Origin of the sequence: Aequorivita aurantiaca, assembly GCF_030410135.1 — a bacterium.
GTDB lineage: Bacteria > Bacteroidota > Bacteroidia > Flavobacteriales > Flavobacteriaceae > Aequorivita > Aequorivita aurantiaca.
The window spans coordinates 287,991-387,340 of the sequence record NZ_JAUGQQ010000003.1; the positions used below are offsets into that span (position 1 = coordinate 287,991).

General features: G+C 39.6%; 92 protein-coding genes and 1 pseudogene (1 of these 93 only partly in view). 30 read left to right on the forward strand and 63 right to left on the reverse strand.

Going from position 1 to position 99,350, the window contains the following annotated elements; all coding sequences use genetic code 11:
- Positions 1 to 439, reverse strand: the 5' portion of a protein-coding gene (locus tag QRD02_RS07140; protein ID WP_290254245.1) for a helix-turn-helix domain-containing protein. It extends 128 nt beyond the left edge of the window; 439 of the gene's 567 nt are visible here — the first part of the coding sequence; its start codon is at positions 437 to 439; its stop codon lies beyond the left edge, outside the window.
- 296 nt (positions 440 to 735) lie between these two features.
- Here QRD02_RS07140 and QRD02_RS07145 point away from each other — a divergent pair, with 296 nt between their 5' ends.
- Positions 736 to 1,215 (forward strand): hypothetical protein, encoded by a 480-nt coding sequence (locus QRD02_RS07145; protein ID WP_290254246.1) that lies wholly within the window; start codon positions 736 to 738, stop codon positions 1,213 to 1,215.
- A 316-nt stretch (positions 1,216 to 1,531) separates the two neighbouring features.
- Positions 1,532 to 1,837 carry a hypothetical protein gene (locus tag QRD02_RS07150; RefSeq protein ID WP_290254247.1) on the forward strand — a complete coding sequence of 102 codons (306 nt, stop codon included), beginning with the start codon at positions 1,532 to 1,534 and terminating at the stop codon, positions 1,835 to 1,837.
- Between the two features lie 112 nt (positions 1,838 to 1,949).
- Here the strand turns inward: QRD02_RS07150 and QRD02_RS07155 are convergent, their stop codons facing one another.
- From QRD02_RS07155 to QRD02_RS07185, 7 genes are all read right to left on the reverse strand, one after another.
- Complete coding sequence (locus QRD02_RS07155) at positions 1,950 to 2,891, reverse strand: YeiH family protein (protein ID WP_290254248.1); 942 nt, start codon at positions 2,889 to 2,891, stop codon at positions 1,950 to 1,952.
- A gap of 2 nt (positions 2,892 to 2,893) precedes the next feature.
- Entirely contained in the window at positions 2,894 to 4,024 is a 1,131-nt protein-coding gene (locus QRD02_RS07160) for a mechanosensitive ion channel family protein (RefSeq protein WP_290254249.1), read from the reverse strand.
- A gap of 222 nt (positions 4,025 to 4,246) precedes the next feature.
- A complete protein-coding gene (locus QRD02_RS07165) occupies positions 4,247 to 7,027 on the reverse strand; it encodes a M16 family metallopeptidase (protein ID WP_290254250.1) in 2,781 nt (926 codons plus the stop codon).
- Positions 7,028 to 7,201: 174 nt separating this feature from the next.
- Positions 7,202 to 8,233: a TlpA family protein disulfide reductase gene (locus QRD02_RS07170; RefSeq protein WP_290254251.1), complete on the reverse strand. Its 1,032-nt coding sequence runs from the start codon at positions 8,231 to 8,233 to the stop codon at positions 7,202 to 7,204.
- 124 nt (positions 8,234 to 8,357) lie between these two features.
- A complete protein-coding gene (locus QRD02_RS07175) occupies positions 8,358 to 9,773 on the reverse strand; it encodes a RagB/SusD family nutrient uptake outer membrane protein (protein WP_290254252.1) in 1,416 nt (471 codons plus the stop codon).
- Positions 9,774 to 9,785: 12 nt separating this feature from the next.
- Complete coding sequence (locus QRD02_RS07180) at positions 9,786 to 13,283, reverse strand: TonB-dependent receptor (protein ID WP_290254253.1); 3,498 nt, start codon at positions 13,281 to 13,283, stop codon at positions 9,786 to 9,788.
- A 100-nt stretch (positions 13,284 to 13,383) separates the two neighbouring features.
- On the reverse strand, positions 13,384 to 14,514 hold the full coding sequence (locus QRD02_RS07185) for a FecR family protein (RefSeq protein WP_290254254.1): 1,131 nt from the start codon (positions 14,512 to 14,514) through the stop codon (positions 13,384 to 13,386).
- 114 nt (positions 14,515 to 14,628) lie between these two features.
- Between QRD02_RS07185 and QRD02_RS07190 the strand changes: the two genes are divergently transcribed.
- The 6 genes from QRD02_RS07190 to QRD02_RS07215 all read left to right on the forward strand — a co-directional run bounded on the left by QRD02_RS07190 (position 14,629) and on the right by QRD02_RS07215 (position 20,966).
- Positions 14,629 to 15,192 (forward strand): RNA polymerase sigma factor, encoded by a 564-nt coding sequence (locus QRD02_RS07190; protein WP_290254255.1) that lies wholly within the window; start codon positions 14,629 to 14,631, stop codon positions 15,190 to 15,192.
- A 100-nt stretch (positions 15,193 to 15,292) separates the two neighbouring features.
- On the forward strand, positions 15,293 to 16,657 hold the full coding sequence (gene hemN / locus QRD02_RS07195; RefSeq protein ID WP_290254256.1) for an oxygen-independent coproporphyrinogen III oxidase: 1,365 nt from the start codon (positions 15,293 to 15,295) through the stop codon (positions 16,655 to 16,657).
- 117 nt (positions 16,658 to 16,774) lie between these two features.
- Entirely contained in the window at positions 16,775 to 18,055 is a 1,281-nt protein-coding gene (locus QRD02_RS07200) for an alginate export family protein (RefSeq protein WP_290254257.1), read from the forward strand.
- A 23-nt stretch (positions 18,056 to 18,078) separates the two neighbouring features.
- Entirely contained in the window at positions 18,079 to 19,545 is a 1,467-nt protein-coding gene (nirK, locus tag QRD02_RS07205) for a copper-containing nitrite reductase (protein ID WP_290254258.1), read from the forward strand.
- A gap of 87 nt (positions 19,546 to 19,632) precedes the next feature.
- Positions 19,633 to 20,325 carry a formylglycine-generating enzyme family protein gene (locus QRD02_RS07210; protein WP_290254336.1) on the forward strand — a complete coding sequence of 231 codons (693 nt, stop codon included), beginning with the start codon at positions 19,633 to 19,635 and terminating at the stop codon, positions 20,323 to 20,325.
- Between the two features lie 17 nt (positions 20,326 to 20,342).
- A complete protein-coding gene (locus QRD02_RS07215) occupies positions 20,343 to 20,966 on the forward strand; it encodes an SCO family protein (protein WP_290254259.1) in 624 nt (207 codons plus the stop codon).
- 96 nt (positions 20,967 to 21,062) lie between these two features.
- Here the strand turns inward: QRD02_RS07215 and QRD02_RS07220 are convergent, their stop codons facing one another.
- The 18 genes from QRD02_RS07220 to QRD02_RS07305 form a co-directional block, all read right to left on the reverse strand.
- The gene (locus QRD02_RS07220; RefSeq protein ID WP_290254260.1) at positions 21,063 to 21,257 is read right to left on the reverse strand and encodes a hypothetical protein; all 195 of its coding nucleotides are present in this window, start codon (positions 21,255 to 21,257) and stop codon (positions 21,063 to 21,065) included.
- 12 nt (positions 21,258 to 21,269) lie between these two features.
- Positions 21,270 to 21,437, reverse strand: coding sequence for a hypothetical protein (locus QRD02_RS07225; protein ID WP_290254261.1), 168 nt, complete (start codon positions 21,435 to 21,437; stop codon positions 21,270 to 21,272).
- Positions 21,438 to 21,449: 12 nt separating this feature from the next.
- Complete coding sequence (locus tag QRD02_RS07230) at positions 21,450 to 22,187, reverse strand: sulfite exporter TauE/SafE family protein (RefSeq protein WP_290254262.1); 738 nt, start codon at positions 22,185 to 22,187, stop codon at positions 21,450 to 21,452.
- Between the two features lie 91 nt (positions 22,188 to 22,278).
- Positions 22,279 to 22,725 (reverse strand): FixH family protein, encoded by a 447-nt coding sequence (locus QRD02_RS07235; protein ID WP_290254263.1) that lies wholly within the window; start codon positions 22,723 to 22,725, stop codon positions 22,279 to 22,281.
- Between the two features lie 57 nt (positions 22,726 to 22,782).
- Positions 22,783 to 24,204 (reverse strand): cytochrome c oxidase accessory protein CcoG, encoded by a 1,422-nt coding sequence (gene ccoG / locus QRD02_RS07240; RefSeq protein WP_435373025.1) that lies wholly within the window; start codon positions 24,202 to 24,204, stop codon positions 22,783 to 22,785.
- Positions 24,205 to 24,289: 85 nt separating this feature from the next.
- Positions 24,290 to 25,270: a cbb3-type cytochrome c oxidase N-terminal domain-containing protein gene (locus tag QRD02_RS07245; protein WP_290254265.1), complete on the reverse strand. Its 981-nt coding sequence runs from the start codon at positions 25,268 to 25,270 to the stop codon at positions 24,290 to 24,292.
- Positions 25,267 to 25,464 (reverse strand): CcoQ/FixQ family Cbb3-type cytochrome c oxidase assembly chaperone, encoded by a 198-nt coding sequence (locus QRD02_RS07250; RefSeq protein ID WP_290254266.1) that lies wholly within the window; start codon positions 25,462 to 25,464, stop codon positions 25,267 to 25,269. The genes QRD02_RS07245 and QRD02_RS07250 overlap by 4 nt, the downstream gene beginning before the upstream one ends.
- A 2-nt stretch (positions 25,465 to 25,466) precedes the next feature.
- Positions 25,467 to 27,668, reverse strand: coding sequence for a cytochrome-c oxidase, cbb3-type subunit I (gene ccoN / locus QRD02_RS07255; protein ID WP_290254267.1), 2,202 nt, complete (start codon positions 27,666 to 27,668; stop codon positions 25,467 to 25,469).
- A 13-nt stretch (positions 27,669 to 27,681) separates the two neighbouring features.
- Positions 27,682 to 27,888 (reverse strand): cbb3-type cytochrome oxidase assembly protein CcoS, encoded by a 207-nt coding sequence (ccoS, locus tag QRD02_RS07260; protein WP_290254268.1) that lies wholly within the window; start codon positions 27,886 to 27,888, stop codon positions 27,682 to 27,684.
- 57 nt (positions 27,889 to 27,945) lie between these two features.
- Positions 27,946 to 30,357: a heavy metal translocating P-type ATPase gene (locus tag QRD02_RS07265; protein ID WP_290254269.1), complete on the reverse strand. Its 2,412-nt coding sequence runs from the start codon at positions 30,355 to 30,357 to the stop codon at positions 27,946 to 27,948.
- A 115-nt stretch (positions 30,358 to 30,472) separates the two neighbouring features.
- Entirely contained in the window at positions 30,473 to 31,690 is a 1,218-nt protein-coding gene (locus QRD02_RS07270) for a hypothetical protein (RefSeq protein ID WP_290254270.1), read from the reverse strand.
- Positions 31,691 to 31,821: 131 nt separating this feature from the next.
- The gene (gene ric, locus QRD02_RS07275; RefSeq protein ID WP_290254271.1) at positions 31,822 to 32,547 is read right to left on the reverse strand and encodes an iron-sulfur cluster repair di-iron protein; all 726 of its coding nucleotides are present in this window, start codon (positions 32,545 to 32,547) and stop codon (positions 31,822 to 31,824) included.
- 149 nt (positions 32,548 to 32,696) lie between these two features.
- Positions 32,697 to 33,161: a hemerythrin domain-containing protein gene (locus tag QRD02_RS07280; RefSeq protein WP_290254272.1), complete on the reverse strand. Its 465-nt coding sequence runs from the start codon at positions 33,159 to 33,161 to the stop codon at positions 32,697 to 32,699.
- A 168-nt stretch (positions 33,162 to 33,329) separates the two neighbouring features.
- The gene (locus QRD02_RS07285; RefSeq protein ID WP_290254273.1) at positions 33,330 to 33,758 is read right to left on the reverse strand and encodes an RrF2 family transcriptional regulator; all 429 of its coding nucleotides are present in this window, start codon (positions 33,756 to 33,758) and stop codon (positions 33,330 to 33,332) included.
- A 105-nt stretch (positions 33,759 to 33,863) separates the two neighbouring features.
- Complete coding sequence (locus QRD02_RS07290) at positions 33,864 to 35,132, reverse strand: acetyl-CoA hydrolase/transferase family protein (RefSeq protein ID WP_290254274.1); 1,269 nt, start codon at positions 35,130 to 35,132, stop codon at positions 33,864 to 33,866.
- Between the two features lie 85 nt (positions 35,133 to 35,217).
- The gene (locus QRD02_RS07295; RefSeq protein ID WP_290254275.1) at positions 35,218 to 35,814 is read right to left on the reverse strand and encodes a thioredoxin family protein; all 597 of its coding nucleotides are present in this window, start codon (positions 35,812 to 35,814) and stop codon (positions 35,218 to 35,220) included.
- A 194-nt stretch (positions 35,815 to 36,008) separates the two neighbouring features.
- The gene (locus QRD02_RS07300; protein WP_290254276.1) at positions 36,009 to 36,857 is read right to left on the reverse strand and encodes a universal stress protein; all 849 of its coding nucleotides are present in this window, start codon (positions 36,855 to 36,857) and stop codon (positions 36,009 to 36,011) included.
- Positions 36,858 to 36,879: 22 nt separating this feature from the next.
- Positions 36,880 to 37,710, reverse strand: coding sequence for a universal stress protein (locus QRD02_RS07305; RefSeq protein WP_290254277.1), 831 nt, complete (start codon positions 37,708 to 37,710; stop codon positions 36,880 to 36,882).
- A 142-nt stretch (positions 37,711 to 37,852) separates the two neighbouring features.
- Between QRD02_RS07305 and QRD02_RS07310 the strand changes: the two genes are divergently transcribed.
- The gene (locus QRD02_RS07310) at positions 37,853 to 38,077 is read left to right on the forward strand and encodes a hypothetical protein (protein ID WP_290254278.1); all 225 of its coding nucleotides are present in this window, start codon (positions 37,853 to 37,855) and stop codon (positions 38,075 to 38,077) included.
- Between the two features lie 20 nt (positions 38,078 to 38,097).
- Here QRD02_RS07310 and QRD02_RS07315 read toward each other — a convergent pair whose 3' ends face one another.
- The 3 genes from QRD02_RS07315 to QRD02_RS07325 form a co-directional block, all read right to left on the reverse strand.
- Positions 38,098 to 38,934 carry a universal stress protein gene (locus QRD02_RS07315; protein ID WP_290254279.1) on the reverse strand — a complete coding sequence of 279 codons (837 nt, stop codon included), beginning with the start codon at positions 38,932 to 38,934 and terminating at the stop codon, positions 38,098 to 38,100.
- A gap of 109 nt (positions 38,935 to 39,043) precedes the next feature.
- Positions 39,044 to 40,093, reverse strand: a complete 1,050-nt coding sequence (locus QRD02_RS07320) for a response regulator (RefSeq protein ID WP_290254280.1) — start codon at positions 40,091 to 40,093, stop codon at positions 39,044 to 39,046.
- Between the two features lie 6 nt (positions 40,094 to 40,099).
- Positions 40,100 to 41,329: an ATP-binding protein gene (locus QRD02_RS07325; protein ID WP_290254281.1), complete on the reverse strand. Its 1,230-nt coding sequence runs from the start codon at positions 41,327 to 41,329 to the stop codon at positions 40,100 to 40,102.
- 106 nt (positions 41,330 to 41,435) lie between these two features.
- Here QRD02_RS07325 and QRD02_RS07330 point away from each other — a divergent pair, with 106 nt between their 5' ends.
- The 3 genes from QRD02_RS07330 to deoC all read left to right on the forward strand — a co-directional run bounded on the left by QRD02_RS07330 (position 41,436) and on the right by deoC (position 42,878).
- Positions 41,436 to 41,840 carry a hypothetical protein gene (locus QRD02_RS07330; RefSeq protein WP_290254282.1) on the forward strand — a complete coding sequence of 135 codons (405 nt, stop codon included), beginning with the start codon at positions 41,436 to 41,438 and terminating at the stop codon, positions 41,838 to 41,840.
- A gap of 70 nt (positions 41,841 to 41,910) precedes the next feature.
- The gene (gene trxA / locus QRD02_RS07335; RefSeq protein WP_290254283.1) at positions 41,911 to 42,213 is read left to right on the forward strand and encodes a thioredoxin; all 303 of its coding nucleotides are present in this window, start codon (positions 41,911 to 41,913) and stop codon (positions 42,211 to 42,213) included.
- Positions 42,213 to 42,878, forward strand: a complete 666-nt coding sequence (gene deoC / locus QRD02_RS07340) for a deoxyribose-phosphate aldolase (protein WP_290254284.1) — start codon at positions 42,213 to 42,215, stop codon at positions 42,876 to 42,878. The genes trxA and deoC overlap by 1 nt, the downstream gene beginning before the upstream one ends.
- A gap of 151 nt (positions 42,879 to 43,029) precedes the next feature.
- Here the strand turns inward: deoC and QRD02_RS07345 are convergent, their stop codons facing one another.
- The 11 genes from QRD02_RS07345 to QRD02_RS07395 all read right to left on the reverse strand — a co-directional run bounded on the left by QRD02_RS07345 (position 43,030) and on the right by QRD02_RS07395 (position 52,527).
- Positions 43,030 to 43,866 (reverse strand): universal stress protein, encoded by an 837-nt coding sequence (locus QRD02_RS07345; protein WP_290254285.1) that lies wholly within the window; start codon positions 43,864 to 43,866, stop codon positions 43,030 to 43,032.
- A gap of 314 nt (positions 43,867 to 44,180) precedes the next feature.
- Positions 44,181 to 44,768: a hypothetical protein gene (locus QRD02_RS07350; protein WP_290254286.1), complete on the reverse strand. Its 588-nt coding sequence runs from the start codon at positions 44,766 to 44,768 to the stop codon at positions 44,181 to 44,183.
- 276 nt (positions 44,769 to 45,044) lie between these two features.
- Entirely contained in the window at positions 45,045 to 45,572 is a 528-nt protein-coding gene (locus tag QRD02_RS07355; RefSeq protein WP_290254287.1) for a GNAT family N-acetyltransferase, read from the reverse strand.
- A 160-nt stretch (positions 45,573 to 45,732) separates the two neighbouring features.
- Positions 45,733 to 46,575 (reverse strand): amidohydrolase family protein, encoded by an 843-nt coding sequence (locus tag QRD02_RS07360; protein WP_290254288.1) that lies wholly within the window; start codon positions 46,573 to 46,575, stop codon positions 45,733 to 45,735.
- A gap of 185 nt (positions 46,576 to 46,760) precedes the next feature.
- The gene (locus QRD02_RS07365) at positions 46,761 to 47,477 is read right to left on the reverse strand and encodes a heavy-metal-associated domain-containing protein (RefSeq protein WP_290254289.1); all 717 of its coding nucleotides are present in this window, start codon (positions 47,475 to 47,477) and stop codon (positions 46,761 to 46,763) included.
- A gap of 22 nt (positions 47,478 to 47,499) precedes the next feature.
- On the reverse strand, positions 47,500 to 48,447 hold the full coding sequence (locus tag QRD02_RS07370) for a DUF8832 domain-containing protein (protein WP_290254290.1): 948 nt from the start codon (positions 48,445 to 48,447) through the stop codon (positions 47,500 to 47,502).
- 300 nt (positions 48,448 to 48,747) lie between these two features.
- The gene (locus QRD02_RS07375; RefSeq protein ID WP_290254291.1) at positions 48,748 to 49,308 is read right to left on the reverse strand and encodes a helix-turn-helix domain-containing protein; all 561 of its coding nucleotides are present in this window, start codon (positions 49,306 to 49,308) and stop codon (positions 48,748 to 48,750) included.
- Positions 49,309 to 49,482: 174 nt separating this feature from the next.
- Entirely contained in the window at positions 49,483 to 50,052 is a 570-nt protein-coding gene (locus tag QRD02_RS07380; RefSeq protein WP_290254292.1) for a hypothetical protein, read from the reverse strand.
- A gap of 140 nt (positions 50,053 to 50,192) precedes the next feature.
- Entirely contained in the window at positions 50,193 to 50,921 is a 729-nt protein-coding gene (locus tag QRD02_RS07385) for a flavodoxin family protein (protein ID WP_290254293.1), read from the reverse strand.
- 163 nt (positions 50,922 to 51,084) lie between these two features.
- Positions 51,085 to 51,747, reverse strand: coding sequence for a CatA-like O-acetyltransferase (locus QRD02_RS07390; protein ID WP_290254294.1), 663 nt, complete (start codon positions 51,745 to 51,747; stop codon positions 51,085 to 51,087).
- Positions 51,748 to 51,906: 159 nt separating this feature from the next.
- Complete coding sequence (locus QRD02_RS07395) at positions 51,907 to 52,527, reverse strand: hypothetical protein (protein WP_290254295.1); 621 nt, start codon at positions 52,525 to 52,527, stop codon at positions 51,907 to 51,909.
- A gap of 465 nt (positions 52,528 to 52,992) precedes the next feature.
- On the opposite strand from QRD02_RS07395, the pseudogene QRD02_RS07400 reads away from it, so the two are divergent.
- A pseudogene (locus QRD02_RS07400) lies at positions 52,993 to 53,172 on the forward strand (IS110 family transposase); the annotation flags it as partial.
- A 127-nt stretch (positions 53,173 to 53,299) separates the two neighbouring features.
- On the opposite strand, the gene QRD02_RS07405 reads toward QRD02_RS07400, so the two are convergent.
- The 3 genes from QRD02_RS07405 to QRD02_RS07415 all read right to left on the reverse strand — a co-directional run bounded on the left by QRD02_RS07405 (position 53,300) and on the right by QRD02_RS07415 (position 56,982).
- On the reverse strand, positions 53,300 to 54,736 hold the full coding sequence (locus QRD02_RS07405; protein WP_290254296.1) for a DUF1254 domain-containing protein: 1,437 nt from the start codon (positions 54,734 to 54,736) through the stop codon (positions 53,300 to 53,302).
- Positions 54,737 to 54,745: 9 nt separating this feature from the next.
- Positions 54,746 to 56,176 (reverse strand): DUF1254 domain-containing protein, encoded by a 1,431-nt coding sequence (locus tag QRD02_RS07410; RefSeq protein ID WP_290254297.1) that lies wholly within the window; start codon positions 56,174 to 56,176, stop codon positions 54,746 to 54,748.
- A 611-nt stretch (positions 56,177 to 56,787) separates the two neighbouring features.
- Positions 56,788 to 56,982 (reverse strand): hypothetical protein, encoded by a 195-nt coding sequence (locus tag QRD02_RS07415; RefSeq protein WP_290254298.1) that lies wholly within the window; start codon positions 56,980 to 56,982, stop codon positions 56,788 to 56,790.
- A gap of 88 nt (positions 56,983 to 57,070) precedes the next feature.
- Between QRD02_RS07415 and QRD02_RS07420 the strand changes: the two genes are divergently transcribed.
- The 3 genes from QRD02_RS07420 to upp all read left to right on the forward strand — a co-directional run bounded on the left by QRD02_RS07420 (position 57,071) and on the right by upp (position 62,165).
- A complete protein-coding gene (locus QRD02_RS07420; protein WP_290254299.1) occupies positions 57,071 to 58,987 on the forward strand; it encodes a hypothetical protein in 1,917 nt (638 codons plus the stop codon).
- 2 nt (positions 58,988 to 58,989) lie between these two features.
- Complete coding sequence (locus tag QRD02_RS07425) at positions 58,990 to 61,119, forward strand: T9SS type A sorting domain-containing protein (protein WP_290254300.1); 2,130 nt, start codon at positions 58,990 to 58,992, stop codon at positions 61,117 to 61,119.
- A 389-nt stretch (positions 61,120 to 61,508) separates the two neighbouring features.
- Positions 61,509 to 62,165, forward strand: a complete 657-nt coding sequence (gene upp, locus QRD02_RS07430) for a uracil phosphoribosyltransferase (protein ID WP_290254301.1) — start codon at positions 61,509 to 61,511, stop codon at positions 62,163 to 62,165.
- A gap of 86 nt (positions 62,166 to 62,251) precedes the next feature.
- Here the strand turns inward: upp and QRD02_RS07435 are convergent, their stop codons facing one another.
- Positions 62,252 to 63,013 carry an exodeoxyribonuclease III gene (locus tag QRD02_RS07435; RefSeq protein WP_290254302.1) on the reverse strand — a complete coding sequence of 254 codons (762 nt, stop codon included), beginning with the start codon at positions 63,011 to 63,013 and terminating at the stop codon, positions 62,252 to 62,254.
- Positions 63,014 to 63,358: 345 nt separating this feature from the next.
- Here QRD02_RS07435 and QRD02_RS07440 point away from each other — a divergent pair, with 345 nt between their 5' ends.
- Together QRD02_RS07440 and QRD02_RS07445 are read left to right on the forward strand one after the other, a co-directional pair.
- A complete protein-coding gene (locus tag QRD02_RS07440; RefSeq protein ID WP_290254303.1) occupies positions 63,359 to 64,138 on the forward strand; it encodes an Fpg/Nei family DNA glycosylase in 780 nt (259 codons plus the stop codon).
- Entirely contained in the window at positions 64,135 to 65,418 is a 1,284-nt protein-coding gene (locus QRD02_RS07445; RefSeq protein WP_290254304.1) for a pepsin/retropepsin-like aspartic protease family protein, read from the forward strand. The genes QRD02_RS07440 and QRD02_RS07445 overlap by 4 nt, the downstream gene beginning before the upstream one ends.
- Before the next feature lies 1 nt (position 65,419).
- Here QRD02_RS07445 and QRD02_RS07450 read toward each other — a convergent pair whose 3' ends face one another.
- The 4 genes from QRD02_RS07450 to QRD02_RS07465 form a co-directional block, all read right to left on the reverse strand.
- A complete protein-coding gene (locus tag QRD02_RS07450) occupies positions 65,420 to 66,961 on the reverse strand; it encodes an acyl-CoA carboxylase subunit beta (RefSeq protein WP_290254305.1) in 1,542 nt (513 codons plus the stop codon).
- 102 nt (positions 66,962 to 67,063) lie between these two features.
- Complete coding sequence (accC, locus tag QRD02_RS07455; RefSeq protein WP_290254337.1) at positions 67,064 to 68,503, reverse strand: acetyl-CoA carboxylase biotin carboxylase subunit; 1,440 nt, start codon at positions 68,501 to 68,503, stop codon at positions 67,064 to 67,066.
- On the reverse strand, positions 68,499 to 68,990 hold the full coding sequence (locus QRD02_RS07460) for an acyl-CoA carboxylase biotin carboxyl carrier protein subunit (protein ID WP_290254306.1): 492 nt from the start codon (positions 68,988 to 68,990) through the stop codon (positions 68,499 to 68,501). Before QRD02_RS07460 ends, accC begins: the two co-directional genes overlap by 5 nt.
- Before the next feature lie 164 nt (positions 68,991 to 69,154).
- Positions 69,155 to 74,638, reverse strand: coding sequence for a CHAT domain-containing protein (locus QRD02_RS07465; RefSeq protein WP_290254307.1), 5,484 nt, complete (start codon positions 74,636 to 74,638; stop codon positions 69,155 to 69,157).
- A 327-nt stretch (positions 74,639 to 74,965) separates the two neighbouring features.
- On the opposite strand from QRD02_RS07465, the gene QRD02_RS07470 reads away from it, so the two are divergent.
- Positions 74,966 to 76,084 (forward strand): PQQ-dependent sugar dehydrogenase, encoded by a 1,119-nt coding sequence (locus QRD02_RS07470; RefSeq protein ID WP_290254308.1) that lies wholly within the window; start codon positions 74,966 to 74,968, stop codon positions 76,082 to 76,084.
- A 168-nt stretch (positions 76,085 to 76,252) separates the two neighbouring features.
- Here the strand turns inward: QRD02_RS07470 and lepB are convergent, their stop codons facing one another.
- From lepB to QRD02_RS07500, 6 genes are all read right to left on the reverse strand, one after another.
- Positions 76,253 to 77,812, reverse strand: a complete 1,560-nt coding sequence (lepB, locus tag QRD02_RS07475) for a signal peptidase I (RefSeq protein ID WP_290254309.1) — start codon at positions 77,810 to 77,812, stop codon at positions 76,253 to 76,255.
- 195 nt (positions 77,813 to 78,007) lie between these two features.
- Complete coding sequence (gene dapB, locus QRD02_RS07480) at positions 78,008 to 78,712, reverse strand: 4-hydroxy-tetrahydrodipicolinate reductase (protein ID WP_290254310.1); 705 nt, start codon at positions 78,710 to 78,712, stop codon at positions 78,008 to 78,010.
- Between the two features lie 6 nt (positions 78,713 to 78,718).
- The gene (locus tag QRD02_RS07485) at positions 78,719 to 79,300 is read right to left on the reverse strand and encodes a DUF5683 domain-containing protein (protein WP_290254311.1); all 582 of its coding nucleotides are present in this window, start codon (positions 79,298 to 79,300) and stop codon (positions 78,719 to 78,721) included.
- Positions 79,290 to 80,189, reverse strand: coding sequence for a ParB/RepB/Spo0J family partition protein (locus QRD02_RS07490; protein ID WP_290254312.1), 900 nt, complete (start codon positions 80,187 to 80,189; stop codon positions 79,290 to 79,292). Before QRD02_RS07490 ends, QRD02_RS07485 begins: the two co-directional genes overlap by 11 nt.
- On the reverse strand, positions 80,190 to 80,960 hold the full coding sequence (locus tag QRD02_RS07495; protein WP_290254313.1) for a ParA family protein: 771 nt from the start codon (positions 80,958 to 80,960) through the stop codon (positions 80,190 to 80,192). It lies immediately after the preceding gene.
- Between the two features lie 163 nt (positions 80,961 to 81,123).
- Positions 81,124 to 82,005, reverse strand: coding sequence for an SDR family oxidoreductase (locus QRD02_RS07500; RefSeq protein WP_290254314.1), 882 nt, complete (start codon positions 82,003 to 82,005; stop codon positions 81,124 to 81,126).
- A gap of 171 nt (positions 82,006 to 82,176) precedes the next feature.
- Here QRD02_RS07500 and QRD02_RS07505 point away from each other — a divergent pair, with 171 nt between their 5' ends.
- The 3 genes from QRD02_RS07505 (at position 82,177) to QRD02_RS07515 (ending at position 86,132) form a co-directional block, all read left to right on the forward strand.
- Positions 82,177 to 84,045 (forward strand): peptidase MATCAP family protein, encoded by a 1,869-nt coding sequence (locus QRD02_RS07505; protein ID WP_290254315.1) that lies wholly within the window; start codon positions 82,177 to 82,179, stop codon positions 84,043 to 84,045.
- Positions 84,046 to 84,132: 87 nt separating this feature from the next.
- Complete coding sequence (locus QRD02_RS07510) at positions 84,133 to 85,185, forward strand: ATP-grasp domain-containing protein (RefSeq protein WP_290254316.1); 1,053 nt, start codon at positions 84,133 to 84,135, stop codon at positions 85,183 to 85,185.
- A gap of 44 nt (positions 85,186 to 85,229) precedes the next feature.
- Entirely contained in the window at positions 85,230 to 86,132 is a 903-nt protein-coding gene (locus QRD02_RS07515; RefSeq protein WP_290254317.1) for a M14 family metallopeptidase, read from the forward strand.
- A gap of 1 nt (position 86,133) precedes the next feature.
- Here QRD02_RS07515 and QRD02_RS07520 read toward each other — a convergent pair whose 3' ends face one another.
- The 7 genes from QRD02_RS07520 to QRD02_RS07550 form a co-directional block, all read right to left on the reverse strand.
- Entirely contained in the window at positions 86,134 to 86,823 is a 690-nt protein-coding gene (locus tag QRD02_RS07520; RefSeq protein ID WP_290254318.1) for a 2'-5' RNA ligase family protein, read from the reverse strand.
- Between the two features lie 7 nt (positions 86,824 to 86,830).
- The gene (locus QRD02_RS07525; protein WP_290254319.1) at positions 86,831 to 88,474 is read right to left on the reverse strand and encodes a T9SS type A sorting domain-containing protein; all 1,644 of its coding nucleotides are present in this window, start codon (positions 88,472 to 88,474) and stop codon (positions 86,831 to 86,833) included.
- 148 nt (positions 88,475 to 88,622) lie between these two features.
- Positions 88,623 to 89,387: a carboxypeptidase-like regulatory domain-containing protein gene (locus tag QRD02_RS07530; protein WP_290254320.1), complete on the reverse strand. Its 765-nt coding sequence runs from the start codon at positions 89,385 to 89,387 to the stop codon at positions 88,623 to 88,625.
- 25 nt (positions 89,388 to 89,412) lie between these two features.
- Positions 89,413 to 90,033 carry a GNAT family N-acetyltransferase gene (locus QRD02_RS07535; RefSeq protein ID WP_290254321.1) on the reverse strand — a complete coding sequence of 207 codons (621 nt, stop codon included), beginning with the start codon at positions 90,031 to 90,033 and terminating at the stop codon, positions 89,413 to 89,415.
- A gap of 125 nt (positions 90,034 to 90,158) precedes the next feature.
- Positions 90,159 to 92,021, reverse strand: a complete 1,863-nt coding sequence (locus QRD02_RS07540; protein WP_290254322.1) for a DEAD/DEAH box helicase — start codon at positions 92,019 to 92,021, stop codon at positions 90,159 to 90,161.
- Positions 92,022 to 92,266: 245 nt separating this feature from the next.
- Complete coding sequence (locus tag QRD02_RS07545; RefSeq protein ID WP_290254323.1) at positions 92,267 to 92,839, reverse strand: non-canonical purine NTP diphosphatase; 573 nt, start codon at positions 92,837 to 92,839, stop codon at positions 92,267 to 92,269.
- 40 nt (positions 92,840 to 92,879) lie between these two features.
- A complete protein-coding gene (locus QRD02_RS07550; RefSeq protein ID WP_290254338.1) occupies positions 92,880 to 93,554 on the reverse strand; it encodes a TrmH family RNA methyltransferase in 675 nt (224 codons plus the stop codon).
- A 143-nt stretch (positions 93,555 to 93,697) separates the two neighbouring features.
- On the opposite strand from QRD02_RS07550, the gene QRD02_RS07555 reads away from it, so the two are divergent.
- The 7 genes from QRD02_RS07555 to QRD02_RS07585 all read left to right on the forward strand — a co-directional run bounded on the left by QRD02_RS07555 (position 93,698) and on the right by QRD02_RS07585 (position 97,177).
- Complete coding sequence (locus tag QRD02_RS07555) at positions 93,698 to 94,372, forward strand: SIR2 family NAD-dependent protein deacylase (RefSeq protein ID WP_290254339.1); 675 nt, start codon at positions 93,698 to 93,700, stop codon at positions 94,370 to 94,372.
- A gap of 6 nt (positions 94,373 to 94,378) precedes the next feature.
- A complete protein-coding gene (locus QRD02_RS07560; RefSeq protein WP_290254324.1) occupies positions 94,379 to 94,945 on the forward strand; it encodes an adenylosuccinate lyase in 567 nt (188 codons plus the stop codon).
- Between the two features lie 160 nt (positions 94,946 to 95,105).
- Complete coding sequence (locus tag QRD02_RS07565; protein WP_290254325.1) at positions 95,106 to 95,492, forward strand: hypothetical protein; 387 nt, start codon at positions 95,106 to 95,108, stop codon at positions 95,490 to 95,492.
- A 91-nt stretch (positions 95,493 to 95,583) separates the two neighbouring features.
- Positions 95,584 to 95,994 carry a VOC family protein gene (locus QRD02_RS07570; protein WP_290254326.1) on the forward strand — a complete coding sequence of 137 codons (411 nt, stop codon included), beginning with the start codon at positions 95,584 to 95,586 and terminating at the stop codon, positions 95,992 to 95,994.
- Positions 95,994 to 96,356: an iron chaperone gene (locus tag QRD02_RS07575; protein WP_290254327.1), complete on the forward strand. Its 363-nt coding sequence runs from the start codon at positions 95,994 to 95,996 to the stop codon at positions 96,354 to 96,356. Before QRD02_RS07570 ends, QRD02_RS07575 begins: the two co-directional genes overlap by 1 nt.
- An 11-nt stretch (positions 96,357 to 96,367) precedes the next feature.
- Complete coding sequence (locus QRD02_RS07580) at positions 96,368 to 96,796, forward strand: SRPBCC family protein (RefSeq protein WP_290254328.1); 429 nt, start codon at positions 96,368 to 96,370, stop codon at positions 96,794 to 96,796.
- 3 nt (positions 96,797 to 96,799) lie between these two features.
- The gene (locus tag QRD02_RS07585; protein ID WP_290254329.1) at positions 96,800 to 97,177 is read left to right on the forward strand and encodes a VOC family protein; all 378 of its coding nucleotides are present in this window, start codon (positions 96,800 to 96,802) and stop codon (positions 97,175 to 97,177) included.
- Between the two features lies 1 nt (position 97,178).
- Here QRD02_RS07585 and QRD02_RS07590 read toward each other — a convergent pair whose 3' ends face one another.
- Positions 97,179 to 98,378, reverse strand: a complete 1,200-nt coding sequence (locus tag QRD02_RS07590; RefSeq protein ID WP_290254330.1) for an NAD(P)/FAD-dependent oxidoreductase — start codon at positions 98,376 to 98,378, stop codon at positions 97,179 to 97,181.
- A gap of 189 nt (positions 98,379 to 98,567) precedes the next feature.
- Here QRD02_RS07590 and QRD02_RS07595 point away from each other — a divergent pair, with 189 nt between their 5' ends.
- Positions 98,568 to 99,047 (forward strand): ferritin-like domain-containing protein, encoded by a 480-nt coding sequence (locus QRD02_RS07595; protein WP_290254331.1) that lies wholly within the window; start codon positions 98,568 to 98,570, stop codon positions 99,045 to 99,047.
- A gap of 208 nt (positions 99,048 to 99,255) precedes the next feature.
- Here QRD02_RS07595 and QRD02_RS14410 read toward each other — a convergent pair.
- The coding region (locus tag QRD02_RS14410; protein WP_353959573.1) for a T9SS type A sorting domain-containing protein at positions 99,256 to 99,350 on the reverse strand (95 nt) is incomplete at its 5' end.

A 99,350-nucleotide genomic window follows, 5' to 3' on the forward strand; every position in this document is an offset into this window, starting at 1 on the left:
TCAAGCGGAAGGCTATTTCGGTCAAGGTAAGATTTTCATCGATGGCCAATTTTTTTACCATTTCAATTTTCTGGAAAATAACGAAGCTTTCTATAGAACAATAAGTAGCTTTTTGAAAAAGATGAGAAAGATGCCTATAGGAATACTCCAAATGCCTACAAAGATAATCGCCGGTTTTTTCCGTGCTCTGCTCATGGATCATTTGAATGATCAACTTTTTTATCTCCATTACCACTTGTGCAGAATGGTCGCGGGTAATCTCAATATTGAAATTTGATAGATACTTGGATACTACATTCATTTGTTCATTGTTCAATGGGGAATCCAATTGAATTTCAAAGGCACTAATTTTGTGGAAGGGAATACCCACGGAGTTAATTAAATCTTTGATAAATAGCTCCATCGCAACGTGTGGATCATATTTTAAATGTAATTTCATTGGTTTTTTGCCTTGAAGTTAAGCAAATTTCCATATTATAAAATTTTTAGAATGATAATATTGAACTTAAAATTAACGATGCTATTAACTCAAATACATGAAAAATGAATGGTATTCCTATAATTTTGTATTTACAATGTCATAATCTGGCCTATAAGGGAAAATAGCAGCTAGTTATTTTTAGATTTCTTTACTATATTTTTAGAATTTAATGAGCAACATTTTAATTTTTTCGCAACACAAAATTTTACCCATCCCAGTTAAATTTAATCCCATAAACCATAAACTTATAAAAAATGAAAACCATAAAATTTGTTTTAGTTACAATAATGATCTTGGGATTTACAAGCTGTAATAACTCCAATCGCGACCGAACGGACAATGTGAACAATCGTGATATTAATCTTGAAGACACGGCTGATGACATGGATAGTATGGAAGCTGGTAATAACACCAATGCCTCCAATGCTTCCCAAAATAATGATCCAACGGCGATGTATAAACAATTAAATATGAGCCCCGAACAAATTCAACGATTTGAAAGTGAAAATCCAAATTTCAGGGATTCCATCGGAAATTCCCAATGGAGAAGCAATGCCACCATGGACAACAGTATGCGCAACATTTTGAGCACCGACCAATACCAACAATACGAAACCTGGAGGGACAACAGAACAGGGAACAATAACGCTGGATCAAATTCCACCAATAATAACACTAACACCCAAACAAATAATTACCAAAACGGAACAAATCAGAATAATAGAAATAATTAGTAAAACAATAGGAAGCTGTTCAATAACTGAAGGAATAAAGATAGAAAAACCCATAGCCGTTGTAACATATGCAATAGCTATTATCGTTGATTTTTGTTCAGAAAAGGAGACTATAAAAAGTCTCCTTTTTATATTTATTATTGAAAAGCCAACTATAGCATTACCAGGGCCCAGAAATTCCCAAGAATTAACCTCAAATTATTCCGTAGCGTTAAAATATAGAAAATTTAATCTTAATTAACTGTTAGCAAGCTATATCCGAATAAGATTGGAGGTTATATTTATATCAAATAAAAAAAATTTAAAAATAAAAGTTATGAGTGCACAAGAAAAAAACCAGCAAAGAGGCCAAGAGCGCCCGGGGGATAATCAACAAAATCCCAATCAGATGAATAACCCCCAAAACCAACGCCAAGAACAACAATGGCAAGAGCAGCAAAAAAACGATCCCAATAAACAACAGCAACAACGCGAATGGGAACAAAATCAGGGGCAACAGCAAAATCAAACCCAAAACCAGAATTCTAATATCGATCAGAACTGGAATGAACAAAATCCTGGGGAAAACCAACGAAATCAAGATCCGACCCGTAGAGGTGATAGATGGCAGGAAGAAGAATAACGAAATACGTTTAGGACTTGAAGAAAGAGGTTGTTCATTATTCGAACCACCTCTTTTTTATTTTATTGAACGTATCTTATTAATTATTTTCCACTGCACTTCAAAAAACAATCTACATCGATATAATGGCCAATAAAGCGCCGATAGAAATAAAAACCCAAAGCGAAACCCCTAAAATCATAGGTTGCCAACCGGCAGATTTAATTTTTTCAATGGAAAGTCCTGCTCCAATTAAAAATAAGGTGAGCACCAATAAAGATTTTGAAATAGTGGTAATACTTTCCGTTACAAAAAAAGGAATCGGCAAATAACTATTCAAAATTATGGCCAAAATAAATAAAAAGATAAAATATGGTATTTTCACGCTTTTACCTTTTCCTTTAAATAGAAAAACAGATAATAATGAAAGCGGAATGATCCAAAGTGCGCGAGCAAGTTTTACGGTTGTTGCCACTTTTAATGCTTCTTCGCCAAAAGTATAAGCCGCACCAACCACTGAACTTGTATCATGGATTGCGATGGCGCACCAAAGTCCAAATTGATGTTGATTAAGCCCCACAAAATGCCCAAGTGGAGGGAAAATTATTAAGGCTATGGAGTTCAATAAAAATATCACCCCCAGAGAAATGGAAATGTCCTTTTCGGAAGCATTGATTACCGGGGCAACGGCGGCAATAGCACTTCCTCCGCAAATGGCCGTTCCAGAACTTATTAAATGGCTGCTCCGGCGGTTCATTTTTAACAGTTTTCCGAAAAAATAGCCAAGGATTAAGGTAGCCGCAATGGAAAAAACAGTCAACAGAAAACCATCCTTTCCGGCTGCTAAAGTTTCTTTTAAGTTCATCCCAAAACCTAAACCTACCACTGCAATTTTGAGTAACCAGTTCACTGCTTTGCTGTTAAGTGTTAAAAATGGATGACCTAAAAAATACGAAAATAGAAATCCGCCAACCAAAGCCACCGGACTACTAACAAAGTCCAGGATGCACAAGACCATACAAATTATAAACAGTACCTTAACTAAAGTTTCGTTACGCCTGGCAATTCCTCTCATTTTCAATTTTCTGGTTTAGTGGTTGGCTCCTTTTGAAGGTCGCTATCGGGTTCTTTTTCTGTTCTTAAAACTACAGTACGATACGGAAACGGAATTTCAATTCCTTCACTCTCGAAACGCATTTTTATACTTTCCAGCAAATCACAGCGCATTTCAAAAGATTCGGAATAGTTTCGCGCCCACGCCCAAGCGCGGACTGTAACGGAGGAATCGTTCAAAGAAATAAGTGCCGTTTTCACTTTCGGCTTTCCTTCCAAAATGTCACTCGCCGAACGGTTATCGAAAATAAATGGATGGTTTTCGCATTCTTCCTGCATTATTTTTTTTGCTAAAGAAATATCGCTGGAATAGGAAATACCGATTTCAATTCTTTCGCAAATTTTCAATTCGCCCAAATCATAATTAATAAGTTTTTCCTTATTAATAATTGCATTGGGAATTACGATCATTTTATTTTCGAAATTTCGGATCACCGTGTGCCGAAGGGTAATGTCTACAACCGTCCCAACCATAGTGTCTGTAACTTTTATAACATCGCCAATTTTAAATGGTTTAAATGAAATGATAAACACCCCGCCCACCAAGTTGGACAATGCTTCCTGTGAAGCCACACCAGCTATTAGTGCGATAACACCGGCACCTCCCAGCGCTGTTTGCGCCACTCCTTTCAAAGACGGAAATGCCAAAAGCGCAAAAAGGACTCCCGTAGTATAAATACCGATAATAGAGATATATCTTAAGAATTTAAAACTAGTGGGGTCTTCCAGATTTGTTATTTTTCGCTTAATACTAACGCGAAACCAAAGATTTGTGGATGCGGCGCCAGCAATGGTTACCACGGCCACAGTTCCCAAATAAAGAATAAGTTTAAAGTTGTGACGCAACACTTCATACTTTTCTTCATTCACAAAAAGAAAGCTTAAAAGTATAAGCCCCAAAACCAGCCAAAGTGTATTTAGAATTCGCTTTACCCAGTTTACGGCTCTTGGCTGCACCTCAGGATATTTCCTTTTTTCGTGTCTTACCAACCAATTGTGCAGCAAATTGGTAAAAAACCGCAATACAAAAATGGCACTAATCACAATTAGTCCATAAATAATATCCGATTTGTAAATTAATAAAAGCTCTGACATAAATCAATAAATGTTAAACAGAATATGTTTGAAAAGCAAAAAATTTAGAATGCACCCAATTCGTTAGTTTTTTTTCACTCATCTATATTCCACATCACCTTTGTCAAAAGTAATCATTAGGTTGGACTGAATATAAAAACAGCCGTAAAGATAAAAGCAATTGCAGTTTGCAATTGCTTTTAAATCTATATTTCTTTATTTTAAAATCTACGTTAATGGGATTTATTCCAAAGGCTTTCCACTTTGGTCCAAGGAGCCTGCCTCAATTATAATCAGTTTGTCAACATCAATATATTTTTTTATTGCCGCATTAACCTGTTCTAAAGTAACGGCTTCCAAATCTGTGGGATATTTATAGATATAATCTGGTTCCAAACCTCGTTGCACAACAGCCAGAATATTGCTTGCCATTGCTTGCGTGGTGGCCAGACCAATCTTGAAACCACCAATCAAACTGGACTTTTTATCTTTCAATTCCTCCGCGGTAATCCCGTCTTTTCTCCAGGTCTTTAGCTCTTTCAATGTCGCTTCCTTGCCCGTTGCAGATAATTCCGGATTAAAGGAAGCATTGATAAACCAATAACCATCGGCGAAAGTGTAGCCATCCTGCCGGGCTGAAATTCCGTATGTCAGGCCAGCTTCATCGCGCACGGTTTTCATCAATCTGCCCGAGAAACCACCGCCCAAAATACTGTTGCCAATATAGAATGGAAGGAAATCCGAATCACTGCGGCGTATGCCTGTATATTGGCCGATGAAAAGTTCAGCGCTCGGTTTTTCGGGAATGGTTACCACTTTTGAAAGCGCATTACCTTTTTTTACATTGTAATTTTTTTGTGTTCTCTTAATGCCTCCGGTCCAATTTTTAAAACTCTTTGCCAATGAATTATATAAGGTTTTTGTATCCACATCACCCACGGCAACAAGATGCAAATCTGCCGGGCCAAAATATTTTTTATGGAATGCCGTAATGTCTTCCAACTTTGCATTTTTAATATTCTCAATAGTTTTTTCAATGGAAGTTGAATAATTTGGGTGCCCCGGCGGATACAAATTCTGTGTTAAGGCAATGCTTCCCTGGGTTCCCGGATCGGAAAGACTCTGCTGCATATTGCCGATGTATTGCTGTTTCAACAACTCAAATTCCCTTTCGTCAAAAAGCGGGTAGCGCAATTCTTCGGCCAACAATGAAATTACGAAATCAACATCCTGTGAAAGACATTTAAAACTGATGGTCACGTTATCATTATTAGAGCCCACATAAATATCAACCCCCAATTTTTCAAGCTTTTGCGAAAACTGGAATTTATCGTTTTTTGTAGTTCCCTTGCTCAACATAGAAGTCGTAAGGGTTGGAACCATCTCGTTATTTTTTCCGTCGAAATAATCGCCAATAGGGAAACTCGCTGCTACTGTCACGAAGCCTTTGGCACCTGTTTTTTTTGAAATGACATCAATGCCCGCAACTGTTTTTCTTTTGAATTCTTCGTTGGCAACACTCTTATCCGAAACTGTTATTTTTTCTTCGGAAGCAATAAAAGTTGAAGTATTCACGAACATTTCAGGATTTCTGTAGAAATATTTTCCGCCTGTTTCCACCGCGCGTTTTGCTTCACCTTCCGCAGATTCCATATTTGAACCGGAACTTTTTGGAATGAAATATCCGGTGGTGCTTTGGTCGGCAATCAAATAAGTATTCGCCACTCGCGCCACATCTGCAGCCGTTACTTTTGCCAGCTTTTTGCTCTCGTTAATATAATCCGTCCAATCGCCACCGGCAATATATTCTGTCAATTCCGAAGCAATGCTGCCCGAGCCGTCGCGGCCCAAAATGGTTTGTGCATTCAAGTTGGCAATAATCCGGTCAATGTCTGTTTGGGGAATTCCTTCTTTCTTCACTTTTTCAAGTGTTTCCAAAAGCTTCGCATTCATTTCTTCAGAATTTTTCGAAGGGTCAAAACCCAAATTCACAGAAAACAATCCGTTTTCCGCAAATTGTGATGCGGATGCAAAGGCGTAATACGTCAGACCGCTATCCACAAATTCCTTGTTCAAAACCGAAGAGGGACCGCTGCCCAAGGCCTCGGCCAAAACTACCAATGCCGGAACATCCGCGTGCAAAGTGCCCGGAATTTTATAAGCCACTGAAATCACGCTGGTTTCGCCGGCTTTGCTTACCGTAATTTTTCGGGGGCCGTATTGTGGCGGTTCTTCGGTGTAAGTTTGCGGAATGGCGTTGGTAGCCTTTGGAATTTTTCCGAAGTAGTTGTCCACCAATTCAAAAAGGTTTTCCTCCTGAAAATCGCCCACAACGGTCAACCACGCGTTGTTTGGCCAATAGTAGGTATCATAAAAATCGCGCAGGACCTGCATCGGCATATTTTCAATATCAGATTTCCACCCGATGGTGGAGTGGTGATAGCCGTGCGCCATATAGGCCGTGGCCCAAATTTCTTTGGACAAAAGGGAATTTGGATTATTCTCACCGCGTTCAAATTCATTGCGAACTACCGTCATTTCAGCTTCTTTATCCTCTTTCAGCAGAAGCAGATTTCGCATTCTGTCGGCTTCAATTTCAATTGCCAGTTCTATTTTATCACTCGGAATTGTTTCGTAATAATTCGTACGGTCATTCCACGTGGTGGCGTTCATTTGTGCGCCATAACGGGTCAATTCGGCATCAATGGAAGTGCCTTTCTTTTTGTTGAACTTTTCCGTTCCCTTAAACATCAAATGTTCCAAAAGATGCGTGGAACCCGTGTTGCCGGGCACTTCGTGCTTTGAACCAACCATATAAACCATTTGCACGGTAACTACCGGCGCGGCATTGTCCTGCACCAGCAAAATTTTCATGCCATTGGGCGTATAAAGAAATTCTTCAACCCCCTCTAATTCCTGGACTTTTTTAAATTTGGAATTTGTTGTTTGCGCAACTGCCGATAGCTGCACCGCGAATAATGATAGCAAAAGCGGCAATGTTTTACTGAAATTTATTTTTTTCATTTCGAAATTTTAGAATTAAAATATAAGTAGTGCTTTATGTTTATTTGATTAGAATTTTAAAAAAGGGCCGCCGAAATAATTTTCTTTGGCCCCGATTTTCGCAATTCCGGGAAAAAAATCAAGGAACAATCCCGAAAAAACTAACTAACCAACTAAAAACAAATCAAGAAAAATTTAAATATTGAGTGAGGAAAAAAGTTCCTTCAATCGTGGTTCCGATGGCCTTGGCGCATCGTAGCTCACAATATTTCCCTGCGGATCCAAAAGGATAAATCGCGGAATGCCTTGGATGAAATAATCTTGAATGAATTTTGAATCAATCTCATTATCGGCCAAAAGTTGGGTGCCGTGCAATTCCTTTTCAACGATCATTTTTCGCCATTTTTCCTCATCCTTTTTTCGGTCAATGGAAATGCCCACAAAATGGATGTTCTTACCTTCATACTCCTTTTCAATCTGGTTCATATAAGGCATTTCATAAACGCACGGAACGCACCACGTGGCCCAAACATCTATGTAAACATATTTTCCCTTAAAATCTGCTAGTGAACTTTTTCCTCCCTTGTAGTTCACGTAATCCGTAAATTGTGGCGAAGGCATTCCCGCTCCCAAGGCCGCGTTTATCTGTAATTGCTGCTCGTGTTGCGCTTGAATATCCTTTTCAAACTGGGCAATACTTTCTTTTTCGGAAGCTATAAAAGCGGTGTCCAATGCTACATTTTTATCGTCCAATTTTTGAATTAAATCCTTTGTATAAGCTGAAGTTTTTGTATCGAAAGCATTGTTTTCAAGACCAAGGTATTCCTTGTAATCCTCACCCATCAATTCGCTACTTTTTTTGGTTTTGTATCTGAGAAAATTATTTTCTTCGGAACCTTTTCCAGAATAAGCAATGGTTTCCGAGATTTTATTTCCATCAAAATTTATTTCGATATCCATATTATTGGCGATATAAAGATTGAATACATTGTTATAAACTGCCGTATAATATGCAGGTTCCTTCAATTTTAAGGTATCTCGGAAAGTACCGTTTTCGTCCACTTTTAATATGACAGATTCCGAAGAAACAGGGTCGTAAAGACGCAAATCGATTTTTTCAATTGGGTTTGTAATTTTTCCGTGGATAACGGCGTAATCCCGTGGCGGTTGTTCCTGTTTACAGGCCACGAAAAGGCAAATTATGGCAATTAGAAAAAGATTTTTCATTTGAATGTTTTTTTAGATTTATATTCTTCTGAAATAAATGATGAAAGTGTCAGCTCAGGTGCAGTCGAGAATTTTAAACATTTCAACATTAATTGAAGTCTCGACTGCGCACAACCTGACAGTTTTAATATCCCGGATTTTGGATTAAGGAATTATTTCCAATCAATACTTCGGAAGGAATGGGCAGTATAAATTTATCTTCCGACGTTAGGGTCGGTTTTATAGCTGAAGCATCCAAATTGCCCAAAACATCATACCGAATCAGATCAAAAAGTGGTTCGCCATTTTCAAAGAAAAGTTCCAAAAGTTTTTCTTGTCGAATATCTTCCAACAACGTGGGAATATCAATAAATTCCTTGGGTTCCACGCCTGCCCTGTCACGAATAGTGTTCAAACTTAAAAGCGCGATTCCGGTATCGCCACCCGCCCGTATCAATGCCTCGGCATGGATTAAGTACATTTCTGCCATCCTCAAATGATAGATTGTATTGTTCTGCGAGGCGGTGTTCGACGCAAAGGGATATTTTCCCTGAGCATTCACACCTTGGGTTTCCTCGGAATATGCGAAGCCGAAACGGGGGTCATAATTTGAACCGGCACCCAATAAATCGCCGTCATTCGGAGCGCCAATTTGTGCATCGGCCAAGGAGCGCAAGTTTTCGCTATATGTGGTTCGATTTATCAAATTCATATTGCTTCCGCCTTCTGCGCCCGGCCCGGAAAATGGAGCGAAAATTACTTCGGGTGAATAGAACTGGTTTTGAAAAATATCGGCATAATTGAATTCCAGTGCGTAGCCTTCGCCATTATTTATCACTTCCTCCGCGAGCGCCGCAGCCTCGGCGTATTTACCTTCGTATAATTTCACTTTTGCCAGCAATGCCTTTGCAGCAAGGCTTCCGCTATAAAAATGTTCAACGAATATGGGACCATTGGCAGCGGCAAATTCCAAATCGGCCACAATTAAGTTATAGGTTTCCTGAACGGAATTTCTCGGTTTAGATTCCAATTCCGAAGAAAAAGTGGTTCTTAAAACCACACCAAAGCTTGAATTTACATCGTAATACTGACCGAAATAGCGAAGCAAATTAAAATATGCAAACGCTCGTTGGAATTTTGTCTCGGAAATCATTTCTGCTTTGCGTTCATCAGAAATTCCCACGGCTTTTCCGGCCTCCAATTCCTCAATCAAAAAGTTGGCAGAATTGATAATTTTATATTCAGCGTTGTAAAGATTGGTCATAAATCTATTTTCAACGGGCACTTCATTTGTGTCAAAGCCTGCGCTACCACTTAGGCCATTGCCTATTAATCCTTCATTGCCGTAACCAGCCAAATAAAGTGGAAATGAGCTAACGTCAAAAGCGCGGCCTAAATCATAAACGCCATTTAATACCTGTTGTGCCGAGGCTTCATCGCGAATCGTATTTTCAACCGTCAGTTTGTTGATTGGCTCAATGTCATCAATACTGCAGCTGGAGATGGAAACCGCAACCGCAAGTATCAGTATTTTGTGAAATGTATTTCTATATTTTTTCATCTGTTTCGTTTTTTAGAATTGAAGTTGAACTCCAATTGAGAATGATTTTGACAATGGGTATGGGTCTTCAGCATTTACTTGGTCCACAATGGATCCTCTTTCGGAAAGAGTTTCAGGGTCCAATCCGGGCCATTTTGTCCACGTGGCCAGATTACTGGCGGTAAGCATCAGCCTTGCGCTGTCCAATCCAACTTTTTCCATTAAATAGGAATCGAAATTATAGGCCAACTGCAAACTTTTCAATCTTAAATAGGAAGTATCGAAAAGGTATCGGTCGGAAATCCTGCCGCTGCCCGAGGGATCCGTATAAAGTGCACGGGCGTAGCGGGCATCGGGGTTTTCCGGTGTCCAAGTATTGAGCGCATATTCGCTGTATTTATTTTCACCCAAACTGTTATAGGTTCCAAAAGCAACGCCGTCCCAAATGGTTTCTGCGCCAACTGAATATTGCAATAACGCGGAAAGACTAAAGGCTTTATAGGTAAATGTGTTTGAAATTCCTCCAAAATAGTCAGGCTCAATGCTACCGATTATTGTTCTGTCATCGGACGTTATTTCGCCATCGCCATTGATGTCCTCAAACATATAATCGCCAGCACCCGTTGAAAATTGGTCGTAAAAGCCACTTGGCGAATTTGCGTTTAATACATCTACCTCTTCCTGATTTTGGAAGATTTTAACCACTTTGTAACCTTTAATAGTTCCAACTGGTTCGCCTTCCACATAATAATCCAGAAGGAAGGGATCGATGGTTGCGCCTTTTAATTTATCCAATTTGTTTCGGTTTAAGGCCCAGTTCACAGTGGTGCTCCAAGTGAAATTTTCGGTGCGGATAATATCCCCGCCAAGGCTTACTTCAATTCCTTTATTTGAAACATCCAAAAAGTTTGAGAAATAAGTGTTCGGTCCAAGTTCCAATGGAAAAGGCGTGCGCACTAAGGCATCTTCGGTTTTTCGGGTGTAGGCATCAACACTTCCACGAAGTCTTGAATTGAAAAATGCGAAATCCAACCCTAGGTTTATTTCTTCGGTGGATTCCCAACCTATATTCTCATTTGGAAAATTATTGGATGGAACTACTGCCGAGCCTCCGTTGTAGATATCGCTCGCAGTGGTTTCAAAAAATTGTAGGTATGCAAAGTCGGCAACATTGGTAGAACCCACGCGCCCAATACTGGCGCGAAGTTTAAAATTATTTATTTTTTCATTTCCGTATAAAAAGCTTTCATTCGCAATGTTCCAACTTGCCGAAAGCGATGGGAAATAGGCGCGTTGATTTTCAGGGCCAAATTTTGAGGATTTGTCAGTTCTGAAATTTAGCGTGGCACTGAATCGGTTTTTATAATCATAGGTCAATCGGGAAAATATTGAGTTTAATCCAGTTTCCAATCGATTGCTCGTATAGCCCAAAACCGACTCTGCCGAGGAAGCATTTATCAAAACCTCATCATCCGGAAAACCTGCGTAAAATTGGCTTGAGTTATCGAAATTAGTTCTTTCGTAAGCCAAACCTGCCAATAGATTGAAATGGTGATCGGACAATTTAAAGTCATAATTGGCAGTGAGGTTTGTGGTCACATTTGAAACTAAACCATCCGCTTCACTTAAAAATGAATCATTCGGGAAAACCACGAAATCTGTTTGGGTGATTTTTGGTGTAAAGATGCTACTGGTATTGTAGAAAACCGCTGCATTAACATCGGCTTTTACCTTTAGGTTTTTAAGGGGTTCAATCTGTAAATATGTGTTCCCTATAAAATTATAGGTTTTTTCGTTATTTTTATTTTGAAGACGCATTAAAGGGTTTGGTTCCAAAGTTTCAAATCCATAGGTAAAATCCGGCTGACCTTGAAATTGTCCAAATTCATCATAAACAGGGAGGTCCGGGCGCGCCCTAGCGATGGAAGTATTTACAGTGTACTGGCCAATGCCCTCATCCTCACCTGAATTTGCCTCGGTGTGGCTTACGTTTGCAGATCCACCAATTTTGATGTATTGCGTTACATCACTATCGAGGGAAAGACTTAAGTTATATTGTTGCAATTCGTCCCTTACGGTAAGGCCTTCTTGGTCAATTGCAGAAAGACTTAAGGAATAATTCGTTTTGTTACTGCCACCATTGATGCTGAAATTTGCTTGTTTGGTAATTGCCATATCCCGAAAAACTATGTCATTCCAATCGGTATCGGCATTTCCGAAATAATCCTCCCGAAGTCCGTCGTAATTCACCATAAATGTATTGAAGTCCAATTCTACATTGCCAATGTTTGCAAGATCGAAAGCGAAAAATGGATCCAATTGGCCGGCGTTCATCGCGTTTACGCTGTTGCTAATCAATTGGTCGTAAAAACTTTTATATTGATTCGCATTCAAAACATTCACATTGTTAATAGGATGCGCGATTGTAGTGGCAGTGGAGAAGCTTATGGTAGGTTTCTGATCACGTTTTCCACGCTTTGTTTGCACAATGATTACCCCATTTGCGCCTCGCGAACCATAAATGGAAGTAGCAGCGGCATCCTTCAGAATATCGAAACTTTCAATATCATTTGGATTGATTGTCAAGAGCGGATTTGCGCCGCCAATTGCATCAATGTTGAAAGGAACCCCGTCAATAACATATAACGGTTGGTTTAAGCCATATGAAGAAAGTGGCGATGTAATTCCGCGAATGTTCAAACGCACCGGTGAACCTAAACGGCCGCTGCCCTGAGACACTTGCACCCCTTTCACCAAACCTCCCAAAGCACGATCAAAACCTATATTTCCAACTGAGGATTGAACAATTTCTTCAGTTTTTACCGAAGAAACGGCCCCAGTTACGTTTTCGCGTTTTTGCTCGCCATAGCCAATAAGGACGACCTCGTCCAATTGACTGAAATCTTCGGTCAGCACCAAGTTTACGATATTATTCCCGTTTACTACGAAGCGTTCTGTTTTATAGCCAAGGGAAGAAAAAACCAGCACATTTTCGCCCTCATCCAAAGTAATTTTGAACTGCCCGTCGAAATTAGTAACCGTCCCTTTGCTCGTACCCTCAATCAACACGGTTACGCCCGCCAAGGGCATTCCGCTTTTATCGGTAATGGTACCCGAAACAGGCTGTTGTTGGGCCGACGCGGATATTATATTTTGGACTGCGCTTTTTTCAGCTTTTTTTAGAATTATTTGGTTGCCCAAAATCTGATAGGAAATTTCGCTGTTGTTGAAAAGGTTTTGAAGCACTTCCAAAACGGGTTTATCTTCTGCCGTGAAAACAACTTTCTTTCTAACGTCCACGTCATTTCGGTTGTAAAAAAAATGGAAGTCGGTTTGGTCTTCAATTATTTGAAAAACCTGGGTCAGCGGAATTCCGTTGGCCGAAATGGATACATTTTTTCCCTGGCCGTAGCTGGTAGCAGCATGCATCTGTATAATACTGACGAGCAAAAATGTAAGGAAAAGTTTCATTTTTAAATGATTGGTGTTGAAAATGCACGTGAGCACACCTTTTGTCGGTTCATTTTTCATAATTTTACATCGATTTTTACTTTGTTGGAAATAAGGTTAAATCACTTTTAATTAAAGAGGAAGATGTTGGCGCATCTTCCTTTTTTCGTTCAATTCGGTTTTATTTTTTTGGTTCATTAACAGTTATTTTCCCATTATTGATGGAATAGTGGAAATTTTTATACGTTTGGAAAGTCTTTAAAACTTCCTCAATTGTTTCATTAGTAAACGTAGCCGTAATGCTAATGTCATTGAGCGCCGCGTAATTATTCTCAATTTTCACATTGAATTTTCGCTCTAGTTTATTCGCAATAACATTGAAGGAATCATCAACAAAAACCAATTGTCCCTGAACCCACGCGACATATTTGGAAACATTTACTTCTTCAACCTTCAATTTTTCATTTTCAAAAGATACCTTTTCATTTGGGTTTAATATTTTTCCTTCTTCGTCGACAAGTTTATTGTGTGCGGCCACTTTGCCTTCAACCAAAACGGTGTAGGTTTTTTGGTCCTCGGTATAGGAAGTAACATTAAATTGAGTTCCCAAAACCTCAACATCCATATCATCAGTATCAACAATAAAAGGGTGTTCCAAATCTTTTGCCACTTCAAAATAAGCCTCGCCATTCAAAAAAACCTTTCGGTTATCATCCTTCAAAAAATTTACCGGATATTTTAGTTTCGTACCCGCATTCAACACAACCTTCGATCCGTCCGAAAGCGATAGCCTAAAGGTTTTCCCATTGGGCACGGAAAGGATATTGTACTGCAAAGTTTGCGCAATTTCATTGTCCGAATATATAAGTGCATCACCTTTTTGTTCCGAAATGCGGTTTCCGTTGGCATCCACAATTACGGATTCACCATTTTCATTAACGGTGCGAATGGTTCCATCCTCAAGTTGCAATGTAATTTGGGGAGCGGCCGGAATAGTATTTTTTTGTGGGGAGTTAAAATAAATACTGTATCCCAAAATGGCCACCCCCACAAACACGGCGGCATATTTCAGCCAGTTGGGAATAATTTTTCTTACGGGAATATTTGGTTTTGGGGATGCTATATTTGCCATCAACTTTTGGAAAGCTCTTTCAGAATCCACCGGTGAAGAAAGTTTGTTTAGCCGATGGTTTATTTTTACGAACTCAATAAAAGTCCTTTGATTTTTTGGAGTTTGCAACCATTCCAAAAGCTGAAGTTTTTCGGCTTCGGAAATGGTTTCGTTCAAATATTTAATGATAAGTTGCTTCAAACCTCTTTTCTGTTTTATAGCGCTATGATGCTCAATTGTTGATTTACCCTTAAGCTTTTTTTAAGTATTTTTAATATTCATAACTTCGGTCCCGAGATTTCGGAGAAAAACCCAATGGACAATGACCGTTTGATAGCAGACATAAAACAGGGAAATGAACGCGCGTTCAAAACTTTGTTTGAAAAATATTATCGGCCTCTCTGCGCCTACCTCCGAAGTTTTACGCCGGATTATGATACGGCCGAAGAACTTGCGCAGATAACTTTCGTACAATTTTGGAACAAACGAGAGGACATTGAAGTACACACTTCCGTGAAAAGTTATATTTTTAAAATGGGTTACAATTCATTTTTAAAAACAATTCGGCAGAAAAGCAAACAATCTACCTTGCTCGAAGAATTAAAATTTAAAGCTCTTGAGGAAGAGGAAAACCGCCCGGAGAACGATTTGCAGGCTGCCACAGAACATCTCAAAAAGAGTATCCAAACCCTCCCGCCGCGATGCCAGGAAATCCTGAAACTAAAACTTGAAGGTCTTAAATATCAGGAAATCGCGGATCAATTGAACATCTCCATAAAAACCGTGGAAGCCCAAATGCGTATCGCCTTCACCAAAATAAGGGATGACTTTAAGGATGGTTTGATTTTGTGGATACTTTTGAATAAATTTTCACGATGATTCTTCATTTATTTCCCGATTGCAAAACCTTGGGCAACTGATATTGGTCATTTTATGTATTTAAAGTTGAATTTACTTTTGCATCCTCAAGAGGTTAATTATGCAAAACAGTTTAGTTTCAAAATACAACGTTCCCGGGCCACGCTACACCAGTTATCCCACAGTTCCCTATTGGAACAATGATTCGTTTTCCTTAACTGAATGGAAGAAAAACCTTATCAAAAGTTTTTCTGAAAGCAATTCCACAGAAGGAATTAGTTTATATATCCATCTTCCTTTTTGCGAAAGCCTCTGCACTTTTTGCGGTTGCAACAAGCGCATTACCAAAAACCACGGGGTGGAAACTCCCTATCTTGAATCTGTTATAAAGGAATGGAAACTTTACTCTGAAATATTGCCTCAACGCCCAATTATAAAAGAATTACATCTCGGCGGAGGAACGCCCACCTTTTTTTCCGCGGAAAATTTACGGTTGCTGCTAAAGCAAATTTTTGACAATGCCACTATGGCCGACAATCCTTCTTTCAGTTTTGAAGGGCACCCAAACAACACCAAAGACGAGCATCTGCAGACGCTTTTCGATTGTGGTTTTACCCGTGTGAGTTATGGCGTGCAGGATTATAATCCCACGGTGCAAATAGCTATTCATCGGCTTCAGCCTTTTGTAAATGTGAAGCGCGTAACCGAAACGGCTCGCAAAATTGGGTACACCTCCGTGGGCCACGATTTAATTTTTGGATTGCCTTTTCAGAAAATGGAGCACGTTATCTATACCATTGAAAAAACCAAGGAATTGATGCCGGACCGAATTGCATTTTACAGTTACGCCCACGTGCCATGGATTAAAGGCAATGGTCAACGAGGTTTCAAAGAAGAAGATTTACCCACGGCAACCGAGAAGCGCGAAATGTATGAAATTGGAAAAAGAATGCTGGAGGAAGCGGGCTATATTGAAATTGGGATGGATCACTTTGCTCTTAAGAGCGATAGTCTTTACAAAGCAGTTGAAGCAAAAAAACTGCACCGCAATTTTATGGGTTATACGGAAAGCAAAACAAAATTGATGATAGGTCTTGGCGTTTCTGCCATTGGCGATAGTTGGTACAGCTTTGGTCAAAATGTGAAAAATGTGGAAGAATATCAAGATTTGGTGGAAAAAGGAATGCTGCCAGTGTATCGCGGCCATATTTTGAATATTGAAGATTTAAAAATTCGTGCACATATTCTGAATTTGATGTGCCGATTGGAAACTTCTTGGGAAGATCAATCACTTCAATTTAACGAATTGCCCGAAGCACTTCTCAAACTTCAAGAAATGCAGGATGACGGGCTAATAGAAATTAGTAACACCCATCTCAAAATTACGGAAAAAGGACGGCCATTTGTTCGGAATGTGTGTATGGCGTTTGATGTGTTGTTGCAGCGAAATCAGCCCGAAACACAACTCTTTTCTATGACGGTTTAACCAATTCGAAAACGGGGGCTATAATTCTTAAAGAATTCCTAAAATGATGATTTTCGTCATATTTTAATTTATTGGTTCGTTGGACATTTGCAATAGATATTCGGAATAATAGAAATAATGAATTCTGTAAAAACCATTCTATTCTTAATTATATTTTTAACCGTGGCCCGCGCAAATTCACAGTTTTCCGTTGATGCTCAATTGCGACCACGGTTTGAGTATAGACATGGTTATAAAACCCTATTTCCGGACAATACCGCAGCCTTTATTTCTCAACGAACCAGATTGAACCTCACATATAAAACCGAAAATCTTCATTTTTATTTAAGCCCACAAGATGTAAGGGTTTGGGGCGATGTGCCACAACTTAATGTAGCCGATGAAAACGGATTTTCATTGCACCAGGCCTGGGCAGATATAAAATTGGCTTCAGAACTTTTCTTAAAAATAGGTCGCCAAGAAATTATATATGACGACCAGAGATTCTTTGGAAACGTAGATTGGGCACAGCAAGGCAGAAGCCACGATGCAGCTATTTTAAAGTTTGAACCATCTTTATTTAAGGTTCATTTCGGCGCCGCTTACAATCAGGATGGGGAAGCTCTAACGGGGAATGTTTTAACAACAAACACCTATAAATCCTTTCAATATGTATGGCTTCATAAAAACTGGGAGAAACTGGCGGCAAGTTTTCTATTTCTGAATAATGGTCTGCAATATATTGATGAAACTGACGCTGCCAAAAATGATACGCGCTTTAGCCAAACGGCCGGGGTCCATTTTTCAGCAAGCATAAAAGGCGTCAATTTTATATCAAATTTCTATTATCAATTTGGAAATGACTTGGCCGATAATGATTTAAGTGCTTATCTGCTTTCCGTGGAAGCAATATATGCCGCAACTGAAAAGCTAAATCTCAGTTTGGGCGGGGAAATGCAAAGCGGAAATGATTATGGCGCTCCAGCAAATGGGAAAAACGAAGCTTTCAACCCCCTATATGGAACAAACCATAAGTTCAATGGTTATATGGATTACTTCTACGTGGGCAATCACATTGATAATGTAGGTTTGGTCGATTTTTATGGAACCGCAAATTATTCTTTTAACACGAAGTCAAAAATTTATTTGGGGCTGCATCAATTTTTTTCCGCGGCAGAAGTTGCCAGCAATGCTTCCCAAAATTTGGGTTTCGAAATCGATTTTGTAACTTCGTATAAATTGAGGGAATATGTGGGTTTTCAAGCCGGATATTCTCATTTTTTCGCCACAAAGGGTACAGAAATAATAAAAAACAACTTTGACGGCAATACCAATAATTGGGCGTGGGTAATGGCAACCATAGATCCTGTCCTTTTTATTTGGCAAAAACCTGAAACCGAAAATAATTATAATAGATAGATTAAACTTTAAAAAATCACCCAATGAAAGTAAATATTAAAAACAAGGTAGTTACCAAAATGTTGCTGGGTTTAGGCGCGGTGGCATTTCTTTCGGGCTGTATAAATGACCAGTCCGATAAAAAATACAATGACACGGTTGAAATTCCCGTGAACCAGGAAATGATGGCAGAGCTAACAGCGCCGCCGTTTGTGCCAACGCCGGTGGGAAAACGTATGGCGAAAAAACTTATTGTTGATCTTGAAATCCAAGAACGTGAAGGCGAAATGACCAATGGCGTAAAATACATTTATTGGACCTTTGGAGGAACAGTTCCCGGAAGCTTTATCCGCACCCGCGTGGGCGACGAAGTGGAATTTCACCTAAAAAACCACCCGGACAATAAACTTCCGCACAACATTGACCTTCACTCGGTAAATGGTCCCGGAGGTGGTGCGGAGGCTTCATTTGTCGCCCCCGGTCACGAAAAAGTATTCTCCTTTAAGGTTCTTAACCCTGGGTTGTATGTGTACCATTGCGCCACGGCGCCTGTGGGAATGCACATTGCGAACGGAATGTATGGACTTATTTTAGTGGAACCAGAAGGCGGTCTGCCTCCCGTTGATAAAGAATACTACATAATGCAAGGTGATTTTTATACCGAAGGCGAATATGGCGCAAGAGGTTTACAGCCATTTGATATGCAGAAAGCCATCAACGAAAAGGCAGATTATGTGGTTTTTAACGGACACGTTGGGGCTTTAACCGGGGACAATGCTATGACAGCCAATGTGGGTGAAAAAATACGTTTGTTCGTAGGTAACGGCGGGCCAAATCTTGTGTCGTCATTCCACGTTATCGGTGAAATTTTTGATAAAGTTCACGTTGAAGGCGGTGATTTAATAAACACAAATGTTCAAACCACACTCATCCCTGCCGGCGGGGCGGCAATTGTAGAGTTTCGAGTAGATGTTCCGGGATCCTATATTCTGGTTGACCACTCGGTTTTCCGAGCTTTCAACAAAGGAGCTTTGGCAATGTTTAAGGTTAATGGTGAAGAGGATAAGCGCATATTTTCCGGTGAAATCCGAGATGATATCTATCTGCCCGAAGGTAGCGTAATCCAATCCATGCCAACAAGTGGCACTTCAAAACCGAAAGAAGAAATGAAGGCTGTAAGTTTTGAGGAGCGCATGAAATTTGGAAAGGATAAATATATGGCTACCTGCGCCGCTTGTCACCAACCCGATGGAAAAGGGATTGAAAGTGCCTTTCCTCCACTGGCCAATTCAGATTATTTAAATGCAGATGTAAATCGAGCCATTGATATTATACTTCACGGAAAAACGGGCGAGATTACCGTTAACGGCAAAAAATATAACAGTGTAATGACCGCTCAAGCCCTTTCCGATGAGGAAGTTACCAACGTACTTACATACGTTTACAACAGTTGGGGCAATTCGAAAAAAGAAGTTACCCCTGAAATGGTTCAAGCCGTAAGAAACAAATAGAAAAAATTGTATAAAGTGAAATATTATAGCACCGCCCTTTTCGTAATCCTTTCATTTTTTTGTGAACTAACAGCACAGAATGATAAAATGGTTTTGGTTAAGGGCGGTATTTATCAGCCATTATACGGTGCCGCAGACCAAAGCGTTGAAGTTGACCCGTTTTTAATGGATGTTTATCCCGTGACAAATGCGGATTATTTAAATTTTGTTGCGCAATATCCGCAGTGGAAAAAGAGCAATGTGAAAACTTTATTTGCCGATAAAAGTTATTTGGCCAATTGGACGGATGATGGTTCCTACCCAGGCCTTGCCAACGCACCGGTAACCAACATTTCTTGGTTTGCCGCAAAAAAATATTGCGAATGTCAAGGAAAACGTTTGCCAACAATGGACGAATGGGAATTTGCCGCTATGGCGAATGAAAAATTACAGGATGCCAGAACACTGGAAACCTATAACCAGTACATCCTGAATTGGTATGAAACACCCAAAACTTTCCGGAATCCAATAGGTGAAACTTTTAAGAATTATTGGGGAATCTATGATCTTCACGGGTTGGTTTGGGAATGGACGTTGGATTTCAATTCTGTGTTGATTTCCGGGGAATCGCGAAAGGATTCAGATAAGGATTCCAATCTTTTCTGCGGAAGCGCCTCCATCGGTGCTTCAGATTTGATGAATTATGCCGCCTTTATGCGCTATGCATTTCGCGGAAGTATGAAAGCACGCTATTCCTCACAAAACCTAGGTTTCCGCTGTGCAAAGAATGTTGACAATTGATAAAATTTCAAACAAAAATGAAAAATATAACATATTTAATGGTATTTATTTTTTTGACGGTAATGAGTTCCTGTAAAAATTCTTCGGAAAATAATACCGGCAATACCGAAACAGCACAGGAAAAGAAGAGGAGCGAGAGTCTTCCGGAAATGTCCATTTACCACCTTCCCTCCCACTGGACAAACCAAAACGGGGAAACGGTTGAACTGAAGGACTTGCAGGGAAAAGTGGTGGTGATGGTTATGATTTACACAACATGTAAAGCCGCCTGCCCACGTTTGGTAGCAGATATGCGCAATATTGAAAAGCAAATTCCTGAGGATAAAAAAGAAAATGTTCTATATGTTTTTGTGAGCATTGACCCGGAAACAGATACGCCCGAAAAACTAAAAGTCTTCGCCAAGGAAAACCAAATGGATAATGAAAAGTGGCTTTTTCTTCGCGGGACTGAAAATGATACCCGTGAATTTGCGGCCGTGCTCGCAGTTAATTATAAAGAAATTTCGCCTATGGACTTTTCCCACTCAAACATCATCAGCGTTTTTGATCAACAAGGCGAAATGGTGCATCAACAGGAAGGTTTGGGAGTGGATAATGTTGAAACGGTGGAGGCGATTATTAAAATGGCAGACAAAGGTTAAATGGAAATTGAGAATCGAGAATGGAGAATGGAGAATGGTGAATGGAGAATTAAAAAAGAACGTTGCCCTATGGCAACGTTCTTTTTTAAGGCGTATTTATAGCGTTGAATTTTGATTTTCTGGATCATCATTTGGTTTTTTTCGGTTGTGCACCATGTTCTTTCTTTTTTTGCTTCTTACTACATAATAAACAAGTCCGCCAATAATGGCAAAACATACAACAACCGAAATTATCGTAGCCACTACGGCCCCGTCAAAATCATAAAGTGGAATGGAATTTAATAGTTTCATAACAGCATTTCTTTAAAGGTTTTCATTTTCTGAAGAATTCATTTCGTCCTCCTTCTTCTTTTTTCCACCAAAGATGAAACTGAGCACAAGCGCCGTAAGCACTATACATACAACCGCAAAAATTGCAATAAGTATGGTTCCCGCGCCCCAATTGGCCAATGGTAAAATTATAATTGTCATAGTCTTACAAATTTAATAGTTTTTAATTGAAATATTTTCTGACACTGGCGGATCGCAATTATAGTTAGCGTCCATTGCTTCAGTCATTGGTTTTGGGGAGATAAAGGGAATGCCTAACCCTAGACCGCGTACTATAAAAAGACACCCAATAACTACCACAAAAACAGGAATTGCCCTTCGAATGCGCTGTCGCACTTGCACATTCAAGAAATTTCCCAGATAGATGGCAGAGGTCATCAATGGCACCGTCCCGAGGCCGAATATTGCCATATATAAGCTTCCCTGTATTGCATTTCCGGATGCGATGGCACCAAAAATGGCCATATAAACCAAGCCACAAGGAAGAAAGCCATTCAGAAAACCGATGGTTAAAAATGTATCTGGCGTTTTCTTTTTGAGTTCCTTACCCAAAGCCGATTTTACTTTTGAAATAATTTTAAAAACCGGTTTCGAAAAATTGTATTTATTGAAGGTTTGCTGTGGAAGAAATATAACGAGCAACATCAAAATTCCAATTACAATGGACAGTTGCTGCTGAAAACCGAATAGATTTAAACTTTTGCCAACCAGCCCAAAAATAAATCCCAGAATTCCATAAGCCAAAATTCTTCCGAAGTGATACAAAAATATTTGACCAAGTTTTTTAAAATTGTTGTTTCTATCCACCGGCAGCAAAAACGCGATTGGGCCGCACATTCCCACACAATGGAAACTTCCCAATAATCCGAATATGAGCGCTGTGTAAAGCATTTATTATTTCGTAATTAAATCAACAATTTAAACCTGTCATTAAAATTTTGGTTGTGAGAACCCTTCGCAAGCAATGACAATCAACTTTTTATCAATATACTATTTCCTCTTTATACAAATAATCCTCGCCGTCGTAATTCCATTGCACAATTGTGTTCCAACGGCCCGGAATCAATCGTGCATCGGGAATCAATAAATTTTGTGCCGACAGTTGAATGGGTTCCTGAAAGTCAAGTTTTTTATTGCTAGGCCTGTAAAACAACACGTTGCCCTTTATCTTGGAATAATCCAAATTACCGGGGAAAGTCAAAACCCAGCCATCATTCGTTTTTGCTCCGCTAATATTTTCAAGAAGCGAATTGGAATTTGCCGCAGCATCTATTTCCTTTTGATATACCAATTCCCGCTTGTAATATTCTTCAGTCACCAAATCATAATCATACTTTTTATCGGTGCTTATTTTTATAACAAAAAACATTATAAAACCCACAAAAAGTATCATTCCAATCACCAAACCTGTGCCCCAGTTTATTTTCATTTTTATTATATTTTAGTTGTTCGCTCTATAATTTCAATCGAATTTTTTTGGCTCCTTTTACTTATAGCTTCGAGGCCCCAAAAATGTTACGCTGGTGGTTTCAATTAAATCATCCCCACTGTACACCTCAATCACCGCCCGATTTTTATCGCCGCTTAAAGCCGAATTGTTTATTTCTATAAAAAGTGTTCCCTCTGCCAAATCCTGCGCTGGCACGATAATTTCGCCCTGTTTTACCGTATGAATTGTACCTTTGGGCGCTTTCAATTTAAAATGAATATTTTCAATGTTGCGCGTGGTTTTATTCAACAATTTATAAGTAAAAACATTGCTGATTATATTGTTCTCCTTGTGTTCATAAAGCTGGCCTGGCAAACGGAGAATATTTGCTTCCACATCGCTTCTTAAAAATAAAAGCCCGGTAAGCACCCCAATCAAAATGACCAAAACAGCGGTATATCCCTTCAGTCTGGGTGTAAATTTAAAGGGAATCTTTTTTTCAATATTTTCCTCACTTGCGTAGCGAATCAAACCTTTTGGAAGATTCACTGCTTCCATTATGCTATCGCAGGCGTCAATGCAGGCGGTGCAGTTTACGCACTCCAATTGGGTTCCGTTGCGAATGTCAATACCCGTTGGACAAACATGCACGCACTGAAAACAGTCAATGCAATCTCCTTTACCGGAAGCTTCGCGGTCTTCATTTTTTTTGAATTTGGCGCGGCCTACTTCCTTTTCTCCTCGTTTATGGTCATAGGCCACCACTATGGATTTATTGTCCAGCAATACACTTTGCAATCTTCCATAGGGACAAGCAATTATGCAAACCTGCTCGCGAAACCAAGCAAAAATAAAATAGAAAACCCCTGTAAAAATAAATAGGGAAATGAGCGTGCTAATATGGTCCAACGGACCTTCAAACACATATTGAATAAGCCTGTCGCTACCAATAAAATAGGCCAAAAAGACATTCGCGATCAAAAATGAGATTATAAAAAATATGCTCCATTTTAGCGCTCGCTTTTTTACTTTTTCGGCATTCCATTCCTGTTTGTCCAAGCGCATTTGGGCACCACGGTCACCATCAATCCAATATTCAATTCTTCGGAAAACCATTTCCATAAAAATAGTCTGCGGACAAATCCATCCACAGAAAATTCGACCAAAAGCAGCCGTAAAGAAAATGATGAACAGCACTCCAATAATCATCATTATCACAAACAAATAAAAATCCTGCGGCCAAAACGGAAAGCCAAAAATGTTGAAACGCCGCTCCAGCACATTGAACAATAAAAATTGGTTGCCATTAATTTTTACAAATGGCGCAGCAAACAGGAAGGCGAGCAGAATATAGCTTACATATTTTCTATATTGATACAGTTTGCCTGAAGGCTTTTTAGGATATACCCAAGCTCTTTTTCCTTCTTCGGTCATCGTTCCGAGGGAGTCGCGGAATCTTTCGTTTTCTGGAGTATCCAAATTTGACATTATTTTTGTGACGTTTTATTTTTCATTTTCTAAGAATAGAATTTCGAAAAATCCGCAATCGTTTGTTTAAAAAAAATTAATTTCCACTAACGATACTTTCTATTTTAGCATCGTTGGACATTTCGATTTTAATACTTGTGGAATCTATAATCTTCACATCCACATTATCAACCGGCGCATTTTCATCCATCCAGATGTCCCCTTCCGGTTCTTTTGGATCTACCGGATTTGTGCCGTGTAGGGTCAGAACATAACTTGCCACCTGCGCCATTTCGTTCGGTTTCAAATCTGTTTTCCACGCCACCATGCCTTTTCCCGCACGGCCACCTTCGCTAATGGTGTTGAAAATATTTTTGATTCCGCCGCCCAAAATCCAATAATCATCCGTCAAGTTTGGACCAATTCCCCCGCCGCCACTGGCTTTATGACATGCAACACAGTTTGCGACAAACACCGCTTCACCCGCAGCAAGATCCGATGGTTCGGTTAAAAGCTCCACGGTATTTACATCAATCAAATCCTTATTGTTCTTTTTGAATTCCTCAATATCTTGCTTTGCCTGCGCTAATTCCATTTCATATTCATCCAACTGTGAGGGGCCATCGAACACTTCATAATATACAAAATAAACCACGGCGAAAACGATGGAAATATAGAAAAGCCACGTCCACCACGGTGGAAGATTGTTGTCCAGCTCCCGAATGCCGTCATAGTTATGGTCCAAAACAATTTCCTGCTCGTTTGCAATGGGTTTGGCCCCGAGCATTGCCTTATATTTTCTTTTGAACCAGGCAAAACGGTTTTGATCTCGCAGAGTTTCTGTAGCAATGTAGTTTGCCTTTGCCTCCGCGCTAAGTCCGGCAAACAGTATGCGGTGAAGCGCGGCGGCAATAATTTCTAGTGCAATGGCGAAGAAAAGCACCATCGCCAAAATTGCCCAAATTATGGGATATTGCACTATCGCCCAACTTTCTCCGGACTCTACTATTATTTCCAGTAAAATAAAGGCAAGAATCATAAACCCGGTGACCCGTAAATAGGAGGCTGTGGTTTTCATAACTGTTCGTCGTTTTGGTTGTTAGTATCGTTTTCCAGTGGAATATTGCTCACCTCGGCAATGTGATCTTTTTTGGCGGTGATTACCCAATAAAATAGCACCACAAAAAAGATGAAGAATATCAAAAGTGAGATTAATGGATAAATTTGAACGTTATCTATATTCTCGAGGTTTCCTTTTACAAATTTCAACATAACTATTCGTTTTTGGCCGAAGCATCTTCAGTGTTTTCAACTTTTATATCTGTTCCCAAACGTTGCAAATAGGCGATAACTGCCACAATTTCGCGGTTTTTCATTTCTATGAATTCTTCGCCGTTTTCCGCTGCATATTTTTTATCTGCTTCATAAGTTTTTGCGAAGTCGGGATCGCTGTACAAGTTCTGCTCAATTTTAGTACCTTGTTCATCCATCCATTTTTGAGCATTGGCAATTTCTTGCTCGGTATAAGGCACACTCAGCTTCACCATAGCTTTCATTTTAGATTCAGTGTCGGATTTATCCAATTCTGAAGTAATCAACCAAGGATAGCGGGGCATAATGGAACCGGAGGAAGTACTTTCTGGATCGTACATATGGTTTAGGTGCCAGTTATCAGAATATTTACCGCCCACACGGTGAAGGTCAGGGCCGGTGCGCTTACTGCCCCAGAGGAAGGGATAATCATAAACGAATTCGCCCGATTTTGAATATTCCCCATAGCGCTCCACTTCACTTCTGAAGGGGCGAATCATTTGGGAATGGCAACCAACGCAGCCTTCGCGGATGTAGATGTCTCTACCTTCCAATTCCAGCGGGGTGTAAGGTTTAACACTCGAAATTTTTGGCACATATTCATCAACCATTAACGAAGGGATAATTTGTACCATTCCCCCAATTAAAATGGCGATGGTTGCATATATTGTCAATTTCACAGGTCGTCTTTCCAACCAAGTGTGCCAGCCCTCGCCTGCCGTCTGCTTTTTTGTAACGGGCGTTAACGGGGCCGCTTCGGCAAGTTCATCGGTAACCTTGCTTCCACTTCGGGCGGTCATTATTACGTTATAAAGCAGAATAAAGGAACCCGCAATATAGAGGCTTCCACCAATAGCCCGCATGGCATACATTGGGATAATTTGGGTAACAGTTTCCAAAAAGTTACCGTAAGTGAGTGTTCCGTCCGGATTGAACTGATTCCACATGGAAGCTTGCATAAAGCCGGCCACATACATTGGCAAAGCATACATTATAATACCCACGGTGCCAATCCAGAAATGGGCATTTGCCAATTTTATGGAATATAATTTTGTTTTGAACAGGCGCGGAACCAACCAATAAACCATCCCAAAAGTTAGGAAACCGTTCCAAGCAAGTGCGCCAACGTGCACGTGGGCAATAATCCAATCACTAAAGTGTGCAATTGCGTTTACGTTTTTAAGCGAAAGCATTGGGCCTTCAAAGGTTGCCATTCCATAGCCGGTGATTGCGACCACCATAAATTTTAAAACTGGATCCACCCGTACCTTGTCCCAAGCGCCACGCAAGGTTAAAAGACCGTTGATCATTCCACCCCAAGACGGCGCCAGGAGCATTACCGAAAATGCAACACCCAAATTTTGTGCCCATTCCGGAAGGGCAGTATATAACAGGTGGTGCGGTCCGGCCCAGATATAAATAAAAATCAACGACCAAAAGTGGATAATGGAAAGACGGTAGGAATACACGGGCCTGTTGGCCGCTTTCGGTACAAAATAATACATCAAACCGAGAAACGGAGTGGTTAGGAAAAATGCCACCGCATTGTGCCCATACCACCATTGCACGAGGGCATCCTGCACCCCGGAATACATGGAATAACTTTTTAGGGCAGTTACAGGAATGGCCATACTGTTCACAATGTGCAATACTGCCACGGTTACCCAAGTGCCCAAATAAAACCACAGGGCCACATAAAGGTGACGCTGGCGCCTTTTTATCATTGTCATTATCAGGTTTATTCCGAAGGCTACCCAAATTATGGCAATAGCAATATCAAAAGGCCATTCAAGTTCTGCATATTCTTTGGAACTTGTATATCCCAAAGGAAGCGTTATTGCCGCGCCAACAATAATTGCCTGCCACCCCCAGAAATTTAAATTGCTGAGAAAGTCGCTCCACATGCGCGCTTTTAGCAGTCGCTGGGATGAATAATAAACTCCAGCAAAAATTGCGTTCCCCACAAAAGCGAAAATAACCGCATTGGTGTGCAAGGGTCGCAAACGACCGAAACTTAACCACGAAATGCCTTCGGTTAAATTAGGGAACAAAAACAAAAATGCCAGCAGTAAGCCTACACTCATACCGATGAGGCCCCAGAAAATGGTCGCATTTATAAACTTTTTGACGATCTTGTTGTCGTAATAAAATTGTTCTGTTTGCATAGGGTAAATAGAATTATTTGTGGGGATTGGTTATTTCTTCTTTTGAAGTTTTTCTTTGGTTTTTATCCTTTTCCTTTACTAGTTCATCTTCAAATAGCATGCGTACGGAAGGTGTGTAGGTATCGTCATATTGGCCTTTTTTTACTGAAAAAATAAACAGTACAAAAAAGATGAGTGCCACGAAAACACTGATAGCCAAAAGCATGTAAATGATGTTCATTTTCTATTAATATTTTTCAAAATTATTGTTGTGCGTAACCATAAAATATGACATTCGTCACCTTTGCTTATTTATATCCATTCTTAGTTTTTTGCCTATATACTGTGTGGCAATAGTGGTAAAAACAACTATACTGATAGAGCTTAACGGCATCAAAATGGCAGCAACCACAGGTTTTAAATGCCCCGTTACCGCAAACGAAAGCCCGATTAAATTATAAAACAACGATAGCAAAAAAGCCCATTTGATAATCCGTACTCCGCTTTTGGAAAAATTAAGATAATCCCCAATTTTTTTGAATTGGGCTGCATCCAGAATTCCATCACAGGCCGGGGAAAAAACATTCGTATTTTCTGAAACCACAAAACCCACGTCGCTTTGTTTTAGTGCGCCGGCATCATTCAGCCCATCGCCTATCATTAAAACCTTTTTGCCTTTTTGTTGAAGGGTTTTAATAAAGTTGAGCTTATCGTCCGGTTTTTGGTTGAAGTAGAGTTTTGTTCCCTTGGGCAGTAGTGTTTCCAATCGTTCGCGCTCGCCTTCATTGTCGCCGGAAAGCACAATTACTTCTTTGTCGCTACCCAGTTGTTCAAAGATTTCGGCGACGCCATTTCTGTATTCGCTGTTAAAGATGTAGCATCCCTTATAAATTTTATTGGTGCTTATGTGTACGGTTGTTCTATTTTTCAATTCGAAAGTAGCTTCACTGTTAGCACCAACAAAATCGAACGAGCCTACCTTTATTGAATTTTGATTGAAGGTGGCGGACATACCCTTACCCACTTCTTCTTCAAAATCATCCAATGTTTGAATATCATTCTTTTCCAACATGGAATAAAGGGATCGGCTGAGTGGGTGGCCCGATGCCCTCAGGGTGCTGGTGAGCAGTTTGTTCTCTTCCGCCGAAAGCGCAATGCCTTCATAGGTAATCATGTTTTTCTGGTTGGTTGTGAGCGTTCCGGTTTTATCAAAAACTACGGTGTCCAACTTCGCCATTTGCTCGATAACCGAGGCTTCCTTTAAATACAGTTTTTCCCTTCCGAAAATTCGCAACACATTGCCCAAAGTGAAGGGTGCGGCCAGCGCAATGGCACACGGACATGCAACAATCAAAACGGAAGTGAACACATTAAACGCTATTGAAGGATCAACAACCAGCCAAAAAATAGTGGCAACAAAAGCAATGGAAAGCAATACTATTGTAAAACGTTTGCTGATTGCATCGGTAATATTTTCAAAGGCACCGGTCTTGTCCTTGCTAAAAACGTCATTGCTCCAAAGTTGGGTTAGGTAACTTTGCGCCACGGGTTTCAGCACTTCAACTTCCAAAATACCGGCCTGTTGCTTTCCGCCCGCAAAAAGTTTATCGCCGCTTATTTTTGAAATTGGCTCCGCTTCGCCGGTAACAAAACTGTAATCTATCAGTGCATTGCCCTTAATTAAAATGGCATCAACCGAAAGGATTTCATTATTGCGGATAAGCAGCCGATCGCCTTTTTTTACGTTGTAAACCTCGGCTTGTTCCTCGATTGTTTTTCCTTCGGCATTTTTGAAAAGTCGCGTAACGGCAATGGGAAAATAAGATTTATAATCCCGCTCAAAGGAAAGATAGCTGTAGGTTTTCTGCTGAAAAAATTTCCCGAGAAGCAAAAAGAAAACCAGCCCGCTCAAACTATCAAAGAAGCCCGTGCCCAAGTCCATCATAATATCAATAGTGCTTCGGATGAAAAGAACCGCAATTCCTAGGGCTATGGGAACATCTATGTTCAAAATTTTAGAGCGAAGCCCTTTGTAGGCCGAAGTGAAATAGCCACTGCCCGAGTAAAAAACCACCGGTAGCGAAAATGCAAACATCAGCCAGCGGAAAAAGGGTTTAAATTGGTCCAGCCAAAATTCGGAATGTTCGAAATATTCCGGAAACGAAAGGAACATAATATTGCCAAAAGCAAAACCCGCAATTCCGAGTTTATAGATTAGGCTTCGGTTGATGCTTTTTTCCTTTCTTTCGGAATCTTCCAGTGAAATGTATGGTTCATATCCTATTCGGCTTAAAAGAAGTACTAAGTTTTTCAGCGAATTTTCTTCGGAAGAAAAAGTTATTCGCACAGATTTTTCGGGAAAATTAACTTGTGAAGATTTTACGGAAGGATTGAGCTTGTTCAAATTTTCAAGAATCCAAATGCAGCTGCTGCAGTGGATTGCAGGAATGGTAAAGGAAACAATCCCGATATTGCCGTCATTGAATTCCAAAAGTTTATCAACAATTGCTGCATTATCAAGAAAATCATATTTTCCGGCAATTTCCTTTGGCGAAATTCCCGGGGTTTTTTCAAGATCGTAATAATAACTTAAATCGTTATCGTGCAGAATATCAAAAACTGTTTTGCAGCCATGACAACAAAAGGATTTTTCGGCATGTTGAATTTCAACGTCCAAACACGCATCGCCACAATGGAAACAGTTAACCATTAATCTTAAAATTTGCTAGTTATTTCGGCTGCAAAGGTTGCAAGAGATTCGGTTTTGCGAAATGACATTTGTCAGTTTAAAACCCTTTAACGATATAACTTCTCAATAAAAAAATTTAAGTCCTCGGAGAAAAATACAAATTTTTAATGTTTTTAAAAAACAAAAATGCCACTGCCACCGGAAAAACGGAACTTAAAATAGCAAGCAGCAAATAATATTGCGGAAATAGGGTAAACCCCATCCATAGGGCGAAAGCCTTATAAAATATGAGCACTTCCGTGCTCACAAAGGCAAAAAGAAAGAGCAATAAAAAGGTTTTGGACAGATTTATTAATTTGAAGTACTGCAGGAATGCGAGCATGGATGGGATTACGATTCCCAAGAAAACCAAATGTAGATAGCCAATCACAAAATCCTTTAACTGAAATGCCAGATTAGCGAAATATGGTAAAGCAGAAACAAGCTGCAGGACAAGTTTTGCAACCATTAAAACCGCGGCAATTTTTAAAAGCCGAAAATTCATTTTGCTCCATCCCGCTTTTAAAATTGGCAATTGTGGCCCTAATAACAAATAAAGCTCATAAAACGCCAAAACTTGCGCTACCGCACCAAACAGACCTAGCACATTTAATGCAACGGGCGGCAAAAACCAGAGAAATGATAGAAAAACGGTAAACAATATCCCGAAATTCAAAAGCAGAAAAAATGATTTCAGCTTTTGGGGATTGAAATAAATTCCTTTGGACTCCAATATGTAGAACAATATGCCCAAAAGTGCAATTATAAACCAACCATTATATTGAAAATGGAGGTAGAAATAAATGGAGGATTTGTACCAAATAGATTCGGGACCCAATGTTGCCATTACACCACCAATTGCCCAAGGACCAATGCTGGAAAGCACCAGATACCAAAGGGAGGTTCTTATCAATTTATAGGAAAATCTCTTTCTAAAATGTTGCGGCACATATTTCATCGCGTAAAATGTAAACCAATAGGATGCAAACAGAAACAAGGTTGAAAATATGATTGAAAACAGTGCGTAACCCTGAATGGGAAAGGTTATCAACATTCCGGCTATACATAGATTCGTAAACACAAAAATAATTTTGTACACCTTCGTCTTTTGTGCTTCGACAAGAAAAATTTTATAAATTAAAGTTGTAAGCCCCAAATAAATCCAGCCAAGCAGCGCAGTATGCGAGTGTGCGTGCAGAATGTATTTATAATTAAGCGAAATGGGCGTTACGAAAAACAAGCGCAGCAAAACCCCCATCAATGCTACCATCAAAAAGTAGAAAAGTGCAATGGCTATGTGTTTTCTTAAATCCATCCGATTTCAAAATTAAAAAAACAGTTCGGATTTTGGCAGCAAACATTCAACGTTGCCAAAACTCCGAACTGTCATAAAAACCAATCAAATAAAAAAACCAAAGATTTGGGGCGAGGAATTTTAAAAGCGGTTTAGTTTTTTGTTAGCCTCTTTTCCAGTCCCAAGGCTTTTGGGAAAAGTATGTTATTTTCCAAATGGATGTGTTGGTGCAAATCCTGTTCAAATTCATCCAATTTCGCATAAAATGCACGATAGGTATTGCAAGCTCCCTGAGGTGGAGTGAAGTTGTTGCTCAGTTCTGCAATTTTCCGCATTATTTCGCCAGCCTCCTCGTGCTCCTCCTCCATCATTTTAATAGGATTTTCCACAGTACCGAAATGTATCGCAGGCATTTCAGAGTTTTCCCGCTCTGCGTTTACCATTTTTTTTATGAAGGGAAATAGAATCAGTTCTTCTTTCTTTTGGTGTGACGCCATAGCCTGAACAACCCTTGTTACCAAGGTTTCAATCTCGGCGAGTTCGGTATAGTGGTGGCCGTGAACTTGATTTACACGCTTTGAATATTGCAGTAAAAGTGGGCTATTTTCTTCCACATAATGATGGTGAACGTTGATGATATGGTCTGCCAGGAAATCTAGTTTCCAACTGTTATAATCGTGGGCGCGGTCCATTACATTATCCAGCTTTAATAATTCTGCCTCCAAAATGGTGGGATCTATCTTTGCTTTTTCACAGGCTTTTTTAATGCTTACCCCGCCGCCACAGCAGAAATCGATGCCGTGCTTCTTGAAAATGTGAGCTGCTTTTATATTTTCCGTAACCACATCGGCTACCGTACGTTCTTGAAGTGTTGTCATGATTCTTATTGTTTTATTGAATAATTACAATGCAAATTTCAGAAACACGGCAAAAAGAAAATATGACCTAAATCATAAACAGATATTTTTGTCCGAAATAAAAAACCAATCATCTTGAACTATCCTTATTTTCTGATATTCAGAAGAAACTACTCCCAAAAAGGATCGTGATATTCGGGAGATTTTTCCAAGTTACTATGTATTTCCTCAATTTTTTGTAGTTGGGCCTCGGTTGCAACATTTTGAATTTCATTAAAGAGCACGCGCTCCTCAAAACGAATATGGGCATCCAGCTCCTCCTCCAATTGATGCAAGGATTTTTCAGGATCTTTGGAGTCGTGGAACAGGCGTTTTATTCTACGATGTTCCTTCAATGCACGTTCCACGAGTTCGTTATCTTTTTCTAAAATTGGGAAAAGATATTTTTCCTCATCCTTAAAATGGGGCGCTATTTCGTGCTCATAAAACCATTTTGCAAAATCCTGCATTCGCTGGATCTCAATATTTTTATGAAATCCCTTGCGCAACTTCCAACTGAAGAGTAGCCCAAAATGGTGCTGGCGGCTTAACGGCTGCAAGGCTTTATGGCGTTTGATTGGTTTCTTTCTTTCCATCGTTATTGTTTTAAAAATGAAATTCCGTGGTTAAATCCAATGGCCAGTTCAAATAAGATTTTGTTGTTGAGCATCTTCTCTGTGCAAAGATAGGAAACGGAGCAAATTCAGACAAAATTATCGGAAATAAAAACGGGATGATATTATTATTGAATTAATTTGAATTATTTAAAATTTAAGAAACGTTTCTCCCTTCCGAAGCTTTTCTGATAGTTGCATTACTGTGGTATTTTCGCACATACTTTTCAGACCTTTTCGGATGTCGTTATATTGGTCGTGAACCGGGCAAGGACGGGCAGCCGAACATTCGGGCATACCTAAGATGCAGCCACTGAAAATATTTTGTCCATCAATACTGACCACTATATCAGCCAAAGTAAGAGTAGCGTCCTTCGGTAAATGAAACCCTCCATTCGGGCCTTTTTTTGAAATAATTATTCCGGAACGTGCCAACTGTTGGCAAATTTTTGCGGTGAACGGTAGCGGAGAACCAATGGCATTGGCAATATCAACAATCGTGGGCCGGCGCTCCATTTGTGATTGTTCGGCAATGAACAGAACAGACCGAATACCATATTCGCACGCTTTTGAAAACATAGGATTTGTTTTGTCCAAATTTATAAAAAAGCCTCAACAAATAACATAGAATTGCCTAAAGTGCTCAGTGGCAGGTTTTTTCAGAAAGTGTTCCAGTGAATATTTTTAACCATTAAAACGCTCCCATGCCGCTTTTTCCAATGCCTCACGGTGGTCCGGGTGTGCTATGGAAATTAGCGCTTTCGCCCGTTGCTCCAAGCCTTTCCCGAAAAGATTCACAACACCATATTCCGTTACAACGTAATGCACATGGGCACGAGTGGTTGTAATACTGGCACCTTCCTTTAAAAAAGGTGTAATCTTGGAAATTCCTTTATTAGTGATGGAGGGCATAGCAATAATTGGTTTTCCGCCCGGTGAAAGCGAAGCCCCGCGAATAAAATCCATTTGCCCGCCCACTCCGGAATATTGATACATACCAATACTATCTGCACAAACTTGGCCGGTCAAATCAATTTCGATTGCACTGTTTATTGCTGTTACTTTGGGATTTCTACGGATAATGGCGGTGTCATTGGTATATGCCGCTTCCTTAAAATGGACGATGGGATTATCATTTATGAAATCATATAAATTCTTTGTTCCCATTGCGAAACAGGTAACTATTTTCCCCGTTTTAATTTCTTTTTCCTCGCCCGTAATAATTCCATTTTCGACCAATGGCAGTATGCCATCACTGAACATTTCGGTATGTATTCCCAATCTTTTATGATTGCCCAAATTGTGAAGCACCGCATTGGGAATGTTCCCAATGCCCATTTGGAGAGTGGCGCCGTCTTCTACCAATTCGGCTACATTCCTTCCAATAGTGACCTCAATTTGTGATGGTTCACCCAACACGGATGCATAAATAGGGGAATTTATTTCCACCCCAAAATCGATATTTTTTATATGAATTATGCCATCGCCATGGGTTCTGGGCACGTTTGGATTGATAAGTGCAACCACATGTTTTGCAGTTTGAATGGCGGGCAGGGTAACATCTACCGATACCCCAAGCGAGCAATAACCGTGTTTGTCAGGAGGTGACACCTGAATAAAGGCCACGTCCAATGGAAGAATATTTCTTCTAAAAAGCCAGTGGATTTCACTTAAGAAAACCGGAATATAATCGCCATAGCTGGTATTCACACCTTTTCGAACATTGTCGCCAACAAAGCAACTTGAAAGATGGAAAGCATCAGTATACGGGGCTTGTGCGTATTTTGCCTCGCCGTGGGTGTGAATCTGGATTATTTCAACATTCTCTAGTTCCCGATAACGTTCGCACAGGGTGTCAATCAACAAGTTTGGGGTCATTGCCGCACCTTGAAAGAACACGCGGTTATTGGTTTTTACTATGGATACGGCCTCTTCGGCGGAAACTATTTGCATAATGTAATTTTTGTGCAAAGGTTGGGAATAGGTTCGAAATTTTAAATGATTTTGGTCAGATTTTAAAAAGGATTGCAGGATTAATCTACAGCGCCACTTCCGTGGTTTCCAAAATGTCATTCACAATGGATAGACCTTTGTCCTGATTGTACCATAGTTGAAGCATTTCCTTAAAAGTATCGTCAATTTTACCGTGGCGGGTTTTATAATCCGCAACCAATTTGGTAGCCGCTTTGGAGCGGGGACCAAAAGTTTGATTAACGTTGAAATTTTCATCCACCATAATTAAGATTGGAATGGAGCGGGTGCCGTTGGTCAAAAACTTATCCATCAATTCAGGATTATCATCGCGAAGCACAATTCTCAAATAAATATTTTCAGAAAGTTGGGCCATCTTATTTAAATAAGGCAATGTTTGTGCTGCGTCGCCGCACCAAGGCTCACTGATCACTAGCCAAGTTTGTTTGTCGGGAAAGTTTTTCAAGATTTGGGCCTGCTCCGTCAAAATTTCAGCGGTTTTGTCCAATCGTTTGCTTCGGCTGACGTTCAATTTGGTGTAATCTATTTTCTCCTGCGTTTGCACGCCAGTGGTGCTGCCCGCTTCCACCAATTGCTTAAAAAGTAGATTATACTGTGTATAATCCATGGCGTTGTTGATGGAGTTTTCTATTATATATTTCATGGTTTAATTCTTTTAATTTGTTTTTTCCAATGCAAACATTTAATCTTTAGCTGTGATGACGGTATGCAAAATAAGCATTCAAAAAAGTATCAAATTATGACTGTTATCATAAAGTGGGATTTTCTGTTTTCACGAAATTTTAAGTTAGGTTTTTTAAAAGGAAATTTTTCTTATCCTCCTGCGAAACTATATTTTTAAGAAGATAATGGCACTACCAACGTTGGCACATGGGCGTGTTTCCCTACCCTATTTACAACCGGTTCGCGAAAAAGCTGCTTTAGAAAGGCGTGCTTGTGATAAACCAATGCGAACAAATCTATGTTATGGCCATCAATGAAGGTGTGCAACGTTTTTGAAATGTTTTCCTTTTTCGGAATAAAATGAAATTCCGAATCATATTCCGTGAGGTCGTTTTTAAAGTTTTCCAGGTTCTGTTTTTGCGCAACATCCATTTCCTTTTCTCCGCCCACATGCACCAAATGAATGATGGAATCATATTGCCGAACCAAACGAACGATAGGCTTTAAACTCGAAATTGGATAAAAATCTTTATAATCCGTCGCAAATGCTATGTTTATCGGCACCACGAAATCTATATTGCGCGGAATAATCAAAAGCGGACAGGCTTCTATGGACTTTGTAATTTTAATGGTTGTACTTCCCATCAAAATATCTTCCGTACTGGTGCGGCCCTTGCTACCCATTACCACCAGATCCATTCCTTCGGTGGCAACCAAAGTATTGATGGTGTTTGAAAGCGCCGCGGGTGTTGAAATTACTTCATAACTGTGCGCTATTTTTGGGGAATCCAGTTTAATTTGCTTCACCAATGCCAAACCGTCTTCATCAGACTGCCGGTACAGCTTTTCGATAATGCTTTCTGAACGACCGATATCAACACGACTGGTCAGCTTGCCCACTTCCTCCCCAAATGAGTGCAGAAGGGTTATTTGCAAAGGTTCATCCCTGTAAAGTTTTGTTATATATAATAGGGCTGCATAGGCATTTTCGGAGAAATCGGTGGGAATGAGGACTTTTTTCATTTTATGAATGTTTAGAAATGTATTATCGAGGAAGGTTTTGAAGTACTAAAAATGGAATATCTATTTTAAGGCCAATTTTTTCAATAGTTGATTGATGAAGAATATTCTCCAAATAAGAATGACGGGTATTTATCATTACAAGAAAATCGACGCTGTTTTCAGCGATAACTGAATTAATGGTTGATGTTATATCGGCTCCCATTTCCTGCCTGAAATTCACCTTATTTTCAGCAAATGAAGCTTCTAAAAAGTCTTTATTCTCCTGCTGCCTTAATGATAAAGTAGGGAATTTTGAAACATATAAAAATTCAACTTTGGAAACGAAGCGTTTCGCAATACTGCTCACTAGCTTTAATTCCCGGCGTTTATAGGGCAATTGGAAATCCGTGGGGAACAATAGCTTTTTTGGATGAACGTCCTCATAAACCGAAGGAATGGCAAGCACAGGGCATTTCACTAGCTTAATAACTTGAAGAGTGTTGCTGCCAAACGTAATTTTTTTATCGGCAGTTTTGCCTTTAGTACCCATTACTACCACGTCAATATCTTCCTTATCCACCCAGTCATTCACTTCATCAACCAGCAATCCCGGAGCTGGAACAATATGAATTTTATGTTTGGGATTGGGCGAAAAACTTTGGATTTGCTTTCTTTTTTCCTCCAATTCAATTTCCACCATTTCCGAAACCTTCATTTGTTTCCCCTCAAATTTGGCAGTATTTATGGGGGTTTCGGCATCAAAGACGTGCATCAAAAAAATCTCTGAATGTTCATATTTAAAAAGTTCGGTGGCGTATCGAACTGCGTTCATCGAATTCTCAGAAAAATCAGTGGGAATCAAAATTTTTCTCATGGGGAAGGTTTTTTATAAATATCCGTAAAGATAGCCATAAAATACGCGTGAAAATATGACTTTTATCAACCAATGACCTGATTTTTAGCGAATCATTAAGAATGACAACCTTGAAATTTCATTATCTTAAAATAAAAAAATTATGAAAATCTCAGCAATACCCTATATTCTAATAACCACGGCCATTTTGGTTATGGTTGCCATCTTCGCAGCCCTGGATTTTCCCTTTGGATGGATCTTTTATCTTACGGTTTTAGGCGAGGCATTCTTAATATTTACCGTGTTTCGGGTATTAAAGGATGCCTACACTACCACCAAGACCTTTGAGGACTTCTATGAAGATAATCCAGTGGGGCGGGCACAATGACAAATGAATAAATTTTAAAGCTATTCATGAAGAACCAAAAACGGCACTTTTGTAGTGTAACCAATGTCCGGGAACGTGGGGCGAAGTAGCAATCTTTGAATAAAATTTAAATTTTTTGCCACCACCGAAAGTAGATTTATATCCCATGTTTCCACAAAATCCTGGATTCCCATTTCCAAATCCTTGGATTCCACAAAATGGAAACTGTGTTTTTTTTCCTTAAAAGAATAGTGTAAAAATCCTTTATTATCGGTTTGGGATGCGGTCAAATTAGCGTTTGGCAGTTTTATATGCAACACCCGAAGCGGAGATTGATGCAGCTCCAAGGTTTGCGCAAGCGTGCTGATAACCTTGTTCCTGTATATGCCATTGTAATCAGTCAAAAACGCGATGTTGTTAATGAGCTTAAACCTGGCGTTTTGCGGTATTACGAGAATGGGACATTTCACCTTCGTGATCACGTCACAGGCATTGCTTCCCAATTCGCTGCTTTCCATTGTTGAATTTCCCCGCGTACCCATCACTATAAAATCAATTTCTATTTTGGCCATCTTTTTTCTGATGGCTTCCACCAAAGACAAGTTTTCGTGATGCGGAAAAAAATTGTGCGCTTTATTTGTTGTGTGAAATTTACACATTCTGATTTCTTCCTTCAATAAAGCAGAAACGGATTTGACAGTTTGTATTTTTTCGTCCGACTGTATAATTGATTCCTGCTCCTTGGTTTCAGCAAAATTTTCGGAAGAAACATGCAGCATATGAAAATTCACCTCCACGCCCGAAAAATACTCCAAGGCATATTTCATGGCGTTGTGTGAACTATCGGAAAAATCCGTTGGAATTAAAATATTCATCATAGCATCCTAAGGTCACCGACAAAAATATCGGTATGCATCGGGACAGAAAATGATATAAATCAGCTTTACGATAATGGGATGCCCAAGAAACGCTTAATTATTTTGCGTATCAGTCAATAGCCCGCAAGCTTTCCACATTTACAATTCTAATATCACGGCCTTCAATTTCAATGATGCCGTCTTTTTTGAAATCAGATAGGGTCCGGATCAGGCTTTCGGTAGCAATGCCGGCCGTTGTGGCAAGATCATTCCGGGAGATGCGAAGGGCAGCCCCAGGTTTTTTATCCATAATTTCCACAAATTGAAGAATGGTGCTAGCAGTTTTTTTTCGGACGGAGCTATATGCCATTTTCACCAATTGCTGTTTTATTTCGGAAAGATTATCGGTCAAAAGGTTCATCAGTTCCAAGGAAACATCTTGGCTTTTTTTCAGAATATCTCTCACATAGATTTTTGAAATGCCCACAACTTCCGTTTCCTCAACCGCAGTGGCCGTTTCGTTGTAGGGAATGTTATCATCAAACGAGGTGAAACCCAAAAAATCATCTGCTTTATAAAGGCCGGTAATTAACTCCTTGGCATTCGCATCCATTGTGTGTGTTTTCACAACGCCCTTCAATATTAAAAACATGCTGTTGGAATGCGCCCCTTTTTTATAGATGGTTTCCCCTTTTTTAAAGTGGGCCACTTCACCTTCATCACAAAAAAAGTTTTTCAGTTGGTTTAGGTTTTGGGGGTTCTCGTCCTCTTCTCTTGGACTTTGCTCCTTTTCATCGCGGCTTTTCAGGATGCTAGCCTTTGCCAATCTGCTTTCCACGGCACTTAGCAGCTCCTGTTCGTCAAAAGGTTTTGTAAGATAATCGTCGGCACCCATATCCATTCCTTTTCTAATTTCCTTGTGTTCGGTTTTCGCCGAAAGGAAAATGAATGGAATATGTTTAGTTCTTTCTTCTGATGAAACGTTTTCAAGCACGCCGTAGCCATCAATTTCGGGCATCATTATGTCGCAAATAATAATATCAGGCATTTCGCTTTTGGCCTTTTCGATTCCTATTTTGCCGTTGGGTGCAGTAAAAACGGCATAGCCGGAGAGTTCCAATAGTTCAGCAGTGTTTTCACGCAAGGCGGTATCGTCTTCAATCAGAAGTATTTTTTTCATCCTAATTTATATGTTTTTTAATGGAAAAGTAATTGTGAAAGTGCTCCCCACGCCTTCTTCGCTTTCAAAAGTTATGGTCCCACCAAGGCTTTCCAAATGGCTTTTCACGATGTTCAATCCAATGCCAGTGCCTTGGTCCAAAAGTGCATTTTCAGCTCGGAAATATCTGTTGAAGATATATTTCTGTTCCTTTTTTGGAATCCCCATTCCCTCGTCAATTATTTTAATGGTAAGAAAATCCTTTTTCGGAATCACTTCCACATCAATAACGGTGTGGCCCGGGGAATACTTTATGGCATTGTTTATAAGGTTTGTAAGCGATAATTCCAGAATTTTTTCGTCAAAATTCACCTGAATTTCATCAACGTTTTGTGGATAATTAATGCGTTGTCCTTCCTTCAAAAGCATATTCGCGCTGTAGATAACTTCATTCACCACCTTGCTAAGCGGAAACGTTTCAAATTTATACGTCGCTTTTCCGGACTCCAAACGCTCGATAGAGAGGAAATCATTCAAGATATTGTTCAAATATTTAACCTTGCTTTGGATGGTTTTCAAATGCTTTTCCCGCTTGTCCTGTTGTTCTGTTTCCGTATATTTCCCCACAAGCATTGCGGAAGTTAGTATTCCACTTAATGGGGTTTTGAATTCGTGGGAAACGAGCGATAGAAACTTTGTTTTCAAATCATTGAGTTCCCGTTCCTTCCGCAGTGATTCCATAATTTTATGCTCTGCCTCCTTTCGTTTTAAAACTTCTTCCTTCAGTTCTTTTATGGTCTGCTTGAGCTCGGTAGTGCGTTCGTCAATTTTTTGTTCCAAAAGCAGGTTAAGTTCCATAATCTGCTTTTCATGGGTTTTACGAACCGAAATATCCGTGACCAAGGCCATGACATATTTACTGCCCTCAATTTCAAATGGATTCAATCCCGCCTCCACAGGAAATATGGTGCCGTCCTTCCGGCGGCCGTACAGATCGCGGCCATGGCCCATTTGCCTGGGAGCGCTCTTGTCCAAATAATGGGTAACCTGCTGCGTGTGGGTATGTCTATATTCACGAGGAATCAACAAGTTGATGCTTTCGCCCAAAAGTTCATTTGGCCCATAGCCGAACATCCGGTCCGCAGCTTCATTGGAGGTCACTACTTCCTGACGTTCGTTCACAATCACGATACCTTCTGATATTGCTTCAGAAAGAATTTTAAATATGTTTCCCTTTTTTTCCTCGAAAACCTTCATCCGCCAAAAATAAGGATTTTCGGCTGTTTTCGGGAACTGATCTTTATCATAAATTGAATCCGTAAAACAATATAGATTTACACCCTTAAAATTTAAAAATTGCACTATGGCAACTGCCGAAAAACCTCAACTTCTATATTATCAAAAAGTGGCGGAACTTTTTTATGCCCTTGCTGCGACAAATTTGGTAGTCCAAAAATCCGAATTTGAGATATTGGGAACTTTGGTTTTAGAGCAATGGAATAATCTAAAATATAGTGAAGATCCCTATTTCGCCGAGGCTGCCACACAAATGAAGATAGTTTTTGAATGGTTTGATTATGAAAACCTTGACGCCAACGATTGTTTTGAAAGTTTTGCCGATTATAAAAACGAACATCCCCAGCTTTTCAACAACGAACGAAATAACATTATTTGGCAAACCGCAAACACAATTGTTGATGCATTCGCCGGAAAAAGTAAAGCGGAAATAAAAATGCTTTCCAAATTGAACTCATTGCTAAACCAATAAGCGGCGGCAAGAATTCATTTTAAACTTGAAGATTGATTGCTTAACTTTATAATTACTAAAAAAAATTGTTATGAAAAGCAACTTCAAAGAAATCATAGATTCCGAAACTCCGGTGCTGGTGGACTTTTTCGCAGATTGGTGCGGCCCATGCAAAATGCTTTCCCCGATATTGAAACAGGTAAAGGACGAACTCGGTGAAGCAGTAAAAATTGTGAAAATTGATGTTGATAAAAACCAACCCTTAGCATCACAATATCAAGTTCGGGGCGTGCCAACGTTGATTCTTTTTAAGAATGGCAAACAACTGTGGCGGCAGAGTGGTGTTCTTCAAAAAGATGAACTTGTTTCCATTATCGGGCAACATAAAAATTGATGCAACTGAACCGTTTTATTGACCACACCCTTCTAAAGGCAACTGCCCTGCCCGAAGATATTATTACCTTATGCCGTGACGCCATAAAATATGATTTTCACGCCGTTTGCGTGAACAGCGGTAATGTGCTTCTGGCTAAAAGAGAGGTAAAGGATAGTGGCGTAATGGTAGCTTCTACAGTAGGTTTTCCTTTGGGAGCACAGAGCAGCGCGGCGAAAGTGAAGGAGGCCGCGCAATGCATAACCGATGGGGCCGATGAAATTGATATGGTTATAAACATTGGTTTGCTAAAGGCCAATTGCCACCGCCCTATTTTGGAAGAAATCAGGGAGGTGAAAAAGACCATTGGCAGCAAATCCTTAAAGGTTATTTTGGAAACGTGTTATTTAAACGAGGAAGAAATTAGAACGGCCTGCAAAATAGCCAAAGAAGCCGACGCGGATTTTGTAAAAACCTCCACAGGCTTCGGCACGGGAGGTGCCACGGAACAGGCTGTAAAGATAATGGTTGACGCGGTGGGAAAGCATTTAAAGATAAAAGCCTCTGGCGGAATCAAGGATTATGCGACCGCTATCAAATTTATTGATTTGGGAGTGAGCAGAATTGGCACCTCTTCTGGCATGGAAATTATCGGCGGCACTGGAGCGAAAACTTCTTTATATTAAAACCTTATTCGAAACCATTTTTTGAAAAAAGTTTATGGCAGCGATTGGATATAGATTGGAAATGCGCCCGCTGGATTTCTACAAAATAAAAAAGCAGGAATATGTATTATAATCCTGCTTTTTAGCTTTAATTGTTGCAATTCGAAATTAACTATACTCTAAATGTTATCACCGGCAAGTCAGAATGGTTTACAACATCCTCACCAATACTTCCTGAGAAGAAATGCGCCAAGCCTTGACGACCTTGGGTGGGCAAAGCAATTATGTCTGCATTGCTAACTTGGCTATAGCCGAAAATTCCCGCCTCTACGGAATATTCATTGTATTGGGCAACTTTATTTAACAGTTCCAACGGGTTGCTTTCACCCGCGTTGTTTAAGAAATTTAGGATTCGTTTTTCTGTTTCACGGGTGCTTTGGAAATTGCCCGAAACGTTTACGTAGAGCATTTGCATTTCAATTCCGAGGGCTTCAAAAAGATTTTTTGCACGCCTGTATGGGCCCAATGAATTGTCTTGGAAGTCGCAGGCGAATATTCCTAGTTGGGGATTGAAATTCTCGTGGCGGTGTTTGATTACCAACACGGGAACTTCTGATGTCCGCACCACTTTTTCAGTATTGCTTCCTACAAAAACTTCCTTTAAGCCTGAAGTTCCGTGGGAGCCCATTACTATTAATTCGGCCCCTAAATTAAGGGCTACCTCATTTATTTCGCTGAAAATCCTATAATTATGGACGGTGTCCGTAACGGTTATTCCCTTTAGGTATTCCCTGTCCACAAATTCCGCAAAACGCTTTTTGGCCAGCTTCATATATAGCAGGACCTCAACGGATTCGTTGTTTTCATCACGGGTTACTACGGCATCACTAAGCCCTATCATGTGCAACGCAATTATTTCAGCATTTTGTTTTCTGGCAATTTTGGCTGCCACTTCCATTGCATATTCGGAATGTATAGAGAAATCGACGGGTACTAGGATTTTTTTCATGATTCTTTTTTTTTGTTAATAATTGACGGCTCTTGGTTCTTGGCTTTTCGCTCTTCGCATTTCCTTTTAGCTTTTACCTTTTCACCAGTAATATTAATTTTTGATTAATTTCAAATATATCCCGAATTTATGGTATTTGAAATGACCAATGTCAAGTTGAAAGCATATTTGAAATAATTTGTAAAGAAATGGGCGATAGGATTGGAAATGTACACTTTGAACCCTTCGCTTTTATATCACTATACACAGCCCCTACGTGCTATAATCCAAGTGTACATGATAAGTATTAATTTTCATGTTCCGGGTTTTCAACCTTATTTATTTGCAGGTGTAATCATTATATGTGAACGATGGGTGCCCGCATCCATTAACCAAGGCATACCGGGAGCCTGAGGTTTTGTGGGTAGTCCGGTGCTTTCACCAGTCATATAAGGTTTGTAAATTACGTATCTCATGGCGCTCTTCAGAAGTTCACCGGTTTCTACGCTATAATCTTTTTCATCGCCAGTTAAAATATAAACCATGGAAGGCTCCGTGGGCATTGTTAGGAGGCCAGATTCAATTTCCCGTTTTCTTATTTCCTGCTTTTCAATCAGTGTTTTTCCTTCGGCCACAAGTTCACGGCCCCGCGCCATAAACGGTTCTAATTTTGCTCCGTAACACGCAACGCTTATGCCTTCACTCTTCGGGTCGTCTGCCAGGCATACCATCTGGTTATTTCCTTCGCGCAATGTTATTAGTTTTCCTTCTTCATTATAGCCTAAAACCGTGGCACCCTCTCGGTATGTTTCTGGTGCAGAGAGCAGGGCAGTTTTTATTTGAATGTTTTTTGGGAGGATCCCGTTTTGGGCCATAGCGGAAAATGCAGTGGCAAAAGCGAATAGCATTAATAAATATTTCATAATTAATCGTTTTGAAAATATTCCTTAAGATACGGAGTTTTATAAAATAACCAATAAGAACAGCAGTTAATAATCTGTTCTGAAGCCTTTAAAATCCAACACACTTTGATTTCATTATTATCTTGAAAAACTTGGGAGAGAAAAATTCTAATACAATCATTTTATTGGCTGTTTCAGGATTTTTGGTTACAAAATGAAACGAGGCGTAACTGTTTTATACAAATTTGATGTATTAGGGAATCGGTTCGCCTCATCAATCTCCTCTTGGAAAATATGCTAAAAGTTTTCTAGCCAGTTCTTTCTTTCAAGTTCATATCTTCTATCGGTACAATTATCATTTTCATTATAGTATTCACTCACCAGTTTCATAAACTTATCCAAAATCTTTACAGAACCAGTATTTACTAAATTAACATCGGCTATTACTTTGTTTACACGCAAGTGCTGAAAATAATATTCCAACATCTCTTTGGTCGTTTCCGTTCCGTATCCTTTGCCCCAGTATTCCGATCTGAACCGATAGCCTAATTCCTGTTCTCCATGTTCATTAATTAAAAACAGAGCTAGGCCAATCATTGCTGCATTCCCTTTTTCAAATATTCCACAATCGCATTTCTGATTACTTAAATCTGATACTTTCAAATTTAAATTTTTGTGGAATCTTTCTATTACTTGATTTTCCGTAAAGGCCTTTTGTGGAATGAGCTCCAAGATTTTTGGGTCAGTAAAAAGTTCAGCAAAATATCGCTTATCTACACTTTCTAAACTTTTGATTACCAACCTTTCTCTTTCAAATATTTTCATTCGTTTATAGAATATTTAATTTTTACAGTTTTAAAGGAAGGAATAATCATGATGTTAGCATTTACTCTTTGATGTGTCAACAATATGTAAACCGGGTAAATTATCACTATCAATATGGCTAGTATAGCCGTAGTTGTTAAAACCATATTATCATATCATTTTATCGTGCAAAAAATAATTCCGCATTTTCATAATAGATTTTCCGTTTTTGTGTATCATTCAGAATAACAAGGTCTTCTATACTCGCTATGGCGCTTTTTATATCTCCATTATCTGACCCAAACATTAATCGGTCCTCTAACCCAGCATCTATAAACCTGTTCATAATGGCCTCAAAATCTGCTTTCGGGAAAATATACGGATTATTTATTGCTGAAATGTCCGCATAAACATTTGGGTAATATTTCATAATGGCAATGGAATCCTCGATGAAAGGCGCCCCCGCGTGCATAATCCAGACTTTTAATTTTGGAAACCTTTGTAAAAGATTTTCCAACAATAGCGGCGTGCCCAAACTAATTTTAAAATTAGGGCTGCCATGTTCAGGGCCTGCTAACCCCGTGTGAATTCCCACAGGTATATTATATTTTTCAGCCAAGGCATAATACGGAAACAGTTTTTCATCGGAAGGGGAAATTCCATAATATTGGTTCAATACCTCCCCCAAAAATTGTATTTTATTTTCTTTAATAAGTTGTTCCACCCAATCAATGTCAGGAAATTCCCTTTGGTCAGAAAAACAGAATTGCAAGCTATACGGAACTTTACCCTCAGGACAAGCTAACATAAGGCCGTGAAGAAACAATAGGCTTTCTGTGTTTTGATAACTTGTCTGAAGATCCCACGAAGTACTGACTGCTGCTTTATACACCCCATTTGATGCCAATTGTGCCAATTGACTTGTTGGGTTCTTATTACCATGAATGTGGACATCGAAAATCTTCTGGGCATTGGCTCCAAATACGAATAAGAGTAAACCAATTATAGGTGCAATTTTTTTCATAAGCAACACATATTCTTTTAGTTGGAGTTTCCCAAATATAATTAAATACTGCATTACTTTTTTGCCCTTCACAAAAGCAATCCACTCTCCACTATTTATATTTTTAAAATCATGGTACTCGTGAATCGTCCAAATATTTTAAATGTGTGTGCTTGTGCAACGCTTCCTAATATTAGCTGGATTTATCAGCTCAGCGCCATAAGCAACATTCCTAGACTCATCACGATCATCAGCCCGTCTTCTATTATGGTTACCGTACTCATTGGTAAGTTGAAAACATCACCTAAGCAGGCACACTTAATCGTTTTTTTGTTCAATACGGTTTGTAAAACACCAATAATACTGAGCGTCATTACTACTAAAGTTACGCTATTGGTCACTATCGGATTGAAGTTTATCAGAAAAGCAATTCCCAATAATAATTCCGTAAAGGCATAAATATAACCCCAAGCAGGAAATTTTCGGGCAATGATGTCATACATTAAATAGCTTTCCTTAAAACCTTTTAGGTTTAGCATCTTGAAAAAGGAAAACGTTAAAAAGAAACCAGCCATAAAATTTCGCATCCATCTCATTAAATCCATATTTTCAGCTGTCAATTCCACAAGGGCAGTCGCTGAAAAAATGTATAAAAATATGAGCAAAACGGGTTTGTATGTTGCCAACCAAGATTTGGTTTGCTCTACTGCTTCATTATGCTGTGTGGCGGAGATTCGATATTTGTCGTCCAGTGCAGTTTGCAAATCGGCCAAGGCAATATGTTTTTCCATCGTGATGTTGGCAGTACCAGCATCTTTAGAAACCTCTGCAGCTGTTACATTATCTACGGAAAGCAGGGCCGATTTCACTTTGGCTTCACAACTTCCACAGGTCATTCCTGTTATTTGATAAATATGTGTCATAACTATTTCTTTTTAAAATTTCTTAATGATGGTTATGCCCACCCTCTTGATATTCTTCATTTCCTTGAAGGACATTTACCGTAAAATCGGCAGTATGTACCTTCCCATAGGTTTGAAACTCTACCCAAATTCTGTAGATCCCCGGGTTTTCAATATGCGTTTCGGCATAAATCGGGAAGCGTTTGTCAGTAGTGGGGTGTATATGAAGAAAGTCTATATCCTCTTTACCAATCATTGCGATATGGGCAGTTGCACCTAGATATGGCTCTATGTCCTTTTCAGCCAATCTCTTTTTATTCCTTTCAACCGAAATTTCCAATGCCTGTGTTCTAATGGTTTTTAAATCATCTCCATTTTCCAGCGTAACGGTATAACCGTCAATAACAGAAACAAAATTAGGAGTTAAATCAACCTTGACACTATTGGGATTTCCTTTTACGGTAATCACTTTCTTATCTACAGTGGGCCCAACACCTTGAGGTTTATGGTCTGCAAAAAGTATGTATTTACCACCGTAGGGAAATGTTTCCGATACAACATATGTGCTATCCGCTTGCTCCAATGGGTGGATATGACGAAACCACGTCAGATTTTCATCAACAATCATTAAATGCACCTTCCTTTCGTGGGAAATATCCAAGGGTACATTTCGGTCATTTTCTTTGAATGCGAATGTCAGCTTTGTGGATGTTCCTGCCTCAATGGATTGTGGTTCAGTGATGAGTTCCACCTCCACCCTATTTTCATTTTCATCAGTAGCGGCAACTAATTCCATGCCACATTTGTGGCATATATCGCCCTTTTTGCCTGTTACCTCAGGATGCATCGGGCAGGCATATGTGCTGTCCTGCTGTGGTATATGTTTATCTTCCAATCCTGAAGATTTCTGTTGTGTGTTGTTGCAAGCTGTAAATAATACAACCCCGACAACGGAACTTATCAATACAGATGTTTTAAATAACCTTTTCATTTTTATATTTCTTTTGGATACTGCAAATTTCAGCATAAATAGGGCTATACTATTGCGTAATTATGGAAAGGGTTTGTAAGATTACGGATGTGTGGTGATATTTCCCTTCATAAGCGCAAACAAGACTCTGTACCTAAAGACAGAATAATAGCTCCAATATTTAGTTCAATTTGCCTGGATCTCGAGAAGATCTTATTTAATAATTGTGTGGCCTTAATTCTTTGCAATTATTTGTAATGCAAAAGGTGGCATCAAAGGAAGATTACAGTGTTGCGCGATTCTGGAAAGGTTATGGTCGATTTATAATTCCTCTATTGGACTCCGTTTTATGGTTCGCAGTTTCTTAAAGTGGCTTGGAGTAAGCCCTGTAACTTTTTTAAATTGGTTGCTTAAATAAGCCACACTTGAATAGTTGAGTTGGAAGGCAATTTCGCTTAATGTTAGCTCATCATATACCAACAACTCCTTTACTTTCTCAATTTTTTGAAGGATAAAATATTTCTCAATGGTAATACCTTCCACTTCGGAAAACAAGTTGCTTAACGCACTGTAGTTCTGATGAAGTTCTTGTGTTAAATACTCTGAAAGTGTAACCTGAAGGTTTCCGTTCTTGTTCTGTACCAAATCAACAATCCTATTTTTTACTTTTTCAATGATTTTGGTCTTTTTGTCGTCCAATAGGTCAAAACCAAGAGATTGAAGTTCTTGTTTCAGTTGTTCCTTAATAGTCGAAATGTCATTTTCTTGTAATTCGATTTCTCCCAATTCCACTTTTAAAGAATGAAGCCCCAACTTTTCGAGTGTTGATTTTACAACCATTTTACAGCGGTTGCATACCATATTTTTAATGTATATCTTCATTTGTTTTCAGTTTGCCTACAACGGTTTAGTTATTCCCGAAGACGTGAGTTTTATCACAGAAATTCAATGGAAGAACAAATTTTGAACCTTGCACGCATATGCCATCCAACCGCTCCCGCCCCGCAATTGGCAATACTTGTAAGAAGTAGGTGTTGTATGTCATTTCCTGCGGATTCAATATTCTCCCACCTCAATCCATTCCTCAGAACTAACATCCTTAAGCCGAATTAAACTAAAATCTATAAAATCTTTGGTTGTATATTCCAAGCTATAGGTCAAAATATCCGGACTCGGTTCATAAGGGCGTGGGTTGTACGATTTAACATTAACTTTAATTAGATAGGAACCATCAGCTAATTTTTCTTTTACGGCTGGAAGTGTCCATAATTCAGTTCTATATATAAATCTAGATTCCTCGGATACATAGCTATTTAATTTTGCCAAGAAAACATTGTCTTTTGGTAAAGCTTCAATTTCCCTTAACGTATCATTTTTTATAAGGAACATACTGTTCAATAGAAATCGTCCGTCCATTCGTGACCAAGCTATGACTTCTCCGGGAATATATTCGTATAAGTCCGGTTTTTCCTCTAAATGCGCTATTGATTTCTGGAATTCTAACAATACTTTCTCAGTATAATTTTCAGGTTTGAACTTCTCCTGCAATTCCTCTAACGTATAGGGTTGTGCATAGGAAAAAGTCCAAATAAACATAAAGAGTAAGAAGGAAAATATTTTATTCATTCCATTTTAGGATTTTAAATCGTTACCAGTTTTTTCAGTCCATTTACCGTTAACGGCTAGCGCTTAGGGAAGTTGCTACCGTTGTTGTAAAGCTACAAAAAGGTTCCACACATTCAAGCATCTGCAAACTCACGATGAGGTCATTCTGGGTTTTCAAATTCCCATCGTTCCCCATTATCCCATTCCTTTCGAGAGTTACCATAATTAGGATAGCCGCCATTTTCCTTGAGCATCATTGCTAAATGAAGCAGATTATAAGTCATAAAAGTGGTATTTCTATTTGTAAAATCACTATCGAAACCAACGGGGATATCTAATTTTTCTCCTTTCCATTCTTTATCTCCATAACTTGGTCCCGGACCCACTTTTCCAATCCATCCGCAATCTGCTTGGGGTGGTATTGAATATCCTATGTGTTGAAGCGAGTACAATATTCCCATCGCACAATGTTTTATGCCATCTTCATTACCGGTAACTATGCAGCCACCAACTTTACCATAAAAAATATATTGACCTCTATCATTCGTTAAACTGCTCAAAGCATAAAGTCTTTCAATTAGTTTTTGAGTTTCAGAAGATTTTTCGCCAAGCCAAATTGGTGTTCCAATTATCAGAATATCAGCATCCAAAACTCTTTTTGTTAATGCTGGCCATTCATCATTATCCCATCCATATTCTTTCATATCAGGATAAACACCACTCGCTACTTGATGGTCGATTAATCTAATCTCATCGATCTTGACTTTTTCCTTAATCATAATGGCTTTAGAAACGTCCATTAATGTTTGGGTGTGGCTTTCTTGCGGTGATTTTTTTAGCGTACAATTTATATAAATCACTTTTAAATCACTGTAATCTGATTTTTTCATAGTTATAGTTTTTTTAAATCGGTTACTGTCTCGGCAATGAAAAGCAGCAGAAAAACAGGCGTAAACCTGTCCGCCTCAACTTTGATTTTTTTAAAATACAAAAACTTTCGATTTATGACAGTAGCAGCTATTTTTTATAGCCATTGTTGGCGGCAGTGTATTGCTATTCACTCATTAGTTTCTGAAATTGGTCGATAAACTGTCCAACGTGATAGCCGTCCATTAATGCGTGGTGTCCGTGAATGGAAATCGGCATTGACTTTCTTCCATTGGTTTCAGTCATTTTGCCAAACGAAATTTTTGGGCAACTGTCAGGATGTGAAAAACTCCTTGCGTGAGAAATGCTCGTAAAATCAATCCACGGAATTGCTGAAAAGTGTATAGATTCAATAATGATTAAGTAACTTTCTGGAATGTCGGATTTGTTAGATGTCGAATAAACAAAATCAGTTGTTAAAATCCGCCTCAAGTCATCGGTTTTGATTTCTTTAGAAAAGTGGTCTAGAAATGCTTTGCCTTTATTAAAAGTAACGTAGTGTTTCCCTTTTGGGTCAAATTTGATCGGTTCGCAATGTTCAATTGGATATAAATTCCGAATCAGATTTTTTTGTTTAACAACTATTTTTGCAATACTATCATTACAAGTTACTTCTCGAATTCTGTCTAGGAGTATTCCATAAGTTTTATATTGCGATAATTCAAGAGGTACATTTAAACTTCTATTTTTGCTTTTGGGAAATCCATAATTCTTTATTACGGTTTCCTGCTTTCCACAATTTGTCAATAACACTAGTATTATCAAATATTTTGCGAAGATTAAATTCATTCCGATATTTTGTTCAAATGCAAATACAACATCTCGGCAATGAGGAGTTGCGTGTGTTAGCACTTAACTTTGCAAGTACACATTAAACTGAAAACCCACAGGATTTCCCCAGTAGGCTTAGACCAGCCATGACTTAAACACCGAGTTAAGCACCATTTTTTATTCGTACACTATTTTTTCCAAGTCGCTTTTTTTTCCGCTATAAATGTTAAAAAAATCGATGGGCTCACTTGCTATTAATTTTACTGATTGGTCGTGATCATGATTTAACCTATAAATTTTGCCCTTTTTATCGACTGCAATATAATTACCATCTTCCATATCCAAAATTGTGTAGTAAAGTTTTTCGTCTAATTCAATTTCAAATGTATATTCCAATTCCAGTAATTCCATTTGTTCTTTTGACAGAGATTTCAATGCTTTTTCTGCAATTTTGCGGTCTGGATTTTCCAATTTCAAATGCTCAAGCTTAATTTCGTTTCTCTGAATTTGGTTTAAGTCAAACGTTTTATGAAAATATTCCGGATTTTCGGTTTCAATTTGAGTCAGAGTATCATGTTGATATCTTAATTTAATTGGCTCATAATTTTCTGCTTTACGATTCCAAACTGAAATACCAGTCAGATTAAAATAAGTGTTGTGATTTCGATTAACTTCCTCAATGCCTCTTGGGTCATAACCTCTTAATATAAAAATCGCATTTGGTTTTTGCATAAAATTAAAACCTACAAACCTGGAAATTCCGATCGATCGTTTCAATTCCGGCAATTCAGATATCAATAATTCGGCAATTTTAAGCTCAAATTTTTCAATGTGTTTCTGCTTTATCTTTCGATTGAAAATGTTCATTTCAAATTTTGACTAACGATTTTGTAAATGAGTTTGGCGTGTCCCGGCCCCGATCTCTCCAAATATAAACCATCTTTGGAAAATTCTACGGATTTTCCAAGAGAGAACTGACCGAGCCATAGCTTATATACATCTTAAGTTTGATTTTAATAAATCAGTTAACTTTAAGTTACTGGCCCAAAAGAGCGGAATTAGGGTATGAACAATGCCAGAATTCCCATAAATAAATTATTAGAGAAAATGTTTGGTTTTTACTTCAGTTCTTTGTTTTGCTACGTTATTTTCTGTTTTAACTTAGCAGTAAATTTTTTGCTTTTTTGTTCAATATCCTTTAATAAAGCCTATAACTTCATTCGTTTCGGTTAAGAATTCCAATTAATTTTCTGAGTAGCCTGCAATGCCAGTAAGTGCAACGAGGCATGCCGATCACTTAACAAGCTAATCGTAAACAAAGGGAAGAGTAAGAAGCTCGCACTCATAGCGATTGCAAATAAGCTTTTGAAACAGTGTTTTGCCATTGCAAAATCGATACTGCCCTATAATGCCGGATTTGTTTCGGTGCTTGCGGTAAAATAATTGGCTTCCAAACAAAAAAATAGCTTACAGATCTATTTTATAATCTGTAAGCCTAAAATAAAACTGTCAAAAATTAATGAAGAAATGTGTTGTTATTTACCTCAGTTCTTTGATTGGTAACGTTTTTTTATTGTATTACTTTTTCGATATAGGGTGGTTTCCATGTGCCATCCATAGCTGATTCTTTTGGTCCATAAATACGAAGACATAAATAAAATGGCTCTTTTGGTGCAGGCAACCAATTTGCAACTTTATCAACTCTAGGTTTCTCATTTTGAATGTAAACCGTAAAACCTCCATCCTTATCGTAAATCAATCCTTCTGATGTTGAATTGATAAGGTAACGGTCTAATTCATTTTGTACTAAATACCCTCCCACACCATCTGCTTTTTTGTTATATAAAGTTATTGACCAAAAATATTTTGCAGGAGGAATTTCATCTTTCTTAAAATGAATCTGGTATTTGTTTTCTCCGTTTAATACTTCACCATTCTTGTCTACATACCCCATTGGGTAGAACGCTTCAATTTTATCATTGGCATAAATACCAACCATAGCCGCTGCAGCTCTCAATACATGATCACCTTTATAAAATGACCTTGATCCAAAGGCATCCATCATGTTCCATCCGTTAATTTGTTCTGCAATATTTCCCGCTTTTGCTTTAATCTCTGCTGTTCCTTCTTGTACACCTGCTTTTATAGCGGCTAATACTTCAGGGCTATATTCAGAAGCATCAAACTTTTTACCCGGAGCAATACCTATTTTCTCAAATTCCTTTAATTGCGCTTTGTCTTCATCGTTAAACGGAGTTACAAGTGCTAAAAGAAAATTATAATAATCGATGAAATTTTCATTGGTTAAGTCTACAGGATTCAATTTTATCCAATCCAATTTGGGTGCCTTTTCCGGAGTGTCTTTACCTAAAAATGTGCTTAACGGGGTTGCCTTTAGTTTCTTTTGAACAGCAATAACATTTGGTAAATCAGACTTACCTAACAATTGTGTTCTCCCAATAGTGGTTACCAATTCACTTTCACTTTTAAATACCTTCTTGAATTTGCCTTCAGGAATGTCGCCTTTCCAATTTGGTCCAACAAACAAATAATCACCTGCTTCTGTTCCAGTAGCACGTGTCCCAATAAACGCAAAGTTATGAGTGAATAAATCTATAAACTGAATAACATAATAGCGATCCTTTATTTCAGGCACAGAAATAACCATAGGTTCTGCACGTAAATCCATTGCCGTTAATGAGTATGGCGTATCGGCATTCATGGTTACTACGTCTGTACGTGTATAATCTGCAGGACTCGTATCGTGCGTAAACGAATTAAAATCCCCACGATATCCGGGACTAGATTCATCGACCATTGTGAAATACATTGCTTGATAGCCCATTATCATTGGATAAGCGAAAATATAAGCATCTTTCGCTATAGATTGGGCTTCACTAGGGGTAAGTGTAGATGCAGAAGCTTCTGCGCCATCTTTCCGATTTTCATTTTTGCAGCCTACTATTACAAGTAAACTGAAAAATAATAGGAGTGTTTGTTTAGTCATATGGTTAGTTTATTTAGTTTGTTTTTCCATTTTTGGAGTTATCCATGTTCCATCCAAAACTTCATTTTTTGGTCCATATAAACGCAATACGGTATAAAAAGGCCCATCTGGAGCCGGTAGCCAATTTGATTCTAATAATTTCCCTGGAGAATTTTTCTGGACATAAATTGTTAAAGAGCCGTTTTCATTTTTCACAAAACCATCCTTCATATTGGAGTTCACCAAATATCTGTTTATATCATTTTCTACTAATAACTGTGTTTTTCCATCATACATGGTCAATGACCAAAATGCCTTAACAGGGGGCAAACTATTTGCTTTAAACGTAAGTGTATAATTATTTTTTGAGGCATCCATGGGGTTACCATCTGCATCTACTAAAAAAGTAGGATACGTTGCTTCTAATGCGGAGTTTCCATATATACCAAGATGTGCGGCTACAGCTCTAATTAAATAAATGTTTTCTAGATTGTAATTGTCTTTAGCACTTTGCTCTAAAAATTTTCTTGATCCAAATATTTTAGAACTTGCCAGAGGGTCTTTATTAGTTTCAGCGATAAATGCTTCCATACTGGAGAAACCATCCTTTACCCCTTGTTTAATAGCTTCTTGAATCTCTGGGCTAAAACTAGCAAAATCATAACCTTCAGGAGTGCTAATGCCTAATTTCTTGAATCGTTTAAGTAACTCTATTTCTGAAGCATCAGGAGTTTTTATTAATTTAAGCACAGCATCAAGATAAGTAAATGATGCTTCGGTAAATTGCGACCCTTCTACCCATTCAGGAAATGCATCTGTATTGGTAGAAATTTTAGGCGCTTCCCCCAAATATTCACTTAAAGTTTCTAATTGGTAGCTATTTTGAACGGACTTCACATTTTCCAAATCGTTAGCATCCATTAATTGAGTGCGCACAATGGTAAAAAATATTCCAGTTTCTGTTCGGATAACTTCCGAAATACCTTCAGGAACATCGCCCTCCCAATCCTTCAATGCGATTAAATACTTACCTGCTTTACTTCCTGTAGTAAGCGAACCTACATAAGCAAAATTGTGTGTATATAAATCAATAAACTGGAAACTATAATACCTGTTAGGGTCAATTTCAGGAACAGTAACAACTACAGGTTCGGTTCTTACGTCATTCCAAAACATACAATAGGGCGTGTCAGAGTTCACAGTAACAATAGCCTTATCGTTTGGAGTGTATAGTCTAGCCTCGCACGACTTTTTGTTAATCTCACCTTTATAATCACCTGAATTTTCATTAATGGTATTAGCATAAAATGTTTTGTAATTCAGTACCAGAGGTAGGCCATAGACATAGGCTTCTTTAGCGATTTCTCTAGCTTCTTCTTTTGATAAACTTTTCTCTGACTGAGTATACCCACTCGTAAAAACGAACGATGCTATAATCATAAATTTTAATTGTAGTTTCATATTATTACGTAATTTTTAGTGAGATTTTAAATGTTGCCTAACGTTTAGGGCTTTCAAAAGTGGCTGTAAATTAGTTACTTACTAAAGTAAATATAGACTAATTTTCGACTCCTCGAAGTTTTTTCTTTTTAAAAATTAAGCCCAAGCCATTTTATAAATCCATTGTTAGCCATTTCTACTTTCTTCAATTGATTTGTCTTTCAATAATGCTTGAATTCATTTTCAGATTTGTTCTAACATGCTTTTCAGTTTGTTCGTTCCAAGTTTCTCTCAATTTTAATGGTGAAAATGTTCGTCTTAATAGTCTAAATATCGTGATTGATAGTCAGAACATCTATTTTAATAGTCAGAACATCATTATTAATAGTCAGATCATCATTATTAATAGTCAGATCATCATTATTAATAGTCAGAACATCATTATTAATAGTCAGAAAATCATTATTAATAGTCAGAACATCATTATTAATAGTCAGAACATCGTTTTTAATAGTCAGAACATCTATTTTAATAGTCAGAACATCATTATTAATAGTCAGAATATCATTATTAATAGTCAGAACACCATTTTTAATAGTCAGAATATCATTTTAAATAGTCAGAACATCATTTTAAATAGTGCAATTGCCATTTTTATAGTGGTTTTGACTATCTTTTTTATGATAATGGAGGCGCAAAAAAAACGGTTCCTCAAGAACCATTTTTGACTGCTCCAGTTTTTCTAACAGAGTAGTTGCCTTGTCATCCAGGGCCCGCTGTATACTTTCCAATGGAACTACCTGCGGCATTCGGGCAGGCTTCACCATGCCAACTCCAATGTCTATGTTATTAACAAAATTTTAATATATTGCGAACCCAAAAAAACCCAATCAACAAAATTCCTATACCGATTTTATGAAGAAATTTTACGTTCTCACATGCTGTTTCTTGGTCGCCAATTTTGCCTTTGCCCAATTGAATGGTAGCTATGTAATTGGCGGTCCCCCTTCAGATTATACCACCATCAAAAATGCAGTGACAGACCTTACCACCGTTGGAATTTCTGGGCCTGTTGTTTTCAATATAAAGGATGGCACCTATACGGAACAAAATATAAATATTACCGCCATCGCCGGTACCTCTGCCGCCAATACGGTAACCTTTCAGTCGGAAAGTTTAAATGCGGAAAATGTTACCGTAAAAGGCAACAAAATATTCGTGGTGCGCGATGGCGCCCAGTATATTACGTTTAAGCATCTTAAACTTGACACCTATACAAATTCCAATCTGTTTAGACGGGCTTTTGATGTTTTAGGGCCTACAACCTCACATATAACCATTTCGCATTGTAAATTTGTGGGAGGGTCGTCATCTTTGACTTCAGAAACGTTCAACGGCAATGAAACCAACAGATTTACACATACCTTTATGTTGATTTCAAACCCTTCCCATCTAACAATTTCCAATAACGATTTTGGCACCATTGGCGCAGTTATTTTTAAACAAGGCCTTACTAACCAAGGCTTTGCGAACACTGTAACCATTGCAAACAATATCTTTTCCGGCACAATGATTACCCCGCTTCACCTGAAACGCGTGAATGATCTAACCTTTCATAACAACACCTTTACGGGAAACGTAAAATATAGAACGCTACACACCACCATTCTGTCCGGCACCACCACAATAAGCAGCAATAAAATGTACGTTACCAATTCAGAATATCCCGGCCCTAGTGGCTATACCACTTATATAAACAATTCCTCCGTGGAGGCCGGAAATTTAATTTTCATAAACAATTTCCTAGCGCAAATGGCAAGTTTGGCAACGTCAGATTTTGACAATATGACCATCGCCAATAATTCCTTCGCTTCCAACAGCAGCCATTGTTTGGGGGTTTTTGGCGATACAAAACTGGTGAGTGTTAATCTTCAAAATAACATTTTCCACACAGATAGTGAATCGCCTAATTTACTTGTGGGACAAAACTTGGATTTGAATAAGCTAACCGCAAACCACAATGCCTTCAGTAAAGAAAAAGATGCCATCGTGTATTTGGAAAACAGTTATACTTGGGAATATTTTGACCTGCAGGATTGGAAAAGCTTTTCAGGAAAGGAAGCCAATAGCAAAGTAGTTCGGGATGTTTATACCTCCACCTCAGATTTTCATACGCCAAATGCCTTTCTTTTGGATGGAGCAGGCGTACCCATTGCAGAGGTAACTCATGATATTGATGGCGAAAACAGAAATCCTTCAACCCCCGATATTGGGGCAGATGAATTTACCCAGGACCCCAATACCTATATGGATCTTGAGCTGGTGGAAATTGTTTCCCCCACCACGGCCCCGTGTGATACTTCTGATGTTGTTTTGGCCTTAAAAAATAATAGCGCCACCACTATTACAAACTTCGAAATAGAATGCGCCATCAATGGCAACCGCGGCAATATTGCCAGTTATAATATCAATATTCCCTCCACTGAAACAGTGTTGGTGAATGTGACAAACTGTAGCATCATGGGCAATACGAATTATGCCAAAATCGAATTCTTTTTAAGCAACCCAAATGGTCAATTGGACAATAATTATAGTAATGACCATAAGTCTATCCTAAACATTTTTCAGTTGGAGGAATTTCCCATCTTTACTGAAAACAGTGAATGCGAAACCGACACAAATCTTATTGTTCCATTTATGCATGGCACCACCCTCCTGTGGTCCACTGGGGAAACAACAAACGTAATCACCGTTGACCAGTTGGGCACCTATACGGTTACCGCAACAGGGCCGCAGGGGTGCCAGGTTACTAACTCAATTACACTCGACTAATTATGAAATATCTAATTTCCACAATCGTTTCCCTAATTTCCTTTGTTGGTTTCGCGCAGGCGCCTTGTGATATATTGTTTGATTCCTTGGAAACCACAGATGGTATTTTTATAAGTGCCGAGGTTGCCGATGCCACCCCCAACATCCCAGTTATTTCAAAAATAGATTTAACTGGCGAAGAAGTTTGGCGTATTGAGGATGATATTGATGGCTATACCCACTTAACATATATTGAACTTTTTGAATTCTCTGATGGATTTTTATACGCCCTGCTAACCATTCCGCAGACGCATCATAATAGCTCGCCCAACAAAAAAATTTTAAAAATTGATCCGGTAGCAGGAACTATTTTATGGGAAAGCCAAATTTATGTATCAGATCGGGATTCCCCCGCCGGGTTGATAGATTATGATGGTGATAGACTCCTTTTTTATAATCCGAAAAGAAATACCAATGGCGGAAACATTTCAGGTTGGGAAGTTATTATGTTTGAAAAATTGAGTGGTGATGCCGATTTGATTTATGAATCCAACCAAACCTTAAGTTCCCTGAAAATGGTGAAGGACTCCAAGGGCAACATGTACCACTCCTTCATTAGACGCGACAATGCAGATAGCCCCTACCGCACCTCTTTACGAAAGGTGAACGGCCTCGATTTTAAAAACGTTATTTGGGAAAATGATTATTACCATTGGGAAAATGGGGTGGCTTCCATGGAGGAAATGAGTAATTTATATATCAATAATTTGGATGAGATTTATGCTTTTAGCATCAATTCCAATACCACCGATCTTTTTAAAATAAACAGTCTTGACGGCAGTGAAACCTGGTCCATCAACAATGTGGGCTATGAAGAGCGGGTATCCGATTTTCATTTTCACGATAACAGTATGTATTTTAGCTTAGCCCATCTTTTAGTTGGGGGTAATTCTACCTATTTCCATATCGTAAAAGTCAATCTTCAAAATGCCGCTATTGAATGGTCCAGCAATTTGCATATGACGGTTGTTGGGCAAAGTACACCTCGCACGGGCGATAAGGAAGCAATTCTATCCTTCGATTTTGATTGTGACGGCAACATATTTGCAACCGGATATTATGGCGATGCAAATTACGGTCCGGGCGCTTGGGGCATTATGAAAATTAATGGCCAGAATGGAACCAAAATGAATGACCTAACGGTAACCTATGATACGGAATTTATTGATGAAGAAAGTTCTGGTTTAAAGGCATTTGTAATCAACAACACCCCTATCTTTTTAGGCAATATTGAATATGAGCCATTAAAAAACACCCGTGCTTTCGTAACAACCAATACAGACTTAACCACCATAGAAAGTCTGGTAGATTTATGCGGCCTTGCCCCCGATAGTTTTCCAACTGCTGTGTGCACAGATTTCACGGGAGTTTTAAATGCAAATGGAGAATTCACATTAACCCCTGCCGATATTGATAACGGCTCTTACGACCTTCAAGGAGATATAACCATGAGCATCGATGTAACTGACTTTACGTGCGATGATTTAGGCGAAACGGAAGTAACCCTTACGGTAACAGATAATATTGGCCAAGTGTCCACCTGTACCGCTATTGTTACTATAGTAGATGATGAAGCACCTACTATAACAAACTGCCCGACAGCCCCCATTACGGAGCTCATTCCAATGGGAGAATCATTCACCATTCCAGATTATGTGGCAACCCTTGGCTTGACTATAACAGACAATTGCGATTCCTCATTCTCTGGACAAACGCCACCAATGGGAACCTTGGTTGGCCCCGGCACAACCGCTATTGAAATAACCGGTATGGATACCGCCGGAAATGAAGTTACCTGCACCTTTGATTTAATAGTAGAAGAAATTCTGGGCGTTGAAGAAAACAATCTAAAAAATAGTCTTGTTTTTTATCCTAACCCAACGAATGGTATATTGGTATTAGTCAATACAAACAGCATTGATTTACTGTCCGCGGAAATTATGAATACCCATGGAAGCGTTATCAAAAAAATAGACCTGAAAACAGAAAACCAAACCACTGAAATATCATTAGAAAATCTCGCTTCTGGAGTCTATTACATAAGGGTTAATGGTACAGATGCACACTATATCAAGAAAATTATAAAAAACTGATAGAAACCAATTCAACAATTCAACAGTTAAACAATTAAATATCAAACAAAGGTCATTGCGAAAGAGGCACAACTGAAGCAATCCGCTGAGGTGTAGTTCCTATCATGATAACAAGCAGCCTCATGGGATTGCTTCGTTGCGCTCGCAATGACAGTGCTGCTTAAACATTTAACAATTAGACGATTCAACAATTAAACATCAAACAAAGGTCATTGCGAAAGAGGCACAACTGAAGCAACCAAAAATCCAAAAATCCAAAAATCCAAAAATCCAAAAATCTAATAATCCAACAATCCAGCAATCCAAAAATCCATTCACACCCACAAAAAGTAAAAAATCATCATAATAAAAAACCATATTTTATAACTTCGTAGAAATTCACTCAGAAAATGATTGTCCACGATTTTAGCAACGAAACCTCAATCCTAAACCAGTTTATTTTGGAAATGCGCGATGTTTCCATCCAAAAGGATTCCATGCGCTTTAGAAGAAATGTGGAACGCGTGGGGGAAATTCTTTGTTATGAAATGAGCAAAACTTTGGAATACAATTCCAAAGTAATAAAGACTCCCTTAGGCGAAAAAACCGTTAATGCTCCCACTTCTGAAATTGTGCTGTGTTCCATTCTAAGGGCGGGAATTCCACTTCATCATGGCATTCTAAATTACTTTGATAGTGTGGAAAATGCTTTTATTTCGGCTTATAGATATCATCCGAATGGTGGCGATGATTTTGAGGTAAATGTGAAATATTTGGCAGCTCCCTCAATCGAAGGGAAGACCTTAATTTTAGCCGATCCCATGCTTGCCACTGGAAAAACGCTTGAAAATGTACTAAAAGCCCTGAAAACCCACGGCATACCCGAACAAATTCATATAATATCTATTATTGGCGCTAAACCGGGAATTGAACTGGCCGCCAAAATTTTTCCGAAAAATACCCATCTTTGGATAGCCGCAGTGGATAATGCCCTTAATGAACGAGGCTATATCGTCCCCGGTCTGGGAGATGCCGGCGATCTATGCTACGGCCCAAGACTTGATTAATCCCGCAGCGATGCAAATATAAATGAAGTTTTTAAAAACCATGCGCATCTAAAAGTCTTGAATCAAGATATCCAAAAACGAATAGCCTACTTAATTTCCAGCATAATTGGGCAATGATCGGAACCGTAATATTCAGATAATATTTCGGCTTTTTTTATCTTCTGGACCAATGTTTCACTCACCAAAAAATAATCTATTCGCCACCCGCTATTGCGTTCCCTTGCCCTAAATCGATAACTCCAGTAAGTATAGGCAACGCTCTCAGGGTGAAAATACCTGTACGTATCCACAAGGCCCGTGCCCAGCAAATTATCCATGCCATCAATTTCAATTTGGGTGTAACCTGCCGATTTGTTGTAATTGGCCTTGTCATTTTTAAGGTCGATAGGTCGATGCGCCACATTCAAATCCCCGCATAGTATCAAGGGTTTTGTCTGTTGCAAATTCATTAGATAGCTCTTAAAGTCGGCATCCCAGCGCTTTCGATAATCCAGTCTTTCCAATTCCTGTCCCGAATTGGGCACGTACACATTCACCAAAAAGAAGTCGGCAAATTCCAAACAAATTACCCGGCCCTCATTGTCGTGCTCCGCCACGCCCATATCATAAGTAACTCCAATCGGTTCTTTTTTACTCAATACGGCAACCCCAGAATAGCCCTTCCGCGTTGCGGAATTAAAATATTGATGATATCCTGAAATTCCAGTCAAAGCTGCGGCAACTTCCGCATCTTGCGCCTTTGTTTCCTGTAAACATAGAATATCCGGCGCGAGATTTGAAAAATCCTCAAAGAAATCCTTTTTTGTTATCGCTCGTATTCCGTTTATATTCCAAGAGATTATTTTCATAGCCGCTGTTCATTTTTGTAAATATCCTAAAGTTGTTCTAATTCTGCAATAATATATGTGAATGTGAGGCATCATAATTTTACAATTTCCCCTTCTTCAGTTATTCATTCCAATGAAAATAATAATCAAATCGCTGTGAAAGATGGTCAAGTATATAGCTATTTATAACGGATCCATCAACCAAATGCAAATATCCTTATTTTTCTAGCCATAATATCCTAATTTAGAAGATCAGGATTAAAAACTATTCTGATGGAAATCTTTTAAAGGAAACGAATACCCTTATAAATAAACCATTTATAGATTTCTAGCTTATAGAAATCAATAATTAAAAATAGAAAAACAGTGCCAGAACTACCAGAAATAGCACACGCTAAAAAGTTTGCTGACAAAGCACTACTTAATAAAAAAGTGAGGAAAATAAGCTTTGGAGCCGCAAAACCATTACAGGCGGCCCAGAAAAAATTTAAGGAAATTTTTGAAGACCAAACTTTTACCGAAACCCAACAATTGGGCAAATATCTCTTTGCAAAAAGCGATTCCAATAAGTGGTTGGTTCTCCATTTTGGGATGAGCGGCAAACTGGACTTTTCCGCACAGCCCAAATTGCCCAAGCACGCCATTATTACTTTCCATTTTAAAGACGACACCCACTTTTCATTCGTGTGCCCGCGCAAATTCGGAAAAGTGTGGATAGCTGATAGTGTAGAAAAATTTCAAAAAGAACACGAGCTGGGCCCCGATGCCCTTTCCATCTCCAAAAAAGAGTTTTTGGATTTGATGGAAAAGCAGTCCGCCGGTGTAAAAAGTGTGTTGATGGACCAACATAAAATTGCAGGGATAGGAAATGTATATACTGATGAAATTCTCTTCCAAAGCCACATCCATCCCAAAAAGAAAGTTTCCAATCTCTCCAAAACAGAGCTCAATTCTATTCACCGCAATATCACAAAAGTGCTAAAAAAAGCTACCCAATTAATAGATGAAGGCGAAAAATCTCCGGACAATTGGTTAAAATCCCACAGAGACGAAGGGGACGCCTGTCCTAATTGCAAGGGGAAGATTAAAATGATAAAGATTGGAGGAAGGAGTACTTATTTTTGTGAGGGATGTCAGAAATTATGAAACACCGCACCCTGTATTTTTGGATGATTTTTTTAATTGCAGCCTGCGGAAATCTTCAGCACCCCCGCACCACCAGCGGTCACTTTACTAGACTAAATTATCTTTTTACAACCCATCAATATTTTAAACTTACGGATGAATTTGAGGAAAGCAAACCGAAACTTTCCGAAGCGGAGCGTCTTATCATAAGCGCAAAGTTAAACTCTGTTTTCAATAAGAAAGAAACTTCAAATGCGGCTATTGAGGAACTCTTCGAAACCCACAAAAACCAACTTGCGGATTCCACGAAAATCCAATTACTGGAAATTGAAATGAACAACAGTGTGCTGTTATATGATTATAAAAAAGCCTTGGAAATTTCTGAAAAGATTCTTGCTTTTTCCAACGTTTTGGATGAGGAAGAAAGAACGGATATTGAAAACAACCGAAAAATTTTCAATATTCTTGAAAATGTTCCAAAGCAAACCATTTCCATAAATGAAACCTCTTTGCAAATCACAAAAGACATTGCCGGACTCTCCCGAATTCCTGTAAAATTAGGCCTTAGTACACAATCGGCAGTATTTGACACGGGCGCAAATTTTTCAGTAATCACAGATTCCCTTGCGCTCAAATCAGGATTGAAAACTTTGTTGGGCACATTTAAAGTTACAGCGATCACTGGGAACAAAGTGGATTCTAAAATAGCGGTCGCCGAAACTTTAAAGCTTGGAAGCACGACACTTAAAAACGTTATATTTTTGGTGTTTCCCGAGGCAAGTTTAAGTTTTCCGGAAGCCAACTATGCTATAGAAATAATCATTGGTTTCCCGGTTATTGAGGCCTTAACGGAAATTAGCATCGTTAAGGACTCTATATTTTATATTCCAAAAATGCAATCCGAAAACCCTACAAAAAATATGGCGCTAAATTTCCTTACACCGGTTGTTGAAGTTATGAAAAATGGAAAGTCGCTCCCTTTTACTTTTGACACGGGCGCCTCAGACACTATGCTCTACTATACCTATTTTAAGGAAAATAACACTGAAATTCTAAATTCCACAACCCTCGATTCTTCCAAAATAGGCGGAGCCGGTGGAACTAAAATTTTTAGAAATTATAAAATTCCTTTCTCAGGAAATATTTCTGGGAAAAACTTCACCCTTCAAAATACCAGCGTACTTTTTGAGGAACACTTAAATGATAAGACGGGTGTTTATGGCAATTTGGGCAAAGATGTGGTTAAACAATTTGACACCCTCACCCTAAACTTTGAAAAAATGTTTTTGAAATTGAACTAAACTACAACGGAATATTCCCGTGCTTTCTATTGGGTCGCGGCACATCTTTAGTTTCAAGCATCGCAAAAGCCTTCAATAGTTTTCTGCGTGTGTCGCGAGGTTGGATTACCTCATCTATAAATCCGCGTTGCGCTGCCTTAAACGGATTTGCGAATTTTTCGGCGTATTCCGCTTCCTTTTCCGAAAGTTTCAGCTCAGGATTCGCAGATTCGGAAATTTCTTTTCTGAAAATAATCTCACTGGCTCCCTTCGCTCCCATCACCGCAATTTCGGCCGTGGGCCAGGCGTAATTCATATCGGCTCCAATGTGCTTGCTGTTCATTACATCATACGCGCCTCCGTACGCCTTTCGGGTGATGACAGTAACTCGCGGCACGGTTGCTTCACTTAAAGCGTACAACAATTTTGCGCCATTCAAAATAATTCCATTCCATTCTTGATCGGTCCCCGGCAGAAAACCCGGAACGTCCACCAACACCAACAAGGGAATATTAAAACAGTCGCAGAAACGCGTGAACCTCGCCCCTTTTTTGGAACTGTCCACGTCCAATACGCCCGCCAAACTCATAGGTTGGTTGGCAACAATCCCGATGCTTCTACCGCCAAGCCTTGCAAAACCCACGATAATATTATCGGCGTAATCCTTATGCACTTCGAAAAATGAATCGGCATCAATTATTCCCTTTATTACGTCGTGCATATCGTAAGGCTTGTTTGAAGAGTCCGGCACGATGGTTTCCAATTCCTCCCGAAATTCGTCACCAACGTCGAAAGGAAGTTTTTGGGTTACGGATTTATTGTTTTGGGGAAGATAACCGAGTAGGGTTCTAATCTGTTCCAAACACACAATATCATTGGCCGCGGTGAAATGCGTCACGCCGCTTTTGGTGGCGTGGGTTCTCGCGCCACCCAATTCTTCGGAAGTAACGTTTTCATTGGTTACCGTTTTCACAACATTCGGCCCCGTAACAAACATATAACTGCTGTCCTGCACCATCAAAGTGAAATCGGTCATTGCGGGCGAATACACCGCGCCACCAGCACAAGGACCCATTATAGCCGAAATCTGGGGCACTACGCCCGATGCCTGCACATTTCTATAAAAAATATCGGCATACCCACCCAAACTCCGAACGCCTTCCTGTATACGCGCCCCGCCGGAATCATTTAAACCAATAATCGGCGCGCCAACGCTCACCGCATGGTCCATTATTTTGCAAATCTTTTCTGCGTGGGTTTCGGAAAGTGCGCCACCAAAAACCGTAAAATCCTGTGCAAATACATAAACCAATCTGTCATTGATTGTACCGTAACCAGTAACTACACCATCGCCGTAATACACTTCATCTTGCATATCGAAATCTGTAGTTCTGTGCGTAACGAGAATTCCCATTTCCTCAAAGGAACCTTCGTCGAGCAAGTATTCCACGCGTTCGCGGGCGGTTAGTTTTTTCTTTTCGTGCTGCTTTGCAATTCGTTTTTCGCCGCCGCCCAATTTGGCCTCGGCAAGTATTTGCTGCAATTTCTTATTGTTGTCGCTCATAGTTTTATTTTCTCTGTGAACCTCTGTGATTTTCTCCGTGAATCTCTGCGGAAAAACTATTACACCGAGTTTCGCAGAAGTTCACAAAGTTGCGCTGAGAAGTTATTTTGGCAATCTCAGTTTTTCTGAATCCTTTAAATATTGTTTTAATGCGAAGAGTGCCGCAACTTTTGCCTCTTCTTGGTGTATTGCTTTTAACTTATCCGCAGACCAATAGTTTTTTACAAAATTAGTGTCGAAATCTCCGCTGCGGAAGGCCTCGTGTTCAAATACAAATTTCCCAAAGGGAAGCGTGGTACTAACCCCTTCAATATTATAATCCGATATGGCTTTAAGCATGATTTGCATCGCTTCATTTCGTGTTTTGCCGTAGGTTATCAATTTTGAAAGCATAGGGTCGTATTGGATTGGCACTTGCATTCCTTCGGTAAAGCCATCGTCCACACGAATATTCTTTCCGCTTGGCGGTTTATATACTTCCAGTTTTCCAACGCTCGGCATAAAATTATCCAACGGGTCTTCGGCATAAACGCGAAGCTCAAAAGCGTGACCCGTAATTTTTAAATCTTCCTGTGAAAAGGCCAGTTTTTCATTTTTGGCAACCTTTATTTGTTGTTCCACCAAATCTAGACCTGTAATCATTTCCGTTACGGGATGCTCCACTTGCAGGCGCGTGTTCATTTCAAGAAAATAGAAATTGTGCTTATCGTCCAACAGAAATTCCACAGTTCCCGCGCCCACGTAATCACAAGCTTTTGCAACCTTTACTGCCGCTTCGCCCATTTGTGTGCGAAGTTCGGGCGTCAAGACTGAAGAAGGGGCCTCCTCCACCACTTTTTGGTGGCGGCGCTGAATGCTGCACTCGCGTTCAAAAAGGTGAACCGTATTTCCAAAATTATCTGCCAAAACCTGAATTTCGATATGGCGCGGCGAAGTGACAAATTTTTCAATAAAAACAGAGCCATCGCCAAAGGCATTTTCGGCTTCGCTTATGGCGCGTTTCATTTGGTCCTCAAATTCGGGGGCATTTTCCACTATTCGCATTCCCTTTCCGCCGCCACCGGCCGAGGCTTTTATGAGAATCGGGAAACCGATTTCCTTGGCAATTTCTTTCGCTACGGAAACATCGGTTATTGCTTCGGCAGTTCCGGGAACCATTGGTATATTGTATTCCTTTACGGCATCCTTTGCGGCCAGTTTGCTCCCCATCACGCGAATGGCGTGCGATTTCGGGCCAATAAAAATCATTCCGCTCCTTTCTACTTTTTCCCCAAATTCTGCATTTTCACTTAAAAATCCATAGCCGGGGTGAATGGCATCTACATTTAATTCCTGGGCAACTTTTATAATTTTATCGCCCAAAAGATACGATTCGTTAGAGGGCGGTGGCCCAATGCAAACTGCTTCATCCGCAAATTTTACGTGTGGTGCATTTCTATCTGCCTCGGAAAAAATGGCGACGGTTTTAATGCCCATATTTTGGGCGGTCTTCATTATGCGCAGAGCGATTTCTCCCCTATTGGCAACTAATATTTTTTTAATCATTCCTTTCTAATTCAATTAGCAATTTTCCTTTATCAACCGTTTCGCCCTTGGCAATATTTACCGATTTTACAATGCCGTCCCGTGGTGCGGTGAGGGTGTTTTCCATTTTCATCGCCTCCAAAACACAGAGGAAATCGCCTTTTTTAACCACTTCGCCTTCGCTTACATTCACTTCTAAAATAATGCCCGGCATGGGGGAATGGATTTCGTCTTTCTCGGAAGTATTGCCCAGCGACAAACCCATTTCGGCAATGCGTGCATCCAATTGGTTTTCAATTTTGGTTTGATAACGGTTTCCATTAATGGCGATGGTATAAATTCTTTTATGAAAATCCGATCGAATGGAATCAACCTTAATGGATTTATTGTTAAAAATTATGTGGGAATTATTTGTGTCCGAAATGGAATCAAATGCGCTCAAATCATTAGAGCTCAAGGCGAACTCGAAATTATCATTTACAACAACTTTAAATTTTACTTCCATAAATAGAAATTTCGATAAAGGTACTATTTGTGGAATGATTATGCCAACTTCAAAATATGGAAAAGTGAGCTTTTTGCTCTCCGCGCGGTAGATGCAATTATCCCGCCAAAGCCTCAAAATTCAATATTAACAAGCTTACTAATCGTAACGTAAAAACGGAATGATTACTTATTCTGCTTCGGCTTTACCTTAGGTTTTGAAGTTGCTTTCGTTATTTTCGGTTTTGCTATTGTGGCTTTTTCCGACTTAATTTTTTTTCGGACACCACTCAAGGCGGTCCGCAGATCCGTGATACGTTTTTCCAAATCGGCTTTGGCCTTGCTACTTTCTGTGGGACTATCGGTTATTGTGTTTAGGGAACGGGTCAAGAAATCCAGATGTTCCAATTCCGCTGCTTTTTTTGCTTCGGAACCGGCTTTTTTCCAGATCTTATTGAAGTTTTGGATAACCTCATTCCATTTAGATTCAATTTTTTCATCCTCAATAATTAAAAGCAGGCACAAATCGATATTTAAAAACGCGATAAAGCTCCAATAATCAAGATCCTCGATTTCAGCTTTCTCAATTAATCGTTTCTGCAGTTCGAGCAGTAATTGCTGTGCTTCGGCAACAGATCGTAATTTGTATTTTTTGCCGCCCACCGTAAATTCACCACCATGGTTTATTGCCGCATTCAAAACCAATAAACAGGCGAGCTCAATGGAATTGGCAAGGGAATAAATTTTGTTGGAATTCAAATTGTTGGTGTAGGCACGTTCATAATGTGAAATTGCGTTTTTATAGGCGCTCATTCTCTTTTTATGGTCCGTTGCCAGCATTGACAGTCGTTTGTATGCGCTGCCCAATAAGTTGTGCCGTTCGGCGGTCTCACCCGCAAAAAGCAGAACTTCCAGATCTGTAATTACCCTTTCCGTTTTTTGATAGGCTTCTTTTTTGGCTGCAGCAGTGGCCTCTTCGTTTTCGAAGATTTCCATAATGTACATTTTTGCTCGCGTGTTGCAGTATTTTTCCATGCACGAAAAGGAGAAATCCGCCTTTTCCATTTTTAGAAGTTCCTCATAATGTTCGGAAGCTTCGGTATACATTGCTAATTCTTGATAAATTTTGGCCACTCTTTCAATAATGGGAGGCGTGCGGAAAACGTCCCTATCCACTGCCCTCATTATAGTATGTAATTCTGCCAAATGGTCATGTTCTGAAGTTGTCGCCATTTGCAATTGGTTCAGCAAATTGTCCAAATGTATCTCGGCTTCCTGCGGCACGATATAGCTTGGGGACCAAGAGCCTTTCCCTGCGGTGATTCCTTTCAATTTAAAAAATGGATCGCCATAGCATTGGTAGGCGCCCCAAGTATTGTTGCCGGGATGTTTTTCATATATATAGTTGCGGGCGTTTTTTACTGCATCGCCAAAATTGTCGCCGGAGAACATACTGTTGTAAAAAACCTGGGCAAAATCCAACGCAGCGGCATCATTAACCGCCCAGCCCGCGGCGATTACTGCCTTCACGCCAATACTGATCAATTGGGTGCCGATGTTGGCGGCAAGTTTGTAACGGTCCTTATAGAAACGCTCTTCTTCGGCATTGCTATAGCCCAGGTGGCAACAGTTCACAAAAACCAATTCGGGGACTACGGGCATCTGCTGGATTTCAAAAACGGTGAGAAACATATCCTTTCCTATCACCATTCCTGATTTTTTGGGCGATTTGGGGTTAAAAACGCCGTGGCCAGCCAAATGAATTATTGAATAATCATTGCAGAAAAAATTCTTGACAATACTTTCGGCGTCGGTGCTGATAAGGTGCGTTGTGGGATAGCCTAAGTTTTCCAGGGTGTCCTTAACCATCATTCCTTCTTCCTTTGCTCCCGGCAATTGTGAAATGAAACCATTGAGGATTGGATCGGCTATAATCAAAGCGCCTTTTTCGGCAACGCGCTTAATGTTTATCCTGTATTCCTTTGTGGATAGCTGGCGAATCATACCGGCATTTATGCAAAGCGGTTTGGCATTGGTGGTATTGTCCTGTAGCAATTCCCACGGATAAGAAGCCGTTTTGGAATCCAATATCCACGAAATGTTTCCTTTGCGCTTCAGTTTTTCCTTTAAATTATTCGGAATCAACAATTCGAAAAGGGTTTTTGCAGTACAGGCAGACCATTGATTATTGCTGGATGCTTCGGAAATGAAGAGATCAATTAAAGGGGTACTGCTGAAAAGTTCATTCTCTTCCTCTCGCGAGTCGCCCGTGGAAGATCCAAAAATCATACTGGCCGGTTCACCCGTTTGTTCATTGGCTTCTTTATATTTAACGGTAATTCGGTTCCACCAATCTTCGGCATTGTCCAACGGAGTTCTTTTGCGTATGCCCAATAGGTTTTTGATTCGTTTGTTGCCGATTATAATATTATAGGTTGAATTTTCCTTATTGGCTATTTTGTTGATTACGTACATACAGTTCAGCGCGCGGTCTGCATATAGCTCAATTATCTCGATGTTTTGGACGGTTCTATAACCCTCGTCAGACACCATTTTTACTTTTTCATTTGCTCTATTCACGCCATCAATAACTGCTTTTAGCGAGCCTTCCACAGATAGCCCGCCGTAACCAGAGGCAATGATTAATGAAGAAATCCCGATGCCTCTTTTGGGGATGGTTGTTCCTTTGATGCTTAATAGATAATTCAAAACGCCATGTTCAATGGATTTCGAAAGTTGAAAGGAAGTAAGTTGGTCCGGTTCTCCCAGACCTACGATTATAGCCCCTTCAAAATCGCTATTTTTCATTTTGCCGAAAATGGCGTTGGTACCAATTTCCCCGGGGTAAAGCCCCAGGCGGTGTTTCGCCGTTAAGCTTCCTTCCAAATAACTATCTATGGATTTTTCGGCATAAAGCACACCGTCATTCAAAAAATGCCCTGCCACAACGGGATATTCAGAATATCTTAAATCACCATTGCTTACAGTTATTGTAATTGGTATTTGGCTGGCAACCGGCTCTATGGAATCGCCGAAGCCCAAGATTGTTTTTTCTAAGCCGCTTTCGGACAAATCGAAATTGATATCGGGTTCTGCTCTAAATATTTTTTCCTCGCCGCGCAACAGCGGTTTGGTGTTTCGGAGCAATTGTGTTTTGCCCGTAACCAGAATTTCCTCAATGGCATTAAATAGTTCCGGCTCATTGGCCAAGGCGCCGTGGGTAACGCGTGAATAATAAACCGCATTGGACTCAATAAGCTGTTTGGGAATTCCCGATTCCCAGGTTACGCTTTGGTCACCCTCGCTGGTATAAAGGAAATATAGTTGTTTTTTCGGCGGAATCTCATCGAGATAATAGCCGCAGGGCGTCATTTTGTCCTTGCCGGCAATATAGGCCATGTTGGAATAATCGATGGCGTCTCTTTTTGCTAAAATATTATCTCTGTAATTTTTAAAATATTCTAGATCAGATTTTTGAGGTAAAGGCCAATCTAGTTTTCCGAAATATTTTCGCATATTTTCCCAAGTCTCCATTTTTGCAAAATCGTTCTTTTCATCAGTATTTAGTGGCAGTAGGGCCAAAATACCGGGAAATTTGGAGAACATTTTCAAAAGCCCTTCCTTGGTGTGGAAAAGATCCAATTTACTTAACTTTTGAATGATTGCATCCTCCCCGAACAGCACGGAAGGAATCCGGAATGAACCGCCAAGAGGCGAGCCAAGAAACAGCATTTTAAATCCTTTTGAAGCCTTTAGCTCTTGCCAAGTATCGTCGTGGTTCAAAATGAAATCACGCGCCAATAAGCCTCCCATGGAGTGGCCGATTATCTTTATGGGTTGCCCATGTTTGAGCAAACTCTTAATTTTTGTATTAAATTCATTGGCACATTCGGGCAGCGGTTTGCGCCAGTCGAAGGGATATACTACCACATCATACTTGCCGGACAACCATTTGTACAGTTTATAATAAGATGTTTTTACAACGGAATCCGCTACAATTTTATTGACGTTGGAATACCCAAGATTTACCAATCCCCCACTGAGAATTCGGCCATAATGAAGCCATATTTCCTTGTCTTTTTGCGAAAGGTTGGAGCCCATAATTCCGGGCAGCATAACAACAATAGGCTTTGAGCCCGAGGGCGGGAATGGCGAAGGGTATAACTCCCCGGACTCCACAAGGGCCCGGTCGGAACCAGGAATTTCATCCTGTGCAAAATATTTGAACCCGGGAATAAGTTCACCTTCGGGAGTTTTTAGCACCAATTCTATGGCCTCCCTGGTTTTGTCGTTTTCAAAATATTTTACGTGGTTAACATCATCGCCCTGATCAAAGAAATATTGAATTTGATTTTTGCGTTTTGCCCCCAAATACATGGAATCTGTGTTCACCACCAAGTCGTTTCGCTGCCAATAGAATAATTTTCCAAGGATCACGAATAAACCCTGCCCCGAAAAACTAACCCTTCCGTTGCCAGATATAATAGCCAACGGTTTGCCATCAATTGCAGTTTCGGGTGTGGGATCGTTTAAGATTTTAATAAATGGCGATTCGGGCCTTTGTGCCTCCAAGCCTGGAAGAACGCTTACGTCATCTTTACTTTCAACGGCGGCAGAAAGCAATTCCTTTAAAACATCGCCAAACGCGCCACCAATTACGGTCAGAAGATTAAAAAACACATTCAGAATATGGTCCAATCTTTTGGAGGCCAGTTTTGTGCCGGCGGCAGGACAGCCTACCCGCACAAATTTGGCAACCGTAATCTTTTTATCCTTAAAAATTTTATTCAGGGCCTCTATGTTTTCAATGTCCTGTTCCCTATCGCCCTCTTTTTCGAGCAGAGCAATATGGTGACTGTTAAACCCGAGGGAAGCCTCGTCATTTTTACTGCTGTATTTGTTTAATATATCGCCTACAATCCCGCCCCGGGAATGGGTAAGCAAGTGTACCACTGAATTATCGGGCAGCATTTTGGCCAGTTTTACCACATTTAGCAAAGGGCTTTCAGTAAGCGTTCTATGTTGAAAGGCGAGAACATTTTTGCCATAAAATTGATGGATGGTATTCCAAACAGAAGTATTTTTCAAAGCTTGAAAAGCTCCAAAAGAGTCGGAATTTGTACCATGGATAAAAAGGAAAAAAGGACTATTGGAAGGTTTTCCGTCAAAAGTTCCAAATTTGAAATTCTTGTCAACAGTTAATAAGGCAGCACCGGTTTCCAATAAATTCTGAGGGATGGCTTGTGGATCAGTTTGATGTTGCAGATGCTTATCCTCCAATTTTCGGGCGATTTCCGCAACTCCTTTTCCAATGGTTTTTTTGGCGAATACCTTTAAAAGTTTAACCGCAATTTTGCCAACAATTCCCCTTTCGGTGGATGGCGCATCCACAGCCGCCGGCATCACAAAAATTTCCACTTCCAAATCGCGACTTCCCGCGGGCTTTAATGCTGGGTCCAGTTCGGGAAAAACTTCGTGCATGGTGGAAGCGTCGCACATCCAAGAAGTGCCGTCATCAAGCACCAATTCAAGTAATTTATCGTTTTCCGCAAGTTGGATTTCATGTTGATTGGCAACATCCCTATTGCTGGCCTGCAAATTATAAACTACGGCCCCCTCTTCATTTGTTTCCTTTTTGCCGTAAACCACAAGTTTTTTAATTGGTTCCATAATATCGATGATTGGTTAGTTTTTAAAATTTCTTATAAATACTGCTGTTTGAGCGTACTTAATTCAATGTCAGTTGATTAAATACATAACTAAAATAGAACTTATTTCGCAATAGCGAATATCATTCTATTGAAGGTGAGCTAATTAAAATATATGTGAGGTCTTTTGTGAGGAGTTGAAAAAGTTACGTTATTTTTTCAAACTGGGAAGAAATTCCGTCTTCAATTTTTCAAAGTAGGGGTAATATAGTTAAGAATTTTCCAAAATTTCCCGGATGATTAATTTTTAAACCCTATTTTCTGTATCTTTTTTCGAAATAAAATATCTATGAAAATGAAGTTTATATTTCTCCTGCTTTTGACCTTTTCCATCTCCTGCGCGCAACCGCAAAAAAAGAATGACGTTGAATTAAAAACGGAGCCTCAATCCTACAAAATTGAGGAAGCCGTGAAAGGCCTTACCATTCCGTGGGGAATGACATGGCTGCCCGACGGAAGTATGTTGATTACAGAAAAAGATGGCCGATTGATTCATTTTAAAAATGGCGAAAAGACCGAAATTGCCAACGTTCCAGAGGTTTACAACAGCGGGCAGGGTGGTTTAATGGATATTGAGCTGCACCCCAATTATGCCGAAAATGGGTGGATTTATATAACCTATGCCACAGAAGAAGGAACAGGAAATGGCGGAAATACCGCTTTGATCCGTTGCAAGCTGCAAAACAATTCGCTTACAAACATTGAAAAACTTTACAAAGCCGAACCAAACACAACGGCCGGGCAGCACTTCGGGTCTCGCATTGAATTTGATAATGAAGGTTACGTGTATTTCTCTATTGGCGAACGTGGCGAACGCGATGTAAATCCGCAAGACATAACCCGTGACGGCGGAAAAATTTATAGATTGAATGACGATGGCAGCATCCCAACGGACAATCCGTTTTACGATGAACCCAATGCCAAGAAAGCAATATATACCTTCGGAAACCGTAATCCACAAGGCATGGCAAAACATCCGGAATCGGGAAAAATATGGTTGCACGAGCACGGCCCAAAAGGTGGCGATGAAATAAATGTTGTGAAAAAACGCGCAAATTATGGATGGCCCATCGTTACTTACGGCATTAATTATAGCGGTTCCGAAATTACGAACCAAACAACAAAACCCGGCATTGAGCCGCCCATTTACTATTGGACGCCTTCAATCGCGCCCAGTGGGATGGCATTTGTTACCAGCAATAAATATCCACAGTGGGAAGGAAAACTTTTAGTGGGTTCGCTCAAGTTCGCTTATGTGGAATTACTGTCATTGGATGGAGAAAAAGTTACTTCCCGCGAAAAAATTGCACAGGATATTGGCCGTGTGCGCAATGTGAAAATAGGACCCGATGGCTTGATTTATATTGCAGTGGAAGGACAGGGAATTTTCAGATTGGTGCCAGAATAATGTCGTCCGATTTTCTAATTTTTCCACATTATACCAGAAGTGAAACCCTAGGTTCACCCGTATAATAGCCCACCCAAAGCTATGGATACTTCATAGATTAAGTATGGATAGTGTATGGAAAAGCTTTACGCAAACACGCAATGACTAAGATTTGTCTACTTTGAAATCTTATTTCTTAACTCCTTTTTTTCTTTTCCTCCAGAAATCAAATGCGAACCAACCGATAACGGCTATCACAAAATACATTAGGTAAGAAACAGGTTTTCCGCTACCGCCCACGGTGGTGAATAAACGTTCCCATCGCACTTTTTTGTTCACGCCATCCCAGCTCATCCAAATGAACACAGGTTTTCCTACTACGTGATTGAAGGGCACAAATCCCCACGTACGAGCGTCCTCGCTATTGTTTCGGTTATCGCCCATCATCCAATAGTAGTCCATTTTAAAGGTGTACTCCGAAAGAAGTTGGCCGTTCAATAGAATTTCGGTGCCGGCTTGTGTGATTTTATTTTCGATACCCAATTCACTGCCTTCATAAACCTCAATTAAGCGCTTATATAATGGCAGGGTTTCGGGGGTAATGGAAACGGTTGCGCCTTTCTTCGGAATATAGAGCGGGCCAAAATAATCGTTATTCCAAGCATATCGCTGATTGTTTGGAAAAGTGCCCTCATTCCATTGGTCTTTTTCGCTGTTCAATCTTTTCACCTCAATAACATTCGGATTGTTTTTGAGCATATTCAAGGATTCTTCTGAAATAGCACCAAAAATATAGGTTCCATTCTGATAGCCATAGCGGTCCGTGATATTATATCTATTATGCAGCATTTCCGGATTTAACTGGCCATTCACCTTTACTTCATATGAAAACTGAAGTTTTGCCCTATCCGGCAAATCATTCTTCTTTCCGTTTATAAAAACATAACCGTCCCGCACCTCTAAAGAATCGCCCGGAAGGCCAACACACCTTTTTACGTAATTGGATTTTTTATCTATGGGTTTGTAATAATATTTCCCATCGCCATATTGCTGAAATGCGTTTACCGTATCAACCGGCCAGTTGAAAACCACAATATCATTACGCTTTATATCCTGAAATCCAGGTAATCTGAAATAAGGAATTTGCGGTTTTGTTAAGTATGATTTTGTATGAATAACGGGAATAGTATCATGCACCATCGGAAATGCCACGGCCGTCATCGGGGCGCGGGCACCGTAATGGAATTTGCTCACAAAAAGGAAATCCCCAACCAACAATGTTTTTTCCAAAGAAGAAGTGGGGATAGTAAAGGGTTGCATAAAATAGGTGTGCACAATTGTGGCTGCAACCACCGCAAAAAGAATGGAACTAACCCACTCGCCCGTTGATGTACGTGGTTTCAGGCTTCTATCTTTAATATGCGTTACATTCTGCGTGTAATTGATGTAGTAAATATAAAGTCCGAATGTTATCAAAACCAAAACCGTATCGGTCGTGGAATTTCGGCCAAAACTTCGGATGGTTTCCACCCACACCACCGGAAACATTATGAGGTTCACAATTGGCACGAACAGCAAAATGGTCCACCACCACGGACGGTTTATGATTTTCATCAAAACCACGGCGTTGTAAACCGGCACTGCAGCTTCCCAAGCTTTTCTACCGGCTATTTGGTATAACTTCCACGTTCCGGCAAAATGGATTACCTGAACTACCAAAAAAAATATAAACCAACCTGTCCAACTCATTGTTTTTATTCTTTATTATTATTTTTTATTTTCGATTGAAAGAGTACTTGTTAATTGTTAAGGGCAAATCGTTATTCGTTATTCGTTATTCGTTAATTCGGAATCTGTGATTTGGAATTTGTGATTTGTGATTTGTGATTTGCGATTTGAAATTTGAAATTTGAAATTTGAAATTTGAAATTTGAAATTTGAAATTTACTCGTAAATCCCCAAAACATCCTTCATTGTAAAAATACCTTTTTTATCCTTTAAAAATTCAGCAGCCAAAATTGCCCCCGCAGCAAAACCTTCGCGGCTGTGAGCTTCGTGTTTGAAGGAAATTGAATCGATTGGGGAATCGTATGAAATTATATGCGTTCCCTTTACATCCTCTTCTCTTTTTGCGGTGATCTGCAAACTATTTTCCTCGGAAGTATTAAGTTTCCAATCCTTTTTATCACTATGTTTTAAAATTCCTTCTGCAATGGTGATGGCCGTTCCGCTAGGTGCATCCTTCTTTTGGAGATGATGAATCTCCTCAACCGAAACATTGTATTCCTTCCACGGCGAAATCAATTTTGCGGCATATTCATTTATGGCAAAAAAAAGATTGACTCCCACGCTGAAGTTGGACGCCGTTATAAAACTTCCGTTACTATTTTCACAAAGCTTTACCATTTCAGGATATTTCTCGAGCCATCCGGTTGTACCCGAAACCACCGGAATTCCAGCTTTCAATGCCTTGGAAATATTTGTGACTGCAGCTTCGGGGGTAGAGAATTCAATGGCAACCTCGGCATCCTCAAAATTTCCTTCGGAAGAATTGCTGGTACTTTTGAAAACTACTGAATGTCCTTTTTCCAAAGCCAATTTTTCAATTGTCTTCCCCATTTTTCCGTAACCAAGCAGTGCTATTTTCATAATATTTTACTTAAAACGATACGTTAATGACATCCCGTACTGCGGTTTTGCATTAAACTGATTGTAATCAAAATTGGGTTGCAGGGAAAGATCTTCGCTCACTTCATATTGACGCAGATGTGCATCCACATTGGCATCTATCACATTTAGCAAGTAAAAGGCCACGGTAACTATGATGCTTATACTTTTGTTTTTTTCTGCGGATTTTTGAGCATTAATGAGTCTATCATCAGAGATGCCCTGAAATTCATCATCATCATAGCCGGCCAATCTTCGTTTGTAAGCATCGCGGAAACGGTCATATTCCTCATCCTGCTGTTTATAAAAGTAAATCCCGGCCGCCATTCCCGCATAAATAATAGGGATTTTCCAATACTTTTTATTGTAAACCTGCCCCAATCCGGGAACCACTGCAGAGTAAAATGCTGCCTTTGCGGGCGCCAATGGATTGTATTCCTCTTTTGGCAGAAGGGAATCGTTCAACACAATTACCCTTTCTTCCTTTTTTACCGTCAAGGAATCAGTGGTCTGCGCAAACAGCGCCGTGGCGAAGATTAAAAAAAAAATATTTAGGAAATTATTTCTCACCCTTTATAAGCTTCAAAATTCGTTCGAAGTCATCCTTATTTTTGAAAGGAACCACCAACTGCCCTTTTCCGGATTTTGAAACCTTTACCTCAACGGAAGTTTCAAAAATATCTGTCAATTCCTTTTTAGCTTTTTTGGCGAATGGTGGAGCGGCAGTCTTTTGAGGTGCGGTCTTTTGCCAGGGATTCTTATATTCGCGCACCAATGATTCGGTATCGCGAACGGAAAGATTTTGGCTTAAAATCTTTTCATAAATATCCAACTGATCGCTTAAATCGTCAATATTTATTAATGCTCGGCCGTGGCCCATACTTATAAAACCATCGCGCATTCCGGTTTGGATGATTGGATCCAACTTCAGTAAACGCAGATAATTGGCGATTGTGGAACGGTTTTTCCCTACGCGATCGCTCAATTCTTCTTGGGTTACGTTTATTTCCTCAATCAAACGTTGATAGGAAAGTGCAATTTCAATCGGGTCCAAATCCTGCCTTTGGATGTTTTCAACCAAAGCCATTTCCAAAGATTCTTGGTCATTCGCAATGCGAATGTATGCCGGAATGGTTTCCAGCCCAACCAATTTTGAAGCACGGAAACGGCGTTCGCCACTCACCAATTGATATTTGTTGAAATCTAATTTTCGAACGGTAATGGGCTGTATTACCCCCAATTCCCGAATGGAAGAAGCCAACTCCCGAAGCGATTCCTCATTGAAACTGGTTCGGGGCTGAAATGGGTTTACTTCAATACTGCCCAATTCCAATTCCACGATGCTGCCCACAACCTTGTCGGCATTTTTGTCCGCAACGGATTTTATATCATTGGAAGGATCTTTCAACAATGCTGAAAGTCCGCGGCCTAGGGCTTGTTTTTTGGTCGCTTTCGCCATTTATTCTCTTTCGTTTTTTTTGATTAATTCGTGCGCCAAACTTAAGTAGTTATCGGCGCCTTTGCTGGCCGCATCGTAACTGATAATGCTTTCGCCATAACTGGGCGCTTCACTTAAACGCACGTTGCGCTGAATGATTGTTTCAAAAACCATTTCGTCAAAATGTTTCTTCACCTCATCCACCACTTGATTTGAAAGGCGCAGGCGCTGATCGTACATCGTCAATAAAAGGCCTTCAATATCAAGATTTTCATTGTGTATTTTCTGGACACTTTTAATGGTATTCAAAAGTTTTCCCAACCCTTCCAACGCAAAATATTCGCATTGTATGGGAATGATCACAGAATCTGCCGCCGTAAGGGCATTTAAAGTCAACAATCCCAATGATGGCGCACAGTCTATAAGTATATAATCGTAATCTTCCTTCAAACCATCGAGCGCCTTTTTCAGCATGTATTCACGATTTTCCACATCAACCAACTCGATCTCGATCGCTACCAAATCTATGTGTGACGGAATTAATTCTAAATTGGGTGAATTGGTGGGAACAATCGCTTCCCGCGCTGTGGCGCTGTGCTCCAGTAATTGGTAGGTTCCAATTTCCACACCTTCAACATCAATTCCCAAACCGGAAGTGGCATTGGCCTGTGGATCTGCATCAATAAGTAAAACTTTTTTCTCCAAAACGCCCAAGGAGGCCGCTAAATTTACTGAGGTCGTGGTCTTGCCCACGCCTCCTTTTTGGTTTGCAATTGCAATTATTTTACCCATTAATTTGCTTGAAATTTTAGCAGTTAAAAGTACAATTAATTATGTGGAAAGAAAATCATTTTTGTTAACAGAAAATGAACATTGGATATAGGCTATAGGCTATAAGCTGTAAGCTTCAAGCTTTTTAATTGCCTATAGCCTAAAGCTTATAGCTTAAAGCAATTTATTTACCCTTCTTTTCGCGAATCATTGCCTCAAGCATATCCCACATTTGCTGTGGAACTTCTTCAAGCTGGTTCATTTGGCCGGCACCTTTTAACCATTCGCCGCCGTCTATAACCACTACTTCGCCATTGATATAAGCAGAAAAATCTGAAACTAAATAGGCTGCCAGATTTGCCAATTCTTGGTGTTCGCCCACACGTTTTACGGGTACTTTTTTTGCGGGATCGAATTTCTCCTTTAAATCGCCCGGCAGCAAACGGTCCCAAGCGCCTTTTGTGGGGAAAGGTCCCGGAGCTATTGCATTAAAACGGATTCCATATTTTGCCCACTCAACCGCCAATGAGCGCGTCATTGCCAAAACGCCAGCCTTTGCGGTGGCGCTGGGCACCACGTATGCAGAGCCGGTGAAAGCATAAGTTGTAACAATATTTAACACCGTTTTATTGGTTTCCTTTTTATCAATCCAATGTTTCCCAAAGGCGAGGGTGCAGTTTTTCGTTCCCTTCAAAACAATATCGATTATTGTGTCGAAAGCATTTGCCGATAGCCGTTCGGTGGGCGCAATGAAATTTCCCGCAGCGTTGTTCAAAAGCACATCCACTTTCCCGAATTCCTTTACGGAAGCCGCTACCATGGCCTCCACTTCATCATAATTTCGAACATCACACTGTACCGGCAAAACTTTGCCACCGGTTTCACTTTCCAATTCCTCCTTTACGGTCTGCAGTTTTTCTAAATTCCGCGAAGTGATTATCACATTGGCGCCAAGCTCCAGGAAATAAGTGGTCATTGCTTTTCCAAGGCCGCTTCCGCCGCCGGTAACTACTATCGTTTTTCCCTTTAATGCGCCGTCGCGAAGCATTTTTGCTGTATAATCCATACTATTTTTTTGAAACACAAAAATACATTAATTGCGCGACATCGCTATTTAAAACACCTTTTGATATATCTTTTGAAAGTCTTCGTTTTATTTTAAAGAACCGCCAATTCGCTGTTAAATAAATTTTAAACCCCCCAAGGCACCGCCCGCTTTTTTATAACTTCCCAAATATTGATTCCAAAAACCAACATTTTTACTACAATGAAGGCAATGGCCACCCCTGAAAAGGAACTACTTTTAAATGATTTGCAACCCGGAGAACGAACCATAATGGAACTGCCATTTGGGGGCTACCTCTTTTTGGAACACGATGTGCCTTTTTTGATCATTTACCGAAACATCCCAAATGATAAAGCCACCATTCGCTTGGCGCGGACGGGCGCTTCCTATTTGGTTATTGGCAAGGATAACTTTGATTATTTCAGGGAATTTATAAAAGAATTGACCGAAAAAATGAGTGCGCTCTTCGGCTCTTTCATTCTTATGGAAATTTATAGTGGTCCGAAAGAAAGCACCCAATTTATTATTCGCGGACCTTCGCACAAACTACCCGTATCCTTGGAAGTTTTAAGGGCGGAGCTGGATAAAATGGAAAGTCGAAGATACGGCGGACAACTAATTACCGCCAAAATTGAACAAACCAAACAACGACAACCGGAAACCCAACAGGCCTTTTGCAGTATCGAGGAAATAAAGGAATGCGGCGGAACCTTTATTGGCCTTGAGATTCCGCCGGTTTACAGAAATCCGGAAGGGGAGGTTTATCCGCTTTATTTCAGAAGATTTCAAAATGGATTTTCAAAGGCGGTCCATAAAGCGGTTTTTGAATTTATCCGCGTGCAAACCTCATCCGATATTGAAAGTTTTGCCGCCCTCGGCCGTAGAAAAATTCACGAGGAGGTTTTCAAAATAGATCGTGGGCTTACCGAAATTGAAAGCAGCTTTCAGTTTTTATTGTTGGTAGCGCCGGTGAATATTCAGGCTATGCGCGAATGCTTTTTTAAATCCAATTTTGAGAAATTGCTTGCCTATCACTATCGGCTCCTTCCCATTGATCCCGATATTCTAAAACGAAAACTCTATGATTTGCGCATCGATGAGATTGACGACCCCGCCATTTCATTTCTTTTTGACGAAAAACGAGAGGAAATAGATCAGCAATTAACCATGCTAAAGGAACGCGGAAGTAAGAATTTTTTCTATCGAAGTGTACGTCTTTACCAAGGTTTGGACAAGAATATAGTAAAGGAAGCGGAAATGATTCTTTCTTCTATTTCTGAAAATACATTGCAGGAAAAGGTAAAAACCTTGGATGCGAAAGCCTTCGCAAATTTGGCTATGGAAGAGTTTGATTTTTTCCGAACCCAAGCTCCAGATTATCAATGCCGCGTGCATATTCGGGAAGATGTAAACGTAATGATGGTTTCCAGGGGTGAACTCTATTTGCCGGAAGATTATACACTGACCGATTCGGAAGCTTCGGCATTAATACAACACGAGGTTGGCACTCACGCCCTCACTTTTTACAACGGAAGTCAACAGCCGCTGACGCAGCTTTCACAAGGGTTGGCAGATTATGATCCGTTGCAGGAAGGTATCGCGGTACTTTCGGAATATTTAATTGGTGGGCTTACGGGAAACAGACTTCGAACGTTGGCAGGGCGGGTTATTGCTGGGGAAGCGCTACTCAATGGGGCGGAGTTTAAGGAAGTGTTCCATTTGCTGTATGTAAAGCATGGATTCTCAAAAGAACCCGCATTCAATATTACGTCACGAATATTCCAAGGCGGCGGTTTTTTAAAGGACATTATTTATTTGAAAGGGCTTGTGGAGCTTCGGGATTATTTGCGGGACGGCGGCAATCTCGAGTTTCTGCTAGCGGGAAAATTTGCCTTAAAACATGTGCCAATGATAAAGGATTTGACGGCTCGGGGCCTGCTTCAGCCTCCAAAGATAAAACCCAGGTATTTGCAACAACTGGATTTTAAGGAACGAATGGCCAAAATGAGAAAGGGAATATCCCTTTGCGAAATGGTTTAAAATAAAATTGTTATCAAAAAAAAGAAAATTATAAACGAGAAAAACGGAACCATTGCAGTTCGTTTTCCTTTTTAAAACAAAGAAAAAATGAAAATATGTTTTGTAATAAGCGACATTAAAACCGAAACCTGTGGGACTACGGTTGTTATTTTAAAAAAGGCCCACGAACGCGGCCACCAAGTATATGTAATGAGCGTTGGGGATTTTATTTTCCATCGGGATAAAGATATTAGCTTGCGATGCAAAAAAATTCCCACCTCCGTGAAAGGAGACACTGTCGAGCAGTTTTGGGAACAGGTGCAGGATGATGCCCTTAAACCTAAACCCGTTGCCAGTGCCGATATGGACATACTTTTTCTTCGGAATAACCCCACCGAGGAAACTTCGGATAGGCATTGGGCCGAGCATAGTGGCATCGCCTTCGCCCGTATGATTCAGCAATCAGGGGTTTTGGTGTTGAATGATGCCTTCGCGATGAGCCACGCTTTTATCGATAAATTGTATTTTGAGGAACTTCCGGCAGAAATTAAACCCAACAGTTTAATAACCCGCAACAAGGAAGATTTATTGAAATTCTGGGAAAAGAACGGAAAAAAAATGGTGCTGAAACCCTTGGAAGGAAGCGGTGGCCAAGACGTATATTTAATTGACAAGGATAAGAAAAACCTGAACCAAATCGTGGAAACGCTGATTGCCAAAGGTTATATAATTGCTCAGGAATTTCTACCAAAAGTGAGCAAGGGTGATGTACGGGTGATTCTAATGAACGGAAAAATTTTGGAGGAAGATGGCCAAAAAGCAATTATAAGAAGAGTAAGCTCCGACAAAAGTGAATTTCGAAGTAACCTTTCCCTTGGGGCAAAGGCGCAGAAAGCAAAATTAACCCCGGAAATAGAAAAAATAGTTTCCCTAACCGCCCCAAAGCTTATTCGTGACGGACTCTTCTTCGTAGGCCTGGATATTGTGGATGACAAATTGATAGAAATAAATGTATTAAGTCCCGGAGGACTGGATTATTGTGAAAACATAGGCCTTCCCGCATTTACGGATACGGTAATCGATGCACTGGAACGTAAAATGGAATACCTAAAGTATTACAAAAAGAGCTTGAGCAATCGGGCATTGGCCACGATGGAATAGGAATTTTTTCTTCAACTGAATATGTTGCTAATTAATAATGAATAATGAACAATAAAATGATTGAAATACCACGCATTATTGGAGAATATAACAGCGATAAGCCCGGACCGCTTCTATTTGTAACAGCTGGAATACACGGAAACGAACCCAGTGGCATTGTTGCACTTACTAAAGTCTTAAAAATCCTCCATGAAGAAATACCAGAAATAAACGGCAAAATAGTTGGCGTCTCGGGAAACAGAAAAGCATTATTAAATAGCGTTCGATATATTGATGAAGACCTTAACCGAACGTGGACGGTTGAAAATATTGATTCCGAGAAAAAGGATTCACACGAAAAAAAGGAAATGTTCGAAATTATAGACGTGCTAAAAAAATATCCCGAACGCGATTTTACAAAACGCTATTTTTTGGATTGTCACACCACTTCCGCGGCGAGTGAGCCCTATATTTCAGTGCAGGAAAAAAATGATAATGACGATTGGGCGCATAAATTTCCCACGTACATCATCCGCGGATTTTCCGATATTGTTTTGGGCTGTATTGACCATTACGAAACTCGGATTGGCATCACCGGGTTTGTGTTTGAGGGGGGGCAGCACGATAGTGAAATTTCCGAAATAAACCACGAAGGAATGATTTGGTTAGCCCTGCAGCACGCTTGCGAATTAAATTTGAATTCCCTAAAAACCTATCCCGAAGCCGCCAAAATGTTGGAAGAACGAAATAACCGGAAAACCTTCGAAATAAAGTACCGCCATGGTTTGGAGGACGGCGACGAATTTAAAATGGAGCCAGGTTTCGGTAATTTTCAGCCCATTAAAAAAGGGCAACTTTTAGCCCACCAAAATGGAAAACCTATTTATAGCGAATGGGATGATTACATTTTTATGCCGCTGTATCAAAGCCAGGGAAATGATGGTTTTTTTGTGGTAGAGGAAGTCTAAATTATTCCGATTTCCAAAGGAGTTTTTGTGCGGTCCCGTGGTCGCCCAATTGATAAATACTCAAGGAGGCGGCGTTAAAATCAATGGATTTAAAAACATTTCGCTCTAAGCTGTCCAAGACTTTTTTGTCCGCAACGCCCAAACTTATATGTGGATCAAAATTCCTATAGCTGTATTTCTTGAGGAAATTAGGCACATAATTTAGTGTCGATTTACTGATCGGCGAACCGTCGGGGTTTGGTACAAAAGCATTCTCGGACGCATTTTTCTGCAGAAATGGTTTTACTTTTTCAATAACTTCTTCGTGAAGCTGCATCAATTTTTGGCTTTTTTCCACCGAAATCATAGCAAAACTTTTCGCCTCGTTTTTGGAATAGGAAAATTTTTCGGCGTTTAAATCCTCTTTTTTGATTGACTCAAAAACATCTTTAAGAACATTTTCAACTTTCGGCAAATCTTTTTCAAAAATAAAACCTTGTAGCAAGGTTATGTGTGGAATATGGTTTTCGTCAAGTTTTATTGTTTCTGGGTTATTATTATGTATTGCGGAATTGAGTTGAAGCGCCTGCGAATACATTTCTTCGGAAGGAACAATCAGCACATCTATGGCAATTTTTTCATTTTTCATGGTGTTGCAGGAATTGAAAGTAAACCCCATAAATATAATAAAGACGAAAAGAAATTGCTTCATAAAAACTTTATTCAACAATCATTTTTATTGTTTCTATGGCAGTGCCACTGTCTACTTTCAGCAAATAAATTCCGCTCGAGAGATTGTGATTCCAAAATAAATGTTGAGTTGGCTCATTCCATTCTTTTTGCATCAGTTTTTGGCCGGTAATACTGTAAACGGTGGTGGTAAACCTTTCGCCGCGAAAGTTTTTTCCGATAGAAATATTGATGGCATTCCCAACCGGATTTTGCGCCAAAACAAATTTACTGAATTGATTTTCACCAACAGAAACAACTCCATTTCTGATTTCATCCAAGGCAAATTGAGCGCTCGCGGCTGTGACGGTTACGTGGTTCTCATTTTCATTTGGAATATAAAAATTGACAAAGGGCGAATCGTTCAAATTTGGCGTGGCGTACCAATTGGGATTGTTTATGGCCAAAGCGCTCATCGTGGGAATAAAGGAATACAAATCCTGTTGCAGCGCCGCAATGAAATCTATCAAAATAGGATTTCCGCCGCCATCGCCCAACGCATCGCTAATGCTTCCGGTGCCACCGGGAGCGCTGTCCAATCCATCAGAATTACTTGGCGCAAGTGAGGTTGTTTGGTACGTACTGACTGGAAACCCCAGAAAATTCACGGTCACGTCAGTAACGGTGTTGGTTTGATTTGCCTCCGGGGTAAATTTCAACGCCACATCTACATCCGTAAAGGCATCGATTTCCAAATTGGTATCTACAATTGTCACGCCCGGGTTGCCTGTAGTAGTGCCGTTGCCGCTTCCGTTTATCATTGTAACGTTTCGAACATTATTGGGAAAGCCCAAACCATCAAGTTCAGCCTGAAATTCATTCCTAAAATTGGGCGCGCCCAGCGGCAAAACCTTTGTTGGGTCTTGCTCATACGTAGAACCCGCCAAAAGATGGCCGAGCAAATGGTCTACCAGCATTTCCTTTGCGGCCGGGGAGTTCAAAAGTTCATCCACCACTTGTTGCGCGGTGGCATCGCCCACTTGGTCTGCAAAATAGTTGATAAGATATTGTAGACTGATGGGAATATTAGCGCCCCGATGTGGTGCATCAAATGAAATATAAAGCCGCGTTTCCGAATCCAAACTGTTATTTTCCATATATGAAAGGGCGTATCGGGCAATGAGGCCACCCATACTTGGACCGAGTACTACAAGTTCGTTATCGCCAACTTTGTCGGCATTCAATTGCTGAATCATTGCTATCAAAACCATCGCGTTCCGCTGAATGTAATCGCCGCCGCCGTCAATATCCTTTCCGCCTGTGTTGTAAAGTGGAGCATTAAGTATAACGATATCAAAACCTTCCTCGCGCAGGATATCTGCAAGATTTTCTCCATCAAAACTTAAGCTTGCATAAAGTCCGGAAATATCACGGGAATCGCCAGGATCAAATCCATCGAGTATTATTATTGGTTTATCCAAAACGCCATCCACATTATCCACAAAAATTTCATACTCCCCTTCCCCAAAATAGGCTTGTGTTTCCTCATAACCCTGATAGGGAATGTTTGCCGTAATGGTTTCAACTGCTTGGCTTTCGGGATAAACCGCGTTTTCAGGAATATTTTGAAAGCGTATTTGGGCGAAGGTAAATTGGGCGGTGAGAATTAGAAGAAAAAGGTAAAGATTTTTCATTGTTAGCTAATTTATGTTTCGGAAAGGTAAATAAAAAATGATTATCCGCTGTTCGTGAAAAATTAGATGCAATTGAAAAATTATGTGTTTGGAACTATGAAACATGAACCATAATAATTTCCATTAAAGAATTTTGGAACTGTGAATTCTACTTCTCGCGATTTAAAATCTTGTATTCCTCATAACAACCGCTGATTGCGTCTAGAATTTGAAGATCGTTGGCGGTGCGAATGAAATCTTTTGAAAAACTGCACTTATTTAATATTTCATCAATATCTGCTCGTTCCAGTTGGAGCACGGCCATTAGGGTTTCGCGGTCATATTTGCTTTGCAGGAGGTTACGTATTTCATCGTCTTCCTTCATTTTCCGCAGTTTTTTCATTTGATTTGGCCTTTTTCCGAAGACATTATAAAGGAAATCCGCAGGGTTGAAAATGGAACTGAGAACTTTGCTAACAGCGCCCGGTTGGTTGCTTCCGCCTTCATAGCCCGTATTTAGGCCTGAAATTCTGTAACGATAGTTGTCATAGATAGGAATTAATTTTGCATCAATTTCAACATAACCCGTAAGTTGAACGGGCTTGATTACCACTTCTTCCAGGGCAATGCCCAGCTCGGTCATTTTTACCTTTATATCGCCAAACTTAAGCCAGTCATTGGTTACGCGAACGCGTATGGATTTAAACCCTAAATATGAGAAATATAAAGTATCATTTACCGCAGCCTTTATGGCGAATTCCCCTTTTTCGTTAGTAGTTGTCCCAACAACCTGATTGAGATTCACAATGTTAACATTTTCCAGAAGTTTGTCGTCCGCATCATTCATCACGGTTCCTTTGATGGTATTATTCTCTTGGGCAAAGGAATTTGCTGCGACGAAAATTAGGGCAATAAATAAAATAATCTTTTTCATAAACGGTTTTAATATACGGAAAAATTCACTGGAGAAAGATGTTCCTTTCCTTTTCAATTTTAGATTTCAATGTTTCCTTAACGCCGCCGAACCATTCATTTTTTAATATGCTGAGAAGGATGCTGTCTCGCCTTCCTTCGGGTGCTGCGCAGTTGTTTCTTAAAATTCCTTCCACTGTACAACCTATACTTTTCATGGCGGCAATGCTTCTTTCATTTTTTGCATCTGCCCTAAATTCTACACGCTCAACTCCTAAGTTTTCAAAAGCAAATTCAAGCATTAACATTTTGCATTGCTTGTTTAGTCCAGTTCCCTGAAATTCCTTACCGTACCAAGTGTAGCCCAATTGGACCGTGTTGTGGTATTTTTGAAAATCATAGAAACGGGTGCTTCCTGCAATTTGATTGGTGCGTTTGTCAAAAACAATAAAAGGGTAAGCAACTTCTTCCTTTCTGCTGGTTACGGCGGTATTTATGTAGGCTTTTAAGTTTTCCAAACCATTAGCTGGTTGGAGTGAATACTTCCAAAGTTCAGGCTGGTGTTCGGAAAAATGGAGTAGTTTATCAATATCTTGATAGTGCAATGGGTTAAGCCGCACGGTTTCATTTTCCAATATGTATTCCTGTAGAAAATTAAAGGTTTGCATAGGTATTAAAAAATACGGGCCTCATACAAAAGGCCCGTAAATATAATTATATAGTCGTTAATGTGGTGCTAAAGTTTAATTGGAGTATTTAATTTCCCCTGTATACTTTGCACATCTCCCAAAAACTAGCCATTCCGGCGGCGTCTGCCACCAGTACCTTTGGTTTCGGGGCGCTCATTAGTTCTTCTACTTTTGCCTTTAAAACTTGGCTTATCATTACTACTTGAACCGCTTCGTTTTTTAAAACTGCCTCGGCGTTCGCCACGGTCTCCTCCTCTATCGCCTCTGTCACCTCTATCTCCACGGTCATTTCTATCTCCACGGTCATTTCTATCGCCTCTTCTTCTGCCACGATCGCGCCCAGCACCACCACTGCTCTTGCCCTTGCTTCGGCCGGTATCTTTGGAAATTTCAATATTGATTTGGCGTCCGTCAAGTTTGAAATCCTTGAAAATGCCCATTACTAATTCTTCGTGCGTAGTATCTGTATTGAAAAAGGAGAAACTGTCCTTTACATCAACTTTATAAACATCGTCTTTTCCCAATTGCAACAAATCGCGAAGGAAATCTTTTAAACTCATCCAATCGAAATCGTCTTTATTGCCTATATTGATGAAATAACGAGTGCTATCCTTGGCCTCTTCATCAGAGAACTTGCGGTCACCACTTATATTTAAATCCTTGCTATTCTTATAATAATTCAAGAACCGAGTAAATTCTACTGAAAATACTTTCTTTATAAGTTCCTCTTTTGAAAAATCTGCCAATACCTCATTGATATTCGGAAGATATGGATCAATTTCATGATTTATGGCTGTATCCTTTATGCTATTTGCCAAATGGAACATTTGCACTTCACATATTTCCATACCAGAGGGAATTTCCTTTGCTATGAATTTCTTTTGGATCATCTTTTCAATAGTGTGGATTTTGCGCACCTCACTTTTTGAAACGATTACCATTGAAATACCCGTTTTACCGGCACGTCCGGTACGGCCGCTACGGTGGGTATATGTTTCAATTTCATCGGGCAGTTGGTAGTTTATTACGTGCGTAATATCATCTACATCTATTCCACGGGCTGCCACATCAGTTGCTACAAGCATTTGGATTTGGCGGGCTCGGAAAGATTTCATTACCAAATCGCGCTGATTCTGGCTCAAATCCCCGTGAAGGGCAGCTGCGTTGTAACCGTCTTCAATAAGTTGCTCGGCAACCTTTTGTGTGTCACGCTTGGTTCGGCAAAAAACCACAGAAAAGATATCTGGGTTTGCATCAGCCAAACGCTTCAGCGCATTATATCTATCGCGTGCGTTCACCAAATAATATTCGTGTGAAACTTGGTCCGAGCCTACGTTTTTTGTGCCTACCGTAATTTCTACCGGCGTGTGCATAAATTTTTTGGCAATGGTTGAGACCTCTTTCGGCATGGTGGCACTAAAAAGCCAGGTGCTCTTATCTTTCGGGGAATGTGAAAGAATATCGGTAATATCCTCATAAAAGCCCATGTTTAGCATTTCATCGGCCTCGTCGAGCACACAATATTCAATTTTTGAAATATCAACCAGACCACGGCCAATCATATCTTTCATCCGCCCGGGCGTTGCAACAATAATCTGTGAACCCTTTTTTATTTGTTTTGCTTGGTCGGTAATACTTGCGCCCCCGTATATTGCCGTCACATTCAGACCCGGCATATACTTGCCGTAGGCAATCATTTCATTTGTAATTTGTAAGCAAAGTTCGCGTGTTGGCGAAAGGATTAAACCTTGTGTTGTGCGACTGTTTACGTCAATTTTTTGCAACATGGGAAAACCGAATGCTGCTGTTTTTCCAGTCCCTGTCTGTGCTAAGGAAACCATATCGGTTTCGCGTTCTAAAAGAATTGGGATTGCTTTTTCTTGTACTTCCGAAGGAGTTTCAAAACCCATGTCGGCGATGGCTTTTAGAAGATGTTCTTCCAAGCCGAGTGCTTTAAATGCTGTCATTTTTAAAAATAAAGTTTTTATATGTGTGCTAATGGGAAGCTACTGGACATATAAAAAACGGACAGCTTCACTATAACACCCCTCACCCTGAGGGTTTATCTTGAAAACCCCATTTCATTGAACTGGAAATTTTCAAGGGCGCAAAAGTAATGTTTTATTTATGAATTACGATGTATGAATGGAGATTTATTTTAGTGGAAGTTTTTTGGTGGGTGGTTGACAAGTAAAAAATCTAAAATAGTGATTCATTTAGAAAGATAATCAATCAATTGGCGCATGGCTTTCCCTCGGTGACCTATTTCACTTTTTTGGGTTAGTGTCATTTCAGCAAAAGTTTTGTCGAAACCCCGTGGTTGAAAAATTGGATCATATCCAAAACCGGCATCTCCGCGCGGTTCATCAGTTATTTCCCCTTCACATATTCCCAGAAACATAATTTCCTCATGTTCCATATTCAGAGCGATGGCGGTTTTGAAACGGGCATTTCGATCTCTTATTCCTTCCAAATTCGTTAGCAATTTTTCCATATTAGCTTCCGCATTGTTCGAAGTTCCGGCATAGCGCGCGCTGTACACGCCGGGTTCGTTATCCAATGAGTTTACTTCCAATCCTGTGTCATCGGCAAAGCAGTTTATATTATATTTCGCTCGAACATAATCTGCCTTTAAAATCGCATTTCCTTCAATTGTTTCTGCGGTTTCGGGAATGTCTTCATTACAGCCGATATCGGTTAAACTCAGTAATTCAATATGGTTCGGCAGCATTGCTTTTACTTCAGTGAATTTATTTTTGTTGTGGGTGGCGAAGACTAGTTTCATTTTGATTTACTATTTGGAATTTGGAATTTCATTTTATTCTTTAGAATTTGTTGCCTGATTTTTTGGAACTTTCAAAACGTTCGATAATTTCATCCGAAGCCTTAATTGTTCTTTTCATCCATTCCATTTCAATATCAAGTTTTTCAGCGTCGGAAAGTTGCCAATTTATATCCGTTTGCTTCATTTTTGAAACCACACTTTGCAAAATAATTGCTGCTGAAACTGAAATATTCAGACTTTCAGTAAATCCGTACATGGGAATTTTTAGAAAACCGTCAGCCGCATCCATAACGATGTCGCTCAAACCATCACTTTCCTTTCCGAAGAAAAATGCGCTCTTTTTTGAGACGTCAAATTCATACAATAACGTGGAATCGTGATGTGGCGTGGTGGCTACTATTTGGTATCCGTCCCCTTTCAAAGTTTTTATGCATTCTTTTATTGAATTGTATCTTTTAAAATTGACCCATTTTTGGGCACCCATTGCAATTTCCTTGTCAATCCGTTTACTTACCTTTTCTTCCACCACATGCAAATCCTGAATCCCAAAAACATCGCAAGTGCGCATCACGGCGCTGGTGTTGTGCAATTGGTAAACATCTTCGGTAACTACCGTGAAGTGGCGCGTTCTTTCAGAAAGAACTTTTTTAAAAAGTTGTTTTCTGCGCTCGGTAAGGTACGTTTGGAGATATTGGAATAATGCTGGGTCCAAAATTGAAAAAGTTATTCGGTAATTGAGTTATTGGTTATTTGTCTAATTTGAATTTTCAATTCAATTTTGCTAATATAAAAGTTATTGCTTTAATTGATTCTTTTAATAATCTCCAATTTTAAATAATTTAGTAACCAATAATTCCTATAATGAAAATTGCAGTTTTAACAGGGGCCGGTGTAAGCGCGGAGAGCGGATTGAAAACTTTCAGGGATAGCGATGGCCTTTGGGAAGGACACGATGTAACTAAAGTGGCCACACCCGAAGGTTTTGCGGAAGATCCGGCATTGGTGTTGGAATTTTACAATCAACGCAGAAGACAGCTTTTAACCGTTAAGCCAAATGCCGCCCATATTGCTTTGGCAGCATTGGAAAAAAATCACGACGTAACAATTATTACCCAAAACGTGGACGATCTGCACGAGCGCGCGGGAAGCACAAAGGTAATCCATCTTCACGGGGAGCTTTTAAAAGCGCGTAGTTCCAAAGATGAAAATTTGATTATGGAATGGAAAAAAGATTTGAATGTTGGCGATTGTTGTGAGAACAACCACCAATTGCGCCCGCACATTGTTTGGTTCGGGGAAATGGTGCCAATGATTGAAGTTGCGGCAGAAGTTGTAGCGAATGCCAATGTTATAATTATTGTGGGAACATCCATGCAGGTGTATCCCGCGGCAGGTTTGGTGCAATATGCCCAAGAGGATGCCAAGATTTATTTTATAGACCCGAAACCGAGCATTTCCGAAACCAAAAGAATTAAGGTATTTGCCCAAAACGCCTCTACAGGCGTTCCAAAAGTTGTTGAACTATTAAAATAGGAACCCATGCTTCCATTGGATTTAAAAGAAAAATTAATGGAGGTTGACAGCAGCCGCAACAAAAGACTTGAAATTGCAGCTTGGATTGTAAAAAAACCTCATTATGTGCGAGAAACCCTTCAATGGTGTTTCAAACCAGAAAGTGAACTTTTAGTTCCTGCTGCCTACGTGTTGGAATTTATCTGTAAAAATAAGCCGCAAATTTTCTTTAAGTATATGCACTTATTTTTTGATGAACTTCCAAATATCAAAAATGATTCGGCATTGCGCTGCTGCGCCAATATTTGCGAAATGCTGTGCTATAAACACTATATGATGAAATACACTTATTTCAGAGATATATTAAGCAAATCTGAAAGAAAAATAATGACAGAGTGTTGTTTTGACTGGCTTATTACTGATCAAAAAGTGGCCTGTCAAGCACCAGCCATGTCGGCGCTTTATTATTTGGGAAGGGACAAATGGAACGATTGGATTTATCCGGAACTAAAAAACATACTCACCGAAAATGCGCCAAGTAAAAGTGCGGGCTATCAAGCCCGGGCGCGGAAAATTCTTAAAAAGATTTCATAAAAAATTTATTCCATTAAATAAATTCACGGCTACAATCTATCGCTTTCCTGCCCTTTAAAAGATTTCTATTGCCGTAAAAACCCCTTAATAATGACGCATTTACACCTGTAATTCATTGAATATGTACGCTAAATTTGTTCAAAGCCAAACAATTTTTAGAATGCAGCAATTCAATTTTAAAGAGGGTAAAAATTTAATGTATGTGGCAGCACGAGCTTTCCCCGATGATATTTTTCTGGCCCATCAGGAATTGCATTCCCTTGTGAGAGTTAAAACGAATCGCGAATATTTCGGGATAGCATTCGCCGATAAAAATGGAAAAATCCAATATAAAGCGGCAGTTACCGAAATTTTTAAAGGCGAGGCAGCAGTTTTAGGAATGGAAACTTGTTTATTGAAAAAAGGAAATTATCCCTCCATTTCCATTCCTTCAACTAATACAGATGTTTCTGAGGCGGAAAAATCTTTTATAATCTTGCTTATAGATCCTTCGAAAAATAATATCAATGTAACACCATGGGATAGAACAGCTGAAATTTTCAAATAAAAAATTTAAACCACCTCAAAAACAGAGTTTTAAAAAATTTTTAGACTTAAATTTAGGCTTCGGGAAAAAACAAAATTAAAAGCGAAATAATATGACAACAGAATATTGGTTAAACCTTCCCATTAAAGACTTGAAGCGATCCAAAAAATTTTTCACGGAAATCGGTTTCGTCTTTAACCCAAACAGGGAAAGTGATACGATGGCTTCACTTATGGTTGGCAAAGCTCCTATGCCCATAATGCTTTTTGAGCAAACAGAATTTGAAAGGGTTGTTCAAAGTAAAATTGCTGATACCGAAAAAGGAGCAGAAATCATAATTTCATTCAATGCCGAAACTAAAACGGAAGTAGATGAAATGGCAAAAAAAGTGAAAAAAGCCGGCGGTGATGTGTTCACCGAACCCTCGGATATTCAGGGTTGGATGTACAATGTTTCCTTTAAAGATCCCGATGGCCATCGTTGGAATATGCTTTATATGGATAGGGAAAAAATGCCGCGATAATGAAAGGCGAAAAATTAGAAAATATTGACGCTTATATTTCAACATTTAGCGAGGAAATACAACTAATTCTAACTTCGATAAGAAAAAGAATAAATAGTATAGCGCCAAAAGCCGAAGAGAGCATGAGTTACGGAATGCCTGCATTTAAGTTGAATGGCAAGCCGTTGATATATTTTGGTGGCTATAAAAACCATATCGGTTTCTATGCACTTCCGTCTGGAAACGTGGCATTTAAAAAGGAACTTGCCAATTACAAAACAGGAAAAGGCTCAATACAGTTCCCGCTGGAAAAACCGATGCCTTGGAAACTGATAGAGAAAATCGTAAAATTTAGAATGGAAGAAATTCAATCAAAAAATTAAAAATAGTACCTATGAAAACACTAACCTTTGAGATAAAAATTGATGCGCCCGCAGCTAAAGTTTGGCAGGCATTATGGAATGACAAAAACTATCGGGAGTGGACAGCCGTTTTTATGAAAGGATCGCATGCCGTTAGCGATTGGGAAGAAGGAAGCTCCATCAAGTTTTTAGGTCCTTCCGGCGAAGGAATGTACAGCAAAATAGAAAGAAAAATAGTTAACAAACAAATGACCTTCCGCCATTTGGGTTCTGTACAGGATGGAAAAGAAATACCAAATTCCGAATGGACCGATAGCATCGAGGAATATGTACTTGAAGAAAAAAACGGCAAAACAACACTGAAGGCTTCAGTCCAAACTTTGGAGAATTATGCCGAAATGTTTAACGAAGCCTTTCCCGAAGCGCTTAAAATTGTAAAGAAAATTTCAGAAAAACCATAGATTATGTTACAAAACTCAAAAGCATTCAGCAGCTATTCAGTTGACGATATTAAAAAGGCAAAGGATTTTTACCAAAATCTTTTAGGTTTAGATGTGAAGGAAGATCCGATGGGGTATATGGAAATTCATTTTTCCAGCGGCAACACTATATTATTATACCCAAAACCAGACCATGCCCCGGCATCATTTACGGTTCTCAATTTCCCCGTTGCGGATATTGATAAAACCGTGGACGCCCTCACTGAAAAAGGACTTGTATTCCTTCAATACGAACATCCCATCAAAACGGACAGAAAGGGAATATCCCGGGATAACGAAGGTCCAAAAATTGCGTGGTTTAAAGACCCGGCCGGGAATATTCTATCGATTTTAGAAATATAAATTATCTATTGAATTTATAATATTCCAGATAATGATGGGGCGTATTGTTGATAGAGTGCATTATTGCATCCATTCCCATTACGCTGAAAGTTATTCCGTTGCCGCCAAATCCTAAAATATAATGTTCATTTTTATGCGCGTCCGGCTTCCCGAAATAGGGTAAACCATCCTTTGTTTCACCGAAAGTTCCCGCCCAGGAATAATCCGTGATAAATGGAAAATCTGGAAAACATTTTTCAAAACTTTTAGCTAATTCCCGCTCTTTTTTCGGCAGTATTGCATCACGAAGGGTTGCATTTCTGAAATCTTTGTCTCCCCCGCCCATCAAAATCCTATTGTCGTGAGTACCTCTGAAATATAAATACGGCGAATCAGTATTCCAAAAGATTCGGTCCTTAAAGGGTTTTGGAAGGGTTTCGTAAGCCTCCGATATGATGGCATAAGTACTTTTTAGGTTAGCTATTTTTTCTGAAATGGTTCGAGTGCTTTCATAACCCGTACAGTGAACAATGTGCTGGGCGGAGATGGTCATTCCATTTTCGAGATAGGCAACGGTGCTACTTTTTTCGGTTTTTATTTTTTCAACGCCCGTTCTATCATACACTTGCAGTCCCCTATCGCTGCAATATTTCAGTATATCATTGGCCAGCACAAATACATCCAAGGTTGCACCCGATTTGGATTCAATGGCGCCATAAGCCTTTAAACCCATTAATGCCAGCTCTTCCTCGGAAAGCCATTTTACATTGAAGCCGTGATCCTTGCGTGATTGGAATTCTTGCTTTAAAAATTCCACATCTTTTTTCGTAGAAGTAAAATAAACGCTTTTCACATATTTAAAACCACATTCACTGCCCACTTCGGAAGCTACCTTTTTTATTTCCCGGATTGCCTTTTCCCCACTTTGATAACTGGAAACCGCACAAGTTAAACCTACTTGCTCAATCAATCTGTGCAGCGGAACATCAATTTCATATTGCAGAAGCGATGTACTTGCCGCAGTACTGCCATTGCAAATATCCCGTTTGTCAACCATTACAACTTGTTTTCCTTCGCCTAAAAGTTTATAAGCCATGAGCGCCCCGGTGATTCCCGCGCCAATTATCAGCACATCCGCAGTAATGGATGTTTGTAATGAAGGATAACTTTGCGGAAGGGAATTTTTAATTAACCAAAACGGTTCATTGGAACGTATGTCCATAAATCTTTTTCGGAAATTTATAAAAAACTATTCATTGGGCATTCATTCAAAATTATATTTATTTAAAACGAAGAATTAAAAAAATCTTAAAGCCACAACTTTACAAGTTAAACACTTCTTAATTAAGATATTTCTATGACTTTGTTATTTGCTTTAAAAGTATTTTAGTGGAAATTAAAATAAAAAACTATGAAAACTACACACGAAAATGCGAAAGAACAAAATCACGACAAATTGGTAGATAACCTTCAGGGTCTGTTGGAGAAAAACTATGATGCCGAAAAAGGATTTACTAAGGCCATGAAAGATGCCAAAAATCCAAGGTTGAAAAGCTTTTTGCAACAACAAGCTGCGCAAAGAAGCCGATTTACCACTGAACTTACACAAGCAATAAGAAATCTGAATGAAGAGCCTAAGGAAAGTGGAAGCTTCACTGGCGACCTTCATAGATTATGGATAGACATTAAGAGTAGTGTTGCTGGAAACGAAGATGAAGCGGTTTTGGAAGAATGCATTCGAGGGGAAAAAGCGAGTTGGGAAGAATATCAAGAAAAACTTAAGAATGAAAATTTCCCTCCAAATATTTCCCAAGTTGTACAGAAGCAGGCAACAGAAATCCATAACACGCTCAATCGTGTAAAGACTTTGGAAGATTTAGCTGATCAATAAAATTTTTTCCGAAAATCTGGAAATTAATAAATGATAAAGCCCTGAAACGGAAATGTTTTCAGGGCTTTTTAATTTACTAAAATTAATATCATTGCTGATTTTCCATTTAAAAAAAGCTTCAGAAAGAATATAGATAATAAAAATCGACCTCAGAAAGAACCTGAGGTCGATTATTTTTATATTAAAATATTTTAAACTCTTATCTGAGTTACTCTTTAATCAAGCGCTTAACAGTGCTTGCACTATCACCAATTATCTGTACCATGTAAACTCCGGATGCAAGTGATGAAACATCAACAGCCT

Coding starts and splice junctions, on each gene's coding strand:
- QRD02_RS07145 (WP_290254246.1), top strand. CDS start 736: ATGAAAACCATAAAATTTGTTTTAGTTACAATAATGATCTTGGGATTT.
- QRD02_RS07150 (WP_290254247.1), top strand. CDS start 1,532: ATGAGTGCACAAGAAAAAAACCAGCAAAGAGGCCAAGAGCGCCCGGGG.
- QRD02_RS07155 (WP_290254248.1), bottom strand. CDS start 2,891: ATGAGAGGAATTGCCAGGCGTAACGAAACTTTAGTTAAGGTACTGTTT.
- QRD02_RS07160 (WP_290254249.1), bottom strand. CDS start 4,024: ATGTCAGAGCTTTTATTAATTTACAAATCGGATATTATTTATGGACTA.
- QRD02_RS07165 (WP_290254250.1), bottom strand. CDS start 7,027: ATGAAAAAAATAAATTTCAGTAAAACATTGCCGCTTTTGCTATCATTA.
- QRD02_RS07170 (WP_290254251.1), bottom strand. CDS start 8,233: ATGAAAAATCTTTTTCTAATTGCCATAATTTGCCTTTTCGTGGCCTGT.
- QRD02_RS07175 (WP_290254252.1), bottom strand. CDS start 9,773: ATGAAAAAATATAGAAATACATTTCACAAAATACTGATACTTGCGGTT.
- QRD02_RS07180 (WP_290254253.1), bottom strand. CDS start 13,283: ATGAAAAATGAACCGACAAAAGGTGTGCTCACGTGCATTTTCAACACC.
- QRD02_RS07190 (WP_290254255.1), top strand. CDS start 14,629: ATGGACAATGACCGTTTGATAGCAGACATAAAACAGGGAAATGAACGC.
- hemN (WP_290254256.1), top strand. CDS start 15,293: ATGCAAAACAGTTTAGTTTCAAAATACAACGTTCCCGGGCCACGCTAC.
- QRD02_RS07200 (WP_290254257.1), top strand. CDS start 16,775: ATGAATTCTGTAAAAACCATTCTATTCTTAATTATATTTTTAACCGTG.
- nirK (WP_290254258.1), top strand. CDS start 18,079: ATGAAAGTAAATATTAAAAACAAGGTAGTTACCAAAATGTTGCTGGGT.
- QRD02_RS07210 (WP_290254336.1), top strand. CDS start 19,633: ATGGTTTTGGTTAAGGGCGGTATTTATCAGCCATTATACGGTGCCGCA.
- QRD02_RS07215 (WP_290254259.1), top strand. CDS start 20,343: ATGAAAAATATAACATATTTAATGGTATTTATTTTTTTGACGGTAATG.
- QRD02_RS07220 (WP_290254260.1), bottom strand. CDS start 21,257: ATGAAACTATTAAATTCCATTCCACTTTATGATTTTGACGGGGCCGTA.
- QRD02_RS07225 (WP_290254261.1), bottom strand. CDS start 21,437: ATGACAATTATAATTTTACCATTGGCCAATTGGGGCGCGGGAACCATA.
- QRD02_RS07230 (WP_290254262.1), bottom strand. CDS start 22,187: ATGCTTTACACAGCGCTCATATTCGGATTATTGGGAAGTTTCCATTGT.
- QRD02_RS07235 (WP_290254263.1), bottom strand. CDS start 22,725: ATGAAAATAAACTGGGGCACAGGTTTGGTGATTGGAATGATACTTTTT.
- QRD02_RS07245 (WP_290254265.1), bottom strand. CDS start 25,270: ATGAAAACCACAGCCTCCTATTTACGGGTCACCGGGTTTATGATTCTT.
- QRD02_RS07250 (WP_290254266.1), bottom strand. CDS start 25,464: ATGTTGAAATTTGTAAAAGGAAACCTCGAGAATATAGATAACGTTCAA.
- ccoN (WP_290254267.1), bottom strand. CDS start 27,668: ATGCAAACAGAACAATTTTATTACGACAACAAGATCGTCAAAAAGTTT.
- ccoS (WP_290254268.1), bottom strand. CDS start 27,888: ATGAACATCATTTACATGCTTTTGGCTATCAGTGTTTTCGTGGCACTC.
- QRD02_RS07265 (WP_290254269.1), bottom strand. CDS start 30,357: ATGGTTAACTGTTTCCATTGTGGCGATGCGTGTTTGGACGTTGAAATT.
- QRD02_RS07270 (WP_290254270.1), bottom strand. CDS start 31,690: ATGGATTTAAGAAAACACATAGCCATTGCACTTTTCTACTTTTTGATG.
- ric (WP_290254271.1), bottom strand. CDS start 32,547: ATGACAACACTTCAAGAACGTACGGTAGCCGATGTGGTTACGGAAAAT.
- QRD02_RS07280 (WP_290254272.1), bottom strand. CDS start 33,161: ATGGAAAGAAAGAAACCAATCAAACGCCATAAAGCCTTGCAGCCGTTA.
- QRD02_RS07285 (WP_290254273.1), bottom strand. CDS start 33,758: ATGTTTTCAAAAGCGTGCGAATATGGTATTCGGTCTGTTCTGTTCATT.
- QRD02_RS07290 (WP_290254274.1), bottom strand. CDS start 35,132: ATGCAAATAGTTTCCGCCGAAGAGGCCGTATCCATAGTAAAAACCAAT.
- QRD02_RS07295 (WP_290254275.1), bottom strand. CDS start 35,814: ATGAAATATATAATAGAAAACTCCATCAACAACGCCATGGATTATACA.
- QRD02_RS07300 (WP_290254276.1), bottom strand. CDS start 36,857: ATGAAAAAAGTCCTCATTCCCACCGATTTCTCCGAAAATGCCTATGCA.
- QRD02_RS07305 (WP_290254277.1), bottom strand. CDS start 37,710: ATGAGAAAAATTTTGATTCCCACTGATTTTTCTGAGAATTCGATGAAC.
- QRD02_RS07310 (WP_290254278.1), top strand. CDS start 37,853: ATGAAAATCTCAGCAATACCCTATATTCTAATAACCACGGCCATTTTG.
- QRD02_RS07315 (WP_290254279.1), bottom strand. CDS start 38,934: ATGATGAATATTTTAATTCCAACGGATTTTTCCGATAGTTCACACAAC.
- QRD02_RS07320 (WP_290254280.1), bottom strand. CDS start 40,093: ATGAAAAAAATACTTCTGATTGAAGACGATACCGCCTTGCGTGAAAAC.
- QRD02_RS07325 (WP_290254281.1), bottom strand. CDS start 41,329: ATGAAGGTTTTCGAGGAAAAAAAGGGAAACATATTTAAAATTCTTTCT.
- QRD02_RS07330 (WP_290254282.1), top strand. CDS start 41,436: ATGGCAACTGCCGAAAAACCTCAACTTCTATATTATCAAAAAGTGGCG.
- trxA (WP_290254283.1), top strand. CDS start 41,911: ATGAAAAGCAACTTCAAAGAAATCATAGATTCCGAAACTCCGGTGCTG.
- deoC (WP_290254284.1), top strand. CDS start 42,213: ATGCAACTGAACCGTTTTATTGACCACACCCTTCTAAAGGCAACTGCC.
- QRD02_RS07345 (WP_290254285.1), bottom strand. CDS start 43,866: ATGAAAAAAATCCTAGTACCCGTCGATTTCTCTATACATTCCGAATAT.
- QRD02_RS07350 (WP_290254286.1), bottom strand. CDS start 44,768: ATGAAATATTTATTAATGCTATTCGCTTTTGCCACTGCATTTTCCGCT.
- QRD02_RS07355 (WP_290254287.1), bottom strand. CDS start 45,572: ATGAAAATATTTGAAAGAGAAAGGTTGGTAATCAAAAGTTTAGAAAGT.
- QRD02_RS07360 (WP_290254288.1), bottom strand. CDS start 46,575: ATGAAAAAAATTGCACCTATAATTGGTTTACTCTTATTCGTATTTGGA.
- QRD02_RS07365 (WP_290254289.1), bottom strand. CDS start 47,477: ATGACACATATTTATCAAATAACAGGAATGACCTGTGGAAGTTGTGAA.
- QRD02_RS07370 (WP_290254290.1), bottom strand. CDS start 48,447: ATGAAAAGGTTATTTAAAACATCTGTATTGATAAGTTCCGTTGTCGGG.
- QRD02_RS07375 (WP_290254291.1), bottom strand. CDS start 49,308: ATGAAGATATACATTAAAAATATGGTATGCAACCGCTGTAAAATGGTT.
- QRD02_RS07380 (WP_290254292.1), bottom strand. CDS start 50,052: ATGAATAAAATATTTTCCTTCTTACTCTTTATGTTTATTTGGACTTTT.
- QRD02_RS07385 (WP_290254293.1), bottom strand. CDS start 50,921: ATGAAAAAATCAGATTACAGTGATTTAAAAGTGATTTATATAAATTGT.
- QRD02_RS07390 (WP_290254294.1), bottom strand. CDS start 51,747: ATGAATTTAATCTTCGCAAAATATTTGATAATACTAGTGTTATTGACA.
- QRD02_RS07405 (WP_290254296.1), bottom strand. CDS start 54,736: ATGACTAAACAAACACTCCTATTATTTTTCAGTTTACTTGTAATAGTA.
- QRD02_RS07410 (WP_290254297.1), bottom strand. CDS start 56,176: ATGAAACTACAATTAAAATTTATGATTATAGCATCGTTCGTTTTTACG.
- QRD02_RS07415 (WP_290254298.1), bottom strand. CDS start 56,982: ATGGTGAAGCCTGCCCGAATGCCGCAGGTAGTTCCATTGGAAAGTATA.
- QRD02_RS07420 (WP_290254299.1), top strand. CDS start 57,071: ATGAAGAAATTTTACGTTCTCACATGCTGTTTCTTGGTCGCCAATTTT.
- QRD02_RS07425 (WP_290254300.1), top strand. CDS start 58,990: ATGAAATATCTAATTTCCACAATCGTTTCCCTAATTTCCTTTGTTGGT.
- upp (WP_290254301.1), top strand. CDS start 61,509: ATGATTGTCCACGATTTTAGCAACGAAACCTCAATCCTAAACCAGTTT.
- QRD02_RS07435 (WP_290254302.1), bottom strand. CDS start 63,013: ATGAAAATAATCTCTTGGAATATAAACGGAATACGAGCGATAACAAAA.
- QRD02_RS07445 (WP_290254304.1), top strand. CDS start 64,135: ATGAAACACCGCACCCTGTATTTTTGGATGATTTTTTTAATTGCAGCC.
- QRD02_RS07450 (WP_290254305.1), bottom strand. CDS start 66,961: ATGAGCGACAACAATAAGAAATTGCAGCAAATACTTGCCGAGGCCAAA.
- QRD02_RS07460 (WP_290254306.1), bottom strand. CDS start 68,990: ATGGAAGTAAAATTTAAAGTTGTTGTAAATGATAATTTCGAGTTCGCC.
- QRD02_RS07465 (WP_290254307.1), bottom strand. CDS start 74,638: ATGGAACCAATTAAAAAACTTGTGGTTTACGGCAAAAAGGAAACAAAT.
- QRD02_RS07470 (WP_290254308.1), top strand. CDS start 74,966: ATGAAAATGAAGTTTATATTTCTCCTGCTTTTGACCTTTTCCATCTCC.
- lepB (WP_290254309.1), bottom strand. CDS start 77,812: ATGAGTTGGACAGGTTGGTTTATATTTTTTTTGGTAGTTCAGGTAATC.
- dapB (WP_290254310.1), bottom strand. CDS start 78,712: ATGAAAATAGCACTGCTTGGTTACGGAAAAATGGGGAAGACAATTGAA.
- QRD02_RS07490 (WP_290254312.1), bottom strand. CDS start 80,189: ATGGCGAAAGCGACCAAAAAACAAGCCCTAGGCCGCGGACTTTCAGCA.
- QRD02_RS07495 (WP_290254313.1), bottom strand. CDS start 80,960: ATGGGTAAAATAATTGCAATTGCAAACCAAAAAGGAGGCGTGGGCAAG.
- QRD02_RS07500 (WP_290254314.1), bottom strand. CDS start 82,005: ATGGATTATACAGCAAAAATGCTTCGCGACGGCGCATTAAAGGGAAAA.
- QRD02_RS07510 (WP_290254316.1), top strand. CDS start 84,133: ATGAAAATATGTTTTGTAATAAGCGACATTAAAACCGAAACCTGTGGG.
- QRD02_RS07515 (WP_290254317.1), top strand. CDS start 85,230: ATGAACAATAAAATGATTGAAATACCACGCATTATTGGAGAATATAAC.
- QRD02_RS07520 (WP_290254318.1), bottom strand. CDS start 86,823: ATGAAGCAATTTCTTTTCGTCTTTATTATATTTATGGGGTTTACTTTC.
- QRD02_RS07525 (WP_290254319.1), bottom strand. CDS start 88,474: ATGAAAAATCTTTACCTTTTTCTTCTAATTCTCACCGCCCAATTTACC.
- QRD02_RS07530 (WP_290254320.1), bottom strand. CDS start 89,387: ATGAAAAAGATTATTTTATTTATTGCCCTAATTTTCGTCGCAGCAAAT.
- QRD02_RS07535 (WP_290254321.1), bottom strand. CDS start 90,033: ATGCAAACCTTTAATTTTCTACAGGAATACATATTGGAAAATGAAACC.
- QRD02_RS07540 (WP_290254322.1), bottom strand. CDS start 92,021: ATGACAGCATTTAAAGCACTCGGCTTGGAAGAACATCTTCTAAAAGCC.
- QRD02_RS07545 (WP_290254323.1), bottom strand. CDS start 92,839: ATGAAACTAGTCTTCGCCACCCACAACAAAAATAAATTCACTGAAGTA.
- QRD02_RS07560 (WP_290254324.1), top strand. CDS start 94,379: ATGCTTCCATTGGATTTAAAAGAAAAATTAATGGAGGTTGACAGCAGC.
- QRD02_RS07565 (WP_290254325.1), top strand. CDS start 95,106: ATGCAGCAATTCAATTTTAAAGAGGGTAAAAATTTAATGTATGTGGCA.
- QRD02_RS07570 (WP_290254326.1), top strand. CDS start 95,584: ATGACAACAGAATATTGGTTAAACCTTCCCATTAAAGACTTGAAGCGA.
- QRD02_RS07575 (WP_290254327.1), top strand. CDS start 95,994: ATGAAAGGCGAAAAATTAGAAAATATTGACGCTTATATTTCAACATTT.
- QRD02_RS07580 (WP_290254328.1), top strand. CDS start 96,368: ATGAAAACACTAACCTTTGAGATAAAAATTGATGCGCCCGCAGCTAAA.
- QRD02_RS07585 (WP_290254329.1), top strand. CDS start 96,800: ATGTTACAAAACTCAAAAGCATTCAGCAGCTATTCAGTTGACGATATT.
- QRD02_RS07590 (WP_290254330.1), bottom strand. CDS start 98,378: ATGGACATACGTTCCAATGAACCGTTTTGGTTAATTAAAAATTCCCTT.
- QRD02_RS07595 (WP_290254331.1), top strand. CDS start 98,568: ATGAAAACTACACACGAAAATGCGAAAGAACAAAATCACGACAAATTG.